91 protein-coding genes, 4 tRNA genes, 1 rRNA gene and 1 pseudogene (1 of these 97 running past the window's edge) are annotated in these 115,343 nt (G+C 74.1%); 53 read left to right on the forward strand and 44 right to left on the reverse strand.

The window, feature by feature from the left end; all coding sequences use genetic code 11:
• Positions 1-76 (forward strand): 5S ribosomal RNA (rrf, locus tag FXF65_RS39525); the annotation flags it as partial.
• A 48-nt stretch (positions 77-124) separates the two neighbouring features.
• Here the strand turns inward: rrf and FXF65_RS44265 are convergent.
• The 3 genes from FXF65_RS44265 to FXF65_RS39540 all read right to left on the reverse strand — a co-directional run bounded on the left by FXF65_RS44265 (position 125) and on the right by FXF65_RS39540 (position 2,724).
• Positions 125-733, reverse strand: coding sequence for a TetR/AcrR family transcriptional regulator (locus FXF65_RS44265; protein WP_187412776.1), 609 nt, complete (start codon positions 731-733; stop codon positions 125-127).
• Positions 734-1,182: 449 nt separating this feature from the next.
• The gene (locus FXF65_RS39535) at positions 1,183-1,986 is read right to left on the reverse strand and encodes an ArsR/SmtB family transcription factor (protein WP_148355616.1); all 804 of its coding nucleotides are present in this window, start codon (positions 1,984-1,986) and stop codon (positions 1,183-1,185) included.
• 129 nt (positions 1,987-2,115) lie between these two features.
• Positions 2,116-2,724: a TetR/AcrR family transcriptional regulator gene (locus tag FXF65_RS39540; RefSeq protein WP_148355617.1), complete on the reverse strand. Its 609-nt coding sequence runs from the start codon at positions 2,722-2,724 to the stop codon at positions 2,116-2,118.
• Between the two features lie 122 nt (positions 2,725-2,846).
• On the opposite strand from FXF65_RS39540, the gene FXF65_RS39545 reads away from it, so the two are divergent.
• The 4 genes from FXF65_RS39545 to FXF65_RS39560 are packed head-to-tail and all read left to right on the forward strand — an operon-like array spanning position 2,847 to position 9,493.
• Positions 2,847-4,763, forward strand: a complete 1,917-nt coding sequence (locus tag FXF65_RS39545) for an acyclic terpene utilization AtuA family protein (RefSeq protein ID WP_281289001.1) — start codon at positions 2,847-2,849, stop codon at positions 4,761-4,763.
• Entirely contained in the window at positions 4,760-6,352 is a 1,593-nt protein-coding gene (locus FXF65_RS39550) for an acyl-CoA carboxylase subunit beta (RefSeq protein WP_148355618.1), read from the forward strand. Before FXF65_RS39545 ends, FXF65_RS39550 begins: the two co-directional genes overlap by 4 nt.
• 7 nt (positions 6,353-6,359) lie before the next feature.
• The gene (locus tag FXF65_RS39555; RefSeq protein ID WP_148355619.1) at positions 6,360-8,342 is read left to right on the forward strand and encodes an acetyl/propionyl/methylcrotonyl-CoA carboxylase subunit alpha; all 1,983 of its coding nucleotides are present in this window, start codon (positions 6,360-6,362) and stop codon (positions 8,340-8,342) included.
• Positions 8,339-9,493, forward strand: coding sequence for an acyl-CoA dehydrogenase family protein (locus FXF65_RS39560; protein WP_148355620.1), 1,155 nt, complete (start codon positions 8,339-8,341; stop codon positions 9,491-9,493). Before FXF65_RS39555 ends, FXF65_RS39560 begins: the two co-directional genes overlap by 4 nt.
• A 43-nt stretch (positions 9,494-9,536) precedes the next feature.
• On the opposite strand, the gene FXF65_RS39565 is transcribed toward FXF65_RS39560, so the two are convergent.
• The 5 genes from FXF65_RS39565 to FXF65_RS39585 form a co-directional block, all read right to left on the reverse strand.
• On the reverse strand, positions 9,537-10,097 hold the full coding sequence (locus FXF65_RS39565; RefSeq protein WP_148355621.1) for a P-loop nucleotide/nucleoside kinase family protein: 561 nt from the start codon (positions 10,095-10,097) through the stop codon (positions 9,537-9,539).
• Positions 10,094-11,146 carry an enolase C-terminal domain-like protein gene (locus FXF65_RS39570; RefSeq protein ID WP_148355622.1) on the reverse strand — a complete coding sequence of 351 codons (1,053 nt, stop codon included), beginning with the start codon at positions 11,144-11,146 and terminating at the stop codon, positions 10,094-10,096. The genes FXF65_RS39565 and FXF65_RS39570 overlap by 4 nt, the downstream gene beginning before the upstream one ends.
• A 104-nt stretch (positions 11,147-11,250) precedes the next feature.
• Entirely contained in the window at positions 11,251-12,729 is a 1,479-nt protein-coding gene (locus FXF65_RS39575; protein ID WP_148355623.1) for an LCP family protein, read from the reverse strand.
• Positions 12,730-12,837: 108 nt separating this feature from the next.
• Positions 12,838-14,094: an LCP family protein gene (locus FXF65_RS39580; RefSeq protein ID WP_148355624.1), complete on the reverse strand. Its 1,257-nt coding sequence runs from the start codon at positions 14,092-14,094 to the stop codon at positions 12,838-12,840.
• A gap of 114 nt (positions 14,095-14,208) precedes the next feature.
• On the reverse strand, positions 14,209-15,645 hold the full coding sequence (locus FXF65_RS39585; RefSeq protein WP_148355625.1) for a GuaB1 family IMP dehydrogenase-related protein: 1,437 nt from the start codon (positions 15,643-15,645) through the stop codon (positions 14,209-14,211).
• Between the two features lie 655 nt (positions 15,646-16,300).
• Here FXF65_RS39585 and FXF65_RS39590 point away from each other — a divergent pair.
• Positions 16,301-17,215 carry an Lrp/AsnC family transcriptional regulator gene (locus FXF65_RS39590; RefSeq protein ID WP_148355626.1) on the forward strand — a complete coding sequence of 305 codons (915 nt, stop codon included), beginning with the start codon at positions 16,301-16,303 and terminating at the stop codon, positions 17,213-17,215.
• A gap of 91 nt (positions 17,216-17,306) precedes the next feature.
• On the opposite strand, the gene FXF65_RS39595 is transcribed toward FXF65_RS39590, so the two are convergent.
• The 5 genes from FXF65_RS39595 to FXF65_RS39615 form a co-directional block, all read right to left on the reverse strand.
• Complete coding sequence (locus tag FXF65_RS39595) at positions 17,307-18,893, reverse strand: Na+/H+ antiporter (RefSeq protein ID WP_148355627.1); 1,587 nt, start codon at positions 18,891-18,893, stop codon at positions 17,307-17,309.
• Positions 18,894-18,921: 28 nt separating this feature from the next.
• The gene (locus FXF65_RS39600) at positions 18,922-19,794 is read right to left on the reverse strand and encodes a LysR family transcriptional regulator (RefSeq protein WP_148355628.1); all 873 of its coding nucleotides are present in this window, start codon (positions 19,792-19,794) and stop codon (positions 18,922-18,924) included.
• Positions 19,795-19,877: 83 nt separating this feature from the next.
• Positions 19,878-21,461: an MFS transporter gene (locus FXF65_RS39605; RefSeq protein WP_148355629.1), complete on the reverse strand. Its 1,584-nt coding sequence runs from the start codon at positions 21,459-21,461 to the stop codon at positions 19,878-19,880.
• Positions 21,461-21,724: a ubiquitin carboxyl-terminal hydrolase 14 gene (locus tag FXF65_RS39610; RefSeq protein ID WP_148355630.1), complete on the reverse strand. Its 264-nt coding sequence runs from the start codon at positions 21,722-21,724 to the stop codon at positions 21,461-21,463. The genes FXF65_RS39605 and FXF65_RS39610 overlap by 1 nt, the downstream gene beginning before the upstream one ends.
• Before the next feature lie 32 nt (positions 21,725-21,756).
• Positions 21,757-22,791 carry a GDP-mannose 4,6-dehydratase gene (locus FXF65_RS39615; RefSeq protein ID WP_148355756.1) on the reverse strand — a complete coding sequence of 345 codons (1,035 nt, stop codon included), beginning with the start codon at positions 22,789-22,791 and terminating at the stop codon, positions 21,757-21,759.
• Between the two features lie 190 nt (positions 22,792-22,981).
• Between FXF65_RS39615 and folP the strand changes: the two genes are divergently transcribed.
• The gene (gene folP / locus FXF65_RS39620) at positions 22,982-23,824 is read left to right on the forward strand and encodes a dihydropteroate synthase (RefSeq protein ID WP_148355631.1); all 843 of its coding nucleotides are present in this window, start codon (positions 22,982-22,984) and stop codon (positions 23,822-23,824) included.
• 22 nt (positions 23,825-23,846) lie between these two features.
• Here folP and FXF65_RS39625 read toward each other — a convergent pair whose 3' ends face one another.
• Entirely contained in the window at positions 23,847-24,398 is a 552-nt protein-coding gene (locus FXF65_RS39625; RefSeq protein ID WP_148355632.1) for a CGNR zinc finger domain-containing protein, read from the reverse strand.
• A gap of 387 nt (positions 24,399-24,785) precedes the next feature.
• Between FXF65_RS39625 and FXF65_RS39630 the strand changes: the two genes are divergently transcribed.
• Positions 24,786-26,360 carry a Na+/H+ antiporter gene (locus FXF65_RS39630; protein ID WP_246199406.1) on the forward strand — a complete coding sequence of 525 codons (1,575 nt, stop codon included), beginning with the start codon at positions 24,786-24,788 and terminating at the stop codon, positions 26,358-26,360.
• Between the two features lie 27 nt (positions 26,361-26,387).
• On the opposite strand, the gene FXF65_RS39635 is transcribed toward FXF65_RS39630, so the two are convergent.
• A complete protein-coding gene (locus FXF65_RS39635) occupies positions 26,388-26,960 on the reverse strand; it encodes a hypothetical protein (protein ID WP_067885637.1) in 573 nt (190 codons plus the stop codon).
• A gap of 313 nt (positions 26,961-27,273) precedes the next feature.
• Here FXF65_RS39635 and FXF65_RS39640 point away from each other — a divergent pair.
• From FXF65_RS39640 to FXF65_RS39650, 3 genes are all read left to right on the forward strand, one after another.
• A tRNA-Trp gene (locus tag FXF65_RS39640) sits at positions 27,274-27,345 on the forward strand.
• 15 nt (positions 27,346-27,360) lie between these two features.
• Positions 27,361-27,431 (forward strand) — tRNA-Ala (locus FXF65_RS39645).
• A gap of 55 nt (positions 27,432-27,486) precedes the next feature.
• Positions 27,487-27,571: transfer RNA gene (locus FXF65_RS39650), tRNA-Ser, on the forward strand.
• A gap of 43 nt (positions 27,572-27,614) precedes the next feature.
• On the opposite strand, the gene FXF65_RS39655 is transcribed toward FXF65_RS39650, so the two are convergent.
• Positions 27,615-28,976: a pyridoxal phosphate-dependent aminotransferase gene (locus FXF65_RS39655; protein WP_148355634.1), complete on the reverse strand. Its 1,362-nt coding sequence runs from the start codon at positions 28,974-28,976 to the stop codon at positions 27,615-27,617.
• Positions 28,977-29,120: 144 nt separating this feature from the next.
• Here FXF65_RS39655 and FXF65_RS39660 point away from each other — a divergent pair, with 144 nt between their 5' ends.
• From FXF65_RS39660 to FXF65_RS39680, 5 genes are all read left to right on the forward strand, one after another.
• Positions 29,121-30,047: a LysR family transcriptional regulator gene (locus FXF65_RS39660; protein WP_148355635.1), complete on the forward strand. Its 927-nt coding sequence runs from the start codon at positions 29,121-29,123 to the stop codon at positions 30,045-30,047.
• Positions 30,048-30,242: 195 nt separating this feature from the next.
• Positions 30,243-31,004: a VC0807 family protein gene (locus FXF65_RS39665; RefSeq protein ID WP_246199407.1), complete on the forward strand. Its 762-nt coding sequence runs from the start codon at positions 30,243-30,245 to the stop codon at positions 31,002-31,004.
• A 239-nt stretch (positions 31,005-31,243) separates the two neighbouring features.
• A complete protein-coding gene (locus tag FXF65_RS39670; RefSeq protein WP_246199408.1) occupies positions 31,244-32,416 on the forward strand; it encodes a L,D-transpeptidase in 1,173 nt (390 codons plus the stop codon).
• A gap of 178 nt (positions 32,417-32,594) precedes the next feature.
• Positions 32,595-33,830 (forward strand): L,D-transpeptidase, encoded by a 1,236-nt coding sequence (locus tag FXF65_RS39675; protein ID WP_246199409.1) that lies wholly within the window; start codon positions 32,595-32,597, stop codon positions 33,828-33,830.
• 63 nt (positions 33,831-33,893) lie between these two features.
• Positions 33,894-35,255: a glycosyltransferase family 4 protein gene (locus FXF65_RS39680; protein ID WP_148355637.1), complete on the forward strand. Its 1,362-nt coding sequence runs from the start codon at positions 33,894-33,896 to the stop codon at positions 35,253-35,255.
• On the opposite strand, the gene FXF65_RS39685 is transcribed toward FXF65_RS39680, so the two are convergent.
• From FXF65_RS39685 to FXF65_RS39695, 3 genes are read right to left on the reverse strand one after another with little or no spacing between them, the layout of a single operon-like run.
• The gene (locus tag FXF65_RS39685; protein ID WP_148355638.1) at positions 35,182-35,691 is read right to left on the reverse strand and encodes a mycothiol transferase; all 510 of its coding nucleotides are present in this window, start codon (positions 35,689-35,691) and stop codon (positions 35,182-35,184) included. The genes FXF65_RS39680 and FXF65_RS39685 overlap by 74 nt on opposite strands.
• Positions 35,692-35,701: 10 nt before the next feature.
• Positions 35,702-37,015: a sensor histidine kinase gene (locus FXF65_RS39690; protein WP_148355639.1), complete on the reverse strand. Its 1,314-nt coding sequence runs from the start codon at positions 37,013-37,015 to the stop codon at positions 35,702-35,704.
• The gene (locus tag FXF65_RS39695; RefSeq protein WP_187412777.1) at positions 37,012-37,668 is read right to left on the reverse strand and encodes a response regulator transcription factor; all 657 of its coding nucleotides are present in this window, start codon (positions 37,666-37,668) and stop codon (positions 37,012-37,014) included. The genes FXF65_RS39690 and FXF65_RS39695 overlap by 4 nt, the downstream gene beginning before the upstream one ends.
• Positions 37,669-37,859: 191 nt before the next feature.
• Here FXF65_RS39695 and FXF65_RS39700 point away from each other — a divergent pair, with 191 nt between their 5' ends.
• The 5 genes from FXF65_RS39700 to dinB all read left to right on the forward strand — a co-directional run bounded on the left by FXF65_RS39700 (position 37,860) and on the right by dinB (position 42,662).
• Positions 37,860-38,393, forward strand: coding sequence for a hypothetical protein (locus FXF65_RS39700; protein WP_148355640.1), 534 nt, complete (start codon positions 37,860-37,862; stop codon positions 38,391-38,393).
• The gene (locus tag FXF65_RS39705) at positions 38,393-39,436 is read left to right on the forward strand and encodes a peptidoglycan-binding protein (RefSeq protein ID WP_246199411.1); all 1,044 of its coding nucleotides are present in this window, start codon (positions 38,393-38,395) and stop codon (positions 39,434-39,436) included. The genes FXF65_RS39700 and FXF65_RS39705 overlap by 1 nt, the downstream gene beginning before the upstream one ends.
• On the forward strand, positions 39,433-40,122 hold the full coding sequence (locus tag FXF65_RS39710; RefSeq protein WP_222868990.1) for an ABC transporter ATP-binding protein: 690 nt from the start codon (positions 39,433-39,435) through the stop codon (positions 40,120-40,122). Before FXF65_RS39705 ends, FXF65_RS39710 begins: the two co-directional genes overlap by 4 nt.
• An 86-nt stretch (positions 40,123-40,208) precedes the next feature.
• Entirely contained in the window at positions 40,209-41,396 is a 1,188-nt protein-coding gene (locus FXF65_RS39715) for an ABC transporter permease (RefSeq protein WP_148355641.1), read from the forward strand.
• Between the two features lie 96 nt (positions 41,397-41,492).
• Entirely contained in the window at positions 41,493-42,662 is a 1,170-nt protein-coding gene (gene dinB, locus FXF65_RS39720) for a DNA polymerase IV (RefSeq protein ID WP_222868991.1), read from the forward strand.
• An 18-nt stretch (positions 42,663-42,680) separates the two neighbouring features.
• Here the strand turns inward: dinB and hpaD are convergent, their stop codons facing one another.
• From hpaD to FXF65_RS39740, 4 genes are read right to left on the reverse strand one after another with little or no spacing between them, the layout of a single operon-like run.
• Positions 42,681-43,697, reverse strand: coding sequence for a 3,4-dihydroxyphenylacetate 2,3-dioxygenase (gene hpaD, locus FXF65_RS39725; RefSeq protein ID WP_148355643.1), 1,017 nt, complete (start codon positions 43,695-43,697; stop codon positions 42,681-42,683).
• Complete coding sequence (hpaE, locus tag FXF65_RS39730; protein WP_148355644.1) at positions 43,694-45,202, reverse strand: 5-carboxymethyl-2-hydroxymuconate semialdehyde dehydrogenase; 1,509 nt, start codon at positions 45,200-45,202, stop codon at positions 43,694-43,696. The genes hpaD and hpaE overlap by 4 nt, the downstream gene beginning before the upstream one ends.
• A gap of 41 nt (positions 45,203-45,243) precedes the next feature.
• A complete protein-coding gene (gene dapA / locus FXF65_RS39735; protein WP_148355645.1) occupies positions 45,244-46,164 on the reverse strand; it encodes a 4-hydroxy-tetrahydrodipicolinate synthase in 921 nt (306 codons plus the stop codon).
• A 43-nt stretch (positions 46,165-46,207) separates the two neighbouring features.
• The gene (locus tag FXF65_RS39740) at positions 46,208-47,641 is read right to left on the reverse strand and encodes a fumarylacetoacetate hydrolase family protein (protein ID WP_148355646.1); all 1,434 of its coding nucleotides are present in this window, start codon (positions 47,639-47,641) and stop codon (positions 46,208-46,210) included.
• Positions 47,642-47,849: 208 nt separating this feature from the next.
• Here FXF65_RS39740 and FXF65_RS39745 point away from each other — a divergent pair, with 208 nt between their 5' ends.
• Together FXF65_RS39745 and FXF65_RS39750 are read left to right on the forward strand one after the other, a co-directional pair.
• Positions 47,850-48,578 (forward strand): alpha/beta fold hydrolase, encoded by a 729-nt coding sequence (locus FXF65_RS39745; RefSeq protein WP_148355647.1) that lies wholly within the window; start codon positions 47,850-47,852, stop codon positions 48,576-48,578.
• Positions 48,579-48,630: 52 nt separating this feature from the next.
• On the forward strand, positions 48,631-49,317 hold the full coding sequence (locus FXF65_RS39750; RefSeq protein WP_148355648.1) for a GntR family transcriptional regulator: 687 nt from the start codon (positions 48,631-48,633) through the stop codon (positions 49,315-49,317).
• A gap of 86 nt (positions 49,318-49,403) precedes the next feature.
• On the opposite strand, the gene FXF65_RS39755 is transcribed toward FXF65_RS39750, so the two are convergent.
• Both FXF65_RS39755 and FXF65_RS39760 read right to left on the reverse strand, forming a co-directional pair.
• Positions 49,404-50,141, reverse strand: coding sequence for an SDR family NAD(P)-dependent oxidoreductase (locus FXF65_RS39755; RefSeq protein WP_148355649.1), 738 nt, complete (start codon positions 50,139-50,141; stop codon positions 49,404-49,406).
• A complete protein-coding gene (locus FXF65_RS39760) occupies positions 50,138-51,130 on the reverse strand; it encodes a methyltransferase (RefSeq protein WP_148355650.1) in 993 nt (330 codons plus the stop codon). Before FXF65_RS39760 ends, FXF65_RS39755 begins: the two co-directional genes overlap by 4 nt.
• A 108-nt stretch (positions 51,131-51,238) precedes the next feature.
• Between FXF65_RS39760 and FXF65_RS39765 the strand changes: the two genes are divergently transcribed.
• Complete coding sequence (locus FXF65_RS39765; RefSeq protein ID WP_148355651.1) at positions 51,239-52,255, forward strand: aldo/keto reductase; 1,017 nt, start codon at positions 51,239-51,241, stop codon at positions 52,253-52,255.
• 22 nt (positions 52,256-52,277) lie between these two features.
• Here the strand turns inward: FXF65_RS39765 and FXF65_RS39770 are convergent, their stop codons facing one another.
• Positions 52,278-53,645: an amidohydrolase gene (locus FXF65_RS39770; RefSeq protein WP_246199413.1), complete on the reverse strand. Its 1,368-nt coding sequence runs from the start codon at positions 53,643-53,645 to the stop codon at positions 52,278-52,280.
• Between the two features lie 149 nt (positions 53,646-53,794).
• On the opposite strand from FXF65_RS39770, the gene FXF65_RS39775 reads away from it, so the two are divergent.
• From FXF65_RS39775 to FXF65_RS39805, 7 genes are all read left to right on the forward strand, one after another.
• Complete coding sequence (locus tag FXF65_RS39775; RefSeq protein ID WP_148355653.1) at positions 53,795-54,742, forward strand: alpha/beta hydrolase; 948 nt, start codon at positions 53,795-53,797, stop codon at positions 54,740-54,742.
• The gene (locus tag FXF65_RS39780) at positions 54,742-55,494 is read left to right on the forward strand and encodes an ABC transporter ATP-binding protein (RefSeq protein WP_148355654.1); all 753 of its coding nucleotides are present in this window, start codon (positions 54,742-54,744) and stop codon (positions 55,492-55,494) included. Before FXF65_RS39775 ends, FXF65_RS39780 begins: the two co-directional genes overlap by 1 nt.
• Positions 55,491-57,251 (forward strand): branched-chain amino acid ABC transporter ATP-binding protein/permease, encoded by a 1,761-nt coding sequence (locus tag FXF65_RS39785; RefSeq protein WP_148355655.1) that lies wholly within the window; start codon positions 55,491-55,493, stop codon positions 57,249-57,251. The genes FXF65_RS39780 and FXF65_RS39785 overlap by 4 nt, the downstream gene beginning before the upstream one ends.
• A gap of 121 nt (positions 57,252-57,372) precedes the next feature.
• A complete protein-coding gene (locus FXF65_RS39790; protein WP_148355656.1) occupies positions 57,373-58,542 on the forward strand; it encodes an ABC transporter substrate-binding protein in 1,170 nt (389 codons plus the stop codon).
• A 61-nt stretch (positions 58,543-58,603) separates the two neighbouring features.
• Positions 58,604-59,476: an ABC transporter permease subunit gene (locus FXF65_RS39795; protein WP_148355657.1), complete on the forward strand. Its 873-nt coding sequence runs from the start codon at positions 58,604-58,606 to the stop codon at positions 59,474-59,476.
• Between the two features lie 31 nt (positions 59,477-59,507).
• Positions 59,508-60,614, forward strand: coding sequence for a zinc-binding dehydrogenase (locus FXF65_RS39800; protein WP_148355658.1), 1,107 nt, complete (start codon positions 59,508-59,510; stop codon positions 60,612-60,614).
• 15 nt (positions 60,615-60,629) lie between these two features.
• Positions 60,630-61,598, forward strand: a complete 969-nt coding sequence (locus FXF65_RS39805) for an aldo/keto reductase (protein WP_246199414.1) — start codon at positions 60,630-60,632, stop codon at positions 61,596-61,598.
• A 34-nt stretch (positions 61,599-61,632) separates the two neighbouring features.
• Here FXF65_RS39805 and FXF65_RS39810 read toward each other — a convergent pair whose 3' ends face one another.
• The 4 genes from FXF65_RS39810 to FXF65_RS39825 all read right to left on the reverse strand — a co-directional run bounded on the left by FXF65_RS39810 (position 61,633) and on the right by FXF65_RS39825 (position 65,429).
• Entirely contained in the window at positions 61,633-62,019 is a 387-nt protein-coding gene (locus tag FXF65_RS39810; protein ID WP_148355659.1) for an STAS domain-containing protein, read from the reverse strand.
• Positions 62,020-62,103: 84 nt separating this feature from the next.
• On the reverse strand, positions 62,104-63,741 hold the full coding sequence (locus FXF65_RS39815; protein WP_148355660.1) for an ABC transporter permease: 1,638 nt from the start codon (positions 63,739-63,741) through the stop codon (positions 62,104-62,106).
• Positions 63,742-63,814: 73 nt separating this feature from the next.
• Positions 63,815-64,729 (reverse strand): ABC transporter ATP-binding protein, encoded by a 915-nt coding sequence (locus FXF65_RS39820; protein ID WP_148355661.1) that lies wholly within the window; start codon positions 64,727-64,729, stop codon positions 63,815-63,817.
• Positions 64,707-65,429, reverse strand: coding sequence for a TetR/AcrR family transcriptional regulator (locus FXF65_RS39825; protein WP_246199415.1), 723 nt, complete (start codon positions 65,427-65,429; stop codon positions 64,707-64,709). The genes FXF65_RS39820 and FXF65_RS39825 overlap by 23 nt, the downstream gene beginning before the upstream one ends.
• A 156-nt stretch (positions 65,430-65,585) precedes the next feature.
• On the opposite strand from FXF65_RS39825, the gene FXF65_RS39830 reads away from it, so the two are divergent.
• Genes FXF65_RS39830 through FXF65_RS39845 form a run of 4 tightly spaced genes read left to right on the forward strand, consistent with a single transcriptional unit; the run spans position 65,586 to position 71,912 of the window.
• The gene (locus FXF65_RS39830; RefSeq protein WP_148355662.1) at positions 65,586-66,659 is read left to right on the forward strand and encodes a FecCD family ABC transporter permease; all 1,074 of its coding nucleotides are present in this window, start codon (positions 65,586-65,588) and stop codon (positions 66,657-66,659) included.
• A gap of 13 nt (positions 66,660-66,672) precedes the next feature.
• Complete coding sequence (locus tag FXF65_RS39835; protein WP_148355663.1) at positions 66,673-67,698, forward strand: FecCD family ABC transporter permease; 1,026 nt, start codon at positions 66,673-66,675, stop codon at positions 67,696-67,698.
• Complete coding sequence (locus FXF65_RS39840) at positions 67,695-68,504, forward strand: ABC transporter ATP-binding protein (protein WP_148355664.1); 810 nt, start codon at positions 67,695-67,697, stop codon at positions 68,502-68,504. Before FXF65_RS39835 ends, FXF65_RS39840 begins: the two co-directional genes overlap by 4 nt.
• 36 nt (positions 68,505-68,540) lie before the next feature.
• On the forward strand, positions 68,541-71,912 hold the full coding sequence (locus tag FXF65_RS39845; protein WP_246199416.1) for a non-ribosomal peptide synthetase: 3,372 nt from the start codon (positions 68,541-68,543) through the stop codon (positions 71,910-71,912).
• A 17-nt stretch (positions 71,913-71,929) separates the two neighbouring features.
• Here FXF65_RS39845 and entS read toward each other — a convergent pair whose 3' ends face one another.
• Positions 71,930-73,207 carry an enterobactin transporter EntS gene (gene entS, locus FXF65_RS39850; RefSeq protein WP_148355665.1) on the reverse strand — a complete coding sequence of 426 codons (1,278 nt, stop codon included), beginning with the start codon at positions 73,205-73,207 and terminating at the stop codon, positions 71,930-71,932.
• A 76-nt stretch (positions 73,208-73,283) separates the two neighbouring features.
• Between entS and panD the strand changes: the two genes are divergently transcribed.
• The gene (panD, locus tag FXF65_RS39855) at positions 73,284-73,691 is read left to right on the forward strand and encodes an aspartate 1-decarboxylase (protein WP_148355666.1); all 408 of its coding nucleotides are present in this window, start codon (positions 73,284-73,286) and stop codon (positions 73,689-73,691) included.
• A 5-nt stretch (positions 73,692-73,696) separates the two neighbouring features.
• Positions 73,697-75,274 carry a (2,3-dihydroxybenzoyl)adenylate synthase gene (locus FXF65_RS39860; RefSeq protein ID WP_148355667.1) on the forward strand — a complete coding sequence of 526 codons (1,578 nt, stop codon included), beginning with the start codon at positions 73,697-73,699 and terminating at the stop codon, positions 75,272-75,274.
• Here the strand turns inward: FXF65_RS39860 and FXF65_RS39865 are convergent.
• On the reverse strand, positions 75,262-75,945 hold the full coding sequence (locus FXF65_RS39865) for an MBL fold metallo-hydrolase (protein ID WP_148355668.1): 684 nt from the start codon (positions 75,943-75,945) through the stop codon (positions 75,262-75,264). The genes FXF65_RS39860 and FXF65_RS39865 overlap by 13 nt on opposite strands.
• Before the next feature lie 7 nt (positions 75,946-75,952).
• On the opposite strand from FXF65_RS39865, the pseudogene FXF65_RS45660 reads away from it, so the two are divergent.
• A pseudogene (locus FXF65_RS45660) lies at positions 75,953-76,507 on the forward strand (LysR family transcriptional regulator substrate-binding protein); the annotation flags it as partial.
• A 101-nt stretch (positions 76,508-76,608) separates the two neighbouring features.
• On the opposite strand, the gene FXF65_RS39875 reads toward FXF65_RS45660, so the two are convergent.
• Positions 76,609-77,919, reverse strand: coding sequence for a salicylate synthase (locus FXF65_RS39875; protein WP_148355670.1), 1,311 nt, complete (start codon positions 77,917-77,919; stop codon positions 76,609-76,611).
• A gap of 122 nt (positions 77,920-78,041) precedes the next feature.
• On the opposite strand from FXF65_RS39875, the gene FXF65_RS39880 reads away from it, so the two are divergent.
• From FXF65_RS39880 to FXF65_RS39895, 4 genes are all read left to right on the forward strand, one after another.
• On the forward strand, positions 78,042-90,014 hold the full coding sequence (locus tag FXF65_RS39880) for a non-ribosomal peptide synthetase (RefSeq protein ID WP_148355671.1): 11,973 nt from the start codon (positions 78,042-78,044) through the stop codon (positions 90,012-90,014).
• Between the two features lie 100 nt (positions 90,015-90,114).
• The gene (locus FXF65_RS39885; protein WP_222868992.1) at positions 90,115-91,131 is read left to right on the forward strand and encodes an iron-siderophore ABC transporter substrate-binding protein; all 1,017 of its coding nucleotides are present in this window, start codon (positions 90,115-90,117) and stop codon (positions 91,129-91,131) included.
• A gap of 14 nt (positions 91,132-91,145) precedes the next feature.
• Positions 91,146-92,423, forward strand: a complete 1,278-nt coding sequence (locus FXF65_RS39890) for a lysine N(6)-hydroxylase/L-ornithine N(5)-oxygenase family protein (RefSeq protein WP_246199417.1) — start codon at positions 91,146-91,148, stop codon at positions 92,421-92,423.
• Positions 92,423-92,620 (forward strand): MbtH family protein, encoded by a 198-nt coding sequence (locus FXF65_RS39895; protein ID WP_281289002.1) that lies wholly within the window; start codon positions 92,423-92,425, stop codon positions 92,618-92,620. The genes FXF65_RS39890 and FXF65_RS39895 overlap by 1 nt, the downstream gene beginning before the upstream one ends.
• 248 nt (positions 92,621-92,868) lie before the next feature.
• Here FXF65_RS39895 and FXF65_RS39900 read toward each other — a convergent pair whose 3' ends face one another.
• Positions 92,869-93,501 carry a TetR/AcrR family transcriptional regulator gene (locus FXF65_RS39900; RefSeq protein ID WP_148355674.1) on the reverse strand — a complete coding sequence of 211 codons (633 nt, stop codon included), beginning with the start codon at positions 93,499-93,501 and terminating at the stop codon, positions 92,869-92,871.
• Between the two features lie 357 nt (positions 93,502-93,858).
• On the opposite strand from FXF65_RS39900, the gene FXF65_RS39905 reads away from it, so the two are divergent.
• A complete protein-coding gene (locus FXF65_RS39905) occupies positions 93,859-94,728 on the forward strand; it encodes a DMT family transporter (RefSeq protein WP_148355675.1) in 870 nt (289 codons plus the stop codon).
• 21 nt (positions 94,729-94,749) lie between these two features.
• On the opposite strand, the gene FXF65_RS39910 is transcribed toward FXF65_RS39905, so the two are convergent.
• From FXF65_RS39910 to FXF65_RS39925, 4 genes are all read right to left on the reverse strand, one after another.
• Positions 94,750-96,039: an acyltransferase family protein gene (locus tag FXF65_RS39910; RefSeq protein ID WP_187412779.1), complete on the reverse strand. Its 1,290-nt coding sequence runs from the start codon at positions 96,037-96,039 to the stop codon at positions 94,750-94,752.
• 210 nt (positions 96,040-96,249) lie between these two features.
• The gene (locus tag FXF65_RS39915; protein ID WP_187412780.1) at positions 96,250-97,059 is read right to left on the reverse strand and encodes an SAM-dependent methyltransferase; all 810 of its coding nucleotides are present in this window, start codon (positions 97,057-97,059) and stop codon (positions 96,250-96,252) included.
• Between the two features lie 310 nt (positions 97,060-97,369).
• The gene (locus FXF65_RS39920; RefSeq protein WP_148355678.1) at positions 97,370-98,005 is read right to left on the reverse strand and encodes a GNAT family N-acetyltransferase; all 636 of its coding nucleotides are present in this window, start codon (positions 98,003-98,005) and stop codon (positions 97,370-97,372) included.
• Between the two features lie 173 nt (positions 98,006-98,178).
• On the reverse strand, positions 98,179-98,613 hold the full coding sequence (locus tag FXF65_RS39925) for a MauE/DoxX family redox-associated membrane protein (protein ID WP_148355679.1): 435 nt from the start codon (positions 98,611-98,613) through the stop codon (positions 98,179-98,181).
• A gap of 121 nt (positions 98,614-98,734) precedes the next feature.
• Between FXF65_RS39925 and FXF65_RS39930 the strand changes: the two genes are divergently transcribed.
• A complete protein-coding gene (locus tag FXF65_RS39930) occupies positions 98,735-99,682 on the forward strand; it encodes a phosphotransferase (protein WP_246199418.1) in 948 nt (315 codons plus the stop codon).
• Here FXF65_RS39930 and FXF65_RS39935 read toward each other — a convergent pair.
• From FXF65_RS39935 to FXF65_RS39950, 4 genes are all read right to left on the reverse strand, one after another.
• Positions 99,679-100,677, reverse strand: coding sequence for a sensor histidine kinase (locus tag FXF65_RS39935; RefSeq protein WP_148355681.1), 999 nt, complete (start codon positions 100,675-100,677; stop codon positions 99,679-99,681). The genes FXF65_RS39930 and FXF65_RS39935 overlap by 4 nt on opposite strands.
• Positions 100,678-100,851: 174 nt before the next feature.
• On the reverse strand, positions 100,852-101,940 hold the full coding sequence (locus FXF65_RS39940; protein WP_148355682.1) for a carboxylate-amine ligase: 1,089 nt from the start codon (positions 101,938-101,940) through the stop codon (positions 100,852-100,854).
• A 180-nt stretch (positions 101,941-102,120) separates the two neighbouring features.
• The gene (locus FXF65_RS39945) at positions 102,121-102,303 is read right to left on the reverse strand and encodes a hypothetical protein (RefSeq protein WP_148355683.1); all 183 of its coding nucleotides are present in this window, start codon (positions 102,301-102,303) and stop codon (positions 102,121-102,123) included.
• A 14-nt stretch (positions 102,304-102,317) separates the two neighbouring features.
• On the reverse strand, positions 102,318-102,527 hold the full coding sequence (locus tag FXF65_RS39950) for an HGxxPAAW family protein (RefSeq protein ID WP_148355684.1): 210 nt from the start codon (positions 102,525-102,527) through the stop codon (positions 102,318-102,320).
• A 229-nt stretch (positions 102,528-102,756) separates the two neighbouring features.
• Between FXF65_RS39950 and FXF65_RS39955 the strand changes: the two genes are divergently transcribed.
• The 7 genes from FXF65_RS39955 to FXF65_RS39985 all read left to right on the forward strand — a co-directional run bounded on the left by FXF65_RS39955 (position 102,757) and on the right by FXF65_RS39985 (position 110,707).
• Complete coding sequence (locus FXF65_RS39955) at positions 102,757-104,580, forward strand: methylmalonyl-CoA mutase subunit beta (protein ID WP_148355685.1); 1,824 nt, start codon at positions 102,757-102,759, stop codon at positions 104,578-104,580.
• Entirely contained in the window at positions 104,577-106,790 is a 2,214-nt protein-coding gene (gene scpA, locus FXF65_RS39960; RefSeq protein WP_148355686.1) for a methylmalonyl-CoA mutase, read from the forward strand. The genes FXF65_RS39955 and scpA overlap by 4 nt, the downstream gene beginning before the upstream one ends.
• On the forward strand, positions 106,787-107,770 hold the full coding sequence (gene meaB / locus FXF65_RS39965) for a methylmalonyl Co-A mutase-associated GTPase MeaB (protein WP_148355687.1): 984 nt from the start codon (positions 106,787-106,789) through the stop codon (positions 107,768-107,770). Before scpA ends, meaB begins: the two co-directional genes overlap by 4 nt.
• A gap of 112 nt (positions 107,771-107,882) precedes the next feature.
• Positions 107,883-108,866, forward strand: a complete 984-nt coding sequence (locus FXF65_RS39970) for a GNAT family N-acetyltransferase (protein WP_148355688.1) — start codon at positions 107,883-107,885, stop codon at positions 108,864-108,866.
• 124 nt (positions 108,867-108,990) lie between these two features.
• Positions 108,991-109,061 (forward strand) — tRNA-Asn (locus FXF65_RS39975).
• A 21-nt stretch (positions 109,062-109,082) separates the two neighbouring features.
• Positions 109,083-109,520, forward strand: coding sequence for an HNH endonuclease (locus FXF65_RS39980; protein ID WP_148355689.1), 438 nt, complete (start codon positions 109,083-109,085; stop codon positions 109,518-109,520).
• Positions 109,521-109,693: 173 nt separating this feature from the next.
• Entirely contained in the window at positions 109,694-110,707 is a 1,014-nt protein-coding gene (locus FXF65_RS39985; protein WP_148355690.1) for a coiled-coil domain-containing protein, read from the forward strand.
• A 28-nt stretch (positions 110,708-110,735) separates the two neighbouring features.
• On the opposite strand, the gene FXF65_RS39990 is transcribed toward FXF65_RS39985, so the two are convergent.
• Positions 110,736-111,791, reverse strand: a complete 1,056-nt coding sequence (locus FXF65_RS39990; protein ID WP_148355691.1) for a Gfo/Idh/MocA family oxidoreductase — start codon at positions 111,789-111,791, stop codon at positions 110,736-110,738.
• A 129-nt stretch (positions 111,792-111,920) separates the two neighbouring features.
• Here FXF65_RS39990 and FXF65_RS39995 point away from each other — a divergent pair, with 129 nt between their 5' ends.
• Positions 111,921-113,570, forward strand: a complete 1,650-nt coding sequence (locus tag FXF65_RS39995) for an NAD(P)/FAD-dependent oxidoreductase (protein WP_246199419.1) — start codon at positions 111,921-111,923, stop codon at positions 113,568-113,570.
• A 65-nt stretch (positions 113,571-113,635) separates the two neighbouring features.
• On the forward strand, positions 113,636-115,072 hold the full coding sequence (locus tag FXF65_RS40000; RefSeq protein ID WP_148355693.1) for an ATP-binding protein: 1,437 nt from the start codon (positions 113,636-113,638) through the stop codon (positions 115,070-115,072).
• Here FXF65_RS40000 and FXF65_RS40005 read toward each other — a convergent pair.
• Positions 115,066-115,343, reverse strand: partial view of a VOC family protein gene (locus tag FXF65_RS40005; RefSeq protein ID WP_148355694.1) — the 3' portion only. The gene runs 115 nt beyond the window's last position; only the last 278 of its 393 coding nucleotides appear in the window; its start codon lies off the right edge, out of view — the gene reads right to left on this strand; it ends in the stop codon at positions 115,066-115,068. The genes FXF65_RS40000 and FXF65_RS40005 overlap by 7 nt on opposite strands.

Here is a 115,343-nt window from a genome sequence, read left to right on the forward strand (position 1 = left end):
GAACCCGGAAGTTAAGCCCTTCAGCGCCGATGGTACTGCATGGGAGACTGTGTGGGAGAGTAGGACACCGCCGGACATTTATTGCAGGAAGGCCCCGCCGACACCGGCGGGGCCTTCCTCATTTCTAAGGGTCTGTTCTGCGGACTCCGGAGAATGCGTCCCAGAGGACGGCGGCGGGTTCGGCGGTGGTGAAGAGCGACTCGATGCGGGAGCGGTCGCCGTCCAGGCGGATGAGGGTTTGCACGCCGAGGAACATCGCCACCGCGAGCATCCCGAGATCGCGCGCCGGTACCAGGCCGTCGAACGTCGTCCCTTGCACGAGGCGTCCGATGGCGGTGGTGGCGAATTCGGACCAGGATTCGACATGCGTGAGCAGTTCCTCGCGCAGCCGCGGAGAGGACGACGACGCGGTGAACAATTCCTGGATGGCGTCGATGTACCCCTGGTCCCGCATGTCCTCCGCGTACAGTTCGCGGAGGCGGGAGAGCAGTTGGGTAGCGTCCACGCAGGAGCCGAGAGCTTCTTCGTAGCGTGCTTTCTGGGCTTGGCTGATGTGGCGGACCGCTGCGACGAACAGAGCTTCGAGATCGTCGAAATGCATGTAGATGACCTCGGGTGCGAACCCGCCGGTGCGGGCGATGGACCGCTCGGTCGTTCCGCCATGGCCTTCGACGGCGAGCGTCGTGATGGCCGCTTCCAGGAGGCGCTGCCGAGCCTCCGCGCTTGACGCCATTCGCTCAGATCACTTTCCAGGATTCCGCTCCGGCCTCGGCGAGGACGGGTCGAGCCGCAGGGCGGGCCGCCCGCGAGACGGTGGCTCGACACCTGCGGCTTCAGATGATGCTCCAAGTGGTACGGCAACTCTAGGAACAGCGCCGATACGACGTGCGTCCGAGCAAAGCGCGCCTCCGCGTGCATGAGCACGTCCCCGCGAACTGGCGACTCCAAAGCCGAGGGCCGCGAAGGGTAGCGTCGCTGCCTGGGACCGGCTGCATCCCGGCCTAACCGGCCGCGACGCCTGGAAAGGCTTCGGTGGCGGGTTGTCCGTCAGCGTTGTCGCCGTGGTCCGCTTGCAGGTCGACCACTTGGCCGCCGGTGGCGACCTTCGGTCGACTGGGGCCACGGCGACGGCGACGGCGAGGTCAAGGGCTGGGCCCTGACCTCGCCGCCTTGGGGTGGTCGTCAGGTGTAGAGGGCCTCGCCGGTTTCCAGGAGGGTCTTCAGGTCGCTGAGCGTCTGGCTCCAGCCGCCTCCCGCGCCGGGCGCGTCGCCCGCGGTCTGTAGGGCCGTCTTCGGTGCGTCGGTGACGTCGTGCGTGACGGTCAGCCGCGACACCCCGGCGCCGTCGTCCTCGATCTCGTAGGTGAGGCGGGTGAACGGCTCGTCGAGGAACAGCGCCCGCCAGGTCTGGACGAGGCGGCGCGGCGGGTCGGACTCGATGACCTCGCCGTCGATCAGCACGTCCGGGGCGCCGTGCTCCTTCATCACGTCGCTGGCGAGGCCGCGGAAGGCACCGCCGGGACGCAGGTCGTACTCGACGGGGGCCTGGTAGCCGAACTTCACCGTCCACTCGGGCTTGGTGATGGCCTCCCAGATGGCCTCCGGGGCCGCCTTGATGTAGACCCGGTACACCTGAACGGTTTTGCTCTCGGCGGTCTCAGTCGTCGTCATGTCAGACTCCAGTTCCCTTTTGAGGTCGGCGAGGGCCCCGGCGGGCCGCTCGGTGAACTTGCCGATCCAGCGGTCGTGGATCAGCTTGATCGGCACGGGGTTGAGGAAGTGGAGCTTCTCCCTGCCCGAGCGGCGGGAGACCACCAGTCCGGCGTCCTCCAGAACCCGAAGATGCTTGGCGACGCCGAACCGTGTCATCTCCACCTCCGACTCCAGCTCGCCGAGCGTCCGGCCCTCGCGGGCGAACAGCAGGTCGAGCAGGAACCGGCGGGTCGGGTCCGCCAGCGCCTTGAAGGCGAGATCGTCGTCGCTCACCACTCCAAAATAGGTGACCAAAAGGTCACATGTCAAGGTTGGGTAGGGCGGTCGCGTGGGCGTGGGACGCCGGCGCGGACGAGTTCGCGTCCGGGCGGATGAGCGTGCGGCGGGCCGACGTGGGGACGGTCAGCGGGTGAGGACCGTGTCGAGGGTGGCGGCCCACTGGTTCAGCAGGCGGGTGCGGCGGGACGAGTCGTCCGTGAGCAGGTCGGCGAGGCCGAGGCCGCGGACCAGGTCGAGCGTGGCCTGGACCGTCTCACGGATGCCGGGGACGCTCTCGTCCGCGCCGAGCGCCTCGACGGTGAGGCGGTGCGCCTCGCGTCCGACCCTGGCCTCCAAGGGGACGACCTGCGCGCGGAGCTGCTCGTCCGAGGCGGCGGCGACCCAGAGTTGCAGCGCGGCGCGGAACAGCGGACTCGTGTACATCTCGCCGAGGCGGGTGACGACGTCGAGGGTGGACGGACGGCGTCCGGCGAGCGCGTCGAGGTGCTCGCGCATCCGCGCCATCCGGACCTCGGAGCCGTACTCGACCGCCGCGGTGACCAACTCCTCGCGCGTCCTGAAATGGTGCTGCGCGGCGCCTCTGGACACCCCGGCCCGCTCGGCGACGACGGTCACGGTCGTCCCGGCCCAGCCGACGGAGGCGAGGCAGTCGATGGCCGCCTCCAGCAGGCGGCGTCGGGTGGCGCGGCTGCGGTCCTGCTGCGGTTCGCGGGGGAGTGCCTGGGCGGTCATGGGGTCCTCGGCTCGGTGGTCCTCCAGTCAACCAAATGATCCGGGATGGGACCGATGGAAACAATCATGCGCGATTGATTTTTTAGGGCGGGGCTGGCAGGGTTCAGGCATGGGTGGGCGACGTGGGTGAAGGGGAGTCGCGTCCTGTCGGCGAGGTGCTGCGGGTCGGGAACGCCTCGGGCTTCTACGGCGACCGCTTCTCCGCCATGCGGGAGATGCTGGAGGGCGGGCCGCTGGACGTCCTGACCGGCGACTATCTCGCCGAACTGACGATGCTGATCCTGGGGCGCGGGAAGCTGAGGGACCCGTCTGCCGGGTATGCGACGACGTTTCTGCGGCAGGTGGAGGAGTGTCTCGGCCTCGCCGTTGAGCGCGGCACGGCGATCGTCGCCAACGCGGGCGGGCTCAATCCGCGCGGGCTCGCGGACCGGCTGCGCGAGCTGGCCGCGCGGCTCGGCCTGGACGTGCGGATCGCCCACGTCGAAGGCGATGATCTGGTCGAGCGCGTTGACGAACTGGGTCTCGGCGGCTCGCGATATGGGCGTCCGCTCACCGCCAACGCCTATCTCGGTGCGTGGGGGATCGCAGAATGCCTGCGGGCGGGCGCGGACGTGGTGGTGACCGGCCGCGTCACCGACGCCTCGCTGGTCGTCGGACCGGCCGCGGCGCGCTTCGGATGGGCCCGGGACGACTGGGACGCGCTGGCCGGGGCGACGGTCGCGGGACACGTCCTGGAGTGCGGGGCGCAGGCGGTCGGCGGCAACTTCGCCTTCTTCGAAGAAATCTACAATGTAAAGGCGTCGGGTTCTGCGGACGTCAGGACGGGCTTTCCGGTCGCTGAGATCCGTTCCGATGGCTCAAGTGTCATCACGAAGCACCCTGGGTCGGGCGGCGCCGTGACCGTGGAGACCGTGACGGCTCAGTTGCTGTACGAGATCGGTGGGCCGTCCTATGCGGGGCCGGACGTGACGACGCGCTTCGACACGATCGAGCTCGCGGAGGACGGGGCCGACCGGGTGCGCATCGGCGGTGTCCGGGGCGGTCCGCCGCCTCCGACGACGAAGGTGTGCCTGAACCATCTGGGCGGGCATCGGAACGAGATGACGTTCGTCCTCACGGGGCTTGGGATCGAGGCGAAGGCGGAGTTCGCTAAACGGCAGCTTGAGGCCGCCTTCGGCGATGATCCGCCCGCGCGTGTGGAATGGACGCTCATCGGCTCGGCCAAGGACGATCCGGCGACGCAGGGGGAGGCGACCGCGTTGCTGCGCTGCGCCGTCCTCGACCCTGACGCGGAGAGGGTCGGGCGGGCGTTCAGCGGCGCCGCGGTGGAGTTGGCGCTCGCCGGGTACCCGGGGTTCACGTTGACGTCGCCACCGGGCAAGGGGAGCCCTTACGGGCTCTATTCGCCGGGGTTCGTTCCGAACGAGGTGGTCGAACATGTCGCGGTGACGGCGGCGGGAAAGCGCATCCCGATTCCGCCCGCCCAAGAAACTCGGCTCGCTCGAGAAGCCCCGCTCGCTCGAGAAGCCCCGCCCGCCCAGGGGGGCCATCCCATTCCTAGTGTCGAACGCGCAGGTCATACGGCGGAGGCAAAACTGCCCCTTGTGGATAACTCGCCTCCCGGTCAGCCGTTCGGACGTCCGGACGGTCGGCCGCCTCAGGTGGACGCCCGGCTGCCTCAGGCGGTCGGCGAAGCCTTCTCCGGGACGACGAGGAGGCTGCCGTTGGGCAGGGTTGTCGGGGCGCGCAGCGGGGACAAGGGCGGCGACGCCAATATCGGAGTCTGGGCCCGTACCGACGCGCAATGGGAATGGCTGGAGCCGTTCCTCACCGCCGACCGGTTCCGGGAACTGCTCCCCGAGACCCGCGAGCACACCGTCCGCCGGTACGCGCTGCCCAACCTCCGCGCGGTCAACTTCGTCGTCGAGGGGCTGCTGCAGGACGGCGTCTCGGCCTCGACCCGGTTCGACCCGCAGGGCAAGGCCCTGGGGGAGTGGCTGCGGTCCCGTCTCGTCGACATCCCGGAGGCCGTCCTTTGACCCTGAAGAGCACCCTCGACACCGGTTCCGCCGAGTACCGGGAACGGCGCCGGGCCATGCTCGAAAAGCTGGCCGCCCTGGACGCCGAGCACGCCAAGGCCCTCGACGGCGGCGGCGAGAAGTACGTCACCCGGCACCGGAAACGCGGGAAACTCCTGGCCAGGGAACGCATCGAGCTCCTGCTCGACCCCGACTCGCCGTTCCTGGAGCTGAGCCCGCTCGCCGCGTGGGGCAGCGACTTCCCGGTCGGCGCGAGCGTCGTCACCGGGATCGGCGTCGTCGAGGGCGTCGAGTGCGTGATCGTGGCCAACGACCCGACGGTGCGGGGCGGGTCCAGCAACCCGTGGACGGTGAAGAAGAGCTTCCGCGCGTCCGACATCGCGCTGGAGAACCGGCTGCCCGTGATCAACCTGGTCGAGTCGGGCGGCGCGGACCTGCCGACGCAGAAGGAGATCTTCATCCCGGGCGGGCGGATGTTCCGCGACCTGACCCGGCTGTCCGCCGCCGGGATCCCGACGATCGCGCTGGTGTTCGGCAACTCCACGGCGGGCGGCGCGTACATCCCCGGCATGTGCGACCACGTCGTCATGGTGAAAGAACGCGCGAAGGTGTTCCTCGGCGGCCCGCCGCTGGTGAAGATGGCGACTGGCGAGGAGGCGGACGACGAGGAGCTCGGCGGCGCGGAGATGCACGCGCGGACGTCCGGCCTCGCCGACCACATGGCCGTCGACGAGCGCGACGCCCTCCGCATCGGCCGCCGGATCGTCAAGAACCTCGACCATCGCAAGCTCGGCCCGCCGCCCGTGCCCGCCGAGGAGCCGCTGTACGACGCGGAGGAGCTGGCCGGGATCGTCCCGGAGGACCTCAAGGTCCCGTTCGACCCGCGCGAGGTCATCGCCCGCGTCGCGGACGGCTCCCGCTTCGACGAGTTCAAGCCCCTCTACGGGACGAGCCTCGTCACCGGCTGGACGCGCGTCCACGGCTACCCGATCGGCGTCCTCGCCAACGCGCGCGGAGTCCTGTTCAGCCAGGAGGCGCAGAAGGCCGCCCAGTTCATCCAGCTCGCCAACCAGAGCGACACTCCGCTGCTGTTCCTGCACAACACCACCGGATACATGGTCGGCAGGGAGTACGAGCAGGCCGGGATCATCAAGCACGGCGCGCTGATGATCAACGCGGTGGCGAACAGCGCGGTGCCGCACATCTCGATCGTGATGGGCGCGTCGTACGGGGCGGGCAACTACGGCATGTGCGGCCGCGCGTACGACCCCCGGTTCCTGTTCGCCTGGCCGTCCGCGAAGTCGGCGGTGATGGGGCCGCAGCAGCTCGCGGGCGTCCTGTCGATCGTGGCGCGGCAGGCCGCCGAAGCGCGCGGGCAGGTCTACGACGACGAGCAGGACCGCGCCATGCGGGAGATGGTCGAGGCGCAGATCGAGGCCGAGTCCCTGCCGTTCTTCCTGTCGGGACGCCTCTACGACGACGGCGTGATCGACCCGCGCGACACGCGCACCGTCCTCGGCCTGTGCCTGTCCGCCGTCCACAACGCGCCCGTGCGCGGCGCCGACGGCTTCGGCGTCTTCCGGATGTGAGCCACCCATGATCAGAAGAGTCCTCGTCGCCAACCGCGGCGAGATCGCCCGCCGCGTCCTGCGGGCCTGCCGCGGCCTCGGGATCGCGACGGTCGCCGTCTGCTCCGACCCCGACGCGGACGCCCCGCACGCGCGCGAGGCGGACGTCGCCGGACGCCTTCCCGGCGCGTCCCCGGCCGAGACGTACCTGTCCGCCGACCGGATCCTCGCGGTCGCGAAGAGCGCCGGGGCCGACGCCGTCCACCCCGGGTACGGGTTCCTGTCGGAGAACGCCGCGTTCGCGCAGGCCGTCGCCGACGCGGGCCTCACCTGGATCGGGCCGCCGCCCGCCGCGATCGCCGCGATGGGCTCCAAGATCGAGGCGAAGAAGCTGATGGCCGCCGCGGACGTCCCGGTGCTGCCCGAGATCGACCCCGCCCGGGTCACCGGCGCGGACTTCCCGCTGCTGGTCAAGGCGTCCGCGGGCGGCGGCGGACGCGGCATGCGCGTCGTCCGCGACCCCGCCGGGCTGGACGAGGCCGTGGCGGCGGCGCGCCGCGAGGCGGAGTCGGCGTTCGGCGACCCGACCGTGTTCTGCGAGCCGCTGCTGGACGGCGCCCGGCACGTCGAGGTGCAGGTCCTCGCCGACGCGCACGGCACCGTCTGGACGCTCGGCGAGCGCGAGTGCTCGATCCAGCGCCGCCACCAGAAGATCGTCGAGGAGGCGCCGTCGCCCGCGGTCGGGCCCGCGCTGCGCGCCGAGCTGTGCGCGGCGGCGGCGGACGCGGCCCGCGCCATCGGCTACACCGGCGCCGGGACGGTCGAGTTCCTGCTGTCCCGCGACGGCCGCTTCCACTTCCTGGAGGTCAACACGCGCCTCCAGGTCGAGCATCCGGTGACCGAGTGCGTGTACGGGGTGGACCTCGTCCGCCTCCAGATCGAGATCGCCGAAGGCGCCCGGCTGCCCGCGGAGCCGCCGGAGCCGCGCGGCCACGCCGTCGAGGTGCGCCTCTACGCGGAGGACCCGGCGCACGACTGGCGTCCCGACAGCGGCGTCCTGCACACCTTCGAAGTCCCGGACGTGGACGCGGAGTTCGCCGTCCCCGCCTCCTACGGGCTGCGGCTCGACAGCGGGGTGGAGAGCGGCTCGGAGGTCGGCGTCCACTACGACCCGATGCTCGCCAAGGTGATCGCGTGGGCGCCGACCCGCGCCGCAGCCGCGCGCCGGCTCGCCGCCGGGCTGCGCGGCGCCCGCGTGCACGGCGTGACGACGAACCGGGACCTGCTCGTCCGCGTCCTGGAGGAGCCCGGCTTCCTGGACGGAGACACCGACACCGGCTACCTCGACCGCGTCGGGCTGGACGTCCTCGCCGCGCCGCTCGCGGACGGCGCGGCGGTCGAGCTGTCCGCCCTCGCCGCCGCGCTCGCCCAGGCCGCGGCGGACCGGGCGTCCGCGGCGGTGCTCGGCGGGCTGCCGTCCGGCTGGCGCAACGTCCGCTCGCAACCCCAGCGCAGGACGTTCCACACCCCAGCCGGGACGGTCGATGTCGACTACCACCTGCACCGGGGCAGGTTGGTCTCCGACTTCTGCCCCGGCACGGAGTTGGTCTCCGCGACGCCGGAGCGCGTCGTCCTGGAGCGCGACGGCCTGCGCGAGACGTTCACGATCACCACGGCGGGCGGCGACGAGGTGTACGTCGACTCGCGGCTCGGTCCGGTGGCGCTCACGGCCGTCCCGCGCTTCACCGACCCGAGCGCCCGCATCGCCCCCGGCGCCCTCCTCGCCCCCATGCCGGGGACGGTCGTCCGCGTCGAGACCGAGCCGGGCGCGGACGTCGCCGAAGGGCGGACGCTCGTCGTCCTGGAGGCCATGAAGATGGAGCACCGCGTCACCGCCCCCGCCGCCGGAACGGTCGCCGAACTGAACGTCACCGCAGGTCAGCAGGTCGAGTCGGGTGCGGTGCTCGCCGTCCTCACCGGCCCGGCGGACACCGAAGGGAACCCCGGATGAGCTTCGTCGAGACCGAGGAGCGGCGGGCCCTGCGCGCCGCCGTCGCCGACCTGGGCGCGAAGTACGGCGCGTCCTACTACGTCGAGCGGGCCAAGGCCGGGCGGAAGACCGACGAGCTGTGGGCCGAGGCCGGACGGCTCGGCTACCTCGGCGTCAACGTCCCCGCCGAGTACGGCGGCGGAGGCGGCGGCATCGGCGACCTCGCCGCCGTGTGCGAGGAGCTCGCCGCCGCGGGCTGCCCGCTGCTCCTCATGGTCGTGTCCCCGGCGATCTGCGCGACGATCATCGCCCGGTCCGGGACCGAGGGGCAGCGCGAGCACTGGCTGCCCCGGTTCGCCGACGGCTCCGTCACGATGGCGTTCGCGATCACCGAGCCCGACGCCGGGTCCAACTCGCACCGCATCACCACCACCGCGCGGCGCGACGGCGACGGCTGGGTGCTGTCCGGGCAGAAGACGTTCATCTCCGGCGTGGACGAGGCGGACGCCGTCCTGGTCGTCGCCCGCAGCCACGACCAGCGGGGCAACCTGCGGCCGTCGCTGTTCATCGTCCCGACCGGCGCCGCCGGGTTCGCGTTCACGCCCATCGACATGGAGATCGTGTCGCCGGAGAAGCAGTTCGTCCTCCACCTCGACGACGTCCGGCTGCCCGCCGACGCGCTCGTCGGCGACGAGGACGGCGGCCTGCTCCAGCTGTTCGCCGGGCTCAACCCCGAGCGGATCATGGCCGCCGCCATGGGCGCCGGGATCGGCCGCCTCGCCCTCGGCAAGGCCGTCTCCTACGCGAACGAGCGGCAGGTGTTCAGGACGCCGATCGGCGCGCACCAGGGCCTCGCGCACCCGCTCGCCGCCGCGAAGATCGAGCTGGAGCTGGCGCGGCTGATGGCGCAGAAGGCAGCGTGGCTGTACGACGCGGGCGACGACGACGGTGCGGGCGAGGCCGCGAACATGGCCAAGTACGCCACCGCCGAGGCCGCGGTCCACTGCGTCGACCAGGCCATCCAGACCCACGGCGGCAACGGCCTCACCACCGAGTACGGCGTCGGGATGCTCGCCGGGGTCGTCCGGCTGATGCGCATCGCGCCGGTCAGCCGCGAGATGATCCTCAACTTCGTCGCGCAGCACACCCTCGGGCTCCCCAAGTCCTACTGACCGGGCGTACTGAGCGGGCCTGCTGAGCGGGCCGTGCGACACGTCAGGGGAGCAGGGCATCTACCTGCGCGGACAGCGGCTCCGACGCGGCGAGCCGGTTGTCGACGACGGCGTGCGGGACGGGCGGCGGCTCGTCCGGCCGCATCCGCCCGGTGAACGCCTCGAACGCGGCCAGCTTGCCCGTGTCGCGGGGCGACCCGCGCCGCTCCAGCCGGTGGCGCAGCGTCGCGGCGTCCGACCGGACCCAGACGAGGCGCACCGGCGGGCCGCCGAGGGCCTCCGACCACTCCGCCCAGCGCGCCGCCGAGCGGATCTGGCCGGTGAACGGGCCGCTCAGCAGCACCGGGCAGCCGTGGCCGCGGATCTCCCTCGCCGTCGCCGCCATCCCCGCGTACTCGTGCGGCTTGACGTGCTCGTCGTACCAGGGGCCCTCGCGCTCGCCCGGGTCGCGGCCCGCCGCCGCGAGCGTCGCCGCGACGAACGCCCCGTACAGCGTGTCCTTGTCCAGCAGCGCCGGGACGGGCCGCAGCCGCGCCAGCAGCAGCTCCGCGACCGTGGTCTTGCCGCAGCCGGGCGGCCCCGCCACGACCCACGCGGTGGTCACAGCCGCATCCGCCGGGTCGCCAGCCGCTCGATGCGCGTCTCGTCGATCTCGTGCCCGAGGCCCGGCTGGGTGAGCGGCACCCCGACGACCCCGCCGGACGAGCGGACCGGCGGCGTCACGAACACCGGGCCGCCCGCCGGGTCCGTCACGTCGCTCGGCAGCGTGCAGCCCGGCAGCGCGGCCAGCGCGACCGCCGCCGCCTGCCCGATCCCGAACGCGCCGGAGCCGCTGCACCACACGTCCCATCCGGCCGCGTAGGCGAGGTCGTGCGCGCTGCGCGCCGCCGTCAGCCCGCCGAGCCGGTCGAGCCGCAGGTGCAGGGCGCGGCCCGCGTCCAGCGACAGCGCCGCGTCGAGCGCCTCCAGGTCGCCGACGGCGGGCGCGACCGCCATGCCGACCCGCAGTTGCAGCCGGGCGTGCGCGGCGAGGTCCCCGGGCGGGAACGGGCGCTCGATCGCGGCGAGCTCGTAGGCGTCCAGGCCCTCGAGGACGGCGAGGTGCTCCGCCGACTCGGTGTAGGCGTGGCCCGCGTCCGCGACGAGCGCGAGCGCCGGGTACGCCTGCCGGATCGCGCGCACCGGCTCGATGTCCCAGCCGGGGCGGACGTCCAGCGTGACGCGGGTGTGGCCCGCGCCGACCGCCCGGTTCACCCGGGCCGTGACCGTGTCCAGCGCGGGCTCCGGCGAGATCCGCGCGCCGGTCACGATGGACGTGCGGGTGCCGCCGAGCGCGTGCGCGAGCGGCAGGCCCCGCGTCCGGCACCACAGGTCCCAGCAGGCGGTGTCGATCGCGGCGGCGGCCTCGCGGGCGCCGAGGTCGGCGGCGGCGGACACGTCCTCGGGACGGTCCCAGTCGAGCCCGATCAGGGCGGGCCCCATCCGCTCCTCGATGTCGGCCCAGGCGTCGGCCGCGCCGTCCGGGCCGCCGGGCGCCGCCATCTCGCCCCAGCCGACCGCGTCGTCCCCGGCCAGCCGGACGAGGACGCTCACCGGCCGGCGCCCCCGCGGCATCGCCACGCGGAACGCGTCGCAGCCCTCGATCCGTGGCAACCCGCACCCGCCTTTCCGAAGTGGTCCCCCTCGATTGTCCCCCCTCCGGGGCAGGGTCGGGACGCGCCGCCGCCCGCCCTAGGGGCGTTTCCCGGCCGGGGAGGTCACTTGGGGCAGCTCGTCTCCAGCGAGACCGGCTTGTTCGGGGGCTTCGTCGGCGTCCCCCCGTCCGGGGAACCGGACGGCGTCGCCGACGGGGACCCGGACGGGGTCCCGGGCGGCGACGTGCTCGGATGGGTGCTCACCTGCCGCGGGTCGGCGTTCACCGCGTCGGACGCCAGCTTGCGGATGAGGTGGAAGTCGGGGTTGCCCGAGTAGACCAGCGGCGGCACGAACTGCAGACTGTTGATCTGCGCGCCGTCCTTCACCTTGTTGGACAGCTTCATGAGGGCGGGCAGCAGCTCCTGCGGGATGTCGGTGGACAGCGTCCGCTTGGCCGCGGCGGCGAGCTTGTCGAAGCTCGTGAGGACGGTCTGCGGGTCGGCCTGCTCGGCGATCGCGCGCATCAGGCACTTCTGCCGGCTCATCCGCACGTAGTCGCTGCTGCCGGTGCGGGACCGCCCGTACCAGAGGGCCTCCTTGCCGCCGAGCTTCCGGTAGCCGGGCTGGAGCACGCCGCCCTGCAGCCCGTACGGGATCGGCTCGTCGATCTTCAGCTTGACGCCGCCCATCGCGTCGACGATGTCGGCGAAGCCGAACATGTCGACCAGGATGTAGTAGTCGACGCGCAGGCCGAGGACTCCGGCGATCGTGGCCTTCAGCAGCTCGGGGCCGCGGTGGTTCTTCGCGACGCCGGGCACCACGTCCGGGTGCTCCTCGGCGTACTGGTACACCTCGTTCAGCAGGCCGGGCGTCTGCGGGCCGTCGCCGGTGAAGCCGTAGGGGAAGCGGTCGCGGGCCGGGCCCGGCGGCAGCTGGAAGTGCTCCAGGTTGCGGGGCAGGCTCAGCAGGACGGTGTCGCCGGTCTCGGTGTCGACGCTCGCGACCGTCATGCTGTCGGTGCGGACGCCGGTGCGGTCCGCGGCGGCGTCGCCGCCGAGCAGCAGGATGTTCACGCGGGACTGCCCGTTGAACGGGTCGTCGACGTTGACGTGCCGGCCGTTCTCGCTGCCCGTGCGGAAGATGCTGGTCAGCGCGTCGCGGTAGACGTAGGTGCTGTGCGCCGACCAGGCCGCCGGGACCGCGACGGCGAAGCACATCACCGCGACGGAGGCGGCGCCGAGCGTCCGGCCGCCGAGCGTGAGGTTCGCGGGCCGCAGCACGAAGTAGGAGTGCACGACCACCAGCACCCACACGACGCCGACCGTCACCAGCGCGGCGGACAGCCGCTGCAGCACGTCCGGCTGGACGGCGAGGTGCAGCAGGTCGGGGCGGTACACGGTGGCGGCGGCGCCGACCGCGGCGACGATCAGCAGGTACAGGCCGAGCAGCACCGCCCCGGCGACCCGGCGCCCGGCGGCGAAGTGGGCGACGCCCCACACCAGGGCGGAGGCGAGCGTGAGCGCGAGCGCGCGAGCGAGCCCCCCGTTCCCGGAGGGGCCGTCGACGTCTCTGGCCCGGGCATGCCGGCTCGCGCGACCCATGTAAGCTCCGATTCCCACCCACGGTGAATTAAGCCCCGGCTCACAATATGGACGCGCGGAACCGGGCAAAGGTTGCGTAGGTGTCGGCCACCTGTGAGTCGTGGTGCCTCAGGTGCAGGCGTTGCTCAGGATATGCATTCCGGGCGTGTCGCGGGAGTCGGGGGCGGGCTTGCGGGCGGCCTCGGCGGCGATCCGCCTGATCTTCCGGTAGTCCGGCCGCCGGGGCGACACGAGCGGCGCGGCGATCCGCAACCCGCTGATCTGCGCGTCCTTGATCTTGGCGGCTAGGGCGACGAGCGGCGGCAGCAGCCGGCGCGGCAGATCGGTGCGGACCGAGTCCGTCAAGATCCGGGCGAGCCGCTGGAAGGCGCCGAGCACGGCGCGCGGCCCCGCCTGCCGGGCGAGCGCCCGCAGGAGGCATCTCTGCCGGGCCAGCCGCGCGTGGGGGCCGCCGGCCGCCCCGGAGGGGCCGAGCGCGTCCACGAGCTGCCGGAAGCCGTTCATGTCGACCATGGCGTAGTAGGGCACGGGACGGCCGAGGATGTGGCCGACCGTTCGTTTCAGGAGTTCCGCGCCCGAGTCGCGGACGCGGCCGCCGCCCGCGAGCGCCTCCGGGTGCCCGGCTCCGTACCGGTAGACGGCGTCGAGGGGCCCGTCCGGCGGGAACGGGACGCGTCCGGCGCCCGACCACACCGGCACGTGCCGCAGGTCGTGGGGGAGGCCCAGCAGGACCGTGTCGCCCGTTCTCGTGTCGACGCTGGCGAGAGTCATGCCGCCGGGGCTGACTTCATGCCGGTCCGCGTCGGCGTCGGCGATCAGCAGGACGTCCAGGCGCGTCGCGTCCGCCCGCGCCCCGGCGGTGGCGCCTTCGGTGAAGAGGCTCTTCACCAGGTCGCGCTGGAGGTAGCCGTACTGGGCGAGCGTCACCGGCGGGACGATCACCAGCAGGCACAGCACCGAGACCGTCGTCCCGCCCGCGAGCCGCCACAGTGGCGACAGTCCAGCAGGCGCGAGCACCGCGTAGGAGTGCATGATCAGCGCCGCCCACAGCGCGGCGACGGCGAGCGACCCGGCCGCCAGCCCGAGCAGCCAGCCCGGCCGCGCGGCCAGCTCCGCGAACAGCGGGCGGCCCCGGCCCGCGGCGAGCGCGGCGGAGGTGAGCAGCAGCGCCTGCCCGCAGACCAGCGCCGAGCCCAGCCGGACGCGCCCCGCCCGCAGCTGCGCGACGCCCGGCAGCGCGGGCGACACGGCGGCGATCAGCAGCGCCCGCGCCAGGTCGCGCGGCGTCGCGTCCGGCCCCGCGGCACCGCCCGCCGGTCGCGGCGGCACCCGCGTCCGGCCGCCGCCCGGCCCGCCGTCGACCATGCCCCGCCCCCTCCGCCCCGCGCCTCCTGACCCCAGAGAGTGCAGGTCAGGGCGTCGGGAGGAGGGCGACCCGGGGCGGCGTGTCGGGTAAAGCCGGGCGCGGAGGGCGCCGGTTTACCAACTGCTGGACAGCGGCATGCCCTCGGCGAACCCGGACGAGCCCTGGATCCCGACCGTGGCCCGCTCGTGGAACTCCTCCAGCGTCCGCGCGCCCGCGTAGGTGCACGAGCTGCGCAGCCCCGCGACGATCGAGTCGATCAGGTCCTCCACGCCGGGGCGGCGCGGGTCGAGGTACATCCGGGACGTGGAGATCCCCTCCTCGAACAGCGCCTTGCGGGCCCGGTCGAACGGGGAGTCGTCGGCGGTGCGCAGCCGCACCGCCCGCGCCGACGCCATCCCGAAGCTCTCCTTGTACAGCCGCCCGTCGGCGGCGCGCTGCAGGTCGCCCGGCGACTCGTAGGTGCCCGCGAACCAGGACCCGACCATCACGTTGGCGGCCCCGGCGGCGAGCGCCAGCGCCACGTCGCGCGGGTGCCGGACGCCGCCGTCCGCCCACACGTGCCGGCCGAGCCGCCGCGCCTCGGCGGCGCACTCCAGCACGGCGGAGAACTGCGGGCGGCCGACCCCGGTCATCATCCGGGTCGTGCACATGGCGCCGGGGCCGACGCCGACCTTGACGATGTCCGCGCCCGCCTCGACGAGGTCGCGGACGCCCTCCGCGGTCACCACGTTCCCCGCCACCACCGGGACGGCCGGGTCGAGCCCGCGCACCGCCTCCAGCGCGCTGATCATCTTGTCCTGGTGGCCGTGCGCGGTGTCGACCACGAGCAGGTCGGCGCCCGCTTCGAGCAGCGCCTTGGCCTTGCCCGCGACGTCGCCGTTCACCCCGACGGCGGCGGCGATGCGCAGCCGCCCGGCGCCGTCGACGGCGGGCTTGTACAGCGTGGCGCGCAGCGCGCCGGTGCGGGTCAGGATGCCCGCGAGGCGTCCGGACGCGTCCACGACCGGGGCGAGCCGGTGGCCGCGCTCGTGCAGCCGGTCGAACGCCTCGCGCGGGTCGACGCCCGCCGGCACCGTGACCAGGTCGCGGGACATGATGTCGCGGAGCTGGGCGAACCGGTCGACGCCCTGGCAGTCGGCCTCGGTCACCACCCCGACGGGACGGTCGTCCTCGACGACGATCACGGCGTTGTGGGCGCGCTTCGGCAGCAGCGCGAGCGCGTCCCCGGCCGTGCTGGACGGCCCCAGCCGGATCGGGGTGTCGACGACCAGGTCGCGCCCCTTGACCCAGCCGACCACCTCGGCGACGACGTCGGCCGGGATGTCCTGCGGCAGCACCGCGATCCCGCCCCGGCGGGCGACGGTCTCGGCCATCCGGCGGCCGGACACGGCGGTCATGTTCGCGACCACGAGCGGGATCGTCGTCCCGCTGCCGTCGGAGGTGGCGAGATCGACCTCCAAACGGGACCCGACCGACGAGCGGCGCGGGACCATGAAGACGTCGTTGTAGGTGAGGTCGTGAGCGGAACGCTCACCGTTCAGCAGGCGCACGGCTGTACTACACCAATCGCGGTCGGAGTGGCTGGGCCACCGTCCATTCTCGGCCATGCCCGGGGATGCCGCCGCCATACCGGCGCCGTCGTTCGCCGCGGCCTACCCGCGAAGCGCCATTGTGCTTCCGTTCCTGGCCGGGGCCCCGGCGGGCGCCGCGCATGGAAATCCTCATGGCGTGGTCGAAAACGGTGCAACGTGAGGCTTGGCTCTCTGTAAAGTTACCTCTTGACGTAACTGCGCCCTCGATGCACTTTTCTTACATGTGCCTCATGCGGACGGCGGAACCGCCGTAGGGGCGTGACAGCAGAACACCGGGAGAAGCGCATGCAGGTCACGCACTTGGGCCCGGTCAGCCGCGCTCGTCCGCGCCGCGGGCCGTCCCGGGCATGTGCCGACCGGTGGAGTCGCCGGGCACGCCCCCCGCCCGCGTCTTCCCGCGCTCCGGCGCGCGCCGTGTCCGGCCGCGTTGCGCTTCCACGCGGGTTCACGAGGCGTCCGAAACGTCGCCCCGCCGAACTCGCCGCCGACGCATCGACGGCCGCCGGGTACGGCGAACACGAGCAAGATCAATATTTGACGTCATACCGTCCTGAAATGGAATGATCTTGCAGTCGCAGGAAAACCGATTCTTTACACGTCGAGGAGGACAGCCGTGCTGGATGCGGTCGACGCCGTGCTCGTCCGCGAGCTCCAGCGGGATGGCAGGGCGACGTTCCAGGCGCTCGCCGACCGCGTCGGGCTCTCCCGCACGGCCGTGCGGGCCCGGGTGCAGCACCTTCTCGAAACGCGGGTCGTCCGCGTCGTCGGCATCGTGCACGCCGCCGTCGTCGGCGCGGAGGCGATCGGGCACGTCTCGGTCACCGTCGAGGGCTCGGCCCGGGACGTGGCGGCGGCCGTCGCCGGACGTCCCGCGGTCAGCTTCGCGGCGCTGACCGCCGGCCCCTACGACCTGGTCGCCCAGGTCCGCACCCGCGACGACGCCGCGCTCGCGGCGGAGGTGGACCACATCAGGTCCGTCTCCGGCGTGCGCTCGGCGGAGGTGTTCCGGTCGGTGGCCACCGTGCGCGACACGCACGCGGTGGTGCGCGAGCTCGGCGAGGTCTCCCTCGACGACATCGACTGGCGGCTCCTGCAGGAGCTGCAGCGCGACGGGCGCGCCCCCTACACCCGGCTCGCGCACATCATCGGGCTGTCGCAGGCCGCCACCCGGGCCCGGGTCGTGCGGCTGATGCGCTCGGGCGTCATCCAGGTCACCGGCCTCGCCGACCCGCTCGCCCTCGGCGCGGCCGAGCTCGGCGGGTTCGGCCTGGTGGTGACCGGCGGGCTGCGGAAGGTCGCCGAGGCGGTCGCCGCCCAGGACGGCGTCCGCTACCTGGCGACCGGCTTCGGCCGCTACGACATCGTCGGGCAGGCCGAGGCGGCCTCGCGCACCGGGCTCGTCGCGGTGCTCGACGCCATCCGCGGCGTGCCCGGCGTGACCGTACGGGAGTCCTGGCACCACCTCGACGTGGTCAAGGAGTCCTACGCGGTCGAGCTGCCCGAGCAGCCCCTCAACGGGTCGGCCTGAACGCGCCGCCACGGCGGCTCCCCCCCGCCCCGGCCGCGGCGTCAACCGTGGCCGGGGCACCGTCGCCTGCGCGCCGCACGGCCCGCGGGGCCTAGTCGCGGTTGAGGGCGGCCTCCTCCAGGTCCAGCTCGTGCAGGACGCGGGTCAGCACCTCCTCGTCGATGCGGCGCTCGTCCCGCGCCCGCAGGAACACCCGCCGCTCGGCGGCCAGCATCTCGCGGCGCAGCCGCCGGTACGTCGCGGTCGGCACCTCCGCGCCCTCCGGGCCCGTCCCGCCGCCGAGCCGCTCCCACGCCTTGAGCTGCCGGTGCTCGGCCAGCCAGCGGAGCCGCTCCACGACCTCCGGGTCGAGGTCGTCCTGGTCCTTGGTGAGCTCGTCGAGGCGGTCCAGCGCGGCCCGCGCCGCCGCGTGCTGCGCGCCCGCCTCCGCGACCGAGTCGGTGTAGCGCTCGCGCTCCCCGCCGATGCCGAGCCTGCGGATCAGCGCGGGGAACGTCATGCCCTGGATCAGCAGCGTCCCGAGGACGGTCGTCAGGGTGAAGAACAGGATCAGGTCGCGGCCCGGGAACGGCAGGCCGTCCGAGGTCGTGAACGGCACCGCGAACGCCGCCGCCAGCGACACCACCCCGCGCATCCCGGCCCACGACAGGACGGTCCGGCTCCGCCACCCGACGTGCTCCCCGCGCGGCGGCAGGCGGGGGACCTGCGCGGCGGGGAACACCCACACGAACCTGGCCGCGACCGTCACCGCGAAGATCGCGGCGGCCCAGCCGGTCAGCTCCAGGGCGCCGTGCCCGGACACCCCGTCCAGGACGGGCCGGAGCTGCAGCCCGATCAGCAGGAAGACCACCGACTCCAGGACGAAGACCATCACCTTCCAGAACGAGTGCCCCACCAGCCGCGTCACCGCGCCCGACTCGCCCGCCCGGTGCCCCAGGTACAGGCCGCTGACGACCACCGCCATCACCCCGGACGCGTGCACGCTCTCGGCGACCAGGTAGCCCGCGAACGGCGCGGCGAGCGCGACGCCGTTCTCCATCAGCGGGTCGTCCAGCCGGGTGCGCAGCCAGTGCAGCGGCGGGCCGAGCAGCAGCCCGACCGCGATGCCGCCCGCGGCCGCGTACAGGAACTCCCCGACGCCGTCGAGGAGGGTGAAGCCCGCGCCGGTCGCCGCCGTCAGCGCGACCCGGAACGCCGTCAGCGCCGTCGCGTCGTTGAACAGGCTCTCGCCGACCAGGACGGTCGTCACCCGGCGGGGGAGGCCGAGCCGCTGCGCGACGCTCACCGCGGCGACCGCGTCCGGCGGCGCCACCACCGCGCCGAGCACGCACGCCGCCGCGAGCGGCAGCCCGGGGACGAGCCAGTGCGCCGCGAACCCCACCGCGAACGTGCTGAACAGGACGAGCCCGATCGACATCATCCCGATCGTCCAGCCGTTCTGCCGCAGGTTCGGCAGGGAGCTCTGCCAGGCCGCGAAGAACAGCAGCGGCGGCAGGAACACGTACAGCACGAACTCGGGATGCAGCTCGAACGCCGGGACCCCCGGCACGTACGAGACGGCCAGCCCGGCGATCACCAGGACGAGCGGCGCCGACAGGCCGGTCCGCCGCGCGCCGCCGGCGACCGCCAGCGCGAAGATCGGGACGGCCAGCAGCCAGAGCGCGTTAGTGGTCCCCACGGCCAGATGATCGCACGGCGCCGCGCCCTCAGTGCGCGTCGCGGGCGGTCTCCTTGGCGAACGCGAGGAAGTCGCGGGCGGCGGGCGGCAGCCTGCGGTGCGCGTGCACGATGCCGATCATGCGGGTGATCGGCGGCATGAACGACCGGACGGTCACGCCCTCGGTGTCGTCGATCTGGTTGCGGTACCAGAGCAGCGAGCCCATCCCGGCCCGGACCCAGCCGAGCCACGCGCCGCGCTCGTCGGACTCCACCGCGGCGACCGGGGTCGCGCCGATCCGCCGCAGCATCGCGTCGACCTCGGCGCGGCGGGGGCTGCCGCGCGCGGGCAGGACGAGGCGCATCCCGTCCAGCGCGGCGGGCGGCACCGGCTCGCGGACCTTCAGCGCGGGCGGCGAGATCAGCACGACCTCCCGCTGCTCGAACGGGTGCGCCGTCATGTCGCCCGGCACCGGGAGGTCGGCGAGCGCAAGGTCGGCGCGGCCCGCGCGGAGCGCCGCGGCGACCCGGTCGCGGTCGGCGCAGCGGACCACCCGGATCCGGACGGCGGGCTGGTCATGCGCGAACCGGGGGATGAGCCGCCCGGTCAGCTCCGGCTCCAGCGACGCGGTGACGGCGATGCGCAGCTCGGCGCCCCGCCCGTTGGACCGGCCGACCGACAGGCCCTCGATCGCGTCGACGGCGTCCAGCGCGACCCGCGCCTGCCGGACCACCTGCTCGCCGACGTCGGTCAGCGCCACGCCCCGCCCGGACCGCTGGAACAGCTCGACGCCGAGTTCGCGCTCCAACTCCCGGACGGCCCGCGAGAGCGCGGGCTGCGCCACGTAGAGGGCCTGGGCCGCCGACGTCATCGTGCCGTGGTCGGCGGTCGCCACGACGTAGCGCAGCTGCCGCAGATTCATGCACCGACCGTATGGCAACGAACCGATCCGGTCCTGGACATAGCCGGAAACGGACCGGGTCCGGCCGCCGTTCCGGCTGGTGATCAAGCCAGCGGGCGCGCCGCCGGCCCGTCCGGGGCCGCGTCCGGGGTCCCGTGCACGGGGGCGGGCTCGGGCTCCGGCTGGAGTTGCGGGGCGCCGACGGCGCAGTGGCTCCTGCCCGCCGGCTCGACGGTCGCGCCGGACGGGGTGCGCAGCGCGTCGTCCGCCACCGTGAAGAAGCTGAGCACCGCACCGGCCGCGAGCATCGCCGCGCACACCGACATCGCGATCGTGAACCCGTGGGAGAACTTCCCGGGGTCGTCGTAGGCGTCGCCGGTCAGCCCGGCGAGCGGCGGGATCGCCGCCACGGTCAGCAGCCCGGCGGCCCGCGCGACCGCGTTGTTGACGCCGCTCGCGACGCCCGCGTGCCGGACGTCGGCGGTGCCGAGCACTGTCGCGGTGAGCGGCGCGACCGTCGCGGACAGGCCGAGGCCGAACACGACGACGGCGGGCACCACGTCCCGCAGGTAGGACGCGCCCTCGCCGATCCGCGCGACCAGCAGCGTCCCGATCGCCGCGACGACCAGGCCGACCGTCATGGGCAGCCGCGGCCCGATCTTCTGCGCGAGCGCGCCCGCCCGCGCGGACAGCAGCAGCATCAGCACGGTGACGGGCAGCAGCGCCGTCCCGGCGGCGATCGGCGAGAAGCCGGCGACGACCTGGAGGTGCAGCACCAGCAGGAAGAACATGACGCCCATCCCGCCGTACATGACGAACGTGACGACGTTGACGGCGGAGAACTGGCGGGAGGCGAACACGTCCAGCGGCAGCATCGGCTGCGGCGCCGCCCGCCCCTTGCGCGCCCCCGCCACCGGACGGCTCCGGCCCCGGACCCGCTCGACCACGACGAACGCGACGGCCGCCGCGATCCCCGCCACCGCGGCGGCGGCGATCACCCCGGTCGCCGTCTGGTCGCCCGGCGCCTCGGTGAGCGCGTACGTCGTCCCGGCGAGGGCCAGCGCCGCGAGCGCGGCGCCGAGCACGTCGAAGCGGCCGTGCGCGTCCGGGTCGACGCTCTCCGGGACGTGCCGCGCAGCGACCAGCACCACCACGGCGGCGAGCGGCACGTTCAGCAGGAACACCCACCGCCAGCCCGCCGCCTCCACGAGCCAGCCGCCCGCGAACGGCCCGATTGCACCGGCGACGCCGCCGAACCCCGACCAGGCGCCGACCGCGCGCGGCCGGTCCTGCGCCGCGAACGACGACTGGATGATCGCCAGCGAGCCCGGGGTGAGCAGCGCCCCGCCCGCGCCCTGCAGCGCCCGCGACGCGACGAGCATCTCGATGTTCTGCGCCATCCCGCACAGCACGGACGCGACCGCGAACCACACCACGCCGACGAGGAAGATCCGGCGGCGGCCGAACCGGTCCCCGAGGGAGCCGCCGAGCAGGATGAACCCGGCGAGCGTCAGCGTGTAGGCGTTGACCGTCCACTGCAGGCCCGCCATGTCGGCGTCCAGGTCGCGCGCCAGCCTCGGCAGCGCCACGTTCACGACCGTCGCGTCGAGCATCGCCACGCTCGACCCGAGCACCGTCGCCAGCAGGACCCAGCGGCCCGGCCCGGTGCCCAGCCGGACGTCCGGCATCAGACGATCAGTTCATCGACGAAACACCAGCGCCAGTCCTCGCCCGGCTCGAACGACCGGACGATCGGGTGCCCCTCCTTCGCGAAGTGCGCGGACGCGTGCTTCATCGGGGAGGAGTCGCAGCAGCCGACGTGCCCGCATCCGAGGCAGAGCCGCAGGTGGACCCACCGTGTGCCCTCAGCCAGGCACTCCTCGCAGCCCTGCGGGGTGTTCGGGGACGGATCGTCCACCGGAAGGGTCAGCACGTGCTCGCAAGTGGCCATGTTTCCATCGTGACACGCCCCCGGTCACCGGATCACCAATGATCGGGACTGAAGGGCTCGTCCTCGGGGCGGGCCGACTCCGACAGGAGCCGCAGGTCCGACTCGACCATCATCGTGACCAGTTCCTCGAAGGTGACCGCGGGCTCCCAGCCGAGCTGCTCGCGGGCCTTCTTCGGGTCGGCGCACAGCAGGTCGACCTCGGCGGGACGGGTGTACTTGGCGTCCAGGACGACGTGGTCCTCCCAGTCGAGCCCGGCGGTGCGGAACGCGAACTCGACCAGTTCGCGCACGGACTGGGTCTGGCCCGTGCCGATGACGAAGTCCTCGGGGGAGTCCTGCGCGAGCATCAGCCGCATCGCGCGGGCGTAGTCGCCCGCGTAGCCCCAGTCGCGGCGGGCGTCGAGGTTGCCGAGCCGCAGCTCGGACGCGAGGCCCAGCTTGATGCGGGCCGCGCCGAGCGACACCTTGCGGGTCACGAACTCCGCGCCCCGGCGCGGCGACTCGTGGTTGAACAGGATCCCGCTGACCGCGAACATGCCGTACGACTCGCGGTAGTTCTGCGTGATGTAGTGCCCGTAGCTCTTCGCCACCCCGTACGGGCTGCGCGGGTGGAACGGAGTCCGCTCGTTCTGCGGCGTCTCCCGGACCATCCCGAACATCTCCGAGGACGACGCCTGGTAGAAGCGGATCTGCTCGCCGCCCGGCGTCCGGGACGGGCTGATGCCCGACACGACCCGGATGGCCTCCAGCGTCCGCAGCACGCCCATGCCGGTGACCTCCGCGGTCAGCTCGGCCTGCTGCCACGACATCGGCACGTAGGAGATGGCGCCGAGATTGTAGACCTCGTCGGGCTGGACGCGCTCCACCGCCGAGATCAGGCTGCCCTGGTCGAGGAGGTCACCGGTGGTGATGTGGACGTCGCCGATGTGCTTGCGCAACCGCGACACGTGGGGGTTCGCCTGCCCCCGCACCAGGCCCCAGACCTCGTACCCCAGCGCAAGCAGATGCTCGGCCAGATACGAGCCGTCCTGTCCGGTGATGCCGGTGATGAGTGCTCGCCTGGACAGCGGATCCTCCATGGCTGACTTGGGCCGACTGGACTGACTTGGGCTGGGTCCGGCGCGGGGAGGGGCCCGCGCCGAGCGTGACATATGAGGTTAGCGACCTCGGCGGGAGGCTGACGAGGGAGGGCCGGGTTTGAACCGAATGCGCTTCTGTTCGCCCGGAGGCTCCGCGATGTGCCACGGTGAGGGCATCATGAGCTCTCCGGGGACGCCGCCGCTGCGGCTGAACGGCCGCGCCGTCGGCCCGCGCGCGATCATGGCCGTGGTGAACCGCACGCCCGACTCCTTCTTCGACAAGGGCGCCACCTACGCCTTCGGCGCCGCGCTCGACGCCGTCGACCGCGCGGTGGCGGACGGCGCCGACATCGTCGACATCGGCGGCGTGAAGGCCGGGCCCGGCGAGGACGTCGGCGTCGACGAGGAGCTGCGCCGCGTCGTCGGGCTCGTCGCGGCCGTCCGCGACCGGCACCCCGGCGTCGTGATCAGCGTGGACACCTGGCGCGCCGAGGTCGGCGAGGCCGTCGCGGACGCGGGCGCCGACCTGCTGAACGACACCTGGGGCGGCCCCGACCCGCGGCTCGCCGAGGTCGCCGCGGCGCGCGGCGTCGGCCTCGTCTGCGCGCACGCGGGCGCGCTCGCGCCCCGCACCCGCCCGCACCGGATCGGCTACGACGACGTCGTCGCGCACGTCGTCGCGCACGTCACGGCGGAGGCGGAGCGCGCGGCGGCGCTCGGCGTGCGGCGCGACGCGATCCTCATCGACCCCGCGCACGACTTCGGCAAGAACACCCGCCAGTCCCTGGAGATCAGCCGCCGGCTCGGCGAGCTGACCGCCACCGGATGGCCGGTACTGGTCGCGGTGTCCAACAAGGATTTCATCGGGGAGACGCTCGGCCGCCCGGTCGACAGGCGCGGCGTCGGGACGATGGCCGTCCTCGGCGTCTCGGCGCTGCTCGGGGCGCGGGTGTTCCGCGTCCACGACGTCCCCGCCGCCCGCCGCGCCCTGGACGCCGTGGCGGCGCTCACCGCGGGCTAGGACGGGCCCTGCCGGGGCCGGCCTAGAGCGCACGCTGGCGGGCGCGGTACGCGGCGACGTGCATGCGGTTGCCGCAGGTGCGGCTGTCGCAGTAGCGGCGGCAGCGGTTGCGGGACAGGTCGACCAGGACCCGCGCGCAGTCCGGCGCCTCGCAGGTGCGCAGCCGGTCGAGCTCGCCCGCCGCGACGACGTAGGCGAGCGCCATCCCGCAGTCGGCGGCGAGGTGCTCGCCGACCGGCGCGCCCGGCGCGAAGAAGTGGACGTGCCAGTCGTAGTCGTCGTGGTCGGTCAGGTGCGGGGTGGCGCGGACCTCGCCGACGATCTCGTTGATCCGCGCGACGGCGGCGGGCAGGTCGCCCGCGCGGAACACCGCGTGGAACCGTTCGCGCAGGTCGAGCACCCGCGCGAGGTCGGCCTCGGTCAGCTCGCCGACGTCGCTGAAGTCGTGGCGCTCGACGAACGCGCGCAGCCCGCGCAGCCCGCCGAGCTCCTCGGCGCCGGACGCCGCCGCGCCGGTGTTGATCAGATCGACGACCACGGCGAGCGCGTGCTCGGTGTCATGAGTGAAGATCACGACGCCCTACCTTTCTGGGGGGCGACCCCCCGCCCCCCGGAAGGCCGGCGCCATGATCCTCGCTCCGCTGCGGTCATGACGTCTCCAGTCTCGGGGCCGGCGCGGTTCCGGACGCGCGGGGTCGCTTCCCGCGCGGGAACCCGGGCGGTTCCGGGATGCGGGCAGCCCCGCGGGGGACCCGGGGCGGTCGTGTGCCCGGCGCCGTCGCCGGGGCCGGAACGCGGCCCGTGGCCACGAGCATATGACGAGAACGCGGCGCGGCCACGCCCACCCGCCAGGAATCGCACGCCCGGCGCCGCCGCGGGTACCTGCGGGAACGTTCCACGCGGCGTGCGGCCGCGGGTGCGGCGGCGCGTACCGCGCCCCTTTCCGGACAGGTACACCTCCGTGCCGGACGACCGGATCTTCACCGTCCTCCTGGCCGTCGCGGTCGTGGTCCTGCTCGCCCGCGCACTGGCCGGGCGGCTGCGGACGCCCGACGCGATCCTGCTCGTCGTGCTCGGCATCGCCGCCGGGTTCGTGCCCGCGCTGCCCGCGGTCGTCGTCCCGCCCGAGGTGGTGCTGCTCGGGTTCCTGCCGCCGCTGCTCTACCACGCCGCGTTCTTCAGCGCCCCGCGCGAGACCCGCGCCGACGCGGTGCCCATCGTCGCGCTGGCCTTCGGGCTCACCACCGTCACGACCGTCGCGGTGGCCGCGACCGTGCACGCCCTGCTCCCGGCCGTCGCCTGGCCCGTGGCGCTCGCGTTCGGGGCGGCCGTGTCGCCGACGGACCCGGTCGCCGCGACCGCCGTGCTGCAGCGGCTCGGCGCCCCGCCCCGGATGGTCACGATCCTGGAGGGGGAGAGCCTGATCAACGACGGCGCGGCGCTGACGATCTTCGGGCTGGCGGTGGAGGCGATCGGCACCGACTTCACCGTCGCGCACGGAGCGGGACGGGTCGCGCAGATCGTCCTCGGCGGGGTGGCGTACGGGCTCGTCCTCGGGATCGTCGTCCGCCGGGTCCGGCGCTGGATCACCGACCCGGTCAGCCAGATCATCGTGTCGCTCGTGACGCCGTACCTCGCGTTCGTCCCGGCGGACCGGTTCGGCGCGTCCGGGGTGCTCGCCACCGTCGTCGCCGGGTTCTCGATCGGGACGCACGGCGAGGGGTTCCTGCAGCCCGCGTCCCGGCTGGTCGGCGCGACGTTCTGGCGCATCCTGACGTTCCTGCTGGAGTCGGCGCTGTTCGTCCTGCTCGGGCTGGAGATCCGGCAGATCGTCCGGCAGCCGGGCGGGGAGACGTGGGCCAAGGTCGCCGTCGTCGCGGTCGCGGTGTCGGCCGTCGTGATCGGCGTCCGGCTGCTGTGGGAGCTCGGCAACGGCCCGCTCGCCCGCTGGCTGCCCGGCGGGCGGCGCAGCCAGACCGGGCTCGGCCGGCGGCAGCGGCTCGTCATCGGGCTCGGCGGCATGCGCGGCGCGATCACGCTCGCCATCGCCCTGTCGCTGCCCGACGCGGTCGGGGACGAGCGCGGCACGCTGGTCGTCCTCGCGGCGCTCGTCGTGCTCGTGACGCTGCTCGGGCAGGCGCCGGTGCTGCCCGTCCTGCTGCGCCGCCTCGGCCTCGCCGAGCCCGCCCGCCGCCGCGCCGAGGCGATGCTCGCCCGCAAGGCCGGGCTGCAGGCCGCCCTGGCCCGGCTGGACGAGCTGGCCGAGGACGAGGACGTCGACGAGCAGACCGCCGAGGCGTTCCGGCAGATGCTGGAACTGCGGCTGGAACGCGTCCGGTACCTCCTGGACCGGAAGGACGCCGACCGCGACCGGCCCGCGCCGAACAGCCGCCGCGTCCGCACCGAGCTGGTCAGGGCGCAGCGCGCGAAGCTGCGGACCCTCTACCGCAAGGGCAGGATCGGCGCGGAGACGTACCGGGAGATCGTCCGCGAGCTCGACTTCGAGGACCCGTTGGCGATCAAGGGGCCGCGCTGAACCCTGCCGGGTCAAGTGCCGGTGGGGTCAGCGCTCGTAGTGGGGGTCGGCGACCACGGGGTAGTAGGCGTCGGTGTGCTGGACGCGCATCGTGACGGCCGCCCCCTCAAGGGTGTAGTCGGCCTTCACCTGGCGGAACATCGAGTCGCTGGCCCACGGGTTGTAGAGCCGCCCGACCGTCGCGCCGTACCGCAGGTGGACGACGTCGTACCCGCCGGACGGCATCGACTCCAGCGCCAGCCCGTCGGCGAGGGACACGCCGAACCGGAACTCGGTCGGGGCGTCGGGTCCGTGGATCACGGTCAGCAGCCGCACCCCGCCCGCCGTCGTCTGCGCGACGATGTCGGTGTCGACGTCCACGCCCACGAACACCCGCAGGCTCGGGCGCAGCACCTGCGCGACGGTGTCGGCGGCGGCGACGTCGATCCCGACGTGGATGCGCTGCCCGTCCCTGGTCGGGACCCACACCCCGTCACGGGCGCGCTGGCCCCAGGCCACGTCCGGGTTCTCCATCTCCTGGGGCTCGTTCTTGCCCCGGGCGACGAGGATCCTGGAGGCGGCGCTCATCGCGGCGGCAGCCCCGTCCCGTGCGTGCCTCATGGCGGGCCCCCTCGCCTTCTTCCATCACTCGCGTGACTTCGTGCCTGTGTCGGGTTTACCACGGGCAGCGCGGACAGGATGTGCGTTGGCCTGCCGTTGGTCGATTCGTGACGTTCGCCCCGTGCGTCGTTGGACCTTACACCACGTTTATGTGCCCTGGAGGGGCCGGGGCCTGCGCTTCCGTCCCGCAGATCACGGGACCGATCACGGCGTGATGACGGTGCGCGTCCGAGCCCTCACCGAGAAAAACGATTTGTGCCCGAACGAAACCGCCTCGCATCATTGGACCCGTCGAACGGACGCAAATGAGCGAAGGGGCGAGCCACCGGTTAGGCGGCCGGTCTCCAAAACCGGCGGAAAGTGGGTTCGACTCCTACCGCCCCTGCTGAGCGCCATCGGCGGGCTTGTGGTGCAACGGAAGCACACCTCCCTTGCAAGGAGGCGATCAGGGTTCGACTCCCTGCTGGTCCACTGGGCGGTTCACGGGACGCGGGCCGTCCGCGAAGGGACGGCCCGCGCATCCCCCGGAGGGTTGGCCGAACGGTAAGGCAGCGGTTTCGAAAACCGACGTCGAGGTGACACTCGAAGGGGTTCGACTCCCTTACCCTCCGCAATTCGATTCCCATCACCCGCCTTTTCGGACCGGCCTCGGCGTCACGCCGGGACGGGCTGCCCGGCGGTCGCGGTCTCGACCAGGTCGGCGAGCACCTCGCTCAGCCGGTCCAGGGCGTCCGCGATCCACGGCAGCGCCTCCGGGGCCGGGGACGCGAGCGCCGTGAGGCGCTGCTCGTCGGTCTCCCCGTAGAGCAGGCTCGGCGCCACCCGCATCCGCAGCGCGGACGGGGCGTCCCCGAACGAGCTGCCCGGCAGGACGCCCACTCCGTAACGTTCCAACAGCAGGCCCGTGAGATCGTCCGCCGTCCGGACGCCGTGGTTGTCCGCCAGCGCGTCCCGCAGGGGGCCGAAGTCGGGGTAGACGTAGAAGGCCCCCTCCGGCCGCGGCACCCGCGCGCCCGCGGCCGTGAACCGGTCCGCGACCGCCGCCGCGACCGCCGCGTGCAGCCGCCTGCTGCGGTCCACCCGCTCGACCAGTTCGGGCGGCTCGGCGAACGCGTAGGCGGCGGCGTGCTGCATCGGCGCGGGGGCGCTGGACCAGATCTCGCTCGCCACCCCGAGCACGCTGTCGCGCAGCGCCCGGCCGAACGGGCCGTCCGGCAGCCGGGCGACGCCGAGCCGCCAGCCGCCCGCCGCGAGGCTCTTGCTCAGCGCGGTCGTGACGACGGTGCGCTCCGGCGCGTGCCGGGCGGGGCTCGGCGCGGTCCGCGCCGGGTCGTGGACGAGGTCGCGGTAGATCTCGTCCGAGATGATCACGAGGTCCTGCTCGCGGGCCACCGCGCAGAGCCGCCGGACGGCGTCCTCGGACGCGATCGTCCCGGTCGGGTTGTCCGGCAGCGTCACCACCACGGCCCGCACGTCCCGGCCGCGCGCGCGGGCCCGCACCACGGCGTCGGCGAGCAGCGCCGGGCTCGGCACGCCGCCCTCGCCCGGCGGCGTCGCGACCCGGATCGGCTCGGCCCCCGCGAGCGACGCCTGCGCCGCGTAGGACACCCAGCTCGGCGACGGGACGACGACGTCCCCGCCGAGCGCCGCCAGCAGCGCGTACAGCAGCGGCTTGCTGCCCGGCCCCGCCACCACGGCGGACGGGTCGGTCGGCAGGCCGCGCCTGGACCAGTACCCGGCGGCGGCGCCGCGCAGCGCCGCCGACCCGGCCACCGGCCCGTACCCGCCCCGGCCCGCGGCCGCGCCAAGCTCGCGGGCCAGGGCGGGATGTATCGGTATGCCGGCCTCTCCGAAGCCGAGCGGGAGGACGCGCACCCCCTCCCGGCGCTTGCGCGCGATCGCCTCGTTCACGGCGAGCGTGGCCGACAGCGGGACGCGCCGCGGCTCGAAGGGCAGCGGCCGGACGGAGTTCGCAGACGCGGAGTTCACATGGGCGGGCTGTGTCTGGGCAGGCATGGACGACTCCAAAAGGGCATGCGAGGACAACGGAGGGTGACCGCGGATTCCCCCTGTGCGACCCGGCCGGGTTCGTCCTCATGCTTGCCCGCTTCCAGCATCATCACAAGCGAGTCTCATCGATGGTGACCGTAAGGTGGACTGATGCTGGAACTGCGCCGCCTGCGCCTGCTCGCCGAGTTCGCCCGCCGCGGCAGCATCGCCGCGACCGCCGCCGCCCTCGGCTACACGCCGTCCGCCGTGTCGCAGCAGCTCGCCACGCTGGAGCGGGAGGCCCGCGTCCCGCTGCTCGACCGGACGGCCCGCAGCGCGGAGCTGACCGACGCCGGGCGCCGCCTCGCCGAGCGCGCCGAGGAGATCCTCGGCCTGGTGGAGACGGCGGAGGCGGAGCTGTCCGCGCACTCCGACACGCCGATGGGACGGGTCGTCGTCACCGCGTTCCCCACCGCCGCCGTCGCGTTCGCGCCCGCGCTGGCGCGCAGCCTCGGCGAGCATCCCGAGCTGACCTTCGTGCTGCGGCAGACGCGCCCCGGCGACGGCATCCGGCAGGTGCAGAACGGCGAGGTCGACATCGCGCTCATCGACGACTGGACGGGCAAGGTCCCCGAGCAGGCGCCCGCCGCGCTGGAGTTCTTCCACCTGCGCCGCGACCCGCTGGTGCTGGTCGTCCCGGCCGCGCACCCGATGTCGGAGCCCGATCGGGCGGTCGACCTCCAGCAGCTGCGCGAGGAGCCGTGGATGGCCGCGCCGCCCGGCGAGCCGTCCCGGCAGGCCGTCGAACGCCTGCTCGATACCGTCGGGGGGGCGCGTCCCGTCCCGTGGGAGTTCGAGGGGCTGCACACGATCCTCAGCCTCGTCGCGCGGGGAATCGGGATCACCGCGGTGCCCGCGCTGGCGCTCGCCGCGGGCGACCGGGGAGTGGCCGTCCGGCCCATCCCGGACTGCGCGCTGGCCCGCGAGGTCTACGCCGTGACCAGGTCGGCGAGCGTGCGCAGGCCGTCGGTCGCGGTGACGCTGCGGGCGATCTACGCGGCGGCGCGGGACGTCCAGCCGGTGCCGCCGGAGAAGTGACCGCCGGAAATACCGCCGGACGACCCGCCGAAAGAAAAAGAGTTCCGCGCCGCAGGGGTTCGATTGTGGCCGTTTCCGGTCGTCAGCCGCACCGGACGGAGTGTGGAGCCGAACTAAGGGGGGAACAAGGGCGCGTGCCCGGATCGCCGAAAGCGGACGGACGCGCGCGGATCATCACGTACGGTGGGGCGAATCGTGAGCCAATCCGAGTCCATGCACACCGATCGGGGAGCGCAGCGCTCGATGGAGACACCGGCGACCACGCTCGAAGAGCCCTCCGGGGCGCGGTCCGGCGACGCGCCGGCGGACGCCCGGGACGGCGGCCCCCACGGCTTCGAACTGCCGCGGGTGACGGCGCTGCTGATGCACGCGCTCCCGCGCTTCGTGGAGGGCGTGATCGCGCCGGTCGCGGTGTTCTACGCGGCGCTCATGCTGCTCGGGCTGAACGGGGCGCTGATCGCCGCCGTCGCCTGGGTGTACGGCGGGATCTTCTACCGCTACCTGCGCGGCCACCCCGTGTCGGGGATGCTGGTGCTGGCCGCCGTCGGCGTGACCGTCCGGGCCGGGCTCGCGGCCGCGACGCACAGCGCCGTCGTCTACTTCCTGCAGCCGACGCTCGGCACGCTGATGGTCAGCCTGGCGTTCCTCGCGTCCGTCCCGCTCGGACGGCCGCTCGCCATGAAGCTGGCGAGGGACATGGCGCCCATCCCCGAGGCGTTCCTCAAGCACGCCCGGGTGCACCAGTTCTTCCTGCGCATCTCCTTGCTCTGGTCAATGGTGCTCTTCACCAACGTGGCCGTGAGCCTCTGGATGCTCTTCAACGAGTCGATCGGCATGTACCTGTGGATCCGGACCGGCATCGTCGCCGGGCTGGGCGCGCTCGGCGTCGCCATCTCCGTCTGGGGCTTCCGGCGGGTGGTGCGGCACGTCAACCGCGAGCCCTCGACCGCGTCCTGAGCGACTCCTTCCGAGCGCCCTCTTTGAGCGGCGCCTTCTGATCGTCGCGTGATGGCTGCCCGATCCCGACCCGCCCCTTCGCCCCGACCCCGCGCCGCCCCCGGCGCCCGTCCCGGCAAGGGCCGTCTGAGCAGTGATTTCCCGGTCTCCGGACCGAACCTCCGGCCCGTTCGCGGCGTCTCCACTCTCAGATAGATTCACCAGACGGGGTGAAAAAGTGGGATCTGGGGGAGTTTGTGGTGAATAAGGGGCGTTTGCGGCTGGCGCTGACCGGTGGTGTCGGCGCGATGGCGGTGCTCGCCGCGGGCTGCTCGATCGGCGGGAAGGGCTCGCTGGCCTCGGGCGACTCGCCCACCGCCGTGACGATCACCCCCGCCAACGGGACCGCGCAGGTCAAGCCGGACGGGACGATCGAGGTCAAGGCGTCCGGCGGCAAGCTGGAGAAGGTCACCGTGCAGGGCCAGGGCGCCGCCGCGACGGTCACCGGCCGGTTCGCGGACGGCCACAAGGTCTGGCGCTCCGACCGGACGATGACGCCGGGCGCGTCCTACACCGTCACGGCGCAGGCGAAGGACGACGGCAAGGTCCGCACCGAGACCAGCACGTTCACCACGCTCAAGCCGTCCGCGACGCTGTCCATCGCGGACGTCACCCCGAACCTCAAGGGGGAGAAGGTCGGGATCGGGATGCCGATCTTCGTCCGGTTCGACCGCCCGGTCACCGACAAGGCGGCCGTCGAGCGGACGCTGCGCGTCACGCCCGGCAAGCCCGTCGAGGGCGCCTGGCGCTGGATCGGCTCCGACCAGGTCGTCTACCGGACGAAGACCTACTGGCAGCCGCACCAGACCGTCCGGTTCCACGCGAGCCTCGCCGGGGTGAACGCGGGCGGCGGCGTCTACGGCGCGGCCGACGCGGACGCCACCCTGTCCATCGGCGCCGCGCAGGTCACGACCGGCGACATCGGCGGCCACCACATGACCGTGACCCGGGACGGCAAGAAGCTGCGCACCGTCCCGTTCAGCGCCGGGAACGGCGAGACGCGCGAGTTCACCACGACCAGCGGCGTCCACCTGCTGATGGAGAAGGGGAACCCGGTCACCATGACCTCCCCCGGCCGCCAGGAGGGCGACCCCGGCTACTACAAGACGGTCGTCAACTACGCGGTCCGGTTCTCCAACAGCGGCGAGTACGTGCACTCGGCGCCTTGGTCGGTCGGCTCGCAGGGCTCGGCGAACGTCAGCCACGGCTGCCTGAACGTCAGCCCGGAGAACGCCAAGTGGTTCTACGACATCGCGCAGCGCGGCGACGTCCTGAAGCTGACCGGCAGTACCCGCGAGGTCGAGTGGGACAACGGCTGGAGCGTGTTCCAGATGCCGTTCGACGAATGGCGGCAGGGCAGCGCGCTCAAGTGACGCGCGCCACCCGGCTGAACGCGGACGCCGCCTCCCGTTCCTGCCTGGGACGATCGCGGAGCGTGCGGCCAGACAACGCTTTGATCTCGGACGTCGGCCAAAACACGGGCTCTGGCGTGATCCACCGAATTAGTCGCTAATGTCTCCCTGATAGACGGCGGGGTTTCTGGAGGTCGTGGTGCAGCGGAGGGTTTCCGCAGGGGTTCTGGCGGGCGCGGGGATGGCGGGGGCCGTGCTGCTCCTCACGACGGCGTGCAGCGGCGGGGAGAAGGAGGGCGGCGTCACGGTCGGCGAGAAGGCCGACGCGAACGCCCCCCAGGTGACGATCGACCCGGGCAACGGCAACACCAAGGCGAAGCCGGAGGCGGGCGTCGTGGTGACGGCCGCGGGCGGCACACTCGAGCAGGTCACGGTCTTGCTCAAGGGCAAGCCGGTGACGGGCGAGATGGCCGCCGACAAGAAGACCTGGCGGTCGCGGACGCTGCGTCCCGGCGCCAGGTACCAGGTGACGGCCGTGGCGAAGAGCCCGCAGGGCAAGTCGGCCACGGTCAACGCGCAGTTCGCCACGCTCAAGGCGGCGAAGACGCTCGGCATCGCCGACATCACGCCGAGCAAGAACGAGAAGGTCGGCGTCGGCATGCCGATCCAGGTCACGTTCAACCGGGCGGTGGGCGACAAGAAGGCCGTGGAGCGGGCCCTGGAGGTCAAGTCCACCAAGCCCGCGACCGGCGCGTGGTACTGGGTGAACGACACCACGGTGATCTTCCGGACGAAGAACGGCGAGTACTGGCAGCCGAACCAGCGGGTCGAGTTCCGGGCGAGGCTCGCGGGCGTGAAGGCGGGCGCCGGGACCTACGGCGTGTCGGACGTCGGCCGCGCGTTCCGCGTCGGCGACTCCCACATCATCGACATCAGCACCAAGACCAAGCGGGCCGTGGTCAGGAAGAACGGCAAGAAGGTCCGGAGCTGGCCGATCAGCGCGGGCCGCGGCGGCCGCGTCGTCAACGGGATCGACACCTACCTCACCACCAGCGGCATCCACCTGACCATGGGCAAGGAGAATCCGGCGATCATGACGTCGGAGTGGATGGGCGTCGACCCGAAGGACAAGAAGAACGGCGGCTACCGCGAGGTCATCCCCTTCGCGGTGCGGATCTCCAACAGCGGCGAGTACATCCACTCGATGGCGGCCACCACGTGGGCGCAGGGGCGGCAGAACGTCAGCCACGGCTGCGTCAACTCCCCGCCCGGGGACGCCCAGTGGTTCTACAACTGGTCCTACCGCGGCGACGTCGTGAACATCACGGGCACCTCCCGCAAGCTCGAGCCGCTCAACGGCTGGGGCTACCGCCAGATGTCGTGGAGCCGCTGGGTCAAGGGAAGCGCCCTCGACCGGACCGTGACCACCGGCTGACGTTGACCGGCCCCCCGGCGGGAACAGGCCGGGGACGGACGCCGTCCGCCATGGGGGGAGCCGGTGAACGAGCCGACGCCGCGTGTCGTGGGGCGCCGCGTCCGGCGCGGGGCGCATCGCGCGCTGCGCCGCGCGGCGCTGTGGTCCCTGCGCCCGATCACATGGCGGCCGGTTCCGCCGCCTGTTGAGCGGCCGCGCGTCCGCGTCCTGCTGCAGAACGCCCACGGGACGGGCGGGACGGTCCGCACCGTCCTGAACCTGTGCGGTCACCTGGCCCGCGACCACGACGTCGAGATCGTCAGCGTGCTGCGGCGGAAGCGGGAGCCGTTCTTCCCCCTGCCGCTCGGCGTCGCGGTGACCTACGCCGACGACGCCTTCGCCCCGCGCGGGCGGGGTGCGCGGCTGCTCGCCCGGTTGCCGAGCCTGCTGGTCCCGGCAGGCGAGGCGTCGTTCCGGCAGATGAGCCTCTGGTCGGACGTGTGCCTGCTGCGGGCCGTGCGCCGCCCGTCCTGCGACGTGCTGATCGGGACGCGGCCGTCGCTGGTGCTGCTCGCCGCCGAGCTGGCGCCGCGCGGCGTCGCGACGGTCGGGCAGGACCACATGAGCCTGGACTCCTACGCGCCCGCCCTGCGCCGGCAGATCGTCCGCGCGTACCGGCGGCTGGACGCGGTGGCCGTCCTCACCGAGGCGGCCCGCGCCGGGTACGCGGCGGCGCTCGCCGGGTCCGGGACGCGGGTCGTGCGGATCCCGAACGCCGCCCCGCCGCTGCCGGGCCGCCCGTCCCGCCGCGAGGACGACGTCGTGCTGGCCGCCGGGCGGCTCATCGCCACGAAGGGCTTCGACACGCTGGTCCGCGCGTTCGCGCCGGTCGCCGCCGACCATCCCGGCTGGACGCTGCGCGTGTTCGGCAACGGCCCGAACCGCGCCGCGCTCCGCGCGCTGGTCGCCGAGCTCGGGCTCGGCGGCCAGGTCGAGCTGCGCCCGGCGACCCGCGACCTGCACGCCGAGATGGCGCGCGCCTCTGTCTACGCGCTGTCGTCGCGCCGCGAGGGCATGCCGATGGTGATCATCGAGGCGATGGGGATGGGGCTGCCGGTCGTGTCGTTCGACTGCCCGCACGGCCCCGCCGAGCTGATCGCGCACGGCCGCGACGGGCTGCTCGTCCCGCCCGGGGACGAGGCCGCGCTCTCCGCCGCGCTCCGCGCCCTGGTCGAGGACCGGGAACTGCGCGACCGGCTGGGCGAGGCGGCGGTCCGGTCGGCGCGGGCCCACGACCTGGAGCGCATCGGACCGCGCTGGACGCGCCTGATCGCCGGGCTCCGCGCGCCGGAGGCCGCCTCCGGCCGATCCGTCAGACGCGCAGGACGAGACCGCGGACGAACGCCGCCTGGCCCGCGTGCTGCAGGTCGTCGGATATCACGCTGACCAGCCGCACGCCCAGCGTGACCGGCGGGTTCCACGCGCGGTCGACGACGCGGGGCAGGTCGTCGTCGGTGAGGGAGCCGACGTAGGCGACGGTCCGGGCGTGCACGGCGTCGTGGTAGCCGGTCAGCAGCTCCGCCGACTCGACCTGGACGGCCTCGACCTGGTCGGGGGAGTGCCCGTACCCGGTCTCGGACGGGTCGAGCGGCAGGTCGAACCGGTCGGCCCAGCCATCCTCCGTCCACGCCTGGGCGGTTCCGGCGACGCCGGCGATGTGGTCGTCCTGGACGCGGGTGAGGTGCCAGACGAGCCAGGCGATCGAGTTGGCGGACGCGTCGGCCCGGTACGCGAGCTGCGGCGGGGTGAGCCCCTCGACCGCCTCGTGGACGATCCCGCGGATCCGGTCGAAGGCGTCGATGAGCAGGTGCGCGCTGGTCATTGACCCGACGCTACCCGCCGCCGCCGACGATTTCAGGGGCCGTCCCCGGCGATTCCGCCCGCGCGTCCGCCGCCCGCGCGGGCAGCCGGACGGTGACGTCCAGGCCGCCGCCGGGGCGCGGCACGGCGGTCACCGTCCCGCCGTGCGCGGTCGCCGTCGCCCGGACGATCGACAGCCCGAGCCCCGCGCCCCGGTCCGAGCGGACCCGGTCGTTGCCGAGCCGCCGGAACGGCTCGAAGATCGTCTCGACGTCGTAGCGGGGCACGACCGGGCCGGTGTTGGCGACCGCGACTTCCGCCTGCCCCTCCCGGACGCGGGTGGCGACGGACAGCTCGCCGCCGTCCCGGTTGTGCCGGATCGCGTTCTCCACCAGGTTCTGCACCAGCCGCTCGACGAGCACGGGATCCCCGGACGTCGGCGCCGCGCCGAGATCGCGCCGCACCGTCAGCCCGCGCGCCTCCGCCTCCCGGGACGCCTGGTCGAGGACGTGCCCCGCGACGTCCGCGAGGTCGAGCGGACCGGCGTCCACGACCACGTTCTCGGTGCCCGCGAGGGTGAGCAGCCCGTCGATGAGCCGCTCGTGCCGCCCGTTGACGACCAGCAGCGACTCGCCGAGCCGCTTGACGTCGTCGGTGGCGTCCGCGCGGCGGACGGCGACGTCGACGAGCGTCCGGTTGATGGCGAGCGGCGTGCGCAGCTCGTGCGAGGCGTTCGCGACGAACCGGCGCTGCCCGTCGAACGCCCGCGCGAGCCGCCCGAGCATGGTGTCGAACGTGTCGGCCAGCTCCTTGACGTCGTCGCGCGGCCCCTCGTAGGCGATCCGCTCGGTGAGGTCGTGGCTGCGCGCCACCCGCCGCGCCGTCTCGGTGATCTTGTGGACGGGACGCAGCGCCCGGTCCGCGAGCAGCCAGCCGAACCCGAGCCCCGCCGCGCCGACCAGCCCGAGCGCGATGGAGCCCTGCGTCAGCAGCGCCGACAGCGTCTTCTTCTGATAATCCTCGCGTCCCTTCACGAGCACGCCCTCGACCTGTTTGGACACGATCGTCGGCGGCTGCGCGGACGGGCCGTCCGGAAGCGGCGCGCCCCTTCCGTTCCCGGCCTCGCCCGGGGCCCCCTGGACCGCCTGGAACACCTTGTTGACACCGGCGCTGCCGCCCTGCCGCTGGAGGGTCGTCTGCACCAGCACGTACGTCAGTCCCAGCAGGACGACCCCCGCGAACAGGAACAGGCCCGCGTAGAGGAGGGTGAGCCGCATCCGGATCGTCAGGCGGAGCCGTCCGGTCAGCCGCCCGGTCGCGGCGTGCGCCGTCATGGGGTTGGTCATGGGATCCGGTACCCCGCTCCCGGGACGGTCTCGATCACCGATGGGTCGCCGAGTTTGCGGCGCAGCTTCATCAGCGTCACCCGGACGGTGTTGGTGAACGGGTCGGCGTGCTCGTCCCACACCTTCTCCAGCAGCCGCTCCGCCGACACGATCGCGCCGTCCGCGCGCATCAGCTCGGCGAGCAGCCCGAACTCCTTGCGCGCGAGCCGCACGTACCGGCCGTCCCGGTACACCTCCCGGCGGGACGGGTCGAGCCGGATCCCGCCGCGCTCCAGCGTCGGCGGCGCGGCCGGGCGGGCGCGGCGGCCGAGCGCCTGGATCCGCGCGACCAGCTCCTCGAACGCGAACGGCTTGGTCAGGTAGTCGTCCGCGCCGAGCCGCAGCCCGTCGACCCGGGCCGGGACGGTCACCGCCGCCGTCAGCATCAGCACCCGGACCAGCGCGTCCGACTCGGCCACCGCGCGGCACACGTCGTCGCCGTGCACGACGGGCAGGTCCCGGTCGAGGACGAGCACGTCGTAGTCGTTGACGCCGAGCCGCTCCAGCGCCGCGTCCCCGTCGTAGACCACGTCCACGGCGAGGGCCTCGGCCCGCAGCCCCTCGGCGATGGAGTCGGCGAGCATCCGCTCGTCCTCCGCGATCAGCACCCGCACATTCGCCGTCCTTCGCACTGCCCGTCCCCGGTCACGCCCGCGGCGCGGCCTGACGACCCAGCTTCGGGCAGAAGGCGTAACGCGGGCGTAACGCGATCCGGTTACGCCCGGGTTACCGGCGCGCCGCTGGACTTGCGGTCCCGCCGGGCGGCCCGCCCGGCGGGCACGCGGACACGACAGGGAGACCGACGATGCGACGACAGACGCTCGCGGCGCTCGCCCTCGTCCCGGCGCTGGCCCTCGGGGCGGCCGGGTGCGGGAGCGGCGACGGCGGCGGGTCCGGCGGCACCGCGAAGCCGGCGGCCGACGACGGGAAGAAGATGCGCGAGTTCGCCGCGTGCATGCGCGAGAACGGCGTGGACATGCCCGACCCGAAGGACGGCAAGGTCGAGATCCGCGTGTCCGGCAAACCGGACCAGGCGGGGCAGAACGGCAAGATCGAGGTCGCGCAGCGCAAGTGCCGCCACCTGATGCCGAACGGCGGCAAGCCGCAGAAGCCGAAGCCCGAGGTCCTCGCCAAGATGCGCGACTACGCCAAGTGCATGCGCGACCACGGCGTCGCGAAGTTCCCCGACCCGCAGCCGGACGGCGGCATGATGCTCAAGGCCGGGCCCGGAACCGGGATCGACCCGGACAGCCGGCAGTTCAAGGACGCCCAGCGGGCGTGCGCGAAACTCGCGCCCGACGGCAAGGGCCCGATGATGTCCGGCAAGGGGCGGGACTAGTGTCGCGGCGTCGTACCGCCGTCCTCGGCGCGGCGGGCATGGCGGTGCTCGGCGGCGCGGGCCTCGCGGCCGCCGGGCTGGGCGGCGGCGACGGTCCGGCCGCCGCGCGCGGCGCGCTGCCCCCGGCGACCGCCCCGGTCGAGCGGACGACCCTCGTCGAGACCCAGGAGGTCGACGGCACGCTCGGCTACGGCGACACCCGCACCGTCGCGGGCGCCGGGAGGGGGACCGTCACGTGGCTGCCGTCCGCCGGGTCCGTCGTCGCGCGGGGAGGCCCGGTGTACCGGGCCGACGACCGTCCCGTCCCGCTGCTGTACGGCTCGCTGCCCCTCTACCGGACGCTCGCCCCCGGGACGGAGGGCGACGACGTCGAGCAGTTCGAGCGGAACCTGCGCGCCCTCGGCTACACCGGCTTCACCGTCGACGAGACCTACGGCTCCGCCACCGCCGCGGCCGTGAAGCGCTGGCAGGACGACCTCGGCGTGCCCGAGACCGGGACGGTGCGCCCCGGCTCGGCGGTCGTCGCGTCCGGCCGGATCCGGGTCGCCGAGCGCCGGGCGCACGTCGGCGACCGGGTCGGCGGCGCCGTGCTCACCTACACCGGCACCACCCGCGTCGTCAGCGTGGACCTGGACGTCGAGTACCAGCGGCTCGCGAAGAAGGGCGCCCGGGTGGAGGTCGAGTTGCCGTCCGGCGACACCACCAAGGGCACGATCGCCTCGGTGGGGAAGGTCGCGAAGCAGGGGCAGGGCGACAACCCGACGACCGTCGAGGTGACGGTCGCGGTCGGCGCGCGGAAGGGGCTCGGCTCCTACGACAAGGCGCCGGTCACGGTGCGGCTCACCGCGAACCGGCACGACGGCGTCCTCGCGGTGCCGGTCGAGGCGCTGCTCGCGCGGGGCGACGGCGGCTACGAGGTGCAGGTCGTCCAAGGCGGGCGCGTGCGGACGGTGCCCGTCGAGACCGGCGTCTACGCCGGCGGCCGGGTCGAGGTCTCGGGGGCCGGCCTGGCCGAGGGCATGAAGGTCGGGGTCCCCTCATGACCGGGGTGGTGGAACTGCGGGACGTCACCAAGACCTATCCGGGCGGGGTCACCGCGCTGGACGGGGTGTCGCTGACCGTACGGGCGCGGGAGCTGGTCGCGATCGTCGGGCCGTCCGGATCGGGGAAGTCGACGATGCTGCACCTGCTCGGCACCCTGGACCGGCCGAGCGCGGGCGCGGTGCTCGTGGAGGGCGTCGAGGTGTCCCGGCTGGCGGACCGGCGGCTGTCGGCGCTGCGCGCCCGCCGGATCGGGTTCGTGTTCCAGCAGTTCCACCTCGCCGCCGGGGTGGTCGCGCTGGACAACGTCGCGGACGGCCTGCTGTACGCGGGCGTCCCGCAGGCCGAGCGCCGCCGCCGCGCCCGCGCCGCGCTGGAGCGGGTCGGGCTCGGGCACCGGCTCGGGCACCGCCCGCACCAGCTGTCCGGCGGGGAGCGGCAGCGGGTCGCGATCGCCCGCGCGGTGGTGGGGGAGCCCGCGCTGCTGCTCGCGGACGAGCCGACCGGGGCGCTGGACTCGGCGTCCGGCGCGGGCGTCCTCGACCTGCTGCGCGAGCTGTCCGGCGGCGGGACGACCGTCGTCCTCATCACCCACGACCGCGACATCGCCGCCATGCTGCCCCGCCAGGTCCGCATGCGCGACGGCCGCATCGTCCACGACGACGCCTACTTGGAGACGACCCGATGACCGGAGCGAAGCGGGGATCATCGGATCCCGTGACATCGGATCCCGTGCGGGGGGCTGGGAGGCGTCCACCGGAAGGGCAGGGCCCGATGGAGTCGCCTGCCCGGCTCGGGCCGGGGGACGTGCTGCGGGTCGGGGCGGCGGGGCTGCGGTCGCGCCCGCTGCGGGTGTTCCTGTCCGCGCTGGGCATCGCGATCGGGATCGCCGCGATGATCGGCGTGGTGGGCATCTCGACGTCCAGCCGGGCGCAGCTCCAGGCGACCCTGGACCGGCTCGGCACGAACCTCCTCACGGTCGGTCCCGGCAAGGACCTGTTCGGGGACGCGTCCAAGCTGCCCGAGGAGTCGGTCGGCATGGTGCGGCGGATGCCGGACGTCGAGTCCGCGTCCGCGACGGCGGCGCTGCGGGACGCCCGCGTCTACCGCAACGACCGCATCCCCGAGGGGGAGAGCGGCGGGATCGCCGTCCTCGCCGCCCGGCTCGACCTGCCGCGCACCGTCGGCCTCACCATGGCGTCGGGGAGCTGGCTGAACGCGGGCACCGCCCGGTACCCGGCGGTCGTGCTCGGGGCGGCGAGCGCGGACCGGCTCGGCGTCGGCGCGCCCGGCGTCCAGATCTGGCTCGGCTCGCAGTGGTTCAAGGTCGTCGGCGTCCTCGAACCGAACCGGCTCGCGCCCGAGCTCGACGCCGCCGCCCTCGTCGGCTGGGAGGCCGCCACCGCCAAGCTCGGCTTCGACGGGCATCCGACCACCGTCTACACGCGCGCCCGCAAGGACGCCGTGCCGAAGGTGCGGGACCTGCTCGCCGCCACCGCCAACCCGCAGGCGCCGAACGAGGTCGAGGTGAGCCGCCCCTCGGACGCCCTCGCCGCCGAGAACGCCACCGACCGCGCGTTCACCGGCCTCCTCCTCGGACTCGGCGGGGTCGCGCTGCTGGTCGGCGGCGTCGGCGTCGCGAACACGATGGTGATCTCGGTGCTGGAGCGCCGCGCGGAGATCGGGCTGCGCCGCTCGCTCGGCGCGACGCGTGGGCAGATCAGGCTCCAGTTCCTCACCGAGTCGCAGCTCCTCGCCGCGCTCGGCGGGGCGGGCGGCGTCGCCCTCGGCATCGTGGTCACCGCCGTGTTCGCGGTGACGCAGGGCTGGCCGACGGTCGTCCCGGTCTGGGCCATGGCGGGCGGCATCCTCGCGACGCTGCTGATCGGCGGCATCGCGGGCCTCTACCCGGCCCTGCGCGCCGCCCGCCTCCCCCCGACCGAGGCGCTGGCCGCGCCCTAGCGCCCCCTCACGGCCGGCCGGGGGACGGGCGTCGGCGAGGGCTCCGCCCCCGGCCCCGGCCGGACTCGCGCCCGCCGGGCATGCGAACATATGTTCGTGTCCGCCTCCATTCTGCACGCCGACCTCGACGCGTTCTACGCGGCCGTCGAGCAGCGCGACGACCCCGCGTTGCGGGGGAGGCCCGTGATCGTGGGTGGCGGGGTGGTGCTCGCGGCGAGCTACGAGGCCAAGGCGCACGGGGTGCGGACGGCGATGAGCGGCGGGCAGGCGCGCCGGCTGTGCCCGCGGGCGGTCGTCGTCCGGCCGCGGATGGACGCGTACGCGGCGGCGAGCAAGGCGGTGTTCGCCGTCTTCCGCGCGACGACGCCGCTGGTGGAGGGACTGTCGATCGACGAGGCGTTCCTCGACGTGGACGGCCTGCGCCGGCCGCCCGCCGCGATCGCCGCGCGGCTGCGCCGGGAGGTCGCCGAGGAGGTCGGGCTGCCGATCACGGTCGGCGTCGCGCGCACCAAGTTCCTCGCCAAGGTCGCGAGCGGCGTCGCGAAGCCCGACGGCCTCCTCGTCGTGCCGCCGGACGCCGAGCTCGACTTCCTGCGCCCGCTGCCCGTCCGGCGGCTGTGGGGCGTCGGCGAGGCCACCGCCGCCAAGCTCGCCCGCTACGGCGTCGCGACCGTCGGCGACGTCGCCGACATGCCGGAGGCGGCGCTCGCGGCGCTGCTCGGCCCGGGCGCCGGGCGGCACCTGCACGCGCTGGCCCGCAACCGCGACCCGCGCCCGGTGCGCACCGGCGTCCGGCGCCGCTCGATGGGCGCGCAGCGGGCGCTCGGCCGCCGCCGCCGGTCACCGGAGGAGCTGGACGCCATGCTCGTCGGCCTCGCCGACCGGCTCGGCGGGCGGCTGCGGAAGGCCCGCCGCGTCTGCCGGACGGTCACCCTCCGCCTCCGCTTCGACGACTTCGCCCGCGCCACCCGCTCGCTCACCCTCGCCCAGGCCACCGCGGACACCCCGCTCCTCCTGCACGCGGCGCGCGGGCTGCTCGCCGCCGCCGCGCCGCTGATCGAGGAGCGCGGCCTCACCCTGATCGGGCTGTCGCTCGGCAACCTGCACGACGCGCGGGCCGTCCAGCTGGCGCTCCCGTTCGACCGGGCCATGGCCGTGGACGACGCGGTCGACGGCGTCCGCGGCCGGTTCGGCCAGGCCGCGATCACCCGCGCCGTCCTGCTCGGCCGCGACCCGGGCGTGCAGGTCCCGCTGCTGCCCGACTGATCCCGCGACCGACCCGCGCTACTCGGACGGGTCGATGATGCCGAGCCCGTCGGCGCCGACCTGGACGGCGGACTCGTCCAGCGCCGCCTCGGAGATCGGCTGGACGTTCCCGTCCAGGTCGAGCGCGGGGCTCGCCTCCTTGTACCAGGACTCGATCACCGCGTTGCCCCAGAAGTCGCGGCGGCGGTCGTCGTGCACGTTCCAGCGGAACGTCTCGTGGTCGGGGTCGCCGGTGTAGTAGTCGGAGGTGTAGATCTCCACCCGGTGCCCGTCGGGGTCGCGCAGGTAGACGTAGAAGGCGTTGGACACGCCGTGCCGTCCCGGCCCGCGCTCGATGTGGTGCTCCTTGCGCAGCGAGCCGAGGATGTCGGCCATGTGCAGCACCTGGTGCGACTCGTGCGTCGCCATCCCGATGTGGTGCAGGCGGGGGCCCGCGCCGCCGGTGAACGCGACGTCGTGGACGGTCTGCTTCCGGAACATCCACGCCGCGTACAGCTCGTGCTCGTCGCCCTCGATGGTCTCCGAGCAGCCGAACCCGAGCGACTTGTAGTGCTCGTAGGCGGCGGGTATGTCGGGGGTGCAGATGTTGAAGTGGTCGAGCCGCGCGATCTGGGCGCCCCGGTGCAGGTCGTAGCGCTGGATGAGGCGCTCGCCCCGGGCGATGTCGTGGAAGAACTCGACCGTGAACCCCAGCGGGTCGACCACCCGGACCGCGTCGCCGACCCCGTGGGTGCCCGTCCCGGCGGGGAGGCGCCGGACGGGGCGGCCGAGGTCCTTGAAGAACCGCTCCGCCTTGTCGACGTCGTCGGGGGTGCGGACCCGGTAGGCGAGGTGGTCCAGGGCCGCGACGGGTCCGGCGCGCAGCACCACCGAATGGTGGGTCAGCTCGTCGGTGCCGCGCAGGTGGAGGGCGCCGGCGTCCTCGTGCTGGACGTGCATCCCCAGCATGTCGACCCAGAACCAGCGCGCCGCCGCGAGATCGGTGACGGCGAGCTGGACGTAGGCGGAGCGGACGACGTCGGGGGCTGTGCTCATGGCTGCTCCTGGGCGCCGAAGCGCGGCGTGTGCACCTCGCCCAGCATGACGTGGACGATCTTGGACTCGGAGAAGAAGTCGATGCTGTGCGCGCCGCCCTCCCGGCCGAGCCCCGAGTCCTTCACGCCGCCGAACGGAGTGCGCAGGTCGCGAACGTTGTGGGAGTTGATCCAGACCATACCCGAGGCCACGTCGTGCGCGATCCGGTGGCCGCGCCGCAGGTCGTCCGTCCAGACGTAGGCGGCGAGGCCGTAGCGGGTGGCGTTGGCGAGCTCGACCGCCTCGGCCTCGTCGTCGAACGGGGCGACCGCGACGACCGGGCCGAAGATCTCCTCCTGGAAGATCCGGGCGTCCCGGGGGACGTCGGTGAACACGGCCGGCTGCAGGTAGTTGCCCTCCGGCAGGTGCGCCGGACGGACGCCGCCCGCGACGAGCTTCGCCTCCCGCTGCCCGATCTCCACGTACTCAAGGACGCGCGCGTAGTGCTCCGGGTGCACGAGCGCGCCGACCTCGGTCGCCGGGTCGGACGGCGGGCCGACCCTGACCTTCTCGGCGCGGGCCGCGAGCCGCCGGGTGAACTCCTCGTAGATCGGCCGCTCCACCAGCACGCGGGAGCCCGCCGTGCACCGCTCCCCGTTCAGCGAGAACACGCCGAACACGACGGAGTCGAGGGCCGCGTCGAGGTCGGCGTCGGCGAACACGACGACGGGCGACTTGCCGCCGAGCTCCATCGACAGGGCCTTCAGGCCGTCCGCGGAGCAGCGCATGATGTGCCGGCCGGTCTCGGTGGAGCCGGTGAACGACAGCAGCGGGACGTCCGGGTGGTCGACCAGCGCCTGGCCCGCGACCTCGCCGATGCCGTGGACGATGTTGACCACCCCGGCGGGGACGCCCGCCTCGGCGAAGATCTCCGGCCACAGGCCCGCCGACAGCGGCGTCCACTCGGCGGGCTTCAGCACGAGCGTGCAGCCGGACGCGATCGCCGGGGCGAGCTTCCAGCTCTCCAGCATGAACGGGGTGTTCCACGGGGTGATCAGCCCGGCGACGCCCGCGGGCGTCCGCACCACGTAGTTGAGCTGCTGGGCGCCGACCCGGTAGGACTCCTCGCCCAGCGCGACGATCACGTCGGCGAAGTAGCGGAAGTTCTCGGCGGCGCGGCGGGCCTGGCCGCGCGCCTGGGTGATCGGCAGCCCGGAGTCGAACGACTCGAACTCCGCGAGCCGGTCCTCGCGGGCCTCCACGGCGTCCGCGATGCGGGTCAGGATCGTGGCGCGCTCCCGGTTGCCGAGCGCCGCCCAGCCGGGGAACGCCTCGCGCGCGGCGGCGACGGCCCGGTCGATGTCGGCGGGCCCGCCCGCGGCGGCGGTGGCGTAGGGGGTGTTGGAGACGGGGTCGGCGACGTCGAAGACCGCGCCGTCGGCACTGTCGGCGAACTCGCCGCCGATCCAGTGCCGGATGCGGTCCGGCAGGCCGTCGGGCCGGGTGGGGGAGGAGGGGAGGGACATCGTGCTCTCTTCCGGTCGTTGTGGGAGGGCGCCTGCGCGGGTCAGAGCCCGGCGGTGAGGTCGCCGCCCTGGTCGAGCAGGTCGCGGATGCGCGCGACGGCCGCGTCGGACGGCGTCGCGAGCGGCGGCCGGACGTACCCGGACGGGATCCGGCCCTGCCGCTCCAGCACCCACTTGGCGGGCGCGGGGTTGGTCTCGACGAACAGCAGGTCCACCAGCGGGTGGAGGCGGTAGTGCAGGTCGCGGGCGCCGGCCTGGTCGCCGGACGTCCACAGCTCGTACATCCGGGCGACCGCGGCGGGAGCGAGGTTGGCGACGGCGCTGACGAACCCGGCGCCGCCGAGCGCGAGCAGCGGCAGGCACAGCAGCTCGATCCCCGACCAGACGAGCAGCTCGGGACCGCAGGCGTGCAGCACGCGGGAGAAGTGCTCGAAGTCCTTGGTGGTCTCCTTGATCCCGACCACGTTGTCGAAGTCGGCGAACAGCCGCCGGACCGTCTCGGGCGCGATGTCGACGGCCGTCCTGGACGGCACGTTGTAGATCACCAGCGGCAGGTCGGGGAACTCGCGCGCGACGGCCGCGTACCAGGCGTAGAGGGCGTCCTGGGTGGGCCGCGCGTAGTACGGGGTGATGATCAGCGCGGCGTCGGCGCCCGCGTCCCGGGCGGCGGCGGTGATCTCCAGGGTCTCGTCCAGCTTGGCGGACCCGGTGCCGGGCAGGAACGGGACGCGGTCGGCGACCTCGTCGGCCGCCGTCCGGATCGCGGTGATGCGCTCGGCCGCGGTCTGCGCGCTCGGCTCGCCCGTCGAGCCGCCGAGCGAGATCCCGTGCGAGCCGGATTCGAGCTGCCAGCGGATCAGCCCGCGCAGCGCGTCGTGGTCGACGGCGCCCTCGGCCGTGAACGGGGTGACGACGGGCGCGATGGAGCCGCGGATCGTGGCCGGGTCGGTGCGGAACTTCAACGTCTTCTCCTCGGTGGTCGTTGTCGCGCGCGGCGGGGCGCGCTCACAGGTCGTGGTCGCGGCGCCAGGTCTCGTAGGCCGCGCGCCAGCGCGGCCCGAGCGGGTAGAGGCCCTCGATGGGCTCCCCGGCCGCGACGCGCTCGGTGATGAAGCGCTCCTGCGCCTCCTGCTCGGCCGAGTCCCGGACGAGTTCGGCGGCGAGGCCCGGGGGGATGACGACGACCCCGTCGGCGTCGCCGACGAGGACGTCCCCGGGCTGGACGAGGGCGCCGCCGCAGGAGATCGGCAGCCCGGTGTCCCACGGGACGTGCCGGCGTCCGAGCACGGCGGGGTGCGCGCCCCCGTGGAAGACCGGCAGGCTCATGCCCGCCACGGTCGCGCTGTCGCGGAGCCCGCCGTCGGTGACGACCCCGGCCGCGCCGCGCTGCTGGGCGCGCAGCGCGAGGATGTCGCCGATCGTCCCGGCGCTCGTGTCCCGGCGCGCGTCCATGACGAGTACCTGCCCGGGACGCAGCTCCTCCACGGCCCGCTTCTGCGCGTTCATGCCGCCGCCGTACCGCTCGAACAGGTCCTCGCGGAGCGGCAGGTAGCGGAGCGTGTGCGCGGTGCCGACCATCTTCACGCCGGCGCCGCCCGCCGGGTGGACGCCGTCGACGCTCATGTGCTGGAGGCCGCGCTTGCGCATCTGGGAGCTGAGCGTCGCGGTGGACAGCTCGCGCAGCGCCGCCGCGAGGTCCTCGTCCAGCGCGGGCGCCGCCCGGTAGGCCGAGCCCCAGGCGTCGGCGCGGTCCGCCTCGGTGACCTTCGGCATCGCGCCCCAGCCGGGCAGCGCCTCGGTCTCGACGACGGTGTTGGAGAGCCGTCCGGTGGACGCGTCCCCGGCGGTGACCTCGACCTCGACGGTGTCGCCGGGGGAGACCACGGACGCGCCCGCGGGCGTGCCGGTGAGGATCACGTCCCCGGCTTCCAGGGTCACGAGCCGGGACAGGTCGGCGACGAGCGTGGCGAACGGGAACAGCAATGTGTCGGTCGTGTCGTCCTGGACCGGCTCCCCGTTCACCCACGTGCGGACCCGCAGCCCGTGCGGGTCGACGGCGCGGGCGTCGAGCAGCCGCGGGCCGATCGGGGTGAAGCCGTCCGCGCCCTTGGAGCGCAGGTTCGAGCCCCGGTCGACGTACTTCATGTCGTGCACGCCCGCGTCGTTGGCGGCGGTGACCCAGCCGACGTGCTCCCACGCCTCGTCGGGCGTGACGCGGTGCGCCCGCCGCCCGATGACCAGGGCGATCTCGCCCTCGAAGGTCATCAGCTCGCAGCCGGCCGGGCGGCCGAGCGGGTCGCCGGTCCCGGCGAGGGACGACGGCGGCTTGACGAAGTACGAGGGCTCGGGCGGCGTCCGCCCGCGCTCCTTCGCCCGCGAGGGGAAGTTGAGATGGACGGCGATGATCTTCGAGGGCCGGTCGCCCAGGGGGTGCGGCACTGCGGGCTCTCCTGCTGACGGGTCGGGACGGGAACCCCCGCGCCGAGGGTCGCTGCAAATCGTATATGAAGTCATGCACGATGACGAGAGTGCATCCAATGTGACTTCGACCGTTCCAACTCAGCGGGGCCCGCAACGGCCGGACACGATGTGCCTGTGCAGTATCATCGCAAATCGTATGCGAAATCCTCTAGGAGGTGCCTGACGGATGCGCGACCTCGCCGTTCGGACGTTCACGCCCACCCGTCCCGTCGACGCGCCGCCCGTGCTCCTCGTGCACGGCTTCGGCTCGGACGGGAAGGCCGACTGGGTCGACACCGGCGTCGCCGAGGCGCTCGCCTCGGCGGGGCGGACCGTCGTCGTCCCGGATCTGCCCGGCCACGGGGAGAGCCCCGCGCCCGCCACCGCCGCGGAGGTCACCGCGCCCGCGATCGCGGCCGCCCTGGTGACCGCCCTCGACGCCGCCGGGATCACCGCCTTCGACGCCGCCGGGTACTCCCTCGGCGCGAGGATCATATGGGAGCTGCCGTCCGCCGCCCCCGACCGGGTGGCGCGGACGGTCCTCGGCGGGCTGGCCCCCGGCGAGCCGTTCACGGCCGTCGACGTCGACGCCCTGCACCGCGCCGTCCAGGACGGGACGGAGTGCGCGGACCCCTTCACCGGCATGATCGCCGGGATGGTCAAGTCGCACGGCGACCGCGCGCCCGGCCTCGCGCTGTGCGTGGAGGGACTGCGCGCGACCCCGTTCGCGGGCGGCGCTTGGAACGCTAAAGCCCTTCCCGTCTTCGTCGTCGGCGAGAATGATGAGCTGACACGAGGGATCGGGGGCCTCGCCGAGGAGATCGGAGCGAAACTGGTCACGGTGCCCGGCGACCACTTCGAGGTGCTGGGCGGAGGGCGATTCCGCGACGTCGTCGTGGAATCGCTGACGCGGTGACCACCACCCCGACCACGAACCGGGGGCGCGGGCCGAGGATGAGGAGAACCGGGTGAGTGCCGCGAAGAAGCAGGACCAGACCAAAGAGAGCAAGGCCGAGTTCTGCTACGAACTGCTGCGGTCGCGCATCCTGGACGGCACGTACGTCCCCGGGTACCGGCTGGTCATCAACCAGCTCGCCCAGGAGACGGGGGTCAGCACGATCCCGCTGCGCGAGGCGCTGCGCCGCCTCCAGTCCGACGGCCTCGTCGAGGTCGTGCGGAACGTCGGCGCCCGCGTCGCGGTCTTCGACGCGGAGCAGGTGGAGCACACGCTGCAGATCCTGGCCCGCCTCGAGGGCTACGCCACCGCGATCTCCGCGCCGCAGATGTCGGCCGCGCACGTCGCCGGCTCCCGCAAGATCAACGACCGGATGGTCGAGGCGCTCCAGGCGTTCGACCCCACGGCGTTCACCGCGCTGAACCGCGAGTTCCACTTCTCGATCTACGAGCACTGCCCCGACTCGCACCTCCAGGCGCTCCTGGAGGCCGAGTGGACGCGCCTGGACCACATGCGCCGGTCCACGTTCAGCTACGTCCCCGGCCGCGCCCGCCGCTCGGTGGTGGAGCACGAGCAGATCCTCAAGCTGATCTCCGAGAACGCCGACGCCGGTGAGATCGAGCGCGTCGCCTGCGCCCACAAGAACGCCACGGCGGACGCCCTCCACACGGCCTCCCACCCGGTCGTCCCCCAGCAGTAGCTCCGCAGAGAAGCCGAAGAGACGACGAACGCGCCGTTCCCGCCGGGCGATGGGTGGGGAACGGCGCGTTCGGGTTTTTCGCGGGGCTAGACGAGCAACTGCCCGCCGTCCACCTGGATCACCGTGCCGGTGATGTGGCCCGCCTGGTCGGACGCCAGGAACAGCACCAGCGGGACGATGTCGTCCGTCGTCGCGATCTTGGCCAGCGGGATGCGGGACTCCCAGGCCGCGCGCGCCTCGGGGTTCTCCATCAGGCCCGCCGTCATCGGCGTGTGGACGGGCCCCGGCGCGACGCCGTTGACCCGGATGCCGTGCCCGGCGAGCTCCAGCGCGGCGGTGCGGGTGAGGGCGTCCACGGCCGCCTTCGTCGCCTCGTAGTGGCCGAGCCCGGCCGTGGGCTGGCGGGCGCCGATCGAGCTGATGTTGACGATGCGTCCCTTGGTGTCGCGTTCCAACATCTGGCTCGCGACCGCCTGGGTGACCGTGAACGTCCCGCGCAGGTTCACGGCGACGACCGTGTCGAACACCTCGAGCGGCAGGGCCGTCAGCGGCCCGCCGCCCGCGACCACGCCCGCGTTGTTGACCAGCACCTCGATCGGGCCGAGCGCCTCGGCGACGTGCGCCACCCCGGCGGCGACCGAGGCGGCGTCCGTGATGTCCATGGCGACGGCGTGGGCGTTCAGCTCCTTGGCCGCCCCCGCCGCCGCGTCGGCGTCCTTGTCGGCGATCGCCACGCGGTCGCCCGCCGCCGCGAACCCCGCGGCGACGGCGCGCCCGATGCCGCTGGCGGCCCCGGTGACGAGGACGACCCGTCCCTCGGTCATCGTGCCTCCGCGATGATGATGCGCGGGCTGCCGGGCAGCGCGCGGGTCTCGACCGGCTCCCAGCCCGCGGCGGACAGCCAGCCGCGGACCTCGGCCTCGGGGTAGACGACGGTGCCGTCGATGACGAGGTACTCACCGGCGTGCAGGGCGTCGATCACGCGCTGCTCGGGGTCGTCGTCGAGGAAGAAGTCGAGCAGGACGAGCGTGGCGCCGGGCGCCGCCGCCTGCCGGGCCCGCTCGATCATGGCCTTGTTCTGCTCGGCGTCGAACCGGTGGACGACGTGCTCCAGCAGGACGAGGTCGAACCCGTCCGGCAGCTCGCCGGTCAGCGGGTCGGACTGGACGACGTCGGCGCGGTCGCCCACCCCGGCCTCGTCGAGCGCGGTGCGGGCGAACTGGACGAAGTCGCCGGGGCCGAGGAACGTCCCCTGCGCCTTCTCGGCCGAGCGCAGCGCCTCGATGAGGAAGGAGCCGGACAGTCCGCCGAAGTCGAGGATGCGGGAGAAGGGAGTGAAGTCGAACGTCTCCGCGAGCATCTTCGCGTGCAGCGCGTTGTAGGTCATCACGCCGGTCATGAACGTCTGCATCCGCTCGCCGCCGAGGTCGAGCTGCTGCGGCTCGGCGCTCCGGGTCGTCGCGGCGAACTCCGTCCAGTGCGGGTAGCTGATCGCGTCGAGGAACGCCAGGAACGGACGCAGGTCGACGTCGCCGCCGGTTCCGGCCAGATAGGCGGCGGTCGCCGGGGAGTTGGCGTAACGGCCGTCCGCGCGGGTGAGCAGGCCGAGGCCCGCCATGGCGTCGCCGAGGATGCGCGCGGTGCGCTCGGGCAGCCCGGCCCGTCCGGCCAGCTCGGCCGCCGTCGCCGGACCGTCCGCGAGGGCCGCGAAGACGCCCGCCTCGCTGGCCGCGAACAGTTGCTTGGCGGCCATGTAGCCGGTGGCGACGCCGAGGATCGAGGAAGGGTCGGCGCCCGGGGAGGGATGCGACATGAAGATGTCTCCTTCGGGGTAAAAGATATGCCAGATGCTATACGATCAGCGTGAACGTCGGCCAGGGGTTCCGCCCCTCGGCCCTGCTCACCGCACCGGAGGACGGCGATGGAGTTCGCAGAACGGGTCCCGAGACGGCGTCTCGGCGTGCACGGCCCCGAGGTCCCGCTGCTGGCCCTCGGGTCCTGGAACACCTGGGACCGGATGGACCGTGACGACGCCGCCGAGCTGGTCCGGCTCGCGGTCGACCGCGGCGCGAACATGTTCGACGTCGCGCACTACAACTTCGGCCCGCACGCGGAGAACGCCGTCACGGACGTGCTGTTCGGGCAGGCCGTCCGGGACGCCGGGCTGGCGCGCGAAGACTACCTCCTGTGCGGCAAGCTCTGGCTGTGGGAGTACCCGCGCTCCTCGTTCGCCGAGCAGATCGAGGTCTCGCTCGACCGGGTCGGCACCGACCGCGCCGACATGGTCGTCGTCGGCGACTTCATGGAACGTCCCGATCTGCACGCCGTGGTGCGGGACGTGTCCGAACTCGTCCGCGCCGGGCGGTTCGCCTCGTGGGGCGTGAACAACTGGTCGGCCTGCGACGTGCTGTTCGCCTGCCGGTTCGCCGCCGCCGAGGGCCTCGTCCCGCCCTCGTTCGCGCAGCTCAAGTACAACCTGGCCCGCCGGTCGGTGCCGGAGGGCGCGCTGTTCGCCAAGCTCTACGCCGAGGAGGGCCTCGCGCTCCAGGCGTCGGACGTCCTGGAGGGCGGCATCCTCGCCGGCAAGCTCGACCCCGAGCGCAAGATCGGCGCCGACCCGGGCGGCATCCGGGACCGGATCCGCGCCGCGTTCCCCGAGGTCAAGCGGATCGCCGCGGAGTTCGGCGTGCCGCCCGCGCAGTTCGCCGTCGCCTACACCCTGGCTCATCCGGCGGTCGCGAACGTCCTGGTCGGCGTCTCCCGCGCGCAGCAGCTCGAGGACGGCCTCGCCGCGCTCGGGCTCGCCGCCCGGCACGGCGACGAGCTGCGCGCGGCCGCGGCCGGCCTCTGGCTGGACAAGGGCGTGGTCGACCCGGCGGCGTCCTGGGGGACCGACGCGCCGTCGGCGCAGGGCCGCGACGCCGTCCCGTGCACATGAGCCGCCGGGCCGTCCGCCCCTCTCACCCCTCGTAGACGACCTCGCCGCCGAGGATCGTCATCCGCACCGGCACCGACGGAAGATGCCGCGGCTCGACGGCGAAGACGTCGCCGTCGAGAACGCACAGGTCGGCGACCTTGCCGTCCTCGACCGAGCCCTTCACGTCCTCCATGCCGTCCTGCCAGGCGGGGGTGACGGTGTAGGCGCGCAGCGCCTCCGCCACCGCGAGCCGCTGCGCCTCGCCCCGGACCGAGCCGTCCAGGCCGCGGCGCGTCACCGCTGCCGCCAGCCCGGCCCGCCAGTCGGGGGTGAGCACCGGGGCGTCCGAGCTGAGCGACAGCCGGACGCCCGCGTCGAGCGCGTCCCGGGTGGGCCAGGCGTCCCGCAGCGCGTCGGCGCCGAGCGCGTCCACGATCATCGGCTCGGTCGCCACCGGGATCCCGGCCTGCGTGTTCAGCCCGATCCGGGCGGCGGCGAGGACGGTCAGCGTCCGCGGCGCGAGCAGGTCGCCGTGGATGAGATAGTGCCGCGCGTCGCGGCCGTCCCGGGCGAGCGCGGTGGCGAGCGCGTCCGCCACGACCCGGGTGGTGCGGTCGCCGGTCGCGTGCACGCCGATCTGGTGGCCCGCGTCGTGCGCCGCATCGATCATCGTGCGCAGCGCGGCCTCGCGCTCGGCCTCGGAGTTCCCGTCGACCAGCAGCGCGCCGTGCGTGCCGTCGGAATAGGAACGGTCCGTCCAGGCGGTGCGCATGGGCGGGATGCCGTCCGCGAAGATCTTCACGCCCGCGACCCGGAACCGTCCCGGCACGTCGGCGGGCGGCTTGAAGTCGCGCAGCCCGGCCAGCAGCTCGGCGGCCGAGCTGCGGCCGTCCAGCTCCCCGAACAGCGTCAGCGCGGTCACCCGCGCCTTCAGCCTGCCCTCGGCCGCCAGCTCGGCGTAGTCGTGCAGGGCGGCGGAGCCGAAGCAGCCGGTCGCGCCCGCGTCCTCGCCCGGGCCGAGGCCCGGCTCGGTGTAGCTGGTGATCCCGAACGAGGCGAGCAGGTCGGCGGTGCGCAGGATGGCGCGCCGCCGGTCCGCCTCGGTCTCCAGCCGGGACGGGCCCCCCGGCGCGCCGTCCGGCGGGGGCTCGTGCGAATGCCCGCCGGAACCGGCCAGTTGATCCATCAACAGTGCCGGCCACATCGAACCGAGCCACACTCCGTGCAGATGAGAGTCGTTGATCCCCGGCAGGACCGACCGCCCGTGGAGATGGACCACGCGCGTGCGCGGTCCGATGAGGGGCGCGACCGTCTCCGCGGCGCCCACCCGCGCGATCCGTCCGGCGCGTACGGCGACGGCCTCGGCGATGCGGTCCTGTGCGTCGACCGTGTGGACCCGTCCACCGGTCAAGACAAGATCAGCAGCGGAAACATCCGGCATATCGTGCTCCAACATCTGGACAGCGTCGATGGGATGCAATTAACGTACACGGAATCAGATACGATTTTGAGTGTCCGCTCCACTGGGGAGCGGACACGCCGGGCCTTCGGAGGTAAACGATGCCCCTGGATCCCGAGGCGCAGCGGATCGTCGACCGCACTCCTGCCGAGGACCCGAACGGGTCGGCCCCGCCCGACCCCGTCGCGATGCGCGAGGGCTTCAAGCAGATGTGGCGGATGCCCGACGACCTGCCCGCCGTCGGCTCCGTCGCCGACACCGTGATCCCGGGCCCCGCGGGCGACCTCCCCGTCCGCGTCTACACGCCCGCCGGGGAGGGGCCCTTCCCCGCGTTCGTCTGGTACCACGGCGGCGGCTGGACGATCGGCGGCCTCGACGAGAACGAGTACTCGTGCCGCGCCGTCTGCGCCGCGGCGGAGACCGTGGTGGTCTCCGTCGACTACCGGCTCGCGCCCGAGAACCCGTTCCCGGCCGCGGCCGAGGACGCCTACGCCGCCGTCGCCTGGATCTCCGCGCACGGCGCGGAGATCGGCGCCGACCCAGCCCGGATCGCCGTGGGCGGGGAGAGCGCGGGCGGCAACCTCGCCGCCGTCACCGCGCTCAAGGCCCGCGACCTCGGCGGTCCCCGGCTGGCCCTGCAGGTGCTCATCTCGCCCGTGCTCGGCCACCCCGACGACGGGCGGGCCTCCTACGAGGAGTATTCGGAAGGATACTTCCTCTCCAAGTCCAGTATGGACTGGTTCTTTACGACATATCCGACGGATCCGCGCGACCTCGACGACCCCTACCTGCTGCCGCTGCGGTCGAAGAACCTCGCCGGGCTGTGCCCGGCGCTGGTCCTGGAGGCCGAGTACGACGTGCTGCGGGACGAGGGCGAGGAGTACGCGGCGCGGCTGGAGGAGGCGGGAGTGCCGACGGAGCTCGTCCGGTACGAGGGCATGATCCACGCCTTCTTCGGGCCGCTCGCGACCGAGCTGTCGGCGGGTCGCGCGGCGCAGCGGCGGGTCGCCGCCGCGCTCCGCGCCGCCTTCGGGACGGACGGCGCCTGATGACCGCCCCCGCACTGGCCCTCGCGGGCGTCGGCGTCGACCGCGCCGAGGTCCAGATCATCCACGACGTCAGCCTCGACGCCGCCCCGGGAGCGGTCACCGTCATCCTCGGCGCGAACGGCGCGGGGAAGACGACGCTCATGGACGGCATCGCCGGCCTCGCCCCGCTCCGGTCCGGCACGATCCGGCTGGACGGCAAGCCCATCGAGAAGCTCGCCCCCTACAAGCGGGCGTGGGCCGGGCTCGGCTACGTCGAGCAGGCCCGCACCACCTTCCGGACGCTGACCGTGGAGCAGAACCTCCTCGTGTCCCAGTCCGGGGACGGCGACCTCGGTACCGTCTACCGGCTCTTCCCCGAGCTGGAGAAGCGGCGCGGCCTCCAGGCCGGGCACCTGTCGGGCGGCGAGCAGCAGATGCTCGTGCTCGGCCGGGCGCTCGTCTCGGCGCCGAAGGTCGTCCTGATCGACGAGATGTCGCTCGGCCTCGCGCCCCTCGTGGTGCGGCGGCTGATGGGCACCGTCGGCGAGCTGGCCGGGATGGGCATCGCGGTCGTGCTGATCGAGCAGTTCGCGAACCTGGCCCTGGACATCGGCACCCACGCCCACGTGCTGCGCAAGGGCCGCGTCGTCTTCTCCGGCCCGTGCGAGGAACTCCGCGGCGACGAACAGCGCCTGCACCGGCTCTACTTCGGCGGTCCGCCCCTCAGCGCCGCCAAGACCGACGCCGGTGCGGCAGAGAGCGAGCTCGAATGAACGTGCTGGACAAGCGGGGGCTCGGCGTGGGGCTCGGCGCCGCGGCGCTCGCCTGCGCCGTGCTGCCGGTGGTGCTGCCCCCGTACTGGATCTACCTGGCGATCAGCGCGGCGATCAGCGCGGTGATCATGCAGAGCTTCGGCGTGATCGTCGGCCGGGCCGGCGTCATGTCGCTCTGCCAGATGTCGTTCGCGGCGATCGGCGCGTGGGTCATGCTGCGGCTGAACGTGGCGGACGCCCCCGGCGGCTTCTTCGTGTGGCTGCTGCTCGGCGGGCTCGCCGCGGTGCCGGTCGGCGTCGCGATCGGGCTGCCCGCGCTGCGGATCCGCGGCGTGAACCTCGCCGTGGTGACGTTCGGCTTCGCGGTGTCCGCCGACATCGTGCTGAACAGCAACCCGTTCCCGGGCGCCAAGGACCTGAAGATGCTCGACCGGCCCGCGCCGTTCGACACCGACAGCGGGTACTTCATCCTCTGCGTCATCGTGTTCACGATCCTCGCCGTCGCGCTCGGCGCGATCGGCAAGACGCGGCTCGGGCTGTCCTGGTACGAGCTGCGGCACTCCGAGCGGTCCGCCGCCGCGCACGGCATCTCCGTCGCGCGCAGCAAGCTCGCCGCGTTCGCGATCAGCGCGTTCGTCGCCGGGATCGGCGGCGGGCTGCTGGTCGGCCAGCTCAGCCTGGTGGTGCCGCAGAACTTCGCGATGGGCCAGTCCCTCGCGCTGTTCGCCGTCGCCATCATGATCGGTCCGCACCACCCGGAGGGCGCCGTCCTCGGCGGCGTGTTCGGCGCGATCATGGGGACGATCATGGAGAAGATCTCGCTGCCGCAGGACTTCGGCGGCGTGCTGTTCGGCGCGGGCGCCCTGCTCGCGCTGCGCAGCGGGCTCAGCCAGACCGACCTCACGCGGATGCGCAAGCGGGAGCGCGACGCCCGCAAGCTGCTGAAGGAGAGCGGCGACGCCGCCGAGGCGGCCGCGGAGAGCGCCGCCGCGCAGGCCCACGCCGACCCGCCGGAGGTGCCCGCGCCGCGAGCGGCGGCCGACCGGAAACCGGTGCTGTCCGTCGAGGGCCTGACCGTCAAGTTCGGCGAGGTCGTCGCGCTCGACGCCGTGGACCTGACCGTCCCAGAGGGCGGGGTCGTCGGGCTCATCGGCCCGAACGGCGCCGGGAAGTCGACCTTCATCGCGGCCGTCAGCGGCTTCGTCGGCTACCAGGGCGCGGTCACGCTGGACGGGCGCTCGCTCGACCGGGTCGTCCCGAACAAGCGGGCGACGCTCGGCCTGCGCCGGACGTTCCAGACCACCGCCATCGCGCCCGAGCTCAGCCTCTACGAGTACCTGACGATCGGCGCGGGCCGCAAGCTCGCCAAGTCCGAGGCGGACGAGCTGCTGGAGTTCTTCGCCTGCCCGCCCGGCGAGGTCCCGGTGTCCATCGTGGACGCCGGCACCCGCCGCCAGCTCGACGTCGCCGCGGCCATCGCGGCGCGGCCCAAGGTGGCGCTGCTCGACGAGCCCGCCGCCGGCCAGTCCGCCGCCGAGTCGATCGCGCTCGGCGCGCGGCTGCGGGCCGTGCCCGCGACGTTCGGGGTGTCGATCCTGCTCGTCGAGCACGACATGGAGCTCGTCCAGGCGACCTGCGAGGAGGTCACCGTCCTGGACTTCGGCCATGTCATCGCGTCCGGGCCCACCGGCGAGGTCCTGGAGGACCCCGCCGTCCGGGCCGCCTACCTCGGCGCCGCGGACGTCCCGGCGTCGTGACCGCGGCGTCCGGTGTCGCCGTAACAAATGTCGTAAGAAATCCCGTCGTACCACGCCCCGTCGTGACAAGTCCTGTTCCATACCCCCAACCCCATCTCTTCGTGAAGCAAGGGCCTCTGCGATGAAACGCACACACGCGCGCACATACTCTCTGGCGGCCGCGGCCGCGCTCGCCATCTCGTTCGCCGGCGCCGGCTGCCAGTCCTCCGGCGGCTCGGACGGGCCGATCAAGGTCGGCGCGATCAACGGCGTCACCGGGCTGTTCCAGACCCCCGAGGTCCCGAAGGCCGTCAAGGCGGTCTTCGACGAGGTCAACGCCGCGGGCGGGATCAACGGCCGGAAGCTGGAGCTGATCAGCAAGGACGACGCGATGGACCCGGCGCGGTCCAGCCAGGCCGCCCGAGAGCTGATCAAGTCCTCGAACGTGGTCGCGTTCGCGGGCTCGTCCAGCGCGGTGGACTGCGGGCTCAACCGCGCCACCTACACCAAGGAGAAGATCGTCTCCGTCCCGGCGGTCGGCGTCGACCCGACCTGCTTCACGAGCCCGAACATCGCGCCCGTGAACCCGGGTCCGTTCACGCTGACGACGGCGATGCTGTACTACGCCTCGGAGACGCTCAAGCACAGCAAGGTCTGTATCGACTACACCATCCTGCCCGGCAGCGGCGGCGGCATCGAGAAGGCCATCAAGGACTGGACGGACCTGACCGGCAAGACGCTGACGCACAAGAACCTCGCCGTCGGCCAGGGCGACCCGACCCGCTACCTCGTCGCCGACAAGAACGCGGGCTGCGAGGCCGTCCTCTACAACGCGACCGTCGGGCCGTGGTTCCAGCAGGCCAAGACGCAGGGCATGCAGAAGGTCGACTTCATCGTCGCGGCGAACAGCTACACCGACGCCAACGCCAAGGTCATCCCGGCGGACATGAACGCCTACGCCGCCACCGAGTGGCAGCCGTACACCGACCCGACCCTGCCGGGCAACGACCGGTGGGCGAAGCTCGTCGAGAAGAACGGCATCCAGAAGACGGCGTTCAGCCAGGGCGCGGTCATGTCGGCGGACATCTTCGTGCAGGTCCTCAAGACCATCAAGGGCGACATCACCCGCGAGTCGGTGACGAAGGCCTTCAAGGAGATGAAGCCGATCAGCTACCCGATGGCGGGCACCCCGTACGTCTTCGGGCCCGGCAACGACCACAACCCGATCAAGGGCAGCCAGTTCGTCAAGGCCGACAAGGGCGGCTGGAAGGTGCTGCCCGGCGGCTTCACCGTCCCGGCCCCCACGAAGTAGCGGCATGTCGCCGGGTGCGCGGGACCCCTCCCGCGCACCCGGCCCCACCCGGAGGTATCCGATGGTGAACTCTGTGATCGCCGGGCTGTCCAGCGGCGGCGCGTACGCGCTGCTCGGCCTGTGCGTGGTGCTGACCTACCGGCTCGTCGCCGTGGTCAACTTCGCGATGACGGCGGTCGGCGCCATGGGCGCGTTCGTGATGGTGTCGCTCACCGACAGGGGAGTGAACGTCTGGCTCGCGCTGCTGATCGGCGCGGCCACGGCGGCGCTGCTGTCCGGTGTGTTCGGCGCGGCGCTCGTCCGCTGGTTCGCCGGGCACCGGGAGCGGACGAAGGCGGCCGTCACCGTCGCGCTGTACGTGGCGCTGACCGCGATCGGGGTGCGGCTGTTCGGCGGCAACTCGACCGGCGCGCACCGCTTCCCGAACCCGTTCGGCGACCCCGTCGTCACGGTGGGCAGCGTCGTCGTCCCGCAGTCGGTGCCGGTGGCGATCGGGTTCGCGCTGCTCATCACCGTCGCCGTCGGGCTGCTGCTGACCCGCACCCGGCTCGGGCTGAAGCTGCAGGCGCTGTCGGAGCGGCCGGGCACCGCCGAGGTCGTCGGCATCCCCGCGCCGCGGCTCGCGGTCGGCGTCTGGGCGGGCGTCGGCGCGATCACGATGCTGGTGGTCGTGCTGGTCGCGCCGCGCCTCGGCGGCGACTTCGGGACGCTGTCCGGCCTGATCAGCACCGCGCTGGCGGTCGCGATGGTCGGCGCGTTCCGCAGCCTCCCGCTGACCCTGCTCGGCGGGCTGATCCTGGGCTGCCTGGAGGGCCTGTCGTCCTCCATGGACTCGATCCAGAAGTACCAGGGCGTCGTGCCCTTCCTGGTGATCCTCGTCCTGCTGTGGTGGCGGAGCCGCCGCGAGGTCTGGGACACCGCGCACAGCCGGTAGGCGTGCGGAGAAGAGAGAGAAACGAGGCAAGATGGGTCACCCGACCGCTACCAGGGCCGCGGTGCTCCGCGAGCACGGCGCCGAGCTCAGCCTGGAGGAGCTTCCGCTGCCTCCCGAGTGCGAGCCGGGCGCGGCGCTCGTCCGGGTCGACTGCGCGACGCTCTGCGCGACGGACGTCCACCTCTGGTCCGGCGCGATGGCGTTCCCGGAGATGCTGCCGATCGTCCTCGGGCACGAGACGATGGGCACCGTCCAGGCCGTCGGCCCGGGGACGCGCGACGCCCTCGGCCGCGAGGTCAAGGTGGGCGACCGCATCGGCTGGTCGGAGTCGGTGTGCGGGCACTGCTACGGGTGCACCGTGCTGCGCAACCCGGTCGCGTGCGCCGAGCGGGGCTACGGCTTCCTGCTGCGCGCCGACCGGTTCCCCTACGCCACGGGCGGGCTCGCCGAGTACAACTACGTGACGCCGGGCGCACTGAAGCTCGTCCTGCCGGACGACGTGAAGGACACGTGGGCGGCGTCCGCCGGGTGCGCGGTCAAGACCGTCCTGCACGCCTTCGACCGGGCCGGGGGAGTCCGGCCGGGGTCGGCGGTCGCGGTCCAGGGCGCGGGCGCGCTCGGCCTCGTCGCGACGGCCGTGGCGAGCGTGGCCGGCGCCGGCACGGTGATCACCATCGGCGCCCCGGACGACCGGCTTGAGCTGGCCCGCCAGTATGGCGCGGACGTGACGATCGGGCTGGACGGCGACGCCGACTCCCGGGTCGCCGCCGTCATGGACGCGACGCAGGGCCGCGGGGCCGACCTCGTCCTCGACGTCGCGGGCGCGCCGGGCGTCGGCGCCGAGGCGATCGGCATGGCCGCGTTCGGCGCGTCGTTCGTGATCGTGGGCAGCACCGGGCCGCAGCCGGAGCAGCTCGCGCTCGGCGCGATCATGGGCAAGGAGCTGAACGTGCGCGGCTCCCTCAACGGCGACGTCGGCGACCTCCACCGCGCCGTCGAGTTCCTGCGGACGTTCCAGGACCGCTTCGCCTGGGACGACCTGTTCGGCGCCCCGGACGGCCTCGGCGCGGCGTCCGGGGCGCTCGGCTCCATGTCGCGGCTTGAGCAGGTCAAGGCCGTCATCCACCCCAACCGGTAAGGAACAGCACGCACCGTGTCCAACGATCGGAAGATCCCCCACCGCCGGCTCGGCTCCGCCGGGCCCGAGGCGTCCGTCCTGTCGCTCGGCTCCTGGCACACCTACGACCGGATGGACTTCGGCGACGCCGTGAAGATGATCCGGCACGCCGTCGACTCCGGGCTCAACATGTTCGACGTCGCCGTCTACGGGATCCCCGGCATCCACCCGCCGGTGTTCACCGACGTGCTGTTCTCCGCGATCGTCCGGGCCGCCGGGATCGCGCGGGACGACTACCTCCTGTCCACCAAGCTCTGGCTGGAGGGGTACCCCGAGCACTCGCTGCGCGACCAGCTCGCGAACGCCCTGTTCCGGGTCGGCGCCGACCACGCGGACGTGGCCGTCCTCGGCGACATCCGCAGCGACGACCTCGACCTGAAGGCGCTCGCCGAGGATCTCGCCGCGCTGGAGAAGGAGGGCCTGCTCGGCTGCTGGGGCGTGAACAACTGGTCGGCCACCGCCGTCCGGACGATCCGCGAGCACGCCCTCGCCGCCGGGTCGCCGGGCCCGCAGCTCGCCCAGCTGAAGTACAGCCCGTGCCGCCGCGCCATCCCGGACGGCGAGCCGTTCGCGGCCGTCTTCGCCGAGGGCGTGTCGCTGCAGGCGTCGGACGTCCTCGAAGGCGGCATCCTCGCCGGCAAGTCGGGGGAGTCCCGGCAGGTCGGCCGCGACCCCGGCGACATCCGGCCGAGGATCCACGAGGCCGCGCGCGGGATCGCCGACCTCGCGGCCAGCCTCGACGCGACGGCCGCGCAGCTCTGCATCGCGTTCACGCTGACGCACCCGTCCACGAGCACGGTGCTGTTCGGCTCGACGAGCATGCAGCAGCTGACGGACAACATCGCGGCGCTGGACGTCCTGGAGCGCGTCGGCGCGTCCGAGCTCAGGACGCTGATGGACCCGTTCTGGGTCGACCGCGACATCGTCGACCCGGAAGGCCCGTGACGGCCGTCCGCTGATCGAAGGGGAGGCGCCGCGGTCAGGTCCCCGTCAGGGCCGCGAGCGCCTCCTCCTGCGTCGGGTGCGAGATGAGATGGCGGTCCAGGCCGCTGCGCTCGATGATCGTCCGCAGCCGCTGCCGCGGCCGGGCGAGGACCAGCTCCCCGCCCGCCCTGCGCGCCGCCTTCCACAGGACGATCAGGGCGTTCAGCCCCGAGGAGTCGCAGAACCCGACCTCGCCGATGTCGAGGACGACGCGCGGGGGGCCGTCCAGCTCCCGCATGTCCCCGAGGACGTGCTCGCGGAGCCGGTCGGCCGTGAGAATCGTCAGCTCGCCCTCCGCCTCGACGAGCAGGCAGGGGCCGCGGGTCATGGTGCGGACCCGCAGCTGGTCGACGGGCCGCGGCCCGTCCGCGCCGAGAGACATGCCGGTCACCTTCCGTGGTCGCGGCCCTCTCGGTACCCGCGTACGGCCAGGTCATGCGGCCGCCTCCCGGCGGAACGGGGCGGGTCAGGCGATGTCGCGGCGGCGCAGGGCCAGCAGCCCGGCCGCCGTCACGGCCACCGCGACCGCCGTCAGGGCGATCAGCGGCGTCGCGGAGAAGTCGCCGCCGGGCAGTTTCGGCGTGTGGGTGAACGGCGAGACGTCCAGGACGGCCTGCGGCAGGTCCAGCAGCGGCCCCACCTGCCCGAGGAACAGGCAGGCCGCAAGCACGCCCCACCCGGCGGACGTCGCCCGGGGCAGCGCGGCGAACAGCAGGAACGCGACCGCGGCGATCACCCACACGGACGGCAGCTGGGCCAGCGCGGCGCCGAGCTGGCGGACGAGCCGCCCGTCCACGTCGCCGGTCCGCGCGCCGTGGACCAGCCCGGCGCTGAACCCTGTCAGCAGGAGCAGGACGGCCGTCCCCGCCGCGGTGACCGCGAGGTTCGCGACCGCCCACCGTGCCCGGCCGACGGCGGTGGCGAGGAGCGGTTCGAGCCGTCCGGCGCTCTCCTCCGCCCGCATCCGCATGACGGTCTGCACCGCGTACGCGGCGGTGAAGAGGGCCATGAGGCTCATCGCGGTGGCGAGGAACGCGTCCGCGAGGTCCCCGCCGCCGCCGAGCTTGCGGATGTCGTCCAGCACGGCCTCGCTGCCGTTGACCAGGTCGCCGACGCCGTCCGCGACGCCGCCGATGGCGAACCCGTAGATCCCGAACGCGGCGGCCCAGCCGGCCAGCGCGCCGCGCTGCAGCCGCCACGCCAGCGCGAGCGGGCTCCGCAGCGACGGCGCGGCCGAGGCCGGGCCGAGCGACGGCGCGAGGACGCCCGCGCCGAGGTCGCGCCGCTCGGTCAGCGCGTAGGCGACGGCGACGAGCGCGGCGGTCGCGGCGAGCGGCAGCAGCAGGACGGCCCACTGCTCGTCGGCGCAGGGACGCACCCGCTGCGCCCAGCCGATCGGCGACAGCCACGAGACCCAGTGCGCCGACCCGGCGTCCGCGATGCCCCTGACCAGGTAAGCCGTGCCGAGCGCGCCGAACGCCAGCCCGTTCGCCAGCCGGGACGTCTCGGCGAGCTGCGCGGTGACGGCCGCGACCCCGGCGAACACGGCGCCCGCCCCGAACCACGACAGGCCGAGCGCGACCGACCCCGCCACGGGCATCCCGAACAGGATCATGACTGCGGCGACGACCGCCGCGAGGACGCCGGCGGCCGTCCCGGCGGTGAGCAGCGCGGCGGTCAGCGGGGCACGGCGCCCGACGGCGGCGGCGCCGACCAGTTCGAGCCGCCCGGTCTCCTCCTCGGCCCGGGTGTGCCGGACGACGAGCAGCACGCACATCACGGCCGTGAACGCGGCGCCGACCGCGCCGACCCGCCAGGCGCTCAGCCCGCCGACCGTCCCGGAGTCCAGCACGGGCCCGTACATCGCCCGCGTCGACGGGTTCCCGTTGATCCCGCGCGCGAAGTTCGCGAGCGCCTCCGGCGTGTCGTACTCGTTCTTGAAGCTGTAGACGGTGCCGGCCACGAGCGCGGTCAGCCCGTACATCCAGCACGGCGCCATGACGCGGTCTCGGCGCAGCCACAGCTTGAGCAGCCGCCCGGTACCGGTGAGCCCGCCCTCCCGCCGAGCGGCCCGCGCGGTCGGCCGCAAAGCCGCCGTCGTCATGACGCCCTGCCTTTCTGGGGGGCGACCCCTAGGCCCCCGCGGTGGCGGCGCCATGATCCTCGCTCCGCCGCGGTCATGACGCCTCCTGAACGAGGTCGTCCTCGTAGTGCCGGAGGAACAGTTCTTCGAGGGTGGGCGGGCGGCTGGTCAGGCTTCGCACGCCCGCCGTCGTGAGCTGCTTCAGAGCGGCGTCCAGCTCGGACGTCTCGACCTCGAAGCGGATCGTGTTGCCCTCGATCCGGACGTCGTGCGCGCCGGGGAGCGGCAGGCCGTCCGGCGGGGCGGCCAGCTCCGCCTTGATGGACGTGCGGGTCAGGTGCCGCAGCCCGTCCAGGGTGCCGGTCTCGACCGTCCGGCCCTTGCGGATGATGGTGACGCGGTCGCAGAGCGCCTCGACCTCGGACAGGATGTGGCTGGACAGCAGGACCGTCCGACCGCGCCGCCGCTCCTCGCGGACGCACTCCTGGAAGACCTCCTCCATGAGCGGGTCGAGCCCGGACGTCGGCTCGTCCAGGACGAGCAGCTCCGCGTCCGACGCGAACGCCGCGACCAGCGCGACCTTCTGCCGGTTGCCCTTTGAGTAGGCGCGGCCCTTCTTCCTCGGGTCGAGTTCGAAGCGGTCGAGCAGCTCGGCGCGGCGGGCCTGGTCGAGGCCGCCGCGCAGCCGCCCGAGCAGGTCGATCACCTCCCCGCCGGACAGGTTCGGCCACAGCGTGACGTCGCCGGGCACGTAGGCGAGCCTGCGGTGCAGCGCGGTCGCGTCCCGCCACGGGTCGCCGCCGAGCAGCCGGGCGCTTCCGGAGCCGGCGCGCATCAGGCCGAGCAGGATCCTGATCGTGGTCGACTTCCCGGCGCCGTTCGGGCCGAGGAAGCCGTGCACCTCCCCGGGGGCGACCCGCAGGTCGAGCCCGTCGAGGGCGCGCGTGCGCCCGAACGTCTTGACCAGGCCCTCCGCTTGGACCGGGTCATCCTGGACCGGGTCGGTCATCGTCGTCTCCCTCGGTGTCTCTCGGCTCGGTGTCTCTCGGCTTGCTGTCGTTCGCCTCGAAGTCGTCCATCACGGCGCGGACGCGCTCGACGAGCTCCCGGCTGAGCAGCCGGTCGTCGAAGACCTCGAAGACGGCGCGCCGCAGCCGCAGCGAGCCCTCCGGGGTGAACGTGTCGGCGCCGAGCACCCGCGACAGGTGCTCGTGCAGCACCTCGATGCCGATGGTCATCGCGACCGTCGCCGCCGCGTAGGCCAGCGGGTCGCGGGTGGTGGGCCGGTTGATCCCGGCCGGGGGGTCGTCGAAGTAGTGCTCCGTCGTCTCGACCAGGTCGTCGAACAGCCGGGCCGCGGCCTGCGAGCCGTCCACCAGCGCGCGCGCGAGGTAGCGGCGGACCGGCAGGTCGGCGCGCATCGTCGCGGCGAGGAAGCCGGGATCGGAGATGCCCCCGGCGGCCGACGCGGCGCTGAGCTGCCGGACCGTGTCGAGCGCGTAGGCGTCGCACGCCGCGCGCAGCTCCTCCTTGGAGCCGAAGTGGTGCTGGACGAGCCCGACCGACACCCCGGCCGCCTCCGCGATGCCGCGGAACGTCGCGCCCTTAACGCCGTGCTCGGCGAGCTGGAGCAGCGCCGCCTCGCGGATGCGGGCGCGGGCGGTCAGGTCCTCCGGTGGCGGTCGCTCGTCCCGGTCGGCCGTCGGCATGTCCCGCCCCCCAATACAAGCGTTCAACTTCCAATATTCATGTATACCATACGCACATATTGTCAGTGGGGCGCGAGTGGGTAGGGAGCGTGGATTGAGGAGGTTTGGCGCGGATTGCCCTTCACTGGGCGAGTTAGCTTAGGCTAGCCTTAGCGCGTGCTTCCCCTCGCGAGCCGACGTCCGGAGCCCCCCGCCGGGGCGGACGGCGCGCGCGGCGCCGGGGCCCTGCGGTCCGGGCGGCGGGCGCGGCTCGGCTGGATCGCGCTCCTCACCGTCCTGCTCCTGCTCACCGTGGTCGCGAGCCTCGCGATCGGCGCGGAGCACGTCGCGTTCGGACGGGTCCTGCCCGGCGTGTTCTCCCCGGACCCCGGGTCCCGGGACGAACTGATCGTCCACGAGCTGCGGCTGCCGCGCACGCTGCTCGGCGTCGCCGTCGGGGCGGCGCTCGGCCTCGCGGGCGCGGTCATGCAGGCGCTCACCCGCAACCCGCTCGCCGAGCCCGGCCTGCTCGGCGTGAACGGCGGCGCGGCGCTCGCCGTGGTCGTCGTCATCGGGACGGTCCGCGCCGACGACGCGCTCGTCTACGTCTGGGCCGCGTTCGTCGGCGCGGCGGGCGCGGCCGCGCTCGTCTACGCGATCGGCGCGCGCGGGCGCGGCGGCGCGTCGCCGGCCCGGCTGGTGCTCGCCGGGGCCGCGGTCAACGCCGTGTTCAGCGCGCTGACCGCCGGGCTGATGCTGCTCAGCCCGCGCAGCTTCAACGGCTTCCGGTTCTGGCAGGTCGGCAGCCTCGGCGGCCGCGAGATGTCGATCCTGCCGCGCGTCCTGCCGTTCGTCCTCGCCGGGACGGTCCTCGCGCTGCTGCTCGCCCGCCCGCTGAACGCCCTCGCGATGGGCGACGAGGCGGGCCGCGCGCTCGGCTCGCGCCCCGGCCGGACGCGGGCGCTCGGCGCGGTCGCGGTCGTCGTGCTGTGCGGGTCCGCGACGGCGGCGGCCGGGCCGATCGCGTTCCTCGGGCTGGCGGTGCCGTTCATCGTCCGGACGCTCGCCGGGCCCGACCAGCGCCTCGTCCTGCCGTACTCGCTGCTGCTCGCGCCCGTCCTGCTGCTCGGCGCGGACATCGTCGGCCGCGTCGTCACCCCCGGCGAGCTGGAGACCGGGATCGTCACCGCGTTCCTCGGGGCGCCGCTGTTCGCCGTGATGGTGCGGCGGGGAAGGACCCGCGATCTATGAGCGTGACGACGGCATGAGGGTCATGCGCGCGGGCGCGGTGTCGCTGCGCTGGGAGCCGCGGACGGCGGCGGTCTGCGGGACGCTGGCGCTGGTCGCGGCGGGCGCGGCCGTCCTAGTCGTCGGCTCCGGGGAGTTCCCGATCTCGCCGCCGGACGTCGTCCGCGCCGTCGTCGGGCAGGGCGACCGGGCCACCGAGTTCATCGTCACGACGCTGCGGCTGCCGCGCGCCCTGACCGGCCTGCTCGCCGGACTCGCGCTCGGGCTGAGCGGCGCGATCTTCCAGAGCGTCTCCCGGAACCCGCTCGGCAGCCCGGACCTGATCGGCTTCACCACCGGCTCGGCGACCGGGGCGCTGCTGCAGATCCTCGTGTTCGGCGGCGGCGCGGTCGCGATCACGGTCAGCTCGGTCGCGGGCGCGGTGCTCACCGCCCTCGCCGTCTACGCCGTCGCCTACCGGCGGGGGAGCGGCGTGCAGGGCGTCCGGCTGGTGCTGATCGGCGTCGCGGCGGCGGCCATGCTGGAGGCGCTGAACTCCTACCTGATCACGCGGGCCGAGCTGCGCGAGGCGTACGAGGCGGCGTTCTGGCTGACCGGCAGCCTGAACGGGCGGGACTGGAGCCAGGCCGTCCCGCTCGCGATCGCGCTCGCGGTGCTCGTCCCGGCGGCGCTCGCGCTCGCCCGGCCGCTCGGCATGGGCGAGCTCGGCGACGACGCGGCGCGGGCGCTCGGCGTGCCCGTCCAGCGGACCCGCGCGCTGCTCACCGTCGCCGGGGTCGGGCTCGTCGCGGCGGCGACGGCGGCGGCCGGACCCGTCCCGTTCGTCGCGCTCGCCGCGCCGCAGCTCGCCCGGCGGCTGACCCGGCGTCCCGGCGCGCAGCTCCTGCCCGCCGCGCTGACCGGCGCCGCGCTGCTCGTGCCGGCAGATCTCATTTCGCTGCACCTGCCGGTCGCGATGCCGGTGGGCGTCGTCACCGGCGTCCTCGGCGGCGTCTACCTGGCGTGGCTGCTGTCGACCACTGGACGAAAGGGGACGGCATGACCCAGCTCCACGCCGACGACCTCACGCTCGCCTACGAGCGGCGCGTCGTCGCCGAGGACCTGTCCGTGGAGATCCCGGACGAGTCGTTCACCGTCATCGTCGGCCCGAACGCGTGCGGGAAGTCGACGCTGCTGCGCGCCCTCGCCCGCCTGCTCCGCCCGCGCGACGGGACCGTCTACCTGGACGGCGCCCCCATCTCCGCGCTCCCGCCGAAGCGGCTCGCGCGGCGGCTCGGCCTGCTGCCGCAGTCGCCGCTCACCCCGGAGGGCATCACGGTCGCCGACCTCGTCGCGCGCGGCCGCTACCCGCACCAGGGCCTGCTGCGCCAGTGGTCGCGCGAGGACGAGACCGCCGTCGCGGACGCGCTCGCCGCCGTCGGCGTCGCCGACCTCGCCGACCGGGTCGTGGACGAGCTGTCCGGCGGCCAGCGGCAGCGGGTGTGGCTGGCGCTCGTCCTCGCCCAGGAGACGGGCGTCATGCTGCTGGACGAGCCGACCACCTACCTCGACATCGCGCACCAGATCGAGGTGCTCGACCTGTGCGCGCGGCTCCACGAGGAGGGGCGGACGCTCGTCGCCGTCCTGCACGACCTCAACCACGCCTGCCGGTACGCGACGCACCTGATCGCGATGCGCGGCGGCGAGGTGCTGGCCGCGGGACCGCCCGCGGAGATCGTCACCGCCGACCTGGTGGAGCGGGTCTTCGGGCTGCCGTGCCGGGTCGTCCCGTGCCCGGAGACGGCGACGCCGATGGTCGTCCCGGCCGACCGGCGGCGGGCGCGGGCGTTGACGGCCGACACCCTCTAAATTAGGTTAGCCTTACCTAACTTGAGGGGAGTGCCGGTGTCCACCGTGCTGACCTGGGACGAGCTGCACGACGCCCTGGCCGAGGTGCTGGGCGAGCCCGCGCGGGCCGACGACAACCTCATCGGCCTGGGGATGGACTCGATCCGGCTGATGCAGCTCACCGGACGGCTGCGCCGCCGCGGCGTCGAGGTCCGGTTCGCCGAGCTGGCCGAGCGTCCGACGCTCGCCGAATGGTGGGCGCTGCTGGCGGAGAAGGGCCAGGCCGGGGGCCCCGCCCCGGCGGACGCCGCCGTGTCGCGCGAGGAGATCGAGCCCGCCGACCCGTTCCCGCTCGCGCTCATGCAGCACGCGTACTGGATCGGCCGCGACTCCGGCCAGTCGCTCGGCTCCGTCGCCGCGCACCTGTACGTCGAGCTGGACGGCCGCGCCGTCGATCCCGTCCGGTTCGAGGCGGCCGTGCGCGCCCTGGCGGAGCGGCACCCGATGCTGCGCGCCGCCGTGTCCGACGACGGGACGCAGCGGATCCTGCCGGAGCGTCCCGGGCCCGCGGTGACCGTCCATGACCTGCGCGGCTCCGCAGACACGGACGGCGAGCTGGCCGCGATCCGGGCGGAGATGTCGGAGCAGCGGCTCCCGATCGAGGACGGCCGCGTCTTCGACGCCCGCCTCAGCCTCCTGCCGTCCGGCGAGTCCCGCCTCCACCTGGACGTCGACATGGTCGCCGCCGACGCGATGAGCTACCGCGTCATGCTCGCCGACCTCGCCGCGCTGTACGAGGGCGACACGCTCGCGCCGATCCGCTACGGCTACGCCCGCTACCTCGCTGACGACCCGCGCGCCGAGGCCCGCGCGCGGGATCGCGAGTGGTGGGCCGGACGCCTCGCCGACCTGCCCGGCCCGCCCGAGCTGCCGGTCGTCCCCGAGCCCGGCGACCGGGTCGAGCGCATGCACCACTGGCTCGCGCCCGACGAGCGGCAGCGCCTCGTCGCCCGAGCGCACGCCGAGGGCGTCACCCCCGCCATGGCGCTCGCGGCGGTGTTCGCCGAGGTGATCGGCGCGTGGTCGGCGGCGCCCCGCTTCCTGCTCAACCTGCCGCTGTTCCACCGCGAGCCCGTCCACCCGGACGTGGACAAGGTCGTCGGCGACTTCACCGGCTCCGTCCTGCTGGAGGCCGACCTCACCGCGGAACTCCCGTTCGTGGAGCGGGCGCGGGCCGTCCAGGCGAACCTGCACACGGCGGGCGCGCACAGCGACTACTCGGGCCTGGAGGTGCTGCGCGACCTGTCCCGGCTGCGCGGCGAGCAGGTCCTCGCGCCGATCGTCTACACGAGCGCGCTCAACCTCGGCGAGCTGTTCGGGGACGCCGTCCGGGAGCGCTTCGGCGACCCCGGCTGGATCGTCTCGCAGGGCCCGCAGGTGCTGCTGGACGCGCAGGTCACCGAGGTCTCCGGCGGGCTGCTGCTGAACTGGGACGTGCGCCGTCCCGCGTTCCGGGACGGGGTCGCCGAGGCGATGTTCGCCGCCTACACGGCCGCGATCGCCCGGCTCGGCGCGCCCGGCGCCGACTGGGACGCGCCGCTCGGCGTCGCCGCCCCGCCGGCGCAGCTGCGCGTCCGGCACCGGCTCAACTCGACCCCGGCGCCGCCGCCGCGCACGCTGACCGAGGGCTTCTTCGAGCACGCGCGCCGCCGTCCGGACGCGCCCGCGCTGCACTGGGGCGGCACCGGGACGCTCACCTACGGCGAGCTGGCCGAGCGGGCGCTGCGCGTCGCGTCCGGCCTGGTCGCGGACGGCGTGCGCCCCGGCGACCGGGTCTCGGTCGAGCTGCCGAAGGGGCCGGAGCAGGCCGCCGCCGTGCTCGGCGTCCTCGCCGCCGGGGCCGCCTACGTGCCGATCGGGCCGGAGCAGCCGGACGCCCGCCGCGCCCGGATCCGCGCGGCCGCCCGCGTCGCCGCGTCGCTCACCCTGGACGCCGCCGCGCACGTCGAGCCGCTGCGCGAACCGGTGGCGGCGCGTCCGGACCAGGCGGCGTACGTGCTGTTCACGTCCGGTTCGACGGGCGAGCCGAAGGGCGTCGAGGTGCCGCACGGCGCGGCGATGAACACGATCGGCGACCTGGTCGAGCGGTTCGCGATCGGCCCGGACGACGTCACGTTCGGCGTCTCCGCGCTCGACTTCGACCTGTCGGTGTTCGACCTGTTCGCGGCCTGGCACGCGGGCGGCGCGGTCGTCCTGCCCGGCGAGGACGAGCGCCGCGACGCCGCGCGCTGGGCCGAGCTGGTCAGCCGCTGGTCGGTGACGGTGCTGAACTGCGTTCCCTCCGTGCTGGAGATGCTGCTGCGCGCCGGGCGCGCGGACACCCTGCGGCTCGTCCTGCTCGGCGGCGACTGGGTCGGCGTCCACCTGCCCGCGCTGCTGGCCGGGCGCGCCCCGGGCTGCCGGTTCGTCGCCCTCGGCGGGACGACGGAGACCGCGATCCACTCCACCGTGCAGGAGGTCGCGGGCCGCGTCCCGGACGACTGGCACGCCGTTCCGTACGGGGCGCCGCTGCGCGGCGTCGCCTGCCGGGTCGTGGACGACCTGGGCCGCGACCGTCCCGACTGGGCGGCGGGCGAGCTGTGGATCGGCGGCTCCGGCGTCGCCGACGGCTACGCCGGGGACCCGGAGCGCACCGCCGACCGGTTCGTCGTCCACGAGGGCACCCGCTGGTACCGGACGGGCGACCTCGCCCGCTACCGCCCCGACGGCACCCTCGAATTCCTCGGCCGCCGCGACCACCAGGTGAAGGTGCGCGGCTTCCGGATCGAGCTGGGCGAGGTCGAGGCGGCGCTGCGCGAACACCCGGCGGTGGGACGCGCCGTCGCGCTCCTCGCGGACGGACGCCTCGCCGCCGCCGTCGAGGGCCCGGACGGGCTCGACCGGGACGCCGTGCTCGCCCGCGCCCGGGAGCTGCTGCCCCCGCACATGGTGCCCGAGCTGCTCGTCCGCGTGGCCGGGCTGCCGCTCACCGCGAACGGGAAGGTCGACCGCAAGGCGCTCACCGCCCTCGCCGCCGCCGAGGCGGGAGAGGCCCCGGACGTCTACGTCGAGCCGGCGACGCCGCTGGAGAAGGTGCTCGCGCGGATCGTCGCGGAGGTGCTGGGCGTGGAGCGCGTCGGCGCGGACGCCGACTTCTTCGCGCTCGGCGGCGACTCCGTCCTCGCGACGACCGTCGTCGCGCGGCTGCGGGAGGCGCTCGACACGACGGCGCTGCCCGTCCGTGTGCTGTTCGCGGAGCGGACCGTGGCGCGCGTGTGCCGCCGCCTCGCCGAGTTGGAGGACGCGCCCGGACGGCTGGAGGCCGTCGCCGCGATCTGGCTGGAGGTCGAGGCCATGACCGAGGACGAGCTGACCGCCCGCCTGAGCTGACCACTCGACCGAGCTGATCAGCCGGGTTCGGGTTCCGGGCGCAGTGTCGCCGTGCGGAGCCCGGTGAGCGTCAGCGCCAGGGCGAGGGCGAGGGCGGCGCTGACCGTCCCGAACAGGACGATCACCGCGCCCGGCGCGAGGTAGCGGCCGAGCGCGCCCGCGCCGAGCGATCCGACGGCGCCGCCGCCGGTCTCCTGCGCGGCCCACAGGGCGTTGACGCGGCCGAGGTGGGAGTCGGGCGTGTGCGACTGGATCAGCCCGTACCGCAGGATCTCCTCGACCGACTGCGCGAACCCGTAGGCGAACAGGATCGCGACGGCGAGCGCCGCGTGGCGGGCGAGGCCGAGGCAGGCGAGCAGGGCGAAGCCGGTGACGGACGCGGCGAGCAGCGCGAGGCCGGGGGCGCGGAACGTCCCGGCCCAGCCGCTCGTCAGGGACGCGAGCACCGCCCCGCACGCCGGGGCGGCGAACAGGAGCCCGACCGTGGTGGGGCCGCCGTCCAGGGCGCGGGCCGCGAAGGCGGGCATCAGCACCGGGATGCCGCCCGCCACCATGAACAGCAGGCCGAGCAGCATGAGCGAGCCGACGACCCGGTGGGACGCGACGAACCGGAACCCGTCCCCGACGGCCCGCAGCGGGTGCGCGGGCTCCTCGCCGGGTTCCTGTGTGGCGGCGTCCGGTCTGAGGACGGGGAGGCGGGTCAGCAGTCCGATCGTGCCGAGCGTCCCGGCCGCCGCGGCCGCGTAGTTCCAGCCGACGCCGAACGCGGACACGACGCCGCCGAGCGCGGGCGACGCCATCGACCCGAGCCGGACGGTCAGCGCGTTCAGCGCCCCGGCCGCGACCAGCTTGTCCGGCGCGACGAGGGCGGGCGTCGCGGCCAGCAGCGCGGTGACGCTGACGCCGGTCGCGAGGCCGTCCCACGCGGCGAGGACGTAGATCGCCGCGACCGACGGGGACGGCAGGAACGCGTTCAGCGCCAGCAGGACGAAGCCGACCCCGGCGGCCGTCCGGGCGCGCAGCATCAGCCGCCGCCGGTCGCTCCGGTCGGCGAGGACGCCGCCCCACAGGAACCCGGCGAGGAGCGCGAACCCCTCGGCGGCGGACACCGCGCCGACGTGCGCCGTCGACCCGGTCAGCGCGTACACCTGGACGGGGACGGCGACCGCGAGCATGCCGATCCCGAACACCGAGACGGTGCGGGCGACGAACACGTCGCGGAAAGGGCCGCTGTCGCGCAGCGGTGTGACGTCCATCGTGAGCCGCCGAAGCAGCCGTCTGGGCGGTCGGGGCATCGCGGGGTTCTCCTCAGCCGGGGGAGTAGCTAAGGTAAGCCTAGCCTTAGTTGGTCTTGAGGAAGAGGACGCACCGGTGCTGCGCTCGCTGATGAACGGAAAGATCCACCGTGCCACCGTCACGCAGGCGGATTTGCACTACGTGGGCTCCCTGACGATCGACGCCGACCTCATGGAGGCGGCCGACATCGTGGAGGGCGAACAGGTCCACGTCGTCGACATCACGAACGGGGCCCGGCTCGTCACCTACGCCATCACCGGGGCCGCGGGCAGCGGCGTCATCGGGATCAACGGCGCGGCGGCCCGCCAGGTCCAGCCGGGCGATCTCGTCATCATCATCAGCTACGCCTCGTTGGACGAGTCCGAGCGTCCCCGGCACGAGCCCCGCGTCGTCCACGTGGACGGGGCGAACCGGATCGTCGCGCTCGGCTCCGACCCGGCCGCGCCGGTCCCCGGCGCCCCCGGCCAGCTCGCGGGACGGTGACCGGCATGGACGGCGTCACCGCCTGGCCGGCCGACCTCGCCGCCCGCTACGAGGCGGAGGGGTACTGGAGCGACCGCGTCCTCGGCGGCGTCCTGCGCGGCGCGCCCGGCAAGACCGCACTGGTCACGGGCGACGACCGCCTCACCTACGCCGAGCTGTACCTCCGCGCCGCCCGCACGGCCGCCGGGTTCCTCGACCTCGGCGTCCGCAAGGGCGACCGCGTCGTCGTCCAGCTCCCCAACACCGCTGCGTTCGTGGTGACGTTCCTCGCGCTCGTCCGCGTCGGCGCCGCGCCCATCCTCGCGCTGCCCGCGCACCGCGAGAGCGAGATCCGCTACCTGTGCGAGCTGGCGGAGGCCAGCGCCTACGTCTGCGCGGACCGCGACGGCGACTTCGACTACCGCGCCATGGCCCGCACCCTCCCCGTCGAACACGTGGTCGTGGACGGCGACGCGGCGGAGTTCACCCCGCTCGCCAAGGTCGACGCCGAACCGGTGGCCGAGCCGGAGCCGCCCGCGCCGTCCGACGTCGGCGTGTTCCTGCTGTCCGGCGGGACGACGGGCCTGCCGAAGCTCATCCCGCGCACGCACCGCGACTACGTCTACAACCTGGAGGCCAGCGCCGAGGTGTGCGGCTTCACCTCGTCGACCGTCTACCTGGTCGTGCTCCCGGCCGCGCACAACTTCGCGCTCGCCTGCCCCGGCATCCTCGGCGTGTTCGCCACCGGCGGGACCGTCGTCCTCGCCCCGTCCGGGTCGCCCGACGAGGCGTTCCCCCTCATTGAGCGCGAGCGCGCCACGGTCTGCGCGGTCGTCCCGCCGATCGCCCTCCTCTGGCTGGACGCGGTGACCTGGCAGGACGAGGACCTCTCGTCCCTCCAACTCCTCCAGGTCGGCGGCGCCAAGTTCGCCGCCGAGCGCGCCGCCGAGGTCCCGGACGTCCTCGGCTGCCAGGTCCAGCAGGTCTTCGGCATGGCGGAGGGCCTGCTCAACTACACCCGCCTGGACGACCCCCGAGACCTGGTCGAACGGACCCAGGGCCGTCCCCTCTCACCGGCCGACGAGATCCGCGTCGTGGACGCCGACGGCGCGCAGGTCGCGCCCGGCGAGACCGGCGAGCTGCTCACGCGCGGCCCGTACACGCTCCGCGGCTACTACCGCGCGCCCGAGCACAACGCCCGCTCGTTCACCCCGGACGGCTTCTACCGGACGGGCGACCTCGTCCGGCGGCTGCCGTCCGGCCACCTGATCGTCGAAGGCCGCGAGAAGGACCAGATCAACCGGGGCGGCGACAAGATCTCGGCGGAGGAGCTCGAAGGCCATCTGCTCGCGCACCCCGCGATCCACGACGCGGCCGTGGTCGGCGTCCCCGACCCGATGATGGGCGAGCGCACCTGCGCGTTCCTCATCCTCCGGGATGGCGAGAAGGCCCCCGACCTCCGCGACATCAAGGACTTCCTACGGACGCGAGGCGTGGCAGCCTACAAATTCCCCGACCGCCTCGAAACCACCGATACGTTCCCGCGCACCCCCGTGGGCAAGGTAAGCAAGAAGGCCCTGACCGCCCGAATTCATTCATCCTGATGGGGATGCGAGTGTTCGGCGCAGAGGCAGGCGACAGCGTTCTCGATCCATTCCCGGCCGGTCCATTCGGGATGCAGTTCGAGCATGAGGGCCTTGATCTCCGCCGCGGTCGTCTCCTCGCTCACCGCCGAGTCGCGCCTTTTCCAGGTCTCGTCGCGTAGCAGGCGGAGATAGTCGCGGACGTCGCCCAGCAGGTCCGCGCCGCCGATGTCGCCGTGGCCGGGGACGACGGTCTCCGGCGGATCGGCGGCGAGGCGCTCCATCACCGCGAGCCACCGCAGACCGGACACGTCGGTGTCGTGCGGCGGGAACCACGGGAAGATCGCGAACTGCCCGGTCTCGACGAGGTCGCCGGTGAACAGGACGTCCGCGTCCGGCACCCGGACCACCTGGTCGCCCCGGCTGTGCGCCCGTCCGGTCGCCCGCAGTTCCACGATCCGGCCGCCGAGGTCCAGGTCGTGGGAGTCGCCGTAGACGACGTCTGGGCGGGGGAGTTCGACGCCCTCCAAACGGCGGGCGACGGCCTCGCTGAGGCCCTTGAACATCTCGATGTATCCGGGGCCCTTCGCCTTGAGGTCGTCGGCTTGGGCGCGGTTCACCAGATACGTCGCCTCGCCGGAGAACGTCTGGGCGCCGAGGGCGTGCTCCGGATGGAAATGGGTCGTGGTCAAGTAGAGCCTGCGTCAGCGCGCGTATTCGGCGGCGAATTCCAGAACCGTCTCCGCGCTCCGCGAGCCCAGCCCCGCCGCCTACCGCAAGCGGCACCCGGAGGTGCGCGTCCGGGTCCGGGAGGCCGACTTCACCGACCCGTCCGCGGGACTGCAGGCGGGCCTCGTGGACGTCGCCCTCACACGCCTGCCGTTCGACGACGCGGGCCTCGTCGTCCGCGTGCTGCGCACCGACCCGGTCGGCGTGGTGCTCCGCGCCGACGACCCGCTGGCCGGACGCCCCCGCCTGCGCTCCGGCGAGCTCGCCGACCGCCGCTGGTTCCGGCTGCCGGACGGCGTCGACCCGCTCTGGCGGGCGTGCTGGAGCGGGCCCGCCGGAAGCGACGGGCCCGTCGTCCGGACGGTCCACGAATGCCTCCAGGCCGTCCTGTGGAACGGAAGCGTCGGCCTGGCCCCCGCTCGGCCTCGACCTCCCCGACGGCCTCGTCTCGGTCGCCCTGGCGGACATGCCGCCGAGCCGCCTCGTCGTCGCCTGGCCCACCGCCGCCGCGAGCCCCCTCGTCCGCTCGTTCGCGCGGATCGCCGCGGACGTCTACCGCCCCGCCGCCTAGCCCGGCAGGCTCACCGGGCATGCGCCCCGCCTGCCCGCGAGGACGCCGTGCGAGGTCAGGGGAGCGGGACGACGTGCGGCGCGATGCTGGAGAGCTTCTCGCACGTCTCCTCGAACTCCCGGTCGGGTGTGGACGCGCCGACGATCCCCGCCCCGGCGCGCAGCCAGGCGCGGCCGTCCTCGTTGTAGAGGGCGCGCAGGACGAGCGCCGAGTCGAGGGACCCGTCGTGCGAGACGGTGACGACCGCGCCCGAGTAGAGGCCCCGGCGCTCCTCCAGGCGGGTGATGGCCTCGATCGCCTCGGGCTTCGGGATGCCGGACGCGGTGACGCCGGGGAACAGCGCGTCCAGGGCGTCCCAGGACGTGCGGCCGGGCGCGAGGACGCCGCTGACGCTGGAGCCGAGGTGCTGGACGCTGCCCCGCTCCTTCACCGTCATGAACCCGGTGACCTGGACGGATCCCGGCTCGCACACCCGGCTCAGCTCGTCCTGCGAGGTGCGGACCGACACCGCGTGCTCGTAGATCTCCTTCGGGTCGGTCTCCAGGTCCCGCCGGGTGCGGGCGTCGGCGGCGGCGCCCGCGCCGAACGCGCGGGTCCCGGCGAGCGGCTGGGTCATGACGCGGCCGGCGGCGTCGACGCTGACGAGCACCTCGGGGCTGAACCCGGTCGCCTGGAACCCGCCGAGGTCGAGCAGGAACGAGCGCGCCGGGGTGTTCGCGCGGCGGCCCCGGACGAACGTCGACACGACGTCCACGGGGTGGGGGACGTCGACCCGCCGCGACACGATGACCTTCTGGTAGCGGCCCGCACCGATCTCGGCGACGGCGTCGGCGACGAGGCCGCGGTAGGCGTCGCCGCCGGTCCGGATGCCGACCGGCGATGGTGCGCCGACGACCGGCGCGGCGGGCTCGCGGAGCAGCTTGGCGACCTGCTCGACCTCGGCGGCGTCGACGCCGGTGACGCGGGCGCGCCCGGCCTCGACCGTGACCTCGGTGCGCGGGACGACCAGGTGCGCGAGCCGTCCGCGCGGCTCCGGCGAGGCGAACTCGAACGCGATCCAGCCGTAGGCGTTCCAGGCGGGGAGCGGGGCGTCGGCGAACGTGTCGCGGAGCGCGTCGGCGGGGCGTCCGGTCCAGGCGCGGGCGGTGGGCGCGCGGTCCGGCCAGTGGGCGTGGACGCGCTCGGCGTCGAGGACGACCTCGCCGAGCAGGCCGCCCGCGAACGTCCACGAGCCGGGGCGCTCGTAGACGACGTAGTCGTCGAACATCCCCGATCCGGCGAGGCGGGCCGTCAGCGCGAGGGGTTCCGATTCGTGTTCGACGTGCAGGACGGCGGGTTTCGCATCAGTACTCAGACCGAAGGACAAGGCTTCGACTTCCTTTCGCGGGCCGGGGGATCCCGAACTTAGGTAAGGCTAACCTTGTGCGATTTTCGTAGGCAAGGCTAACCTAACTCGCGTTGGTTCAGCCGACGACGAAAGAGTTGAGCGTGCAGGAGCAGACGGCGGTAAGTGAGGTCCGGACACGGCGGCGCGAACTGATGCGCCGGATGGTGGCGGAGGCGGGCCTCGGCCCCGACGCCGCCCGGCTCGCCCCGCGCGACGGCGCCGGGCCCGCCCCGCTGTCGTACGCGCAGCAGAGCATGTGGCTCCACCACCGCGCCTTCCCGGACAGCCCCGCCTACAACGTCTGCCTGCTCGTCCGCATGACGGGGCCGCTCGACACCGGCGCACTCCGGGACGCGCTGCGCGCCCTCGTCCGGCGGCACGCGATCCTCCGCACCACCTACGCGGAGGACGGCGACGGGCGCGCCGTCCAGACCGTCACGGGCGACGACTCCCTCGACCTCGCCCCGGTCGGCTGCGCCGACGCGGACGCGCGGGCCGCCGAACTCGCGGCGCGGCCCTTCGACCTGCGGAACGAGCGGCCGATCCGCCTCGAACTGCTGCGGACGGGCGACGACGAGCACGGCCTCGTCCTGGTCGTCCACCACATCGCATGGGACGGCATGACGTGGGGCTCGCTGTCGCGCGACCTGTCCGCGCTGTACCGGGCCGCCGTCACCGGCGAGCCGGACGGGCTGCCCGCCCTCGCCGTCCAGTACGCCGACTTCGCCGACTGGGAGCAGCGGCGGCCTATCCCGGAGGCGGACCTCGCGTACTGGCGGGAGCGCCTCGACCCGCCGCCCCCGCCGCTCGACCTGCCCGCCGACCGGCCGCGCGGCGCGGCGCCGTCCGAGCGCGGCGGACGCCGGGCGCGGCGCTTCGGCGACGACGTCACCGGCGGGATGCGGCGGCTCGCCGCCGAGGAGGACGCCACCCCGTACACGGTGATGCTTGCCGCGTACGCCGTCCTGCTGCACCGCTACACCGGGGCGGACGACGTCGCGGTCGGCTCGGCGGTCATGAACCGCGAGCATGTCGACGTCGAGCGGCTCGTCGGGAACTTCGGGAACACGCTGGTGATGCGGGTCGGGCTGGTGGGCGCGCCGACGTTCCGCGAGGCGGTGCGCCGCGCCGGCCGGACGGTCGCCGAAGGCTTCGCGCACCAGGCCGCGCCGTACGACCGGCTCGTCCGTGAACTGCGTCCGGCGCGGGGGCGGGGGCGGTCGGCGTTCTTCGACACGATGCTGCTGTTCCTCGCCCAGGAGATCGGCGAGCTGGACCTGCCCGGCGTCACGTCGACGTGGACGCACGTCCACAACGGCACCACGCACTTCGACCTGTCGCTGGAGGCGTTCGTCCGTCCGGGCGGGATGACGGTCGAGGCGACGTTCCGCCGCGAGCTGTTCGACGACGAGCGCGTCGACGCGCTGCTCGGCCACCTGGAGACCCTGCTCCGGGACGCGCTGGCCGACCCCGACCGTCCGATCGGCGCGCTCCAGGTCATGGACGACGCCGAACGCGCCCTCATCGACGCCGCCAACGACACCGGCCGCGACCTCCGCCAGGCGGACGTGGTCGCCCTGTTCGAGGAGCAGGCCGCCCGTACCCCGGACGCGACGGCGATCGAAGCCGGGCCCCTGTCCCTCACCTACGCCGAGCTGGACGAACGCTCGTCCGCCCTCGCCGCCGAACTCCGCGCCCGCGGCGCCGCGCCCGAGCGGACCGTGGCGCTCGCGCTGCCGCGCACGCCGGACCTCGTCGTCGCGCTGCTCGGCGTCCTGAAGACGGGCGCCGCATACCTCCCACTCGACCTGGACCATCCCGCCGACCGGCTCGCTTACATGCTGGACGACGCCGCGCCGCTCTGCGCCATCGTCACCCGTGACACCGCGCGCCTCCTACCGGACACGACCGGCCTGCTCGTCATCGACGGCCCCCGGCGCGAGGTCCTGGCCGGGCCGTCCCATCGGGCGCGCGCCGACGACCTCGCCTACGTCATCTACACCTCCGGTTCGACGGGACGTCCGAAGGGCGTCGCCGTCCCGCACGGCGCGCTGGCGAACTTCCTGCTCACGACGCGGTCGCGGCTCGGGCTCGGGACGGGCGACCGGCTCGTCGCGGTGACGACGATCGCGTTCGACATCGCCGCGCTGGAGCTGTTCGTCCCGCTGACCAGCGGCGCGACGGTCGTGCTGGCCGACCGCGCGACCGTCCGCGACCCTGCCGCGCTCGGCGCGCTGCTGGCGGACGCGACCGTCGTGCAGGGCACGCCGTCCCTGCTCGGCACGCTCGACCCGGACGCGCTCAAGGGCAAGCGGGTCCTGGTCGGCGGCGAGGCGCTGCCCGCCGCGCTCGCCGAGACCCTCGCCGGGGCCGCGTCGCTCGCGACCAACCTGTACGGGCCCACCGAGGCGACGATCTGGGCGACGGCGGCTGACCTGCCCTCTTCCGGCATCGGCACGCCGTTCTGGAACACCCGCGCCCATGTGCTCGACGCGGCGCTGCGTCCCGTTCCGCCGGGCGTGCCGGGCGAGCTGTACCTCGCGGGCGCGCAGCTCGCGCGGGGGTACGTCGGTCGCCCCGACCTGACGGCGGAGCGGTTCACGGCCGACCCGTACGGGCCGCCCGGGTCGCGCATGTACCGGACGGGCGACCTGGCGCGGCGCGCCCGCGACGGGTCGATCGAGTACCTCGGCCGCACCGACGACCAGGTGAAGATCCGCGGGTTCCGGATCGAGCCCGCCGAGGCGGAGGAGGTTCTCGCCGCGCAGCCGAGCGTCGCGCGGGCGGCCGTCGTCGTCCGCGAGGACCGCCCCGGAGAGCCGAGGCTCGTCGGCTACTACGTGCCGGACGGCGCCGCCCCCGACGAGGCCGCGCTGCGCGACGCGCTCGGCCGGGCGCTGCCCGAGTACATGGCGCCGTCCGCCCTGGTCGTGCTTGACGCGCTGCCCCGGACGGTCAACGGCAAGCTCGACCGCGCCGCGCTGCCCGCCCCCGAGGCCGGGGTGTCCGGACGCGCCCCGCGCGACGCACGCGAGGCCGCGCTCTGCGCGATCTTCGCCGAGCTGCTCGGCGTGGAGGGCCTCGGGATCGACGACGACTTCTTCGCGCTCGGCGGGCACTCGCTGCTCGCCACCCGCGTGGCCGCCAAGGCGCGGGCGGTGCTCGGCGGGACGCTGTCCATCGCGGACGTCTTCGAGGCGCCGACCGTCGCCGCGCTCGCGCCCCGGCTGGTCGCGTCGGAGGTCGCGCGCGTCCGCGACGTCGCGCGGCCGGACGTCGTCCCGGCGTCGGCGGCGCAGCGGGGGCTGTGGCTGGAGGAGCGGCTGCGCGGACCGTCCGCGTCGTACTCGCTGCCGCTCGGCCTGCGGCTGCGCGGCCCGGTCGACGAGGCCGCTCTGGACGCCGCTTTCGCCGACGTCGTCGCCCGCCACGAGGCACTCCGGACGCTGCTCATCGAGGGGCCGGACGGGCTGCCGGTGCAACGCGTCCTGGACGCGGACGTCCCCGTGCGTCTCGCGGTCATCGACGCTCGCGCGGAGACGCCGGAGCGGCGGGCGGCCCTGGAGCGCGAGGCCGCCGCGCACGTCTTCGACATCGGCCGCGACCTGCCCGTCCGAGGCACCCTCGTCCGGACCGGCGACGACGAGTGGTCGCTGATCCTGCTGCTGCACCACGCCGCCGCCGACGAGTGGTCGTTCACGCCGCTGCTCGCCGACCTGGCCCGCGCCTACGCGGCCCGGCGGGACGGCCGCGCGCCCGGCTGGGAGCCGCCGCCCGTCCAGTACGCCGACTACGCGGCCTGGCAGGCGCAGGCCGCCCCCGACGCGTCCGAGGGGCTCGACTTCTGGGCGGACGCGCTCGCCGGGCTGCCGGAGGAGACCGTCCTGCCGTTCGACCGGCCGCGTCCGGCGGAGGCGGGGCACCGGGGCGGGCTCGTCCCGTTCCGGCTCCCGGCCGCCGGGGCGCGGAGGCTCGCCCGCGAGACCGGGACCAGCGTGTTCATGGTCCTGCACGCCGCGGTCGCCGCGCTGCTCCAGCGGTTCGGCGCGGGCGACGACGTGGCGCTCGGCTCGCCCATCGCGGGACGTCCCGACGAGGACCTCGCCGGGCTCGTCGGCGTGTTCGTGAACCCGCTCGTGCTGCGGACCGACCTGTCCGGCGACCCGACGTTCGCGGAGCTGCTCGACCGGGTGCGCGCCGCCGACCTCGCCGCGTTCTCGCACGCCGACGTCCCGTTCGAGCGGGTCGTGGACCGGCTCGCGCCGGAGCGGTCGCTCGCCCGGAGCCCGCTGTTCCAGGTGATGATCGTCCATCAGCGGCTGGACGACGTGCGGCTCGCGCTGCCCGGCGTGCGCGCGGAGCCGTTCCTGCCGGAGACCGGCGGCGTCAAGTTCGACCTGGACCTGTACTTCGCCGAAGGCGACGCGGACGTCGAGGGGTTCGCCGCGTTCGACGCCGACCTGTTCGACGCGCCGACCGTCGAGCGGCTGCTCGACGCCCTCGACGACCTCCTTCTGCAGGTCACGGCCGATCCGGGGCGGCGGCTCTCGGCGCTGGGAGCGCGTGTCGAGCATCCCGACACGTCCCGCGCGTGGCCGGTGCGGACAGTCGCCGCGCTCATCGAGGAGCAGGCCGCCCGCACGCCCGGCTCGACCGCCGTCGTGTTCGGCGACACCGTCCTCACCTACGCGGAGCTGGACGCACGCGCCGAGGCGCTCGCCGACCAGCTCGCCGCCGCGGGCGCCGGTCCGGAGAAGGTCGTCGCGATCGCGCTCCCACGCTCGGACGAGTTCGCCGTCGCGCTGCTCGCCGTGCTGAAGACGGGCGCGGCCTACCTGCCGGTCGACCTGTCATATCCGCCCGCCCGCGTGCGGATGATGCTCGACGCGGTGAGCCCAGTGCTCGTGGTCGGGCGCGACGAACTGCCGCTGGACGCGCCCCGCCGATCCCGGCCCGACGTGCGGCCCGAGCATGCGTCGTACGTCGTGTTCACGTCCGGGTCGACCGGGACGCCGAAGGCCGTCGTCGGCACGCAGCGCGGCCTGGCCAACCGGCTCGCGTGGGGCGCGGACCTCGCCGCGCCGGGCGTCCGCGTCGCGAAGAGCTCGCCCGCCTTCATCGACGGGACGACCGAGCTGCTCGGCGGCCTCGTCGCCGGGGACGCCGTCGCCATCGCCGACGACGCGACCGCCACCGACGCGGTCGCGCTGGCCGCATTCGCCGAGGGGCACGGGGCCGGGCTGGTCACGCTCGTCCCGAGCCTCCTCGCCGCGCTCGCGGAGAACGGGCTTCCGACGTCCGTCACGACGTGGATCAGCAGCGGGGAGGCGCTGCCGCCCGCGCTCGCCGCGAAGGTCCCGGCGCGCCTGATCGACCTCTACGGGTGCTCGGAGGCGGCGGGCGACAGCCTGATCGCCGAAGGCGGGGGGCTGCGGCCGATCGCGAACACGCGCGCCCACGTCCTGGACGGCGCACTCCGCGAAGTCCCCGTCGGAGAGCTGTACCTCGCGGGCGACGGCCTCGCCCGCGGCTACCTCGGCGACCCGGCCCGCACCGCCGAGCGGTTCGTCGCGAACCCGTTCGGCCCGCCGGGATCGCGCCTCTACCGGACCGGCGACCGCGTCCGCCGCCGCGCGGACGGCGGGCTCGACTTCCTCGGCCGCGCCGACGCGCAGCTCGCGCTCCGCGGCTTCCGGATCGAGCCGGGCGAGGTCGAGGCCGCGCTCGCCGCGCGGCCGGGAGTGCGGCGGGCCGCCGTGACCGCCCACGGGTCCCGGCTCGTCGGCTATGTCGTCGGTGACGCCGACGCCGACGACCTGCGCGAACGGCTCGCCGCGCTGCTGCCCGGGTACCTCGTCCCGGACGACCTGGTCGTGCTGGACGAGCTGCCCCTCACCCCCAACGGCAAGGTCGACCGGCGTGCCCTGCCGGAGCCGGGACGGCCCGCTGCCGGACGGGCGCCCGCGACCGAGCCGGAACGCGTCCTCGCCGCGCTGGCCGCGGCCGTCCTCGGACGCGACGGCGTCGGCGCCGACGACGACTTCTTCCGCGCGGGCGGCGACAGCATCGGCGCGGCGCTGTTCGTCGCCCGCGCCCGCCGGGCCGGGCTGTCGTTCACCGTCCGGGACGTGTTCCGGCTGCGCACCGTCGAGGCCCTCGCCCGCGCCGCCGCGCCCGCCGTCGCCGGGCCGGTCCAGGAGGCGGAACAGAGCGGGGAGCTGCCGCTGTCGCCGCTCCAGGAAGGGCTCCTGTTCCACCTGATGATGGCCGGTGAGGGCCGCGACATCTACGTGCAGCAGGCCGTGGTGACGCTGTCCGGGCCGGTCGACCCCGGGCGGATGGCGGACGCGGCCCGCGCCGTCCTGGAGAAGTTCCCCAACCTGCGCGCGGGCTTCCGGACGGACGGCGACCGCGCCGTCCAGTTCGTCCCCGAGGAGTTCGAGACCCCGTGGACGCACGCCGACGTCGCCCCGGACGATCTCGACGCCTTCGCCGACGCGCAGCGCGCCGCGCCCTTCGACCCGGCCGAGCCGCCGCTGATCCGCTTCGCCCTCGCGAGCCTCGCGCCGGACGACCACCGCCTGATCCTGACGTCCGAGCTGATCCTGCTCGACGGCTGGTCGGGCGGCCTCCTTGTCACCTCGCTGCTCGACTCCTACACCGACGCGGAGGCGGAGGCGGCGCGTCCCGTCCGGCCGTTCCGCGCGTTCCTCGACTGGGTGAACGGCCGCGACCGGGACGCCGCCGTGGACGCCTGGCGCCGCGCGCTCGACGGGTTCGACGAGCCCGCGCTCGTCCGTCCCGGCCTGGTGGACCGGCCCGCCGACCTCGCCGCGGCGGGGGAGCTGCACCGCCCGCTGCCGCCTGGCCTCGCCGCCCGCCTGGAGGCCGTCGCCCGCGACCGGGGCGTCACCCCCGGCACGCTGTTCGAGACCGCGTGGGGCATGGTCCTGATGGGCCTCACCGGACGCGACGACGTGGTGTTCGGCGCGTCGGTGTCCGGACGCCACCCGGACGTGGACGGCGTCGAGTCGATGGTCGGCCTGCTGTTCAACACGATCCCCGTCCGCGTGCAGGCCGGGCCCGCGGAGCCGCTCGCGACCGTGCTCGACCGTGTCCAGTCCGCCCGGTCCGAGCTGTTCGACCACGGGTTCGTCGCGCTCGCGGACGTCCAGCGCGCCACCGGGCTCGGCACGCTCTTCGACACGCTGTTCGTCTTCCAGAACTTCCCCGGCATGCCGACCGACCGGGGCTTCGGCCCGGACGGCGCGCTCCGCGTCCGGGGACGCGAGGTCCGCGACGCCACCCACTACCCGATCACCATGGTCGTCGAGCCGGGCAAGGCGCTCCGCGTCATGTACCGGGGGGACGCGTTCACGCGGGACGAGGCGGAGCGTGTCACCGACCGGTACGTGCGCGTCCTGGAGACGCTCGCCGAATCGCCGGACGCGCCGTGCCACCGCCTCGACCTGCTCACCGGGGACGAGCGCGAGCGCCTCCGCCGCGACTGGGACGAGGCGGTCCGCCCCGTCCCCGAGCTGACGGTCGCCGAACTCCTCGCCGACCGCGCCGCCCGGCAGCCGGACGACCTCGCGCTGGTCTCCCTGCCCGACGTCCGGCTCACCTACGGGGAGCTGAACGCCGAGGTCAACCGGCTCGCCCGGCTGCTGATCGCGCACGGCGCGGGCCCGGAGCGGGTCGTCGCGCTGGCGCTGCCGCGCTCGGCGGAGATGGTCGTCGCGCTGTTTGCCGTGCTCCGCACGGGCGCCGCCTACCTGCCGCTCGAACTCGACTATCCGGCGGACCGGCTCGACTACATGCTCCAGGACGCGGCCCCCGTCTGCCTCGTCTCGCACCGCGACATCGCCGCACGCCTCGCCAACCCCAGCACGACCCTCGCCCTGGACGACCCCGGCACGGCGAGCGCCCTCGCCGACCTCCCCGGCACCGCCCCGACCCCCGATGAGACGCCCGGCTTCGCCCCAGGTACCCCCGGCCGTCTCGACCACCCGGCCTACGTCATCTACACATCCGGCTCCACGGGACGTCCCAAGGGCGTGGTCACCCCCTACCGGGGTCTTACGAACATGCAGTACAACCACCGGGCCAACATCTTCGACCCGGTCGTCGCGTCGGCCGGGCGGCGGCTGCGCATCGCGCACACCGTCTCGTTCTCCTTCGACATGTCGTGGGAGGAGCTGCTCTGGCTCGTCGAGGGCCACGAGGTGCACGTCTGCGACGAGGACCTGCGCCGCGACGCCGAGGCCCTGACCGCCTACCTGCGCGAACACCGCGTCGACGTCATCAACGTCACGCCCACCTACGCGCAGCAGCTCCTCGACGAAGGGCTCCTCGACGGGGAGCACCGGCCGCCGCTCGTCCTGCTGGGCGGGGAGGCCGTCCCGACCTCGGTGTGGGACCGTCTCGCGCAGGCCGACGGCGTCCTCGGCTACAACCTGTACGGGCCGACCGAGTACACGATCAACACTCTCGGCGGCGGCACCGAGGACAGCGCCACCCCGACCGTCGGCAAGCCGATCTGGAACACGCGCGGCTACGTGCTGGACGGCTGGCTGCGCCCCGTCCCGCCGGGCGCGCCCGGCGAGCTGTACATCGCGGGCGCCGGGCTGGCCCGCGGCTACCTGGGGCGGCCCGACCTGACGGCCGAGCGGTTCGTCGCCGACCCGTCCGGCCCGCCCGGTTCGCGCATGTACCGGACGGGCGACCTCGTCCGCGTCCGGGACGACGGCAACATCGACTTCCTCGGCCGCACCGACGACCAGGTGAAGATCCGCGGCTACCGGGTCGAGCTGGAGGAGATCGAGACGGCGCTCGCCGCCGAGCCCGGCGTCGGGCAGGCCGCCGTGGTCGCCGCCGACACCGGAGTTCCCGGCGTGAAACGCCTCGTCGGGTACGTCGTCCCGGACGGGACGCGCGCGGGCGCCGCCGACGAGCAGCTCGCCGAATGGCGGCAGCTCTACGACGCCGAGTACACCGAGGTCGGCACCGTCGTCCACGCGGAGGAGTTCGCGGGCTGGGACAGCAGTTACGACGGCGCCCCCATCCCCCTGGACGACATGCGCGAATGGCGGACGGCGACCGTCGACCGCGTCCGGGCGCTGCGCCCGCGCCGTGTCCTGGAGATCGGTGTCGGTGTGGGGCTGATCCTCACCCGCCTGGCACCGGAGACCTACGAGTACTGGGGCACCGACTTCTCCGAGCCGGTCATCGCGAAACTGGAGCACGACCTCGGCCCGGAGTCGCAGGTGCGGCTGAGCTGTCAGCCCGCGCACGACATCAGCGGCCTCCCCGAAGGCCATTTCGACACGATCGTCGTCAACTCGGTCGCGCAGTACTTCCCCGGCGCCGCCTACCTCCAGGACGTCATCGCCAAGGCGATGCGGTTGCTCGCGCCCGGCGGGGCTCTGTTCCTCGGGGACGTCCGCGACCTGCGGACGGTCCGCTGCCTGCACGCCGCGATCCAGCTCGGCCGCGGCGGGGGAGACCTGGACGCGGTGGAGCGGGCCGTCCGGATGGAGAAGGAACTCCTGCTCGACCCGGCGTTCTTCACCGCCCTGGACGGCCCCGCCCGCGTGGACGTCCTGACCAAGCGCGGCACGCACCACAACGAGCTGACCAGGCACCGGTACGACGTCGTCCTCTGGAAGGACGTCCCGCCCGCCCCGGACACCTCGGTCGTCGACTGGACCGGGCTCGACGACCTGCGCGCCAAGCCCGAGGGCCCGTTGCGCGTCCGCCGGATCCCGGACCCGAGGCTGTCCGGCGAGGTCGCCGCCCTGGACGCCCTCCGCGACGGCGCGCCACCCGACGACGCCCGCGCCCTGCTCACCGCGCCCCCGGACGGCGTCGAACCCGAGACCCTCCACGCCCTGTACCCGGACGTCGTCCTTACGCCGTCCGACCGGATCGGGCACTACGACGCCGTGTTCGGCGGGGGAGCGGCCGCGCTCCCCGCCGAGCCGGGACGCCCGCCCGCCTCCTACGCGAACAACCCGGTCGCCGCCCGCGACCACGGCGTGCTGGCGGCCCGCGTCCGGGAGAGCCTCAAGGGGCGGCTCCCCGGCTACATGGTGCCGAGCGCGATCATGACCCTTGACGCGCTGCCGCTGACCGTCAACGGCAAGCTCGACCGCCGCGCCCTCCCCGACCCGGGGCAGGACGGCCCGCGCCGCCGTGGACGCGCCCCGCGCACGCCCGTCGAACGCGTCCTGTGCACGCTGTTCGCCGAGATCCTGGACGCCCCCGGCGCAGGCATCGACGACGGGTTCTTCGACCTCGGCGGGCACTCCCTGCTCGCCACCCGCCTCGTCGGCCGGGCCCGCGCCGCGCTCGGCGCCGACCTCGCGATCCGCGACCTGTTCGAGGCGCCGACCGTCGCCGAGCTGGCCGGGCGCGTCCACCGTTCCGCGACCGCCGGGGCGCGGCCCGCACTGGGGCCGAGGGAGCGGCCCGAGCGCATTCCGCCGTCGTCGGCGCAGCGGCGGCTCTGGATGCTCGACCAGCTCCTCCGCGAGGACGACGGCCCGCGCGGCGCCTACCACCTGCCGCTCGCCGTCCGGCTGCGCGGCGACCTCGCCCTCGCCGCGCTCGAAGCCGCGGTCGCCGACGTCACCGCCCGGCACGAGAGCCTGCGGACGGTGTTCGCCGAGCACGACGGCGTCCCCTACCAGCGGATCCTGCCGCCGGACGAGGCGCGCCCCGTCCTGGAGGTCGCGACGTGCCCGCCGGAGGACGTCATCGCCCGCCCGTTCGACCTTGCCAAGGACCTCCCGTTGCGCGTCGCCGTGTTCCCGGAGGGCGAGCGGGAGCACCTGCTGCTCGCCGTCTTCCACCACATCGCGTTCGACGAATGGTCGTTCGGCCCGTTCGCGCGGGACGTCGCCGAGGCGTACACGGCCCGCCTCGCCGGCCGCGCCCCGGCGTGGGAGCCGCCGCCCGTCCAGTACGCCGACCACGCCCTGTGGCAGCGGGAGCTGCTCGGCGACCCGCTCGACCCGGGCAGCGTCCACGCCCGCCAGCTCGACCACTGGGCGCGGACCCTCGCCGGGCTTCCGGAGGAGATCCCGCTGCCGGTGGACCGGCCGCGTCCCGGCACGGTCGGGCAGCGCGGCGGCACGCTCACCGCCGACCTGCCGCCCGGCCTGGCCCGGCGGGTCCGCCAGGTGGCCCGCGACGCCGGCGCCAGCACGTTCATGGTCTGCCAGGCCGCCGTCGCCGCGCTGCTGCACCGGACGGGCGCGGGCGACGACGTCCCGATCGGCAGCCCGGTCGCCGGACGCACCGAGGAGGCGGCCCGCGACCTCGTCGGGTTCTTCGTGAACACGCTGGTGCTGCGCGCCGACGTGTCCGGCGACCCGTCGTTCGCGGACCTGCTCGGGCGCGTTCGGGAGGCCGACCTCGCCGGGCTCGCCAACCAGGACCTGCCGTTCGAGGCCGTCGTCGAGGCGCTGCGCCCGCGCCGCGTGCCCGGCCGCAACCCGCTGTTCCAGGTGATGGTCGGCTATGAGAACCAGGGCACCGGCGACGTCCGGTTCCCCGGCCTGGAGCAGCGGGAGGCGCTGTTCGGGCCGGGCGCGGCGAAGTTCGACCTCGACTTCATCTTCCGCGAGGTCCCGGACGCCGACGACCTCCGGTTGATCGTCGACTACTCCGCCGACCTGTTCGACCGGGACACGGTCGCCGCCCTCGCGGACGGCCTGATCGCGCTCCTGGAGGTCGTCGCCGCCGACCCGTCCGTCCGGGTGGGCGCGCTGCCCGCGGGCCCGGCCGCCCGCGCCGTTACCGCCGAGCCGGACGCCGAGCCGGACGCGGGCCGTCCCGCCGCGCGCCGCGAAGGCGACGACCGGGAGGCGGCCCTGTGCCGGATCTTCGCCGCAGAGCTCGGCGTCGCCGAGGTAGGCCCGGACGACGACTTCTTCGACCTCGGCGGCCACTCGCTGCTCGCCATGAAGCTGGTCCGCCGGATCAGGAGGGAGCCCGGCTGCGAGTCCCTGAAGATCGCGACCCTGATGACCGCGCCCACCGTCGCGGGCCTGCTGGCGAGGCTCCGGTGAGCCGCCTCATACCCCCGCGCCCATTGCAAGGTTAGGTGAGCCTAACCTAAGATCACGACCGTCCACCCCCCTGGAACACCTGGAAGGACACCGGTCCCCTATGCGCACCATGATGCGGCGCGCGGCCGTCACCGCCGCGCTCGTCCTCAGCCTCGGCACGGCCGCCGCGTGCGGCGGCGACGAGCCGGCGGACGACGCCTCCGGCGGCTCGGCCGGCGGGGCGTACCCCGTCACGATCGCCCACAAGCTCGGCACCGCGAAGGTCGAGTCCGAACCGAAGCGGATCGTCGCGCTCGGCGAGGTCGACCAGGACGCGCTGCTCGCCCTCGGCGTCACCCCGGTCGGGATGGCCGAGCTGACCGGCGTCCAGCCCGACGGCCTCGCCCCGTGGACCGCGCCGAAGCTGACCGGCGAGAAGCCCAAGCTGCTCAAGGCGGGGGAGGCCGGGTTCAACCTGGAGGAGATCGCCGCGCTGCGTCCCGACCTGATCCTCGCCGCCGGGGACTTCTACATCGACAAGGAGTACGGCAAGCTCTCCAAGCTCGCCCCGACCGTCGCCTACCAGACGGGGCCCGCCGAGGACGCCTGGCAGGCGATCACCCTCCAGGTCGCCAAGGCGGTCGGCAAGTCCGAGGAAGGGGCGAAGGTCGTCGGCGACGTCGACCGCAGGATCGCCGCCGTGAAGACCGACAACCCCCAGCTGGACGGCAGGACGTTCGCGTTCACCAGCGTCATGCCGAACGGGAACATCGGCGTCATGAAGTCCGAGCAGGACACCAGCGTCAAGATGCTGACCCAGTTCGGCATGAAGCTCCCCGAGCCGCTCAAGAAGCTGCCCGGCGACGGGTTCGCCGCCGAGCTGAGCATGGAGAAGGTGTCCGTCCTGGACGAGGACGTCCTGATCAGCCACTACAACGACGACCCCGCCACGCAGAAGAAGATCGAGGGGAACAAGCTGTTCGCCGACCTCGGCGCCGTGAAGCGCGGCTCCTACGTGGCGCTCGACCTCAAGTCGTTCTGGCCGCTGCGCACCCCGACGCCGCTCGCCGTGCCGTACGTGATCGACCAGGTCGTCCCGAAGATCGCCAAGGCCGCGGACGCGGCCAAGCCCGCCTGATGCCGGAGGAACGCATGCAGACCCCCGTCCACGACGTGGTCGGCATCGGGTTCGGCCCGTCCAACCTGGCCCTCGCCGTAGCGCTCGACGAAGCGCGCGGCGGCGGCGGAGGCGGCACGGACGCGGTGTTCTTCGAGAAGCAGCCCGCGTTCGGCTGGCACCGGGGCATGCTCATCGACGGCGCCACCATGCAGGTCCACTTCCTCAAGGACCTCGTGACGATGCGGAACCCGGCCAGCCCGTACTCGTTCCTCGCCTACCTGCACGCACGCGGACGCCTCGTCGACTTCGTCAACCACAAGACGATGTTCCCCACCCGGATCGAGTTCCACGACTACCTCGAATGGACGGCCGCCGCGTTCGAGGACAGGGTCCGCTACCGCTCCGAGGTGGTCGCGCTGCGCCCGTACGACGACGACCTCCTCGAAGTCGTCGTCCGGCGCGACGACGAGCTGGAGACGCACCTGAGCCGCAACGCCGTCATCGGCGCGGGCCTGGAGCCCGTCCTGCCGGAGGGGATCCGGCCGGGCGAGCGGATCTGGCACACCGAGGACCTGCTCACCCGGCTCGGCGAGCGGCCGGGCGGGCGCCCCCGCCGGTTCGTCGTGGTCGGCGCGGGGCAGAGCGCCGCCGAGGCCGTCGAGTACCTGCACCGGACGTTCGCCGACGCCGAGGTGTGCGCCGTCTTCGCCCGCTACGGGTACTCGCCCGCCGACGACAGCTCGTTCGCCAACCGCATCTTCGACCCCGACGCCGTCGACCACTACTACGACGCCCCCGGCGACGTGAAACGGATGCTGTTCGACTACTCGCGCAACACCAACTACTCGGTGGTCGACCTCGACCTCATCGACGAGCTGTACCGGCGCTCGTACGCCGAGAAGGTCGCGGGCGCGGAACGGCTCCGCATCCTCAACGCCTCGCGCGTGACGGACGTCCAGGAGCGACCGGACGGCGTCCGCGCGCGGGTCGTGTTCCTGCCGACCGGCGAGGTCACCGAGCTGGACGCCGACGTCCTCGTGTACGCCACCGGCTACCGCGAGCGCGACCCGTTCGACCTGCTCGGCGAGGCGGGCGCGCATTGCCGCGCGGGCGAGGACGGGCACCCTGTCGTCGAGCGGGACTACCGCATCGCGACCGAGCCCGGCCCCCGCTGGGGCGTCTACCTGCAAGGCGCCACCGAGCACAGCCACGGCATCGCGTCGTCGCTGCTGTCCATGACCGCCGTGCGCACGGGCGAGATCGTCCGCTCGATCACCCACCGCGCGGCCCGAGTCGCCCAGGAGGCGTGATGACCAATCCGTTCGACGACGCGGACGGGATCTTTCTCGTGCTCGTCAACGACGAGGGGCAGCACTCGCTGTGGCCGTCGTTCGCGGACGTCCCCGCCGGGTGGACGGTCTCGTTCGGGCCCGCGCCGCGCTCCGAGTGCCTCGACCACGTCACCGCGAACTGGAGCGACCTCCGTCCCCGGAGCCTGACCGCCTGAGGCGGGCGGCGGCGCTGGTCCGGCGGAACCGGCCCCGGGACGTCTCCGCAGGTGGACCACGGGGTCGCGCCGAAGTGTGACATGTCGCGGCGCGCCGACGCTGTCAGGGGTGAGAGCCGGATCGTTGCGACGGCGCACCGGTGGGAGGGGAACCCGCGCCGCTCGCGACCGCTCCGGCCCCCGCCGGAGGGCGGGACGGGTCACGCAGGCGCCGGGGCGGACGCCGCGGAGCCGTCCCGCTCCCCGGCTCAGTCCTCCGGGCCGCTCTCCGGCCCGCCGGGGCTGCGCAGGCCGTTCAGGAACAGGTCGACGTAGTGCTCGCTGATCGCGGCCGTCTTCAGGCCGCCGCCCGGCCGGTACCAGACGCCGATCTGGTGGACGGTCCCGAAGAAGAAGTGGACGGCGATGTCGGCGGGCGTCGCGGTGCGGAACGTCCCCTCGCGCTGGCCCTCCTCGACCAGGGCGCGGAACCGCTCGTGGTAGCGGCGCCGCTCGGCGCGGACGGCGGCGCGCCGGTCGCGGGCGAGCAGGTGCGTCGAGCGGAAGAAGACCGTGAAGTCGTCCAGGTGGAGGAACGAGGTGTTCAGGACGTCGACGGCGGCGGCGCGCAGCCGCTCCTCGGCGGTGCCGGGGCCGTCGGCGATCTGCTCCAGCCGGGCCATCTGCAGGGCGAGCAGCCGGTGGTAGATCTCGTAGAGAAGATCGTCCTTTGAGCCGAAGTAGTGGTACATCGCGCCCTTGGTGACGCCCGCCGCGTCGACGATCTCCTGCACGGAGGTGTTCTCGAAGCCCTTCTCGGCGAACATGCGGGTCGCGACGGCCAGCAGCCGGTCGGGGAGGGGCAGGTTGTCGGGCAGCCGGCTCACGGGCGCCTGAGTCATCGTTCCCACCTCCGTCCGGGGAGCCCCCGGGCGTCGCACCGTCCCGGCGCGGCCGCCCGCGGAACGCGGAACAGCCTACCGGGCCGGGGCTCCGGGCATCCGCGCCTCGACCGGGGCCCGGCCCGGCGCGGGCGCTCCGCCGCCCATGCGGTTCTCCCCATGTCCGTTTCGAGCCTGGGGGACGGGCGGCGTGACGGCAACGCAATAAAGCCGGGGGTGGTCTTGCTATGGATCACGGGGAGGATGATCCGTGGGCGGCGTGCGGGGGACGAGGCGGGAGGGCGCGGTGATCCGTTCCGGCGGGGGACGAGCCGCGGCGGCGAAGCAGGTCGCCGCCGCGCGGGCTGGAACGATCTGATGGCGCTGTCGGTCGGGTTCAGCCTGCTCGCCGCGTTCCTGTTCGCGGGCGCCGCCGCCCTGCAGTACCGGGCGGCGCGGCGCGCGGTGCGCGGCGGGTCGGACGCCTCGGCCGCGCACGGGCTGATCCGGCGGCTGGTCCGCGACCCGGTGTGGCTGACGGGCTGGGGCGTGAACCTCGCCGGGTTCTGCGCGCAGGCCGTCGCGCTGCACTTCGGCTCGACGGCGATCGTCCAGCCGCTGCTGGTCACCCAGCTCGTCTTCACGATCGTGCTCGGGACGGTCGGCACCGGCCGCCGCCCCGCCCGGACGGACCTGCTCGGCGGCGTCGCCGTGTCGGCGGGGCTCGCCGTCCTGTTCACGGTGCCGGGCGCGATCCCGCCGGAGGGCGAGCCGTCCCGGCCCCGGCTGTTCCTCGCCGGGCTGATCGCCGCGCCGGTGATCATCGTGCTGTCCCGGGCGGCGTGGCTGCGCCGGGGGCCGGTGCGGGCCGCGCTGCTCGGCGTCTGCGCGGGCCTGTTCTTCGCCGCGACCGCCGTGCTGATCAAGCTGACCACCGCCGACCTCGTGGAGCGGGGCGTCGCCGCGACCGCCGCCGACTGGCCCGGCTACGCCCTCGCGGGCAGCACGCTGCTCGGGCTGATCCTGGAGCAGCGGGCGTTCGCCGCCGGTTCGCTGCCCGCCGCGATGACCGCGATGACGATGACGAACCCGATCGCGTCCTACCTGGTGGCGGCCCTCGCCTTCCGGACGCTGCCGCCCCGGACGGCGTCCGCGTTCGTCGCCGTGTCGGTCAGCGCGGCCCTCCTCACCGCCGGGGTGGCGATGCTGTCCCGGTCCGCGGCCGTCGAGCGCGAGGCGGCGACCTGACCCCCCGGAAAGGGTCCCGCTCTAGGCGGGAACGCGGACGCCGTCGTCGCCCGTGCGGCGCCGCGCGGTCAGCCGCCGTCCGAACCGCTGCGCCGGACGCTCGACGTACCGGTGCGCCAAGGCGGCCGACGCGAGCACCGTCGTCCACAGCACCACGCCCCACAGCAGCCGGACGGACCCGGGAAGGTTGCCCGTGTCGCGCCCGCCGACGGCCCAGATCGCCTGGATGACCAGCGGGTGCAGCAGGTACACCGAGTAGCTGACGAGCCCCGACCACACCAGCACGCGCGGCATCGGGCGGTTCCGCAGCGCGAGCCCCGCGAGGAAGGTCAGCCAGGCGGCGGCGACGGCGGCGGACCAGTCCAGGCCGAGCGGGTTCGGATTGGCGTTGAGGGCCCACGCGGTCGGCGTCCGCAGGCCCGCGACCAGCGAGAACGCGGGGACGACCGCGACCATCGCGGCGGCGGGCCAGGGGCGCAGGCGGCCGTCCTGGATGCCGCGGACGGCCGTCCCGGCGAACATCGTGGCGATGACGCAGAGGCTCTCGATGGCGCCGATGCGGCTGTCCAGGACGAGCAGCCCCAGCGCCAGGGTCACCACGACCGCGACCCCGGTGCGGCGGACCCGGCGCCACCCGCTGACCATGGCGGCGAGCCCGACCGCGAGGAGCAGCGCGGCGGCGAGGATCGTCGCGCCCGGCCACCGGGACGCGAGCAGCACCGACGGCAGCGCGACGCCGAGGATCGCCGCGCCCACCCCGAACCCGAGCGCCACCCGCGCGCTGGAGCGGTGGATCCCGGCGACGAACATCGCCGTCACCAGCAGGTAGAAGACCATCTCGTAGGAGAGCGTCCAGAACACGTTGACGGCGTTCGGCACGCCCAGCAGGTCCTGCAGCATGGTCGCGTGGGCCAGCGCGGACGCCCACGGCCGGTCGGCGAGAGCGGCGGGCAGTCCGTACGACAGCCCGACCGAGCCGAGCACGAGCGCGAGTATCACCGACACGAACCAGGCGGGGTAGAGGCGGAAGAACCGCCCCACCCAGAACTCCCGGACGCTCCCGCGCCGTTCCAGCGAGAACGGGACGACGTACCCGCTGACGAGGAAGAAGACGAACACCCCGTACCGGCCGAAGTCGAACCACGGGCTCGCGCCGCTGCGGACCTCGGGGAGCAGCACGTCCAGGGAGTGCTCGAACACCACCACCAGCGCCGCGAGGCCGCGCAGCGCGTCCAGCCAGCCCATCCGGGCGGCCGCCGCCGGACGGGAGCCGATCTGCGTTTCAGGTGGGGTCAGGGTGTTCGTCGGCATTCGGGCCACCATAGGGGCGGTGTCTCGGCGTTCTCCAGCCGGAAGATGAGAATTGCCTTAACGGAACGCTCCGGCGACTGACGCAGTGTGATCGTCCCGGGTGCGTCAGGACCGGCGGGAACGGCGTTCCGGCGGCCTCGCGCGCGGCGCGCGGTGAGGCCCGCGACTGTGATCAACCCCACAATGCGGACGGGCGCGCCGGGGGACGGGTCAGCGCACCCCGACCGCCCCGTACATGATCGGCTCGCGACCGGGCCGGGACGTCCCGCCGAACGGCGCGCCGCCGAGCGGCACGAGCCCCGGCGACACCGCCCGGAACGGTCCGAGGATCTCCGCCATCCCGGCGGCGTCGCGCGGGATCAGCGGGACGCCGCTCGCGTCCGCGTACCGCCACGCGGCCTCGGCGAACGCGCCGGGCGCGAAGTCGGCGGTGGCGTGCGAGACGACCAGCCCGCTGCCCGGCGCGGCGGGCGCGGCGAGCGCGGCGACGAGGCCGGCCGCGTCCGGCAGGAAGTGCAGGACGGACGAGAACACCAGCGCCACCGGCTCCGCCGGGTCGATGAGGCGGCGCACCTCCGGGCTGCCGAGGATCGAGCCGGGGTCGCGGACGTCCGCCCGCAGCGCCGCGACGTTGCCGCCGTCGATCAGCAGCGCGCGGGCGTGCGCGATGACGAGCGGGTCGTCGTCCACGTAGACGACGCGGGCGCCGGTGGCGTGCCGCGCGGCGATCCGGTGCAGGGCCTCCGAGGTGGGCAGCCCGCAGCCGAGGTCGAGGTACTGCCGGACGCCGCGCGCGGCGAGCACCCGGACGGCGCGGGCGAGGAACTCGCGGGCGGCGCGGACCGCGTCCCCCGCCTGCGGCAGGACGGCGAGGACCTCGTGCGCGAGCTCGCGGTCGGCGGCGTAGTTGTCCTTGCCGCCGAGGAGGTAGTCGTGGACGCGGGCGGTCCCCGGCCTGTCCAGGGCGAGCCGCGTCCCCGGCGCCCGTGTCGCGGGCGTCCGCGCGCCGGCCGTCGTCATTGCGTCACCTGTCGCCTTCGCCAAGAGGGAGCGTGCTCGGCTCACCCTCGACGGTAGGCCGCCGAGCCGGGCGCGCGGGCGGCGAGACCGCCCGGCGGCCCGGCGGCCGCGCCCGCGGTGGCCGCATGGGGACAGGCGCGTTTGGCGGCCTCCGGCGCGCTCCGGAGGCAAGCGGGACGGGCAGCAGGAGCGCGGCGCGCGGACGCGGCGGTGCCAGACCGCCGGCCCGCCCACGGGCACTATTGGACAAATGGCCATTTCTGGTCATGACTCCGGCTTAACCGCCGGACCGGTACCCCTGTCGGAAAGCTCAGGAGCCGCCTCCGGGGTCGCGCCACATCAGCCAGACGGACGGCGCGCCACGGCCCGACAGCGGCAGCTCCTTCGTCACACGGAAGCCGAACCGCTCGTAGTAGGCGATGTTGCGCTCCTTCGAGCTTTCCAGGTAGGCGGGGACGCCCTCCGCGTCGCACCGGTCCAGCCGCGACCGCAGCAGCGCGCTCCCGAGCCCGTTGCCCTGCGCCGGGGGATCGGTGCCGAGCATCGCCAGGTACCAGTGCGGCTCGCGCGGGTGGTGGCGCTCGATCTCGCTCAGCGTCCGCAGCGTGACCGGAACCCGCGCGCCGAAAGCGCGCAGCAGCGGCAGCGTCTGCGTCACCTGCACGCGCAGCGGGACGCGCCACCGCCCGGGCGGGTCCCACAGCGCCGCCGCCTCCGGCCGCGCGCCCCGCCCGGTCGACTCGCTGCCGCCGTGCCGGAGGTGCACCCGGCGCAGCGTGAGCGCGTAGAGGCCGGTCAGGCGGCGGATCCGGGACGCCTCATCCGGCACCAGCCAGCTCCAGACCGGGTCGTCGTCGAAGGCGCGGGCGAGGAGGGCGGCGAGCTCGTCGACGTCCGGGGCCGTGGCCGCGCGGACGACCGGGGACGGAACGGGGTTGGTGGTCATGGCGCGGCCTCCTCGGGGGACGCGCCGATCGTCACCGCCGCCGCGTCCGCGCGTCAAGGAGCGCGGGCGCGAGCGGCGCATGCGGAATCGCGTGCGAGAGCGCGTCGCGGACGGGAGCCTGTCAGACGGGAGTGTGCCACAGAAAGGGCCCGCGATACGCGCGCTGGAGGGCGCTATCCGCAGTCCTCCCCGGCCCGGAGGATCTCCTCCAGGACGAGCGCGGAGCCGATCCCGACGAGCCAGGTGTCCTTGGCGAGCGGGATGCCCTCCGGGGTGGGGCGTATCCCGCCGGGCTCCCGCATGCCGGGCAGCCGCCAGTACAGGCCGGTCAGCCCGCCCGCGAACGCGGTGAGCGCGGCGCCCGCGACCAGCGACGGCACCAGGGGCACGGCCAGCGCGGCGCCGAGCGCGACCTCGGCGGCGCCGAGCCTGCGGGTGAAGGTCCGCGCGTCCTGCGACTCCAGGAACGGGTAGGCGGTCTTCGCCATGCCGTGATACTGGTCGGCCGTCTCGTCCGTGTGCTTGAGCTTCGAGATGCCCGAGTTCAGGACGAACGCCCCGACGATCAGGCGGACGGGCATCTGGTGAGCGCGAGCGAGGAGCCGCATGGTTCCCCCAACCGTCGGTGGGACAGGGCGCTCGGTTTCATTCCCGCCGCCCGGCCGTTACACCTGGCCAGAGGGTCAAGACTCGGCATCCGGGCCGTCCGGCGAGATAGCGTTCCCCCTCGTGACGACGCCAGCGGACGGCCCGCCGCCGTCGCCCGAGTGGGCGCCGGAACGCGAGGTCACCGCCGCGACGGCCGCCGCGCTGATCGCGGACCGGTTCCCCGGACTGCGCGGCGCGGCGGTCGAGCGGCTCGCGACCGGCTGGGACAACACGGTCTTCCGGGTCGGCGGCGAGTGGGCGTTCCGGTTCCCGCGCCGCCGGATCGCTGTGCCGGGGGTGGAGCGCGAGATCGCGGCGCTGCCCGTCCTCGCGCCGCGGCTGCCGCTGCCGGTGCCCGTGCCGCGCTACGCCGCCGGGCCGTCCGCCGGCTTCCCCTGGCCGTTCTGGGGCGGACGGCTGATCGAGGGCCGGGAGTTCGCCGACGTCCGCCCGCCGGACGCGGAGCGCGGCGCGCTCGCCGCCGGGATCGGGGGCTTCCTGCGCGCGCTGCACGACCCGGCGCTCGTCCGCGAGGCGGGGGAGGGGCTGCCGCTCGACCCGATGCGCCGCGCCGACCCGGCGCTGCGCGCGGAACGGACGCTCCCCCGCCTGGACGCCCTCGCCGCGCTCGGCGCCTGGGACCGCGACCCGGCCGTGGAGGCGTTCCTCGCCGCCGCGCGCGACCGGCGCCCGCCGGACGGCGAGCCGGTGATCGTCCACGGGGACCTGCACGTCCGGCACCTGCTCCTCGGGCCGGACGGCCGCGCCGCCGGGATCATCGACTGGGGCGACGTGTGCCTGGCCGACCCGGCCGTCGACCTGTCCCTCGCCTACGCCGGGTTCGGCGGCGACGCGCGGGCCGCGTTCCTCGCCGCGTACGGGCCGGTGTCGCCGGACCAGGAGGCCGCCGCGCGGACGCTGGCGCTCAACCTGAGCGCGACGCTCGCCGAGTACGCCGCGTCCACCGGACGGGACGCGCTGCTGGCCGAGTCGCTCGCCGGGATCGCCCGCGCCGTCGCCCGCCCCTAGCGGGCGGCGGCCAGGTAGACGCGGACGGCGGTGCCGTCCGGCCCGGTGTGCATCCGGACGAGGTCGGCGAGGTGGTTGACCATCAGGACGCCGCGTCCGCCGTTCGGGCTCATGTTCGCCGGGCGCCGCCCGACCAGCGGGTCGGTGATCGTCCCGGCGTCCCGCACCTCGCAGACGACCTGGCCGTCCTCCGCCCACAGCCGCGCCGTGCCCACGCCGCCGCCGTGCAGGCACGAGTTCGCGGCCAGCTCGTTCACCGCCAGCTCCAGGTCGCCCGTCGCCGCCTCGCCGAGGCCGAGCCGCGGCCCCCACCGGGTGACGAACTCCCGGACGAGCGGCAGCGTGTCGAGGTCGAAGCCCATCGCGACCGCGCCCGGCGGCGGCTCCGGCAGCGGCAGGTTGTAGTCGCTGATCACGCGGTCCGGCGCGTAGTCGTCGCTCACCCGCTCGCCGTGCCGGTCGATCACGACGGGATGGGTGGCGCGGGCGTCGTCGATCACGGCGGGGTCGAGGCCGGCCGTGTCGTAGGGGCACAGGATCGACACGCCGCGCCCCGCGAACGCCAGGTTGATCAGCGCCTCGTGCTGCGCGCAGGCCGGGTACTCGGTGGCGGACCGGCCGGGCCAGACCGGCTCGCCGATGATCCGCACCCGGCCCGCCGGGTGCCGGTCGGCGAAGTCGCGGAGCACGCCGGGGATGATGCGGCCCGGGTTGCGCCCCGCCTCGGTCATGTCCAGCCAGGTCACCCCGTCGGCGACGGCGCCGAGCGCGTCGCGCAGGACGTCGAGCCGGGCGCCCGGGACGGCGACCGCGACGGGCTCGCCGGCGCATCGGCCCGCGCGGACGAACGGCACGGTCCCCGCGAGGTACTCGGCGTCGTCGCGGTAGAAGAGCGCCGGATGGACGAACGGGTCGCGTGGCGGCGCGCCCGGCCCCCGTGGCCGGGGCCGGGGCCGCGGGCTCGCCGCGCGGTCTCCCTCGTTCGGATATGGCATCACGTGCACGTGCATCGCAAGTGGAGGGGTAGGCGGGGGGCGGCGTGCCCGCGAACCGGTCGCGTGCGCGTCCCCCGAGGTCGGAAGGGCGTCCTCGAATGGTAACCGGACTTACGGATACCCCTTACGGGCCGCTAAAAAACAAGGGATGCCGGTAAAAATCTCGTAGCAGCGTCAGCGGTCGGCCAGCAGGAGGGCGTCCACCACGTCGGTCAGCGTGCCGCGCCGACGGTACGCGGCGCGCTGCCGCTCGGCGCCCGTACCGCCCGCGAGCAGCCGCCGGACGCCGTCCGCGACCGTGCGGAGGTCGCCGCTCGCCTCCAGCGCGGGCCGCACATGGGCCATCAGGGCGCCGGTCTGCTCGCGGAACCCGGCGGGGCGGCCGGTCCGCACGTCCACGCCGGTCCCGCCGAGGCCGTCGCGCGCGGCGAGCCAGTACGCGGCGCGCAGCATCTCCGGGGACGGGTCGGGCGGCGGCTCGCCCGCGTCCACGGCCGCCGACGACACCTCCACCAGCGCGCGGATCAGCGCGGCGAACACGACGGCGTCGGCGGCGGACGGGGCGACGTCCGCGAGCCGCACCTCCACGGTGGGCAGCCGGGCGGACGGCCGCACGTCCCAGAAGATCGTGCCGGCGTCCATCAGCGCGCCGCAGCCGAGCAGCGTGCCGACGAGGTCCTCGTAGTGGGCGGACGACTCGAAGAACGGCGGCGGCCCCGCCACCGGCCAGCGCGCCCACGTCATCACCCGCCAGCAGGCGTGCCCGGTGTCGCGCCCGGCCCAGTACGGCGAGTTCGCGGCGAGCGCCAGCAGCGTCGGCAGCCAGGGCCGCAGATGGTTGCTGACCTGGACGGCGCGCTCCCGGTCCGGCATCTCGACGTGGACGTGGCACGAGCAGATGCTCTGCTCGTCGTCCAGCGCCCGGTAGATGGCGCGGCTCTCGGCGTAGCGCGCGCCCGCGCCGATCGGGGCGGGGAACAGGTCGCCGAGGATCGGGGTCCCGGAGGCGGCCAGCCGGACGCCCTCGGCCGCCGCCGCTGCCGCCATCGCCGCCCGCATGGACCGGACCTGCTCGCCGAGCTTGTCGATGTCGTCGCAGGGCGCCGTCTTCGCCTCGGCCAGGAACGCGACGAGCTCGGTGGAGGCTCGATCGCCGAGAGCGGCGGACGCCCGCCGCACCACGGCGGGGGCGCGCGGAACGACCTCCCGGGTGCCGGGATCGACGACGAAGTACTCTTCCTCGATTCCGAAACGCGGGGCCATCCCACCACCTCGGGGCCGGGAGCGACGCAGGGGGCGACTCCCTTCGACCGTACGTGGCCGCCGCCGCGTTCGCACCTGCCGGACGGCCCGAAACGGTCACCGGGGAGCGCCTTGATCCATCCTTGACGCGCCGCCCGGTTCCTACCCTGCCGTCCGGTTCAAGGCTTGATCAGGGGTTGCTCAGGGACCGGGGTCGAAGAAGTACATCGACAGCGCGATCAGGTGTGTGATCACGACCACGCCGATGCCGAAGAAGAACAGCATCTTGGCGGGGGCGTGCGGGAACACCTTCCCCGGCTTGAGCGGGCCGCGCTCGCGCTGCCGCGCCGCGATCCGCTCCTCGATCGGAGGCCGCCCGAACATGCCGCGGTCCGCCGTCAGTGCCGCGGCTCGTCGACGACGACGTCCGTCATGATGTCGACGGCCAGGGCGATGATCGCGCCGACCGCGGCGATCGCCGCGCCCACACCGAACACGACCCAGTCGGGGCCGAGGACGACGCCGACGCCGCCGACGACGAAACCGACGAAGATGATGGCCACGGCTACCCAGGACTTCGGGCGCCCGGCGTGGCTGCCAGTCGACATGCGTGCGTCTTCCCTTTGCGAGGATCGGGTGGAGGGGCGGGCCCGCCAGGCGCTGGGGGCGCTGGGGGCTACGCGCCGAACTCTAGCAACGCCCCACGCCACCGGGCGTTCCGGGGTACCGTGAGCGCCCCGCCGGAGGGTCCCGCCGGACGCGCCGGACCGAAGGCCGTTCGGTTCCGCGCCACCCCGGCTTCAGGCCGGATTCAGGCGGTTGCCTACGATCCAGAGCATGACGGTGCCGCCTGAGGAACTCGAACTGGCCGCCGCCTTCCCCCCGGCCGAGCGCGACCGGTGGCGGGAGATGGTGAAGGGGGTGCTGCGCAAATCGGGCGCGGCGACGGACGACACCCCGCTCGACGCGGTCGAGGGCCTGCTGACCCGCGAGTCCTACGACGGGGTGCCGATCGCCCCGCTCTACGCGCGCGAGGACGCGCCGCCGGGACGCCCCGGGCTCGCCCCCTACGTCCGCGCGGTGCGGCCGGACGGCGAGGGCCTCGCGGGCTGGGACGTCCGGCAGCGCCACGCGCACCCCGACCCGGCCGTGACCCGCGAGGCGATCCTTGCCGACCTGGAGAACGGCGCCACGTCCCTCTGGCTGCGGCTGGGCGCGGGCGGGCTGCCGGTGGCGGCGCTGCCCGAGGCGCTGCGCGGCGTCCTGCTCGACCTCGCGCCCGTCGCGCTGGACGCGGGAGCCGAGACGGGCGGGGCGGCGGAGGCCTTCCTCGACCTGGTCACCGGGCGCGGGAACGCGGCCGACGTGTCCGGCGCGCTGGGCGCCGACCCGCTCGGCCTGGCCGCCCGCACCGGGACCCCCGGCTCCCTCGACGAGGCGGCGGCGCTGGGCGTCCGCTGCGCCCGCGAGTTCCCGAAGCTGCGCGCGATCGTCGCCGACGGGACCCCGTACCACGACGCGGGCGGCTCCGACTCCGAGGAACTGGGCGCGGTCGTCGCCGCCGGGGTCGCCTACCTGCGCGCCCTCACCGAAGCGGGCCTGACCGTGGACGAGGCGTTCGGCCAGATCGAGTTCCGCGTCGCCGTCGACGCCGACCAGTTCTCCTCGATCGCCAAGCTCCGCGCCCTGCGGCGGTTGTGGGCGCGGGTGACCGAGGTCAGCGGCGCGACCGAGGGGGCGGACGCGCGGATCCACGCGGTCACCTCGGCCGCGATGATGACGCGCCGCGACCCCTGGGTGAACATGCTCCGCACCACCGTCGCCGCGTTCGCGGCCGGGGTCGGCGGCGCCGACGCGGTGACCGTCCTGCCGTACGACGTCCGCCTCGGCCTCCCGGACGGCTTCACCCGCCGCATCGCCCGCAACACCCAGACCCTCCTGCTGGAGGAGTCGAGCCTCGCCCGCGTCGTCGACCCGGCGGGCGGCTCCTGGTACGCCGAGAGCCTCACCGAGGGCGTCGCGCAGGCCGCCTGGACGTGGTTCACCGAGATCGAGAAGGCCGGGGGACTCGCCGCAGCGCTCGAATCGGGCCTGGTCGCGGACCGGATCGCCGCGACCTGGGCGCGCCGCCGCAAGGACATCGCCCGGCGCAGGGCCCCGCTCACCGGCGTCAGCGAGTTCCCGAACCTGGCCGAGACCCTCCCCGAACGCGAACCGGCCCCGGCCGAGCCCGGCGGCGGGCTGCCCGTCGTCGCCTACGCGCAGGACTTCGAGGCCCTGCGCGACCGCTCCGACGCCCACGCCGCCGCGTCCGGCGCGCGGCCGCGGGTGTTCCTCGCGACGCTCGGGCCGGTCGCCGTCCACACGGCGCGGGCGTCGTTCGCCGCCAACCTGTTCCAGGCGGGCGGGATCGAGACCGTCAGCGGGGCGCCGGAGGAGTTCGCCGCGTCCGGGGCGTCCGTCGCCTGCCTCTGCTCCGGCGACGACGTGTACGCCGAGCGGGCCGCCGACGCCGCCCGGATCCTGCGCGACGCGGGCGCCGTGAAGATCTGGCTCGCGGGTAAGGGAACCTACGAGGGGGTCGACGGGCACGTCCACGCGGGCTGCGACGCGGTCGAGGCGCTGGCGGCCACCCTCCGTGATCTGGGAGTGAGCGAATGATCCCCGACTTCAGCGAGATCGACCTCGGGACGGCGCCCCCCGCCGACGAGGCCGCCAAGCGCTGGCGCGCCGCCGTCGCCGACGCCACCGGCGCCGAGCCCGAGGCCCAGGTCTGGGACACCCCGGAGGGCATCGGCGTCAAGCCCCTCTACACCGGCGACGACCTGGCCGGGCTCGACTTCCTCGGCACCTACCCGGGCATCGCGCCGTTCCTGCGCGGCCCCTACCCGGCGATGTACGCGACCCAGCCGTGGACGATCCGGCAGTACGCCGGGTTCTCCACCGCCGAGGAGTCCAACGCCTTCTACCGGCGCAACCTCGCGGCCGGGCAGAAGGGCCTGTCCGTCGCGTTCGACCTCGCGACCCACCGCGGCTACGACTCCGACCACCCGCGCGTGTCCGGGGACGTCGGCATGGCGGGCGTCGCGATCGACTCCATCTACGACATGCGGCAGCTCTTCGACGGCATCCCGCTGGACCGGATGAGCGTGTCGATGACCATGAACGGCGCGGTGTTGCCCGTCCTCGCGCTCTACATCGCGGCGGCCGAGGAGCAGGGGGTGAAGCCGGAGGCCCTCGCGGGGACGATCCAGAACGACATCCTCAAGGAGTTCATGGTCCGCAACACCTACATCTACCCGCCGCAGCCGTCCATGCGGATCATCTCCGACATCTTCGCGTTCACCTCGCGGCGGATGCCGAAGTACAACTCCATCTCGATCTCCGGCTACCACATCCAGGAGGCGGGGGCGACCGCAGACCTGGAGCTGGCCTACACGCTCGCCGACGGCGTCGAGTACATCCGCGCCGGGCGCGACGCGGGCCTGGACGTCGACGCGTTCGCCCCCCGCCTGTCGTTCTTCTGGGCCATCGGCATGAACTTCTTCATGGAGGTCGCGAAGCTCCGTGCGGCCCGCCTGCTCTGGGCGAAGCTCGTGAAGACGTTCGACCCGCGGAACCCGAAGTCGCTGTCGCTGCGGACGCACTCGCAGACGTCCGGCTGGTCCCTCACGGCGCAGGACGTCTACAACAACGTCGCCCGCACCTGCGTCGAGGCCATGGCCGCCACGCAGGGGCACACGCAGTCCCTGCACACCAACGCGCTGGACGAGGCCCTCGCCCTCCCGACCGACTTCTCCGCCCGCATCGCCCGCAACACCCAGCTGCTCCTGCAGCAGGAGTCCGGGACGACCCGCGCCATCGACCCGTGGGGCGGCAGCGCCTACGTCGAGCGGCTCACCTACGACCTCGCCCGCCGCGCCTGGGGCCACATCACCGAGGTCGAGCGCGCGGGCGGGATGGCGAAGGCGATCGACGAGGGGCTGCCGAAGCTGCGCATCGAGGAGGCGGCGGCCCGCACCCAGGCCCGCATCGACTCCGGACGGCAGCCGGTCATCGGCGTCAACAAGTACCGTCCGGACGCCGAGCAGGAGATCGACGTCCTGAAGGTGGACAACGCGTCCGTCCGCGCGCAGCAGATCGACAAGCTGCGCCGCCTGCGGGACGAGCGCGACGAGCCCGTGACGCAGGCCGCGCTGGACGCCCTCACCCGCGCCGCCGAGGCCGCCGAGAGCGGTGACCGCGCCCCCGGCCTGGAGCAGAACCTCCTCGCCCTCGCCATCGACGCCGCCCGCGCCATGGCCACCGTCGGCGAGATCTCCGGCGCGCTGGAGAAGGCGTACGGGCGGCACGCCGCGCAGATCCGTACGATCTCCGGTGTGTACCGGGAGGAAGCCGGTCAGGTGACCGACATCGAGAGGGCCCGCGCCGCGACCGCCGCGTTCGAGGAGGCGGAGGGGCGGCGCCCGCGCATCCTCGTCGCGAAGATGGGGCAGGACGGCCACGACCGGGGCCAGAAGGTGATCGCGACCGGGTTCGCCGACCTCGGCTTCGACGTCGACGTGGGCCCGCTGTTCCAGACCCCCGCCGAGGTCGCCCGCCAGGCCGTCGAGGCCGACGTGCACGTCGTCGGCGTCAACTCGCTCGCCGCCGGGCACCTCACGCTGGTGCCCGCGCTGCGCGCCGAGCTCGCCGCGCTGGGCCGGGAGGACATCATGATCGTCGTCGGCGGGGTCATCCCGCCCGGGGACTTCGCCGAGCTGCGCGCCGCCGGCGCCGCCGCGATCTTCGGGCCCGGCACCGTCCTCGCGGACGCCGCGCTCGGCCTGCTCGCCGAGCTGGCCGCGCGGCTGGGCCACGCAGAGCGGTGAACCCCGGCCTGGACGAGTACGCGGCCGGGGTCCTGGACGGGTCCCGGGCCTGGATCGCGCGCGCGATCACGCTCGTCGAGTCGACCAGGGCCGACCACCGGGAGCTGGCGCAGAAGCTGCTCGTCGAGCTGACCCCGCACGCCGGGGACGCGCGACGCGTCGGCGTCACCGGCGTCCCCGGCGTCGGCAAGTCGACGTTCATCGACGCGCTCGGCACCCGCCTCGCCGGGAACGGGCACAAGGTCGCGGTGCTCGCCGTCGACCCGTCCTCGACCCGGACGGGCGGCAGCATCCTCGGCGACAAGACCCGGATGCACCGCCTCGCCGCCGACCCGGACGCGTTCATCCGCCCCTCGCCCACGGCCGGGACGCTCGGCGGCGTCGCGAAGGCCACCCGCGAGGCGATGGTCGTCATGGAGGCGGCCGGGTACGACGTCGTCCTCGTCGAGACGGTCGGCGTCGGCCAGTCCGAGACGGCGGTCGCCGAGATGGTCGACACGTTCCTTTTCCTCACCCTCGCCCGCACCGGCGACCAGCTCCAGGGCATCAAGAAGGGCGTGCTGGAGCTGGCCGACGTCATCGCCGTGAACAAGGCGGACGGCGAGCACAAGCTGGAGGCCAAGCGGGCGGCGCGCGAGCTGTCCGGGGCGCTGCGGCTGCTGCGCGGCGACGCGCGCGGCCGGGAGGTGCCCGTCCTCACCTGCAGCGCCCTGGAGGGCGGCGGGCTGGAGGAGGTGTGGCGCCGGATCGCCGCGCACCACGACCGGCTCCGCGGCTCCGGCGAGCTGGACGCCCGGCGCCGCCGCCAGCAGGTCGGCTGGACGTGGGCGATGGTCCGCGAGCGGCTGCTCGCCGACCTGCGCGCCGACCCCGGCGTCCGGGAGCTCGCCCCCGAACTGGAGTCGGCGGTCGCGGACGGGACGCTCACCCCCGCGCTCGCCGCCGAGCGCATCCTGGCGGCGTTCGCGCGGCGCCGCTGAGCCGGGTCCCGGCGCCCGAAACGGCGTCCGAAACCGGCCCGGCGGGCTGGCCGCTAAGTGGGGTTGTCCGGGGTCCCGGCGGCGCCGCGCCGGGATCAGGTACAACAGTCGGATGGACGTCATCGCACTCGATGATCCAACGGACGCGCAGATCCGGGAGTGGCACGGCGTGCTCGCGGCCGTCCACGCCGCCGACCCGGGCGCGCAGCCCACGCCCGACCCGGACCTCACGACCCGGCTCCTGCTCGGCGCGGAGCCGGGGTCGCGGCAGCGGTTGTGGGGGGTGGCCGACGGGGCCGGGCTGGCCGCCGTGGCCCTGCTGCGGCTGCCCGGCGAGCCCGGCCCGGAACGGCCCGGCGAGATCGACGTCCAGGTCCGTCCCGAGCTTCGCCGCCGGGGGCTCGGCGGGCGGCTGCTCGCCGCCGCCGCCGAGGGGCTGCGCGCCGACGGCCGCACCAGCGTTATCACGCAGGTCCTCGCGGGCACCCCGGCCGTCCCGTTCCTGGAGTCGCACGGCTTCGAGTGCGTCCTCACGCTGCGCGGCATGCTGCTGCGGCTGGACGACCTGCCCGCCGGGCGCGTCGCGCGGCTCCTCGCGGCCGGGCCCGCCGGGTACCGGCTCGTCCGCTGGCACGGCGTCGTCCCGGACGAGCACGCCGCCGCCCTCGCCCGCGCCAAGCACGCCATGGCCGACTTCGCCGAGTACGAGGGCACGCCGTGGGACGCGCACCGCGTCCGGGAGACGGCGGAGATCGTCGCCAAGCGCGGCGACGACCTCTACACGGTCGCGGCGCTCGACGGCCCGGTGATCGCCGGGTTCACGGAGGTCGTCGTCCCGCACGACGCGACGGGACGGGCCGCGCAGTACGACACCGCCGTCGTCCCCGAGCACCGGGGGCGCCGCATCGGCATCTGGGTGAAGGCCGCGATGCTGAGCTGGCTGGCGGAGGCGCGTCCCGAGGTCCGCGAGATCGAGACCGACAACGTCAGCGACAACGTCCACATGCTCGCCGTCAACGCCGAACTCGGCTTCCGGGTGGAGCGCGAGTCCGTCGAATACCAGGCGGCCGTCACCGATCTCCTCGCCCTCCGCTGACCCTCCGGCGGCCGCTCCGCCGATTGCGTCCGCGCGAAAATGTGGTTGCCCGCCGTACCGCCGCGTCGGCACTCTTATGGAGGCTTCCGGGAAATGCCCGGAGGCCGGATAATTGCCGAAGCATTTCCCTGTCGTTCAACGGTTGAGCGCCGCATCGTTATTGCGGATATCCAGGTTCGAATCCTGGCGGGGGAGCCGCGGGACGGAGGTGGAGCGGTGAACGTGCTCGTCCTGAACGCGTCGTACGAGCCCTTGCAGCGGGTCGACCTGCAGCACGCCATCCGCATGCTGGTCCGCGAGGTCGCGGTCGTCGAGGAGGCGGAGGAGGGCCGTACCTTCGGCCGCTTCCCGGTGCCGCGTGTCCTGCGCCTCGTCCGCTATGTCGCGATGCGCTGGCGGCACGGGCGGCGTCCGCCCTGGAGCAAGCGCGGCGTGTACCTGCGCGACCGGGGCCTGTGCTGCTACTGCGGACGGCGCGGCAACACGATCGACCACGTCCACCCGCAGTCCCGCGGCGGCCTCGACACCTGGGAGAACACCGTCCTGGCGTGTGGGAAGTGCAACAACCGCAAGGGCGACCGGACGATCGCCGAGGCCGGTCTGAGGCTCCTGTCGGGGCCGCGCGTCCCGCGCTGGGACGAACTCGTCGGCTGACGCGGGAACACCGGCGCTCGGAGCCCGGGGGCCGTGCCGCGACATGCGGCGCGGCCCCCTCGGCGTCCGGTGACCTTGCGGTAACTCTATGTGTTTTTCGAAGCATCTGAGGCGAAATGGGCGATTGTGGTAGCGTGCCGCCAATCTTGAGCTTTGTTATCTAGGAGAGATCTGTGGCGGCGCTCGATCCCCTCGGCAGGCCGACCCGCTCCGGCGGGCGCAGGACGGCGCGGCGGCTCGCGGCGCTCGTCCTCGTGGCGGGCGTCTCGGCGGCGCTGCCGCCGGCGGCCGGCAGCGCCGCGGGCCTCCCGCAGAAACCGAAGGACCTCAAGAAGGAGTACGCCGAACTCCAGAAGCGCGCGGACAAGCTGTCGAAGGAGTACCGGGGCGAGCTGATCTCGCTCGACGAGGCGAAGAAGGCCGCCGAGCGCGCGGGCCTCGACGCCGCCCGCGCCGGGCGCGACTACGACGCCGCCCGCGCCGACGTGGCCCGGCTCGCGGCCGGCACGTACATGAACGGGCGGCTCGACGTCGTCCCGATGATCTCCGCCGCCGAGCCGGGCGCCGCCGTCCACGACGCCGCCGTCATCGAGCACATCAGCCTCAACAACGGGCGGCGCGTCCAGAACCTGCGGGCCATGCAGACGAAGGCGACGCAGTCCCAGGACACGGCCCGCAAGAAGATCGACGCGGTGAAGAAGGAGATCGACGACCTGGAGGGCCAGCGCGCCCGGGTCAAGAAGCTCCTCGCCAAGTACAAGCCCGAAGCGACGCAGGGCCCCGCCGGAGGCGGACGCCCGGACGGCGTCAGCGGCACGAAGTCGCCCATCGTCGGCAACTCGATGACCGCGCGGATGCGGACCGCCCTGCTGGAGATCGACGGCAAGTTCGGGCCGTTCCCTACCATCGGCTGCTCGCGTCCCGGCGACCCGCAGGACCACGGCTCCGGCACGGCCTGCGACTTCATGGAGAGCACCGGCGGCAAGATGCCGAGCGCCTCCGCCCAGGCCCACGGCGACCGCGTCGCCCAGTTCGTGATCGACAACGCGTCCCGGCTCGGCATCAAGTACGTCATCTGGAAGCAGCGCATCTACGACATGCGCGGCAGCGGCGGCTGGCGCGCCATGGAGGACCGGGGCAGCGTCACCCAGAACCACTTCGACCACGTCCACGTCTCCGTGCTCTAACCCACCCGGCCGAGACCGTGAGCGTGCCTTACGGGGTGTCGAGGGGGATCACGGTGTGTTCCTCGGCGGAGCGGGCGGCGGCGTCGATGACCTCCAGGCCGATGATCGCGTCGGCGAGGGTGACCGGTGGGGGAGCGGCCTCGGTGAGGGTGCGGGCGACGGCCGCGTAGAACTCCTGGTAGGCGCCTGGCAAGGTGGGCTCGGGACGTTCGTCGCCGGGCGTCCCGACTACGCCGGAGGCGTCCGGGGGTGCGATTCCGTAGCCCGGTTCCTTTGGGGTTAGGCCCGCGCGGAGTTGCTCTTCCTGCACGTCCATGCCGGACACCGTGTACGCCGCGCGGCTCCCGAGCACCCGGAACCTCGGGCCGAGGCGCGCGGCGGTCGCGCTCATCCACAGGTGCGAGCGGACGCCGCCCGGGTGCGTCAGGGAGAGGAAGACGTCGTCGGGGGTCGCCGCGCCCGGACGCCGCGCGTCGATCTCCGCGTAGACCTCCGCCGGACGTCCGAACAGCGCGACCGCCTGGTCGATCAGATGGGAGCCGAGGTCGAACAGGATGCCGCCCGCCTCGCGCGGGTCGGTGCTCTCCTTCCAGCCGGGCCGCACCTCCGGCCGCCACCGCTCGAACCGCGACTCGAACCGAAGGACGTCCCCGAGCGCGCCATCGTCGATCAGCCGCCGCGCCGTCTGGAAGTCGCCGTCGAAGCGCCGGTTGTGGAACGGGAACACCGGCAGCCCTCGGACGGCGCTCAGCGCGGCGAGCGAGCGGGCGTCCGCGACCGAGGCCGCGACCGGCTTGTCCACGACGACCGGGACGCCGGACGTCAGCGCCGCCCGCGCGAGCGGCACGTGCTGCCGGTTCGGCGCGCTGACCACCACCAGGTCGTAGCCGCCGGGAGCGCTCCACAGCCGGTCGGCGCTCTCCACGACCTCCGCGTCCGGGTACCGCTCCCGCACCGCGCGCCGCCGCTCCGGCGCGCCGGTGACGACCGCCGCGAGCCGCATCCCGGCCACGGACGAGATCAGCGGCGCGTGGAACAGCGAGCCGCCGGTGCCGTAGCCGATCAGTGCGACACGCAGGTCCATGTGACGATCATGTCCGATGGCGGGACGGCGGCCGGGAGGCGGGGTCCCGTCCGCGACCGGCCGGGCCGCGGGCACCGTCGCCGGGGCGGCATATTCTTCGGAGGGAGATCGCGGAAAGAGGGGGAGCCGGTGCCGAAGCCAGTGCTGCTGACCGTCGACGACGACCCGGGCGTGTCCCGGGCCGTGGCGCGGGACCTGCGCCGCCGGTACGCCGAGTCGTACCGGGTGGTGCGCGCCGAGTCCGGCCCCCAGGCCCTGGACGCGCTGCGCGAGCTGCGGCTGCGCGGCGAGGACACCGCCGTCATGGTCGCCGACCACCGGATGCCCGAGATGACCGGCGTGGAGTTCCTCGAACGGGCGATGGACCTGTTCCCGTACGCGCGGCGCGTCCTGCTCACCGCCTACGCCGACACCGACGCCGCGATCCGCGCGATCAACGACGTCGACCTCGACCACTACCTGCTGAAGCCGTGGGACCCGCCGGAGGAGAAGTTCTACCCGGTGATCGACGAGCAGCTCGACGCGTGGGCGCGCACCGAGCGGCACCAGCGGGGTGAGGCGCTGCGGGTCGTCGGGCACCGCTGGTCGGCGCGCTGCTACGAGGTCCGCGACTTCCTCGCCCGCCACCAGGTCCCCTACACGTGGCTGATGGACGACGACCCCGAGGGCGCGGAGCTGGTCGAGGCGGCCGACCGTCCGGAGCTGCCGCTGATCGTCCGGTCCGACGGGACGACGCTGTCCGCGCCGTCCGACGCGGCGCTGGCGTCCGCGATCGGGCTGCCGAGCACGCCGTCCACCGGGTTCTACGACCTGATCGTCGTGGGCGGCGGGCCGTCCGGGCTGGGCGCGGCCGTGTACGGGGCGTCCGAGGGGCTGCGGACGGTCGTCGTGGAGCGGCGCGCCCTCGGCGGGCAGGCCGGGCAGAGCTCCCGCATCGAGAACTACCTCGGCTTCCCGGACGGGGTGTCCGGCGCGCAGCTCGCCGACCGGGCCCGCCGCCAGGCCGACCGGTTCGGCGCCGAGCTGCTCCAGGCCGGGGAGGTCACGGCGCTGGAGGCGCGCGGCACGGCCCGCGTCGCCCGGCTGTCGGACGGCACGGAGATCGCCGCGCACGCCGTCATCCTCGCGACCGGCGTGTCCTACCGGCGGCTCAACGCCGAGGGCGTGGACGACTTCGTCGGACGGGGCGTCTTCTACGGCGCGGCGCTCACCGAGGCCCCGTCCTGCGCGGACGAGGAGGTCGCGGTCGTCGGCGGCGCGAACTCCGCCGGGCAGGCCGCCGTCCACCTCGCCAGGTACGCGAAGACGGTGCACCTGATCGTCCGGGCGGACGGCCTGGAGCGGTCGATGTCGCACTACCTGATCGAGCAGATCGCCGCGACGCCGAACATCGAGGTCCACACCGGCAAGACGGTGTGCGCGGCGGAGGGCGCCGACCGGCTGGAGCGGCTCACGTTCGCGTGGGCGGGCGGCAAGAAGACGATCGACGCGCACTGGCTGTTCGTGTTCATCGGAGCGGAGCCGGGCACCGGCTGGCTCGACGGCCTTGTCGAGCGCGACCCGCTCGGCTACGTGGTGACGGGCCCGGACCTCGTCGCCGGGGGCCGCCGCCCGGCGGGCTGGCCGCTCGCCCGCCAGCCGTACCACCTGGAGACGAGCGTCCCGGGCGTGTTCGCGGCGGGCGACGTCCGGGCGCAGTCGATGAAGCGCGTCGCGTCCGCGGTGGGCGACGGCGCGATGGCGGTGGCCCTGGTTCACCGCTATCTGGAGCAGGCATGAGCGCGAGCGAACCGGGGGGTGTGGGGGGTCGACCTCCCACAGGAAGCAGGCATGAGGGGGCGGGTATGAGCACGGCGACACCCGAGGAGCTGCGTGGGCTCTTCCTGTTCGAGGATCTCGACGACGAGAAGCTCGGCTGGCTGTCGGCGTACGGGACGGTCGAGACCTTCCCCGTGGACGGCGTGATCTGCGGGCAGGGCGACGACGCCGAGTTCCTGTACGTGCTGCTGGACGGCGAGATGGCGATGTCGCAGAACGTCCGCGGCCACATCGTCGAGGTGACGCGGACGGCGCGTCCCGGCACCTACGGCGGGGCGGTCCAGGCGTATCTCGGCGACCAGATCGAGCAGCGGTACCAGCACACGCTGCGCGCGGTGCGCGAGTGCCGGATGTTCGTGCTGCCCGCCCGCAAGTTCGGCAAGGCCGTCCGCCAGTGGTTCCCGATGGCGACGCACCTGCTCGCCGGGATCTTCTTCGGCATGACGAACCTGCGCCGCGCCGTCGACCAGCGGGAGCGGCTCACCGCGCTCGGCACGATCACCGCCGGGCTGACGCACGAGCTGAACAACCCGGCGGCGGCCGCGGCGCGGGCGAGCGCCGAGCTGGGGGAGCGCCTCACCGGCGCGCAGCGCAGCCTCGCGGACCTCGCCGCGCAGGGCGTCGACTGCACGCGGCTGAGCGCGCTCGTCTCGATGCGGCCGCAGCCCGCTCCGCCGGGGGTGCGGCGGAGCCCGCTGGAGGTCAGCGACGCCGAGGACGAGCTGGGCGACTGGCTGGAGGAGCACGGCGTCCCGGACGCCTGGGACGTTGCGCCCGGCCTCGTCGCGGCGGGCATCGGACCCGAGCAGGCGGCGGAGGTCGCGCGGATCGCGGACGACCACCTGTCCGCCGCGATCCGCTGGCTGGCGGAGGTCATGGAGGTCGCCCAGTTGCAGGCGGAGATCTCCAAGGCGACGGGCCGCATCACCGCCCTGCTCGACTCGGCCCGCCAGTACTCCCAGCTCGACCGCGCCCCCTACGTGCGGGCCGACCTGCGCGAACTGCTCGACAGCACGCTCACCATGCTGAAGCGCAAGATCGGCGCGGACGTGACGGTGAAGACCGACTACGACCCGGCGCTGCCGGAGGTCCCGGTCTACGCGGCCGAGCTGAACCAGGTCTGGACGAACCTGATCGTCAACGCCCTGTACGCGATGCAGGGCTCCGGCACGCTCACGATCCGCACCGGCCGCGAGAACGACCACGCGCTCGTGGAGATCGCCGACACCGGCGTGGGCATCCCCGAGGACGACATCGACCGGATCTTCACGCCGTTCTTCACCACGAAGCCGGTCGGGCAGGGGACGGGCCTCGGCCTCGACATCTCCTGGCGCATCGTCGCCGACCGGCACGGCGGCGACATCCGCGTCGAGTCGCTGCCGGGCGACACCCGCTTCAAGGTCCTGCTGCCGCTCACCGAGTCCGCCGCCCCCGAGCGGGCGGACTCGGCGGACGATCAGTAGGACTGGAGCTCCAGCAGGTTCCCGGCCGGGTCGCGCAGGTGCGCGGTGCGCAGCCCCGGCCCCCAGTCGGGACGGTCCCGCGCCCCGGCGACCAGCGTGGCGCCGAGCCCGCCGAGGGTCTTCGCTGCGGCGTCGACGTCGTCCACGCGGAACACGAGCATGGCCGCGTCCTGGCCGGCCGGGCCCGTCGAGCCGATCGCCTCCGCGATGCGCGCGCGGCCCATCACGACGAGGACGCCCTCGCCGCCGAGGTCCCAGTTCGCGTACTCGG

This window comes from Actinomadura syzygii, from assembly GCF_008085905.1.
Lineage (GTDB): Bacteria > Actinomycetota > Actinomycetes > Streptosporangiales > Streptosporangiaceae > Spirillospora > Spirillospora syzygii.

Bases quoted from the DNA above. Each gene is read 5' to 3' on its own strand.
- FXF65_RS44265 (WP_187412776.1), bottom strand. From the start codon at position 733: ATGGCGTCAAGCGCGGAGGCTCGGCAGCGCCTCCTGGAAGCGGCCATC.
- FXF65_RS39540 (WP_148355617.1), bottom strand. From the start codon at position 2,724: ATGACCGCCCAGGCACTCCCCCGCGAACCGCAGCAGGACCGCAGCCGC.
- FXF65_RS39555 (WP_148355619.1), top strand. From the start codon at position 6,360: ATGATCAGAAGAGTCCTCGTCGCCAACCGCGGCGAGATCGCCCGCCGC.
- FXF65_RS39560 (WP_148355620.1), top strand. From the start codon at position 8,339: ATGAGCTTCGTCGAGACCGAGGAGCGGCGGGCCCTGCGCGCCGCCGTC.
- FXF65_RS39575 (WP_148355623.1), bottom strand. From the start codon at position 12,729: ATGGGTCGCGCGAGCCGGCATGCCCGGGCCAGAGACGTCGACGGCCCC.
- FXF65_RS39580 (WP_148355624.1), bottom strand. From the start codon at position 14,094: ATGGTCGACGGCGGGCCGGGCGGCGGCCGGACGCGGGTGCCGCCGCGA.
- FXF65_RS39600 (WP_148355628.1), bottom strand. From the start codon at position 19,794: ATGAATCTGCGGCAGCTGCGCTACGTCGTGGCGACCGCCGACCACGGC.
- FXF65_RS39605 (WP_148355629.1), bottom strand. From the start codon at position 21,461: ATGCCGGACGTCCGGCTGGGCACCGGGCCGGGCCGCTGGGTCCTGCTG.
- FXF65_RS39610 (WP_148355630.1), bottom strand. From the start codon at position 21,724: ATGGCCACTTGCGAGCACGTGCTGACCCTTCCGGTGGACGATCCGTCC.
- folP (WP_148355631.1), top strand. From the start codon at position 22,982: ATGAGCTCTCCGGGGACGCCGCCGCTGCGGCTGAACGGCCGCGCCGTC.
- FXF65_RS39635 (WP_067885637.1), bottom strand. From the start codon at position 26,960: ATGAGGCACGCACGGGACGGGGCTGCCGCCGCGATGAGCGCCGCCTCC.
- FXF65_RS39655 (WP_148355634.1), bottom strand. From the start codon at position 28,976: ATGCCTGCCCAGACACAGCCCGCCCATGTGAACTCCGCGTCTGCGAAC.
- FXF65_RS39660 (WP_148355635.1), top strand. From the start codon at position 29,121: ATGCTGGAACTGCGCCGCCTGCGCCTGCTCGCCGAGTTCGCCCGCCGC.
- FXF65_RS39685 (WP_148355638.1), bottom strand. From the start codon at position 35,691: ATGACCAGCGCGCACCTGCTCATCGACGCCTTCGACCGGATCCGCGGG.
- FXF65_RS39690 (WP_148355639.1), bottom strand. From the start codon at position 37,015: ATGACCAACCCCATGACGGCGCACGCCGCGACCGGGCGGCTGACCGGA.
- FXF65_RS39700 (WP_148355640.1), top strand. From the start codon at position 37,860: ATGCGACGACAGACGCTCGCGGCGCTCGCCCTCGTCCCGGCGCTGGCC.
- FXF65_RS39710 (WP_222868990.1), top strand. From the start codon at position 39,433: ATGACCGGGGTGGTGGAACTGCGGGACGTCACCAAGACCTATCCGGGC.
- FXF65_RS39715 (WP_148355641.1), top strand. From the start codon at position 40,209: ATGGAGTCGCCTGCCCGGCTCGGGCCGGGGGACGTGCTGCGGGTCGGG.
- hpaD (WP_148355643.1), bottom strand. From the start codon at position 43,697: ATGAGCACAGCCCCCGACGTCGTCCGCTCCGCCTACGTCCAGCTCGCC.
- hpaE (WP_148355644.1), bottom strand. From the start codon at position 45,202: ATGTCCCTCCCCTCCTCCCCCACCCGGCCCGACGGCCTGCCGGACCGC.
- FXF65_RS39745 (WP_148355647.1), top strand. From the start codon at position 47,850: ATGCGCGACCTCGCCGTTCGGACGTTCACGCCCACCCGTCCCGTCGAC.
- FXF65_RS39755 (WP_148355649.1), bottom strand. From the start codon at position 50,141: ATGACCGAGGGACGGGTCGTCCTCGTCACCGGGGCCGCCAGCGGCATC.
- FXF65_RS39760 (WP_148355650.1), bottom strand. From the start codon at position 51,130: ATGTCGCATCCCTCCCCGGGCGCCGACCCTTCCTCGATCCTCGGCGTC.
- FXF65_RS39765 (WP_148355651.1), top strand. From the start codon at position 51,239: ATGGAGTTCGCAGAACGGGTCCCGAGACGGCGTCTCGGCGTGCACGGC.
- FXF65_RS39775 (WP_148355653.1), top strand. From the start codon at position 53,795: ATGCCCCTGGATCCCGAGGCGCAGCGGATCGTCGACCGCACTCCTGCC.
- FXF65_RS39780 (WP_148355654.1), top strand. From the start codon at position 54,742: ATGACCGCCCCCGCACTGGCCCTCGCGGGCGTCGGCGTCGACCGCGCC.
- FXF65_RS39785 (WP_148355655.1), top strand. From the start codon at position 55,491: ATGAACGTGCTGGACAAGCGGGGGCTCGGCGTGGGGCTCGGCGCCGCG.
- FXF65_RS39790 (WP_148355656.1), top strand. From the start codon at position 57,373: ATGAAACGCACACACGCGCGCACATACTCTCTGGCGGCCGCGGCCGCG.
- FXF65_RS39795 (WP_148355657.1), top strand. From the start codon at position 58,604: ATGGTGAACTCTGTGATCGCCGGGCTGTCCAGCGGCGGCGCGTACGCG.
- FXF65_RS39800 (WP_148355658.1), top strand. From the start codon at position 59,508: ATGGGTCACCCGACCGCTACCAGGGCCGCGGTGCTCCGCGAGCACGGC.
- FXF65_RS39810 (WP_148355659.1), bottom strand. From the start codon at position 62,019: ATGTCTCTCGGCGCGGACGGGCCGCGGCCCGTCGACCAGCTGCGGGTC.
- FXF65_RS39815 (WP_148355660.1), bottom strand. From the start codon at position 63,741: ATGACGACGGCGGCTTTGCGGCCGACCGCGCGGGCCGCTCGGCGGGAG.
- FXF65_RS39820 (WP_148355661.1), bottom strand. From the start codon at position 64,729: ATGACCGACCCGGTCCAGGATGACCCGGTCCAAGCGGAGGGCCTGGTC.
- FXF65_RS39825 (WP_246199415.1), bottom strand. From the start codon at position 65,429: ATGCCGACGGCCGACCGGGACGAGCGACCGCCACCGGAGGACCTGACC.
- FXF65_RS39835 (WP_148355663.1), top strand. From the start codon at position 66,673: ATGAGGGTCATGCGCGCGGGCGCGGTGTCGCTGCGCTGGGAGCCGCGG.
- FXF65_RS39840 (WP_148355664.1), top strand. From the start codon at position 67,695: ATGACCCAGCTCCACGCCGACGACCTCACGCTCGCCTACGAGCGGCGC.
- entS (WP_148355665.1), bottom strand. From the start codon at position 73,207: ATGCCCCGACCGCCCAGACGGCTGCTTCGGCGGCTCACGATGGACGTC.
- FXF65_RS39860 (WP_148355667.1), top strand. From the start codon at position 73,697: ATGGACGGCGTCACCGCCTGGCCGGCCGACCTCGCCGCCCGCTACGAG.
- FXF65_RS39885 (WP_222868992.1), top strand. From the start codon at position 90,115: ATGCGCACCATGATGCGGCGCGCGGCCGTCACCGCCGCGCTCGTCCTC.
- FXF65_RS39890 (WP_246199417.1), top strand. From the start codon at position 91,146: ATGCAGACCCCCGTCCACGACGTGGTCGGCATCGGGTTCGGCCCGTCC.
- FXF65_RS39895 (WP_281289002.1), top strand. From the start codon at position 92,423: ATGACCAATCCGTTCGACGACGCGGACGGGATCTTTCTCGTGCTCGTC.
- FXF65_RS39900 (WP_148355674.1), bottom strand. From the start codon at position 93,501: ATGACTCAGGCGCCCGTGAGCCGGCTGCCCGACAACCTGCCCCTCCCC.
- FXF65_RS39905 (WP_148355675.1), top strand. From the start codon at position 93,859: ATGGCGCTGTCGGTCGGGTTCAGCCTGCTCGCCGCGTTCCTGTTCGCG.
- FXF65_RS39910 (WP_187412779.1), bottom strand. From the start codon at position 96,039: ATGCCGACGAACACCCTGACCCCACCTGAAACGCAGATCGGCTCCCGT.
- FXF65_RS39915 (WP_187412780.1), bottom strand. From the start codon at position 97,059: ATGACGACGGCCGGCGCGCGGACGCCCGCGACACGGGCGCCGGGGACG.
- FXF65_RS39920 (WP_148355678.1), bottom strand. From the start codon at position 98,005: ATGACCACCAACCCCGTTCCGTCCCCGGTCGTCCGCGCGGCCACGGCC.
- FXF65_RS39925 (WP_148355679.1), bottom strand. From the start codon at position 98,613: ATGCGGCTCCTCGCTCGCGCTCACCAGATGCCCGTCCGCCTGATCGTC.
- FXF65_RS39935 (WP_148355681.1), bottom strand. From the start codon at position 100,677: ATGCCATATCCGAACGAGGGAGACCGCGCGGCGAGCCCGCGGCCCCGG.
- FXF65_RS39940 (WP_148355682.1), bottom strand. From the start codon at position 101,940: ATGGCCCCGCGTTTCGGAATCGAGGAAGAGTACTTCGTCGTCGATCCC.
- FXF65_RS39945 (WP_148355683.1), bottom strand. From the start codon at position 102,303: ATGTTCGGGCGGCCTCCGATCGAGGAGCGGATCGCGGCGCGGCAGCGC.
- FXF65_RS39950 (WP_148355684.1), bottom strand. From the start codon at position 102,527: ATGTCGACTGGCAGCCACGCCGGGCGCCCGAAGTCCTGGGTAGCCGTG.
- FXF65_RS39955 (WP_148355685.1), top strand. From the start codon at position 102,757: ATGACGGTGCCGCCTGAGGAACTCGAACTGGCCGCCGCCTTCCCCCCG.
- scpA (WP_148355686.1), top strand. From the start codon at position 104,577: ATGATCCCCGACTTCAGCGAGATCGACCTCGGGACGGCGCCCCCCGCC.
- FXF65_RS39970 (WP_148355688.1), top strand. From the start codon at position 107,883: ATGGACGTCATCGCACTCGATGATCCAACGGACGCGCAGATCCGGGAG.
- FXF65_RS39990 (WP_148355691.1), bottom strand. From the start codon at position 111,791: ATGGACCTGCGTGTCGCACTGATCGGCTACGGCACCGGCGGCTCGCTG.
- FXF65_RS40000 (WP_148355693.1), top strand. From the start codon at position 113,636: ATGAGCACGGCGACACCCGAGGAGCTGCGTGGGCTCTTCCTGTTCGAG.